The 100,103-nt window shown below is 67.6% G+C and carries 88 protein-coding genes and 2 tRNA genes; 44 read left to right on the top strand and 46 right to left on the bottom strand.

Features of this window, described 5'->3' with window-relative positions; translation table 11 throughout:
* The 5 genes from AC3WL7_RS07860 to AC3WL7_RS07840 all read right to left on the bottom strand — a co-directional run bounded on the left by AC3WL7_RS07860 (position 1) and on the right by AC3WL7_RS07840 (position 3,341).
* A tRNA-Pro gene (locus tag AC3WL7_RS07860) sits at positions 1–73 on the bottom strand.
* A gap of 141 nt (positions 74–214) precedes the next feature.
* Positions 215–291, bottom strand: a tRNA-Pro gene (locus AC3WL7_RS07855).
* A gap of 55 nt (positions 292–346) precedes the next feature.
* On the bottom strand, positions 347–463 hold the full coding sequence (gene cydX / locus AC3WL7_RS07850; RefSeq protein WP_079222503.1) for a cytochrome bd-I oxidase subunit CydX: 117 nt from the start codon (positions 461–463) through the stop codon (positions 347–349).
* 124 nt (positions 464–587) lie between these two features.
* Positions 588–1,742, bottom strand: a complete 1,155-nt coding sequence (cydB, locus tag AC3WL7_RS07845; RefSeq protein WP_492749908.1) for a cytochrome d ubiquinol oxidase subunit II — start codon at positions 1,740–1,742, stop codon at positions 588–590.
* A 15-nt stretch (positions 1,743–1,757) separates the two neighbouring features.
* Positions 1,758–3,341 carry a cytochrome ubiquinol oxidase subunit I gene (locus tag AC3WL7_RS07840; RefSeq protein WP_492749907.1) on the bottom strand — a complete coding sequence of 528 codons (1,584 nt, stop codon included), beginning with the start codon at positions 3,339–3,341 and terminating at the stop codon, positions 1,758–1,760.
* A 224-nt stretch (positions 3,342–3,565) separates the two neighbouring features.
* Here AC3WL7_RS07840 and cydD point away from each other — a divergent pair, with 224 nt between their 5' ends.
* Positions 3,566–5,314, top strand: a complete 1,749-nt coding sequence (gene cydD / locus AC3WL7_RS07835) for a thiol reductant ABC exporter subunit CydD (RefSeq protein ID WP_492749906.1) — start codon at positions 3,566–3,568, stop codon at positions 5,312–5,314.
* A complete protein-coding gene (gene cydC, locus AC3WL7_RS07830) occupies positions 5,311–6,984 on the top strand; it encodes a thiol reductant ABC exporter subunit CydC (protein WP_492749905.1) in 1,674 nt (557 codons plus the stop codon). The genes cydD and cydC overlap by 4 nt, the downstream gene beginning before the upstream one ends.
* A 176-nt stretch (positions 6,985–7,160) precedes the next feature.
* Here cydC and AC3WL7_RS07825 read toward each other — a convergent pair whose 3' ends face one another.
* Genes AC3WL7_RS07825 through ccmA form a run of 11 tightly spaced genes read right to left on the bottom strand, consistent with a single transcriptional unit; the run spans position 7,161 to position 15,395 of the window.
* Positions 7,161–7,505 (bottom strand): DUF1294 domain-containing protein, encoded by a 345-nt coding sequence (locus tag AC3WL7_RS07825; protein WP_108747030.1) that lies wholly within the window; start codon positions 7,503–7,505, stop codon positions 7,161–7,163.
* Positions 7,506–8,609, bottom strand: a complete 1,104-nt coding sequence (gene metX, locus AC3WL7_RS07820) for a homoserine O-acetyltransferase MetX (protein ID WP_492749920.1) — start codon at positions 8,607–8,609, stop codon at positions 7,506–7,508.
* Between the two features lie 9 nt (positions 8,610–8,618).
* Positions 8,619–9,611: a tetratricopeptide repeat protein gene (locus AC3WL7_RS07815; RefSeq protein ID WP_492749919.1), complete on the bottom strand. Its 993-nt coding sequence runs from the start codon at positions 9,609–9,611 to the stop codon at positions 8,619–8,621.
* Positions 9,605–10,084, bottom strand: a complete 480-nt coding sequence (locus AC3WL7_RS07810) for a cytochrome c-type biogenesis protein (RefSeq protein WP_079225294.1) — start codon at positions 10,082–10,084, stop codon at positions 9,605–9,607. The genes AC3WL7_RS07815 and AC3WL7_RS07810 overlap by 7 nt, the downstream gene beginning before the upstream one ends.
* Positions 10,059–10,676: a DsbE family thiol:disulfide interchange protein gene (locus AC3WL7_RS07805; protein WP_079222496.1), complete on the bottom strand. Its 618-nt coding sequence runs from the start codon at positions 10,674–10,676 to the stop codon at positions 10,059–10,061. The genes AC3WL7_RS07810 and AC3WL7_RS07805 overlap by 26 nt, the downstream gene beginning before the upstream one ends.
* Positions 10,677–10,684: 8 nt before the next feature.
* Positions 10,685–12,604, bottom strand: a complete 1,920-nt coding sequence (locus AC3WL7_RS07800) for a heme lyase CcmF/NrfE family subunit (protein ID WP_492749918.1) — start codon at positions 12,602–12,604, stop codon at positions 10,685–10,687.
* A 12-nt stretch (positions 12,605–12,616) separates the two neighbouring features.
* Entirely contained in the window at positions 12,617–13,078 is a 462-nt protein-coding gene (gene ccmE, locus AC3WL7_RS07795) for a cytochrome c maturation protein CcmE (protein ID WP_079222494.1), read from the bottom strand.
* The gene (gene ccmD / locus AC3WL7_RS07790) at positions 13,075–13,263 is read right to left on the bottom strand and encodes a heme exporter protein CcmD (protein WP_108758223.1); all 189 of its coding nucleotides are present in this window, start codon (positions 13,261–13,263) and stop codon (positions 13,075–13,077) included. The genes ccmE and ccmD overlap by 4 nt, the downstream gene beginning before the upstream one ends.
* On the bottom strand, positions 13,260–14,012 hold the full coding sequence (ccmC, locus tag AC3WL7_RS07785; protein ID WP_200733715.1) for a heme ABC transporter permease CcmC: 753 nt from the start codon (positions 14,010–14,012) through the stop codon (positions 13,260–13,262). The genes ccmD and ccmC overlap by 4 nt, the downstream gene beginning before the upstream one ends.
* A 43-nt stretch (positions 14,013–14,055) precedes the next feature.
* The gene (ccmB, locus tag AC3WL7_RS07780) at positions 14,056–14,751 is read right to left on the bottom strand and encodes a heme exporter protein CcmB (protein ID WP_079222491.1); all 696 of its coding nucleotides are present in this window, start codon (positions 14,749–14,751) and stop codon (positions 14,056–14,058) included.
* Positions 14,748–15,395, bottom strand: a complete 648-nt coding sequence (gene ccmA, locus AC3WL7_RS07775; protein WP_492749917.1) for a heme ABC exporter ATP-binding protein CcmA — start codon at positions 15,393–15,395, stop codon at positions 14,748–14,750. Before ccmA ends, ccmB begins: the two co-directional genes overlap by 4 nt.
* Positions 15,396–15,596: 201 nt before the next feature.
* Here ccmA and AC3WL7_RS07770 point away from each other — a divergent pair, with 201 nt between their 5' ends.
* From AC3WL7_RS07770 to AC3WL7_RS07755, 4 genes are all read left to right on the top strand, one after another.
* Positions 15,597–16,745, top strand: a complete 1,149-nt coding sequence (locus tag AC3WL7_RS07770; RefSeq protein WP_079222489.1) for a pyridoxal phosphate-dependent aminotransferase — start codon at positions 15,597–15,599, stop codon at positions 16,743–16,745.
* Positions 16,745–17,362 (top strand): DUF4304 domain-containing protein, encoded by a 618-nt coding sequence (locus AC3WL7_RS07765; protein WP_492749904.1) that lies wholly within the window; start codon positions 16,745–16,747, stop codon positions 17,360–17,362. Before AC3WL7_RS07770 ends, AC3WL7_RS07765 begins: the two co-directional genes overlap by 1 nt.
* Before the next feature lie 64 nt (positions 17,363–17,426).
* Positions 17,427–18,233: an amidohydrolase gene (locus tag AC3WL7_RS07760; protein WP_108760617.1), complete on the top strand. Its 807-nt coding sequence runs from the start codon at positions 17,427–17,429 to the stop codon at positions 18,231–18,233.
* Between the two features lie 117 nt (positions 18,234–18,350).
* Entirely contained in the window at positions 18,351–18,785 is a 435-nt protein-coding gene (locus tag AC3WL7_RS07755) for a hypothetical protein (RefSeq protein ID WP_079222487.1), read from the top strand.
* A gap of 105 nt (positions 18,786–18,890) precedes the next feature.
* On the opposite strand, the gene AC3WL7_RS07750 is transcribed toward AC3WL7_RS07755, so the two are convergent.
* Genes AC3WL7_RS07750 through AC3WL7_RS07740 form a run of 3 tightly spaced genes read right to left on the bottom strand, consistent with a single transcriptional unit; the run spans position 18,891 to position 22,357 of the window.
* The gene (locus AC3WL7_RS07750; RefSeq protein ID WP_313141461.1) at positions 18,891–20,567 is read right to left on the bottom strand and encodes a pseudouridine synthase; all 1,677 of its coding nucleotides are present in this window, start codon (positions 20,565–20,567) and stop codon (positions 18,891–18,893) included.
* Positions 20,560–21,438 carry an SMC-Scp complex subunit ScpB gene (scpB, locus tag AC3WL7_RS07745; protein WP_079222485.1) on the bottom strand — a complete coding sequence of 293 codons (879 nt, stop codon included), beginning with the start codon at positions 21,436–21,438 and terminating at the stop codon, positions 20,560–20,562. Before scpB ends, AC3WL7_RS07750 begins: the two co-directional genes overlap by 8 nt.
* 13 nt (positions 21,439–21,451) lie before the next feature.
* Complete coding sequence (locus tag AC3WL7_RS07740; protein ID WP_079222484.1) at positions 21,452–22,357, bottom strand: segregation and condensation protein A; 906 nt, start codon at positions 22,355–22,357, stop codon at positions 21,452–21,454.
* Positions 22,358–22,728: 371 nt separating this feature from the next.
* Between AC3WL7_RS07740 and AC3WL7_RS07735 the strand changes: the two genes are divergently transcribed.
* The 10 genes from AC3WL7_RS07735 to AC3WL7_RS07690 all read left to right on the top strand — a co-directional run bounded on the left by AC3WL7_RS07735 (position 22,729) and on the right by AC3WL7_RS07690 (position 36,588).
* Complete coding sequence (locus AC3WL7_RS07735) at positions 22,729–23,028, top strand: YciI family protein (protein WP_108747852.1); 300 nt, start codon at positions 22,729–22,731, stop codon at positions 23,026–23,028.
* Complete coding sequence (locus AC3WL7_RS07730) at positions 23,025–23,300, top strand: BolA family protein (RefSeq protein WP_079222483.1); 276 nt, start codon at positions 23,025–23,027, stop codon at positions 23,298–23,300. Before AC3WL7_RS07735 ends, AC3WL7_RS07730 begins: the two co-directional genes overlap by 4 nt.
* 148 nt (positions 23,301–23,448) lie before the next feature.
* On the top strand, positions 23,449–24,486 hold the full coding sequence (locus tag AC3WL7_RS07725) for a LacI family DNA-binding transcriptional regulator (protein ID WP_079222482.1): 1,038 nt from the start codon (positions 23,449–23,451) through the stop codon (positions 24,484–24,486).
* A 76-nt stretch (positions 24,487–24,562) separates the two neighbouring features.
* Positions 24,563–27,622 carry a TonB-dependent receptor gene (locus tag AC3WL7_RS07720; protein WP_079222481.1) on the top strand — a complete coding sequence of 1,020 codons (3,060 nt, stop codon included), beginning with the start codon at positions 24,563–24,565 and terminating at the stop codon, positions 27,620–27,622.
* 248 nt (positions 27,623–27,870) lie between these two features.
* Entirely contained in the window at positions 27,871–29,475 is a 1,605-nt protein-coding gene (locus AC3WL7_RS07715) for a glucoamylase family protein (protein ID WP_283221544.1), read from the top strand.
* Positions 29,476–29,524: 49 nt separating this feature from the next.
* Complete coding sequence (locus tag AC3WL7_RS07710) at positions 29,525–30,820, top strand: sugar ABC transporter substrate-binding protein (RefSeq protein WP_492749916.1); 1,296 nt, start codon at positions 29,525–29,527, stop codon at positions 30,818–30,820.
* On the top strand, positions 30,817–31,698 hold the full coding sequence (locus AC3WL7_RS07705) for a carbohydrate ABC transporter permease (protein ID WP_108747025.1): 882 nt from the start codon (positions 30,817–30,819) through the stop codon (positions 31,696–31,698). The genes AC3WL7_RS07710 and AC3WL7_RS07705 overlap by 4 nt, the downstream gene beginning before the upstream one ends.
* Positions 31,695–32,531 carry a carbohydrate ABC transporter permease gene (locus AC3WL7_RS07700; RefSeq protein ID WP_079222477.1) on the top strand — a complete coding sequence of 279 codons (837 nt, stop codon included), beginning with the start codon at positions 31,695–31,697 and terminating at the stop codon, positions 32,529–32,531. The genes AC3WL7_RS07705 and AC3WL7_RS07700 overlap by 4 nt, the downstream gene beginning before the upstream one ends.
* Positions 32,528–35,695 (top strand): discoidin domain-containing protein, encoded by a 3,168-nt coding sequence (locus AC3WL7_RS07695; protein ID WP_492749903.1) that lies wholly within the window; start codon positions 32,528–32,530, stop codon positions 35,693–35,695. Before AC3WL7_RS07700 ends, AC3WL7_RS07695 begins: the two co-directional genes overlap by 4 nt.
* Positions 35,696–35,697: 2 nt before the next feature.
* On the top strand, positions 35,698–36,588 hold the full coding sequence (locus tag AC3WL7_RS07690) for an endonuclease/exonuclease/phosphatase family protein (RefSeq protein ID WP_492749902.1): 891 nt from the start codon (positions 35,698–35,700) through the stop codon (positions 36,586–36,588).
* A 250-nt stretch (positions 36,589–36,838) separates the two neighbouring features.
* On the opposite strand, the gene AC3WL7_RS07685 is transcribed toward AC3WL7_RS07690, so the two are convergent.
* Entirely contained in the window at positions 36,839–40,075 is a 3,237-nt protein-coding gene (locus AC3WL7_RS07685; protein ID WP_492749901.1) for an Rne/Rng family ribonuclease, read from the bottom strand.
* 407 nt (positions 40,076–40,482) lie between these two features.
* Between AC3WL7_RS07685 and AC3WL7_RS07680 the strand changes: the two genes are divergently transcribed.
* Positions 40,483–41,457: an RluA family pseudouridine synthase gene (locus AC3WL7_RS07680; protein WP_079222473.1), complete on the top strand. Its 975-nt coding sequence runs from the start codon at positions 40,483–40,485 to the stop codon at positions 41,455–41,457.
* A 98-nt stretch (positions 41,458–41,555) separates the two neighbouring features.
* On the opposite strand, the gene zupT is transcribed toward AC3WL7_RS07680, so the two are convergent.
* The 3 genes from zupT to AC3WL7_RS07665 form a co-directional block, all read right to left on the bottom strand.
* The gene (gene zupT, locus AC3WL7_RS07675) at positions 41,556–42,365 is read right to left on the bottom strand and encodes a zinc transporter ZupT (RefSeq protein WP_492749900.1); all 810 of its coding nucleotides are present in this window, start codon (positions 42,363–42,365) and stop codon (positions 41,556–41,558) included.
* Positions 42,366–42,462: 97 nt separating this feature from the next.
* Positions 42,463–42,879, bottom strand: coding sequence for an energy transducer TonB (locus AC3WL7_RS07670; protein ID WP_079222471.1), 417 nt, complete (start codon positions 42,877–42,879; stop codon positions 42,463–42,465).
* Positions 42,876–43,226, bottom strand: coding sequence for a 4a-hydroxytetrahydrobiopterin dehydratase (locus tag AC3WL7_RS07665; RefSeq protein ID WP_079222470.1), 351 nt, complete (start codon positions 43,224–43,226; stop codon positions 42,876–42,878). The genes AC3WL7_RS07670 and AC3WL7_RS07665 overlap by 4 nt, the downstream gene beginning before the upstream one ends.
* A gap of 90 nt (positions 43,227–43,316) precedes the next feature.
* Between AC3WL7_RS07665 and AC3WL7_RS07660 the strand changes: the two genes are divergently transcribed.
* On the top strand, positions 43,317–43,916 hold the full coding sequence (locus AC3WL7_RS07660; RefSeq protein WP_079222469.1) for an NfuA family Fe-S biogenesis protein: 600 nt from the start codon (positions 43,317–43,319) through the stop codon (positions 43,914–43,916).
* Between the two features lie 10 nt (positions 43,917–43,926).
* Positions 43,927–45,690, top strand: coding sequence for a hypothetical protein (locus AC3WL7_RS07655; protein ID WP_492749899.1), 1,764 nt, complete (start codon positions 43,927–43,929; stop codon positions 45,688–45,690).
* A gap of 68 nt (positions 45,691–45,758) precedes the next feature.
* Here the strand turns inward: AC3WL7_RS07655 and AC3WL7_RS07650 are convergent, their stop codons facing one another.
* Positions 45,759–46,172 (bottom strand): barstar family protein, encoded by a 414-nt coding sequence (locus tag AC3WL7_RS07650; protein ID WP_079222467.1) that lies wholly within the window; start codon positions 46,170–46,172, stop codon positions 45,759–45,761.
* A complete protein-coding gene (locus AC3WL7_RS07645; protein ID WP_492749898.1) occupies positions 46,169–46,630 on the bottom strand; it encodes a guanyl-specific ribonuclease in 462 nt (153 codons plus the stop codon). The genes AC3WL7_RS07650 and AC3WL7_RS07645 overlap by 4 nt, the downstream gene beginning before the upstream one ends.
* A 222-nt stretch (positions 46,631–46,852) precedes the next feature.
* On the opposite strand from AC3WL7_RS07645, the gene AC3WL7_RS07640 reads away from it, so the two are divergent.
* Positions 46,853–47,464, top strand: coding sequence for a superoxide dismutase (locus AC3WL7_RS07640; protein ID WP_079222465.1), 612 nt, complete (start codon positions 46,853–46,855; stop codon positions 47,462–47,464).
* A 98-nt stretch (positions 47,465–47,562) separates the two neighbouring features.
* Here the strand turns inward: AC3WL7_RS07640 and AC3WL7_RS07635 are convergent, their stop codons facing one another.
* Entirely contained in the window at positions 47,563–48,414 is an 852-nt protein-coding gene (locus AC3WL7_RS07635) for an endonuclease/exonuclease/phosphatase family protein (protein WP_492749897.1), read from the bottom strand.
* A 161-nt stretch (positions 48,415–48,575) separates the two neighbouring features.
* Between AC3WL7_RS07635 and AC3WL7_RS07630 the strand changes: the two genes are divergently transcribed.
* Together AC3WL7_RS07630 and AC3WL7_RS07625 are read left to right on the top strand one after the other, a co-directional pair.
* Positions 48,576–50,141, top strand: coding sequence for a POT-type proton-dependent oligopeptide transporter (locus tag AC3WL7_RS07630; RefSeq protein ID WP_283221534.1), 1,566 nt, complete (start codon positions 48,576–48,578; stop codon positions 50,139–50,141).
* Between the two features lie 12 nt (positions 50,142–50,153).
* Complete coding sequence (locus AC3WL7_RS07625; RefSeq protein ID WP_079222462.1) at positions 50,154–50,777, top strand: rhomboid family intramembrane serine protease; 624 nt, start codon at positions 50,154–50,156, stop codon at positions 50,775–50,777.
* Positions 50,778–50,820: 43 nt separating this feature from the next.
* Here AC3WL7_RS07625 and AC3WL7_RS07620 read toward each other — a convergent pair whose 3' ends face one another.
* On the bottom strand, positions 50,821–50,985 hold the full coding sequence (locus AC3WL7_RS07620) for a hypothetical protein (RefSeq protein ID WP_492749896.1): 165 nt from the start codon (positions 50,983–50,985) through the stop codon (positions 50,821–50,823).
* Positions 50,986–51,195: 210 nt separating this feature from the next.
* Between AC3WL7_RS07620 and AC3WL7_RS07615 the strand changes: the two genes are divergently transcribed.
* The 3 genes from AC3WL7_RS07615 to cfa are packed head-to-tail and all read left to right on the top strand — an operon-like array spanning position 51,196 to position 53,549.
* Positions 51,196–51,498, top strand: a complete 303-nt coding sequence (locus AC3WL7_RS07615; protein WP_492749895.1) for a GNAT family N-acetyltransferase — start codon at positions 51,196–51,198, stop codon at positions 51,496–51,498.
* 36 nt (positions 51,499–51,534) lie between these two features.
* Positions 51,535–52,416: a DUF3298 and DUF4163 domain-containing protein gene (locus tag AC3WL7_RS07610; RefSeq protein ID WP_492749894.1), complete on the top strand. Its 882-nt coding sequence runs from the start codon at positions 51,535–51,537 to the stop codon at positions 52,414–52,416.
* Between the two features lie 17 nt (positions 52,417–52,433).
* Positions 52,434–53,549: a cyclopropane fatty acyl phospholipid synthase gene (cfa, locus tag AC3WL7_RS07605; protein WP_492749893.1), complete on the top strand. Its 1,116-nt coding sequence runs from the start codon at positions 52,434–52,436 to the stop codon at positions 53,547–53,549.
* A 189-nt stretch (positions 53,550–53,738) separates the two neighbouring features.
* Here the strand turns inward: cfa and AC3WL7_RS07600 are convergent, their stop codons facing one another.
* On the bottom strand, positions 53,739–55,907 hold the full coding sequence (locus AC3WL7_RS07600) for a M3 family metallopeptidase (protein WP_492749892.1): 2,169 nt from the start codon (positions 55,905–55,907) through the stop codon (positions 53,739–53,741).
* A 140-nt stretch (positions 55,908–56,047) separates the two neighbouring features.
* On the opposite strand from AC3WL7_RS07600, the gene AC3WL7_RS07595 reads away from it, so the two are divergent.
* The gene (locus AC3WL7_RS07595) at positions 56,048–56,527 is read left to right on the top strand and encodes a glutathione peroxidase (RefSeq protein ID WP_200732165.1); all 480 of its coding nucleotides are present in this window, start codon (positions 56,048–56,050) and stop codon (positions 56,525–56,527) included.
* A gap of 129 nt (positions 56,528–56,656) precedes the next feature.
* Here the strand turns inward: AC3WL7_RS07595 and AC3WL7_RS07590 are convergent, their stop codons facing one another.
* The 4 genes from AC3WL7_RS07590 to AC3WL7_RS07575 form a co-directional block, all read right to left on the bottom strand.
* Positions 56,657–57,436, bottom strand: coding sequence for a ferredoxin--NADP reductase (locus tag AC3WL7_RS07590; RefSeq protein WP_049434844.1), 780 nt, complete (start codon positions 57,434–57,436; stop codon positions 56,657–56,659).
* A gap of 94 nt (positions 57,437–57,530) precedes the next feature.
* Positions 57,531–59,384, bottom strand: coding sequence for an ABC transporter ATP-binding protein (locus AC3WL7_RS07585; protein ID WP_313420665.1), 1,854 nt, complete (start codon positions 59,382–59,384; stop codon positions 57,531–57,533).
* Between the two features lie 236 nt (positions 59,385–59,620).
* Complete coding sequence (locus AC3WL7_RS07580; protein WP_079225289.1) at positions 59,621–60,070, bottom strand: carboxymuconolactone decarboxylase family protein; 450 nt, start codon at positions 60,068–60,070, stop codon at positions 59,621–59,623.
* A 36-nt stretch (positions 60,071–60,106) separates the two neighbouring features.
* Positions 60,107–61,003 carry an RNA polymerase sigma-70 factor gene (locus AC3WL7_RS07575; RefSeq protein WP_492749891.1) on the bottom strand — a complete coding sequence of 299 codons (897 nt, stop codon included), beginning with the start codon at positions 61,001–61,003 and terminating at the stop codon, positions 60,107–60,109.
* Between the two features lie 148 nt (positions 61,004–61,151).
* On the opposite strand from AC3WL7_RS07575, the gene AC3WL7_RS07570 reads away from it, so the two are divergent.
* From AC3WL7_RS07570 to AC3WL7_RS07560, 3 genes are all read left to right on the top strand, one after another.
* The gene (locus AC3WL7_RS07570) at positions 61,152–62,669 is read left to right on the top strand and encodes a fumarate hydratase (protein ID WP_492749890.1); all 1,518 of its coding nucleotides are present in this window, start codon (positions 61,152–61,154) and stop codon (positions 62,667–62,669) included.
* 119 nt (positions 62,670–62,788) lie between these two features.
* On the top strand, positions 62,789–63,121 hold the full coding sequence (locus AC3WL7_RS07565; protein ID WP_079222454.1) for a hypothetical protein: 333 nt from the start codon (positions 62,789–62,791) through the stop codon (positions 63,119–63,121).
* A 37-nt stretch (positions 63,122–63,158) separates the two neighbouring features.
* Complete coding sequence (locus tag AC3WL7_RS07560) at positions 63,159–63,794, top strand: glutathione S-transferase family protein (protein ID WP_492749889.1); 636 nt, start codon at positions 63,159–63,161, stop codon at positions 63,792–63,794.
* Between the two features lie 81 nt (positions 63,795–63,875).
* On the opposite strand, the gene arsC is transcribed toward AC3WL7_RS07560, so the two are convergent.
* The 3 genes from arsC to AC3WL7_RS07545 form a co-directional block, all read right to left on the bottom strand.
* Positions 63,876–64,217 carry an arsenate reductase (glutaredoxin) gene (gene arsC, locus AC3WL7_RS07555; RefSeq protein WP_492749888.1) on the bottom strand — a complete coding sequence of 114 codons (342 nt, stop codon included), beginning with the start codon at positions 64,215–64,217 and terminating at the stop codon, positions 63,876–63,878.
* Positions 64,217–65,377: a phospholipase A gene (locus tag AC3WL7_RS07550; protein ID WP_492749887.1), complete on the bottom strand. Its 1,161-nt coding sequence runs from the start codon at positions 65,375–65,377 to the stop codon at positions 64,217–64,219. The genes arsC and AC3WL7_RS07550 overlap by 1 nt, the downstream gene beginning before the upstream one ends.
* Before the next feature lie 121 nt (positions 65,378–65,498).
* A complete protein-coding gene (locus AC3WL7_RS07545) occupies positions 65,499–65,984 on the bottom strand; it encodes a DUF456 domain-containing protein (RefSeq protein WP_200732173.1) in 486 nt (161 codons plus the stop codon).
* Positions 65,985–66,218: 234 nt separating this feature from the next.
* On the opposite strand from AC3WL7_RS07545, the gene AC3WL7_RS07540 reads away from it, so the two are divergent.
* Positions 66,219–66,428, top strand: a complete 210-nt coding sequence (locus tag AC3WL7_RS07540; protein WP_079222449.1) for a cold-shock protein — start codon at positions 66,219–66,221, stop codon at positions 66,426–66,428.
* A 73-nt stretch (positions 66,429–66,501) separates the two neighbouring features.
* Here the strand turns inward: AC3WL7_RS07540 and AC3WL7_RS07535 are convergent, their stop codons facing one another.
* Both AC3WL7_RS07535 and AC3WL7_RS07530 read right to left on the bottom strand, forming a co-directional pair.
* Positions 66,502–66,999, bottom strand: a complete 498-nt coding sequence (locus AC3WL7_RS07535) for a glycine zipper 2TM domain-containing protein (RefSeq protein WP_079222448.1) — start codon at positions 66,997–66,999, stop codon at positions 66,502–66,504.
* Between the two features lie 129 nt (positions 67,000–67,128).
* Positions 67,129–67,563 (bottom strand): cytochrome c, encoded by a 435-nt coding sequence (locus tag AC3WL7_RS07530; RefSeq protein WP_079222447.1) that lies wholly within the window; start codon positions 67,561–67,563, stop codon positions 67,129–67,131.
* A gap of 108 nt (positions 67,564–67,671) precedes the next feature.
* Between AC3WL7_RS07530 and AC3WL7_RS07525 the strand changes: the two genes are divergently transcribed.
* Positions 67,672–68,499, top strand: a complete 828-nt coding sequence (locus AC3WL7_RS07525) for a tRNA threonylcarbamoyladenosine dehydratase (RefSeq protein WP_079222446.1) — start codon at positions 67,672–67,674, stop codon at positions 68,497–68,499.
* 141 nt (positions 68,500–68,640) lie between these two features.
* Here AC3WL7_RS07525 and AC3WL7_RS07520 read toward each other — a convergent pair whose 3' ends face one another.
* Positions 68,641–69,420 (bottom strand): TatD family hydrolase, encoded by a 780-nt coding sequence (locus AC3WL7_RS07520; RefSeq protein WP_492749886.1) that lies wholly within the window; start codon positions 69,418–69,420, stop codon positions 68,641–68,643.
* Positions 69,417–69,632 (bottom strand): DUF6116 family protein, encoded by a 216-nt coding sequence (locus AC3WL7_RS07515; RefSeq protein ID WP_079222444.1) that lies wholly within the window; start codon positions 69,630–69,632, stop codon positions 69,417–69,419. Before AC3WL7_RS07515 ends, AC3WL7_RS07520 begins: the two co-directional genes overlap by 4 nt.
* Positions 69,633–69,795: 163 nt before the next feature.
* On the opposite strand from AC3WL7_RS07515, the gene AC3WL7_RS07510 reads away from it, so the two are divergent.
* From AC3WL7_RS07510 to AC3WL7_RS07455, 12 genes are all read left to right on the top strand, one after another.
* Complete coding sequence (locus tag AC3WL7_RS07510) at positions 69,796–70,635, top strand: glycine zipper 2TM domain-containing protein (RefSeq protein WP_079222443.1); 840 nt, start codon at positions 69,796–69,798, stop codon at positions 70,633–70,635.
* A 119-nt stretch (positions 70,636–70,754) separates the two neighbouring features.
* Positions 70,755–71,297: a GNAT family N-acetyltransferase gene (locus tag AC3WL7_RS07505; protein WP_492749885.1), complete on the top strand. Its 543-nt coding sequence runs from the start codon at positions 70,755–70,757 to the stop codon at positions 71,295–71,297.
* An 84-nt stretch (positions 71,298–71,381) separates the two neighbouring features.
* Positions 71,382–72,041, top strand: a complete 660-nt coding sequence (locus AC3WL7_RS07500) for a glutathione S-transferase family protein (protein ID WP_492749884.1) — start codon at positions 71,382–71,384, stop codon at positions 72,039–72,041.
* A gap of 131 nt (positions 72,042–72,172) precedes the next feature.
* Positions 72,173–74,452 carry a transketolase C-terminal domain-containing protein gene (locus AC3WL7_RS07495; RefSeq protein ID WP_492749883.1) on the top strand — a complete coding sequence of 760 codons (2,280 nt, stop codon included), beginning with the start codon at positions 72,173–72,175 and terminating at the stop codon, positions 74,450–74,452.
* 3 nt (positions 74,453–74,455) lie between these two features.
* A complete protein-coding gene (asnB, locus tag AC3WL7_RS07490; protein ID WP_492749882.1) occupies positions 74,456–76,399 on the top strand; it encodes an asparagine synthase (glutamine-hydrolyzing) in 1,944 nt (647 codons plus the stop codon).
* Between the two features lie 65 nt (positions 76,400–76,464).
* Positions 76,465–77,025: an NADPH-dependent FMN reductase gene (locus AC3WL7_RS07485; RefSeq protein WP_079222438.1), complete on the top strand. Its 561-nt coding sequence runs from the start codon at positions 76,465–76,467 to the stop codon at positions 77,023–77,025.
* A 203-nt stretch (positions 77,026–77,228) separates the two neighbouring features.
* Positions 77,229–78,659 (top strand): replicative DNA helicase, encoded by a 1,431-nt coding sequence (locus AC3WL7_RS07480; protein WP_079222437.1) that lies wholly within the window; start codon positions 77,229–77,231, stop codon positions 78,657–78,659.
* 120 nt (positions 78,660–78,779) lie between these two features.
* A complete protein-coding gene (locus AC3WL7_RS07475; protein ID WP_492749881.1) occupies positions 78,780–81,023 on the top strand; it encodes a TonB-dependent receptor family protein in 2,244 nt (747 codons plus the stop codon).
* Positions 81,023–82,612, top strand: coding sequence for an alkaline phosphatase D family protein (locus AC3WL7_RS07470; RefSeq protein WP_492749880.1), 1,590 nt, complete (start codon positions 81,023–81,025; stop codon positions 82,610–82,612). The genes AC3WL7_RS07475 and AC3WL7_RS07470 overlap by 1 nt, the downstream gene beginning before the upstream one ends.
* 199 nt (positions 82,613–82,811) lie before the next feature.
* Entirely contained in the window at positions 82,812–88,364 is a 5,553-nt protein-coding gene (locus AC3WL7_RS07465) for a fibronectin type III domain-containing protein (RefSeq protein ID WP_492749879.1), read from the top strand.
* 167 nt (positions 88,365–88,531) lie between these two features.
* Positions 88,532–88,744 carry a hypothetical protein gene (locus AC3WL7_RS07460; protein WP_492749878.1) on the top strand — a complete coding sequence of 71 codons (213 nt, stop codon included), beginning with the start codon at positions 88,532–88,534 and terminating at the stop codon, positions 88,742–88,744.
* A complete protein-coding gene (locus tag AC3WL7_RS07455; protein WP_492749877.1) occupies positions 88,741–89,004 on the top strand; it encodes a hypothetical protein in 264 nt (87 codons plus the stop codon). Before AC3WL7_RS07460 ends, AC3WL7_RS07455 begins: the two co-directional genes overlap by 4 nt.
* 208 nt (positions 89,005–89,212) lie before the next feature.
* Here AC3WL7_RS07455 and gstA read toward each other — a convergent pair whose 3' ends face one another.
* Positions 89,213–89,815, bottom strand: coding sequence for a glutathione transferase GstA (gene gstA, locus AC3WL7_RS07450; protein ID WP_492749875.1), 603 nt, complete (start codon positions 89,813–89,815; stop codon positions 89,213–89,215).
* Positions 89,816–89,940: 125 nt separating this feature from the next.
* Here gstA and AC3WL7_RS07445 point away from each other — a divergent pair, with 125 nt between their 5' ends.
* Entirely contained in the window at positions 89,941–90,837 is an 897-nt protein-coding gene (locus AC3WL7_RS07445) for a LysR family transcriptional regulator (protein WP_492749874.1), read from the top strand.
* On the opposite strand, the gene AC3WL7_RS07440 is transcribed toward AC3WL7_RS07445, so the two are convergent.
* From AC3WL7_RS07440 to AC3WL7_RS07415, 6 genes are all read right to left on the bottom strand, one after another.
* The gene (locus tag AC3WL7_RS07440) at positions 90,829–91,257 is read right to left on the bottom strand and encodes a hypothetical protein (RefSeq protein WP_492749872.1); all 429 of its coding nucleotides are present in this window, start codon (positions 91,255–91,257) and stop codon (positions 90,829–90,831) included. The two genes, AC3WL7_RS07445 and AC3WL7_RS07440, sit on opposite strands and share 9 nt — an antisense overlap.
* A 159-nt stretch (positions 91,258–91,416) precedes the next feature.
* Positions 91,417–92,853: a dihydrolipoyl dehydrogenase gene (gene lpdA, locus AC3WL7_RS07435; RefSeq protein ID WP_200732189.1), complete on the bottom strand. Its 1,437-nt coding sequence runs from the start codon at positions 92,851–92,853 to the stop codon at positions 91,417–91,419.
* Positions 92,854–92,916: 63 nt separating this feature from the next.
* Positions 92,917–94,119 carry a dihydrolipoyllysine-residue succinyltransferase gene (gene sucB, locus AC3WL7_RS07430; protein WP_492749869.1) on the bottom strand — a complete coding sequence of 401 codons (1,203 nt, stop codon included), beginning with the start codon at positions 94,117–94,119 and terminating at the stop codon, positions 92,917–92,919.
* A 40-nt stretch (positions 94,120–94,159) separates the two neighbouring features.
* Positions 94,160–96,991, bottom strand: a complete 2,832-nt coding sequence (locus AC3WL7_RS07425; protein WP_492749867.1) for a 2-oxoglutarate dehydrogenase E1 component — start codon at positions 96,989–96,991, stop codon at positions 94,160–94,162.
* A gap of 186 nt (positions 96,992–97,177) precedes the next feature.
* The gene (locus AC3WL7_RS07420; protein WP_492749865.1) at positions 97,178–98,080 is read right to left on the bottom strand and encodes a GNAT family N-acetyltransferase; all 903 of its coding nucleotides are present in this window, start codon (positions 98,078–98,080) and stop codon (positions 97,178–97,180) included.
* 3 nt (positions 98,081–98,083) lie between these two features.
* Complete coding sequence (locus tag AC3WL7_RS07415; protein WP_283220850.1) at positions 98,084–99,499, bottom strand: ribosomal protein uL16 3-hydroxylase; 1,416 nt, start codon at positions 99,497–99,499, stop codon at positions 98,084–98,086.
* Positions 99,500–100,103: the final 604 nt, after the last annotated feature.

The following is a 100,103-nucleotide window of genomic DNA, read 5'->3' as shown; positions in this document are numbered from 1 at the left end:
CGGGGAGACAGGATTCGAACCTGCGACCTCTACGTCCCGAACGTAGCGCTCTACCAGACTGAGCTACACCCCGAAGGGAGCCGCCTATTCTATCCATTCACCCCGATGGCGGCAAGGGGTAAATGGTGTTTCTTCACATTGCCGGAGCAATGGAACCCTTCAGGGAACAAAAAAGCCTGGAAGACTTCACCAGGCTTCAATGCGACCACCGAAGTGGTCGGGGAGACAGGATTCGAACCTGCGACCTCTACGTCCCGAACGTAGCGCTCTACCAGACTGAGCTACACCCCGAAGGAGCCGCCTAAGATACCGTGTGAAGGCCAAGGCGGCAAGGCTTTTTTACAGCTCAGCGACTGTTTTCTTTCTCAAGGCGGTTCCGCTCGCGCGATTCGAACCACATGCCGTTGAGGATGGCCACGGTGGAGGCCAGGCCAGTGCCGAGGATCCAGGCGAAATACCACATGCTCACACTCCTTCATTCGGGGGAGGCACCGACCGCAGGCCGGCGCATTACTCGGTAGGTGCCGACCGTTGGTCGGCGCATTACTCGGTGGGTGCCGACCGTTGGTCGGCACATAGGCAATCCATCAATACGCGTTCGGGTTGTCGCCCATCTCTTCAACCGTCGTCTTGCCCTTCAGCACGCGGTACACCCAGGTGGTGTAGGCGAGGATGATCGGCAGGAAGATGGCCGTGGCCAGCAGCATGATCCACAGCGTGAGGTGGCTGGACGAGCTGTCCCAGACGGTCAGGCTGGAGGTGGGCTGGCTGGAGGACGGCAGCAGGAAGGGGAAGATGGTGAAGCCGACGGTGAGGATGATGCCGGCGATGGAGGCGCCCGAGGCGATGAAGGCCAGGCCGCCACGGCGTGCACGCAGCAGCACCGCACTGGCCAGCGCACCCAGCAGGCCCAGCACCGGGAACACGATCGTGGCCGGCATGCTGCTGTAGTTGCGCAGCCAGCCGCCGGCAGCGGTGCCGATTGCTGCGGTCTTCAGCAGCGGGTTGGTCGGGCCATCGGTCACCACCTGCGAGGTGATCTGGTAGCCGGGCAGGCCGAAGGCCACCCAGACGCCCGCCACGGCGAACAGCACGAAGCTGATGAGCGCGGCGATGCTGCCGTAGCGCGCGGCACGTTCGGCCACCGGGCCGTCGGTCTTGATGACCAGCATGGCCGCACCGTGCGACACCAGCATGGCCACGCTGACCAGGCCGGCGATGAGGGCGAACGGCGTGAGCAGGCCGAAGAACGAACCGGTGTAGGTCACGCGCAGGGTGTCATCGAAGTGGAACGGCACGCCCAGCAGCACGTTGCCCACCGCCACGCCCGCAATCAGGCCCGGCAGCAGGCCACCCACGAACAGCACGCGGTCCCAGTTGTCGCGCCAGCGCTTGGACGGCATCTTGCTGCGGTACTTGAAGCCGACCGGCCGCAGGATCAGGCCGAACAGCATGGCGAACACCGCCAGGTAGAAGCCGGAGAAGCTGACCGCATACAGCGGCGGCCAGGCGGCGAAGATCGCGCCGCCTCCCAGCACCAGCCAGACCTGGTTGCCTTCCCAGACCGGGCCGACGGTGTTGATCACCCGCCGGCGTTCTTCATCGGTTTTCGCCACGAACGGCAGCAGGGTGCCAACGCCCAGGTCGAAGCCGTCCATCACCGCCCAGCCGATCAGCAGGATGCCGAGCAGCAGCCACCAGATCACGCGGAGCGTGGTGTAATCAAGTGCAATGAATTCCATCTGGATTCTCCTGCCTCAGGCCTGTCCGGCAGCGGCTGCAGTGGGGGAAACAGGCCGGATGTCAGCCTGCAGCGTCGGCAGGATGTCGTCCGGGCCGGTGCGGATCGCCTTCAGCATCAGCTTGATCTCGATGATCAGCAGCACCGTATAGAGCGCGGTGAACACCGCCAGTGTGGTCAGGATTTCATGCAGGGCCAGGCCCGATGCCGCGTAGAAGGTGGGCAGCACACCATCCACCGCCCACGGCTGGCGGCCGTACTCGGCCACGAACCAGCCGCATTCGATCGCGATCCACGGCGCCGGCAGGCTCCACACGGCCAGCCTCAGGAACCAGCGCTTGTCCTGGAAGTTGTTGCGGCACGAGTAGTAGAACGCCAGGGCGAAGAAGGCGATCAGGTAGAAGCCCAGGCCCGCCATGATGCGGAAGGTCCAGAACAGCGGTGCCACGCGCGGCACGGTATCCATCGCCGCCTTGGAGATTTCCTCCGGCGTGGCGTTGAGGATGTCCTCGCGGTAGCGCTTGAGCAGCAGGCCGTGGCCCAGGTCCTGCCAGTGGCGGTCGAACATCTCGCGCGCCTGCAGGTCGGTCTTGTCCTTCTTGATCCGCTCCAGCGCGCCATAGGCGATCTGGCCACCGCGGATGCGGTGCTCGGCGCGTTCCACCAGTTCCAGGATGCCGGGAATCGGCTGGTCCAGCGAACGGGTGGCGATCAGGCCCATCAGGTACGGGATCTTGATCGCGTAATCGTTCTGGTGGGTGGCCTGGTTGGGAATGCCGAAGGCGGTGAAGTCGGCCGGCGCACGCTCGGTTTCCCACATCGCTTCGATCGCGGCCAGCTTCATCTTCTGGTGCTCGCTGGCGGCGTAACCGCTCTCGTCACCCAGCACCACCACTGACAGCGAGGACAGCAGGCCGAAGGCGGCGGCCACCGCGAACGAACGGCGGGCCATGTCCTTGTGCTTGTTGCGCAGCAGGTACAGGGCGCTGATGGACATCACGAAGATGGCGCCGGTCACGTAGCCGGCACTGACGGTGTGCACGAACTTGGCCTGTGCCACCGGATTGAGCAGCACGGCGGCGAAATCCACCACTTCCATGCGCATCGTGTCCGGGTTGAACACCGCACCGGTCGGGTTCTGCATCCAGCCGTTGGCGATCAGGATCCACACCGCCGACAGGTTGGTGCCCAGCGCCATCAGCCAGGTGACGGTGAGGTGCTTGACCGGGCTCAGGCGCTTCCAGCCAAAGAAGAACAGGCCGATGAAGGTGGCTTCCAGGAAGAACGCCATCAGGCCTTCGATGGCCAGCGGCGCACCGAAGATGTCACCCACGTAGTGGCTGTAGTACGACCAGTTCATGCCGAACTGGAATTCCATCACCAGGCCGGTGGCCACGCCGATGGCGAAGTTGATGCCGAACAGCGCGCCCCAGAACAGGGTCATCTGCCGCCAGACCTGCTTGCGGGTCATGACGTACACGCTCTCCATGATGGCCACCAGGAAGGACAGGCCAAGCGTGAGAGGGACGAATAGGAAGTGGTACATCGCGGTCAGAGCGAATTGCAGCCGCGACAGTTCTACGACTGTCTGATCAATCATGGCCTGGCTACCTCGTGGATAGTGCCGTTGCGGGTGGCGGGAAGGGTGGTCTACGGGTGAATGATGTGACCGACTACTTCAAACAGCCTTGATCCAGATCAATGTATGAATGGGAACCCAAGAGGATCGTATGCCATTCCCGTGACCACTGCGACCGCCGGCCGCAGGGGGACACTGTTGCCTGCGCCTACAATGCGGGGCATTCCCTGCCATCTGTGAAGACTTTGAGCGCTGCCAAACCCACTGCTGCCGAGCCGCGTACCGCAGAAGAAGAATCGGCCCTGCAGCGGCGCGCCCGCACGGCGTGGCTGGCCGGCCTGGCCCATGCCGCGCGTGGCCGGCAGCGCCTGGCCGCCCTATGCATCAGCCTCTCCGGCGCCCTGCTGGTCGGCCAGGCCGCCGCGATCGCCTGGCTGGTGCAGACCGTGCTGGTGGAACGCGCGCCCTTGGCCAGCGGCCTGCCGGTCCTGGCCACGCTGGCCGTCATCCTGGTGCTGCGCACGCTGCTGGGCAGCGCCACCCAGGCCGCCGCCGGTGATGTGGCCGATGCCGCCCGGCTGGCCCTGCGTGAGCGTGTGTTCGCGCGCCTGCTCGGGCACGGCCCGCTGTGGCTGCGGCAGCGCCGCACCGGTGAGCTGGGCGAGCTGATGCTGCACCACGGCGATGCCATCGAAAGCTATTACAGCGGCTTCCTGCCGGTGCGTACCGAAGTGGTGGTGGTGCCGCTGCTGATCCTGGCCGCGGTGGCCTGGGTCGACTGGGTGGTGGCGCTGATCCTGCTGTTCACCGCGCCGCTGGTGCCGTTCTTCATGATGCTGGTGGGCTGGGGCGCCGAAGCGGCTGGGCGCGCACAGCTGGGTGAGTTGGCGCGGATGAGCGGCCACTTCGCCGATCGCATCAAGGGCCTGGGCCTGCTGCGCCTGTATGGGCGCGGCGAGGCGGAACTGGCTGGCATCGAAGCGGCGGCCGAGGGCGTGCGCGTGCGTACGATGAAGGTGCTGCGCATCGCGTTCCTGTCATCCACCGTGCTGGAATTCTTCGCCTCGGTGAGCGTGGCGATGGTCGCGCTCTACCTGGGCCTGAGCTACCTGGGCCTGATGTCGCTGCATGCAGCGGTGCCGACGCTGGGCGCGGGCCTGTTCTGCCTGCTGCTGGCCCCGGAGTTCTACGCGCCGCTGCGGCGGCTGGCCGCGCATTACCACGACCGCGCCAACGCGCTGGCCGCAGCGGCCGAGGTGGAGCGCCTGCTGCTTTCGCTGCCGGACGAGCCGGTGATGGCCGAGGTGCCGGTGGCACCGTTGGCGGTGGAGCCGGCCGAGGCGGCCTTGCCGCCGGTGCTGGCACAGGGGCTGGTGCTGCGCCCCTTGGGTGCCCCGCACGATGTGCTGCAGGGCGTGGACCTGCGGCTGGAGCCCGGGCAGCGGCTGGCGCTTGTCGGCCCCAGTGGCTCGGGCAAGAGCACGCTGCTGGAAGCGCTGGCCGGGTGGCTGCCGCCGCGTGCGGGGCGGGTACAGCTGCGCCCTGGCGTGCAGGTGGCCTATGCCAGCCAGCGCCCCTACCTGTTCCATGGCTCGATTGCCGACAACCTGCGCCTGGCCGATCCCGCGGCCAGCGATGCACGCCTGCGCGCGGTGGCCGAGGCGGCGCAGGTGCTGCAGTTCGCCCAGCGCCTGCCCGATGGGCTGGACACCGTGATCGGTGAGCGCGGCTTCGGCCTGTCCGGTGGTGAAGCCCGGCGCATCGGCCTGGCCCGGCTGCTGCTGCGCGACCCGCAGGTGCTGCTGCTGGACGAGCCCACCGCCTTCCTCGATGCCGACACCGAAGCCGCGTTGCTGCGCAGCCTGGCCGCGTACGCGCGCGGCCGCAGCGTGGTGGTGGCCACCCACAGCCCGGTGGTGGTCGCCTGGGCCGACCGTTGCCTGCTGCTGCCCGAAGGACGCCTGGTCGACCCGGCACAGGCGGTGCGCGCATGAGCCGTTCGCCCGATTCGCTGCGCGCGGTGTTCCTGCGCCACCGGCCGCGCCTGCTGCTGACGGTGCTGCTGTTGTGGATCACCATGCTGGCCGGCACCGCGCTGCTGGGCCTGTCCGGTGGTTTCCTCACCGCCGCCGCGTTGGCCGGTGCGGCAGGGCTGGCGCAGGGTTTCAACTTCTTCTCGCCTTCGGCCGGCATCCGCGGGCTGACCATGGCGCGCATCGTGTCGCGCTATTTCGAAAAGCTGGTTGGCCACGATGCCACGCTGCGCATCGCCCGCGATCTGCGCGTGTGGTTCTTCCGGCGCGCGCTGCCGCTGGCACCGGCGCGGCTGGGGGCCACGCGCACCGGTGAACTGCTGGCCCGCCTGCTGGGCGATATCGGCGAAGTTGATGGCCTGCTGGTGCGCGCCATCGGGCCGCTGGTGGCGCTGGGTGCGCTGTCGCTGGTGGCGGTGGGCGCGGCGGCGATGATCCTGCCCGCGGCCGCCGTGCTGCTGGCCGTGCTGGCGCTGCTGATCGGCTTCGGCGTGCCGTGGCTGGGCGTGCGCGGGCATGACCATGAAGAAGCCGATCGTGCCGCGCATCGTGCTGCGCTGCGGACGGCTGCATTCGAAGGGCTGGAGGGTGCGGGCGACCTGGCCGCGCTGCATGCCGATGCCGCCTGGCAGTTGAAGGTGCGCGTGGCGGCCAAGCAGCTGGCCTCGCGCGACCGGCGCCGGCGCTGGCGGCTGATCGCCGCTTCCACCCTGCATGGCCTGGTGGCCGGGCTGGGCCTGGTGGCGATGCTGGCGCTGGCCCTGCATGCGGCAGAACAGCAGCGCATTCCTGCGGAGATGGCGGCCGGGCTGGTGTTCCTGACCGTGGCGATGATCGAGTTGTGGGCGGGCATGGGCCTGGCATGGCAGTCGCTGCAGTCCGGTCGCATCGCTGCCGACCGCCTGCAGTCCATCGTCGAGCAGGCGCCGACGGTGGAAGATCCGTCGCTGCCGCAGGCGGTGCCGCAGGCCGCCACCGTGCAGTGGGAGAACGTGCATTTCCGCTGGCCGGGCGCGGCGCGGCCGGTGCTGTCGGGCCTGCAGTTATCCCTGGCACCCGGTGAGCGCATCGCCATCCGCGGCGACAGCGGCAGTGGCAAGACCACGCTGTCCAGCCTGCTGCTGCGCCTGTGGGATCCGCAGCAAGGGCGGTTGAGCTACGGCGGACACGATCTGCGCGGGTTCGCCCAGGCCGATTGGCATCGGCAGCTGGCGTGGTTGCCGCAGAACGCGCCGGTATTTGCCGGCACGGTGGCCGAGAACCTGCGGCTGGGTGACCCCGATGCCGGCGATGACGCCCTGTGGGCGGTGCTGCGCCGCGTGCGCCTGGGTGAGTGGGCCGAGCGCAATGGCGGCCTGCAGGCGTGGGTGGGCGAGAACGGCGCGACGATGTCGGCCGGGCAGGCGCGGCGCCTGGCATTGGCGCGGGCGCTGCTGCGCAACGCGCCGATCCTGCTGCTGGACGAACCGACCGAAGGCCTGGATGTGGATACCGCGCGCGCGCTGCTGCAGGATCTGGCTGGCCTGCTGGAGGGCCGCAGCCTGTTGATGATCACCCACGACGACCTGCCCGACGGCGTGGTGGATGCGCAGTACCGGTTGCGTGACGGCGTGCTGGAGCGCGAAGCGTAATCGCCGTGGATTTACCTGTGCCGTCCTCACGAGGTAGCGCCGGGCCATGCCCGGCGGCCGTTTGCGTGATGGCGTGCCGGCCGGCACATCCACGCATGGCGTGGATCTACTGGTGTCGTGCCGCCTGGTAGTGCCGGCCGCTGGCCGGCAATCACGCATCCGCGTCGTTCAAGCGGTTACCGCGCGAATTCGCGCAGCATCACCGCGATCGATGCGACGTTCGCCACCACGCACAGCCAGAACACCCACTGGAATTCCGCCTTGCGGTGCTTGTGGCGGAACAGCGCCTGGCCCAGCAGCGCCCCCGGCCAGCCACCGGCGAACGCCAGCAGCTGCAGTGTGCGCTCGGGAATGCGCCACTGCTTGCGCTGTGCCGCGCGCTTGTCATGCCCGTACAGCCCGAACGACACCGCACTGGCCAGCAGGCACCAGCCGCCCAGCCACAGCGGCAGCACCGCACAGAGCGTCAGCGCGACCAGCGCGCCGAACGCGGCCAACGCCAGGTTGCGCCGCCAGGCCACTTACAGCGCGTCGAGGAAGCCGCGCACGGCCGGGCCGAAGCGGTCGAAGTCGACCAGGAAGGCGTCGTGGCCCTGCGGTGAATCCAGGCCGATGAACTGCGCATCGGCGCCGCCGGCACGCAGGCCGTCGGCCACCTGCTGCTGCTGCTGCACCGGGAACAGGATGTCGGTGTTGGCGCCGATGGCCAGTGCCTTTTCGACACGGATCTGTGCCAGCCCCGCCAGCACGTCCCCATCGGCATACTCGGCCAGGTCGAACCAGTCCATCGAGCGGCTCAGGTACAGGTAGCAGTTCGGATCGAAGAAGCGCACGAAGCGCCGTGCATGGCCTTCGAGGTAGCTTTCCACCTGGAATTCCAGCCCGAACGGATCATCGTCGGTCTGGTCCGAATCCAGCCGCACGCGGCCGAAGCGGCCATCCCATTCCAGCGCGGAGCGATAGGTGATCACGCCCAGCTTGCGCGCCATGCGCATGCCCGATTCGGGGTAGTCGGTTTCGGTGTAGCGCCCACCGTTCCACTGCGGGTCCAGGCGGATGGCTTCGCGCTGCAGCGATCGGATGGCGATGGAGAACGGCAGTGCCTGCGCGCTGCCGGAAATGTTGACGTGGCTGCGGGCGATGCCCGGCTGCAACATCAACACGGCCAGTGCGGTCATGCCGCCCATCGAATTGCCGACCACGCAGGCCAGTTGCGCGATCCCCAGGGCATGCACCACCTCGATGGCGGCGCGCGCACCGTCTTCCACCGACAGTTCCGGGAAATCGAGGCGATAGGGTTCGCCGGTGGCCGGGTTCTGCGACGCCGGGCCGGTGGAACCCTTGCAGCTGCCCAGCGAATTGACGCAGACCACGAACCAGCGGTCGGTATCGATGGGCTTGCCGGCGCCAACCATTGCTTCCCACCAGCCCGGGGCCGGGTTGCCGGCGTTGGCGGCGGCGTGCGCGTCCGGCGACAGGCCGGTGACGATCAGGATCGCATTGCGACCGTCGGCAGCCAGGGTGCCCCAGGTTTCATAGGCCACGCGCGCGCCGTGCAGTGCGCCGCCGCGCTTGAACGGGAAGGGCGAGGGCAGGGCATGGAAGCGGGTGCCCGGCGGGTGCAGCGGTGCACGTTACGGGAAGCGCAACTCCACCACGCCGTCATGCGGCAATGTCACCCGCACCACGTCGCTCTGCAGGTCGCCTTCGCTGCGGTTGGCGCTGCCGCTGCGCGAAATGCGTGCCAGCACCTCCACTTCGGCGTGCGCCGACAAGGGGGCGGTCGGCATCGGGCTGTCACCGTCACCCAGCCCGACCGTAGCCGGGAAATCCGCCAACGGCAGCTTGCGTGCAGCCACCGGCATCGGCGGGCCGCCTGCGGCGCGGGCCAGCACGAATACCTGGGTGGTCGCCGGCCAGTCGCCGTGCTTCACCGCGTCGGGCAACTGCACGCGAACCTGCAGCAGCGCGGGTGCATCCGCGGCTGGTGCCGGCGGGGCCTGGCCCGCAGCCTCGCGGGCGATGGCGATCTGTGCCTGCAGGGCCTGTGCAGCACCGGGCTCCAGGCGCGGCAGCAGGCTGCTCCAGACATCGGCCGCCTCGGCGTTCTTTCCGCGCTGGCGCAGGGCGATGCCGAGCAGCCAGCTGGCGCGCTCCGCGTCCGGTGCCAGGCGACGCGCCTGTTGCAGCCAGTCCATCGCGGTATCGTCGAACTGCTTGCCGGCATCGGCCTGGGCGCGCGCCTGTGCGGCTTCCACCAGCACACCGGCATCATCCGGGGCGAGGGCCACGGCGCGGGCGAACGCCTCGGCCGCTGCAGCGGTGTTGCCCAGCTCACTCTGCGAACGGCCGAGCAGTGCCCAGCCATCGGCACGCTGCGGATCGCGCTCAAGTGCCTGCTGCAGTGCGCTCACGCCATCACGCAGGGTGGCCACCGACGGTGCCGGTTGCATGCGTGCGGCGCGCGGGTCGCCCACCAGCAGGTACAGGCAGGCGCCAACCACGCCCAGTGCCAGCACGCCCAGCATGAAACCGCGACGGCCCTGCTGGCGCAGCGGCCACAGCACCAGTGTGGCCATCAGCGCAGCCACCAGGCCAGCCAACACCGGCAATGCGTTGCTCACCAGCCATCTCCTTCGTCGGTGTTGCCGGCCGGTGCAGGCGCCACGTTGCGGCCACGGCGGCGGACGATGCCCAGCACCACCAGGCCGCCGGCGCCCAGCAGCAGCAACGGGCCACCCCACAGCAGCCAGGTGCCCGGCTGCAGCGGCGGCTGGTACAGCACGAACTCGCCGTAACGGGCTACCAGGAACTGCTTGATCTGCGCATCGTCGTGGCCCTGCTGCATCAGTTGCAGCACCTCGCGGCGCAGGTCCTGGGCGATCTGTGCGTTGGAATCGGCCAGCGACTGGTTCTGGCACTGCACGCAGCGCAGCTGCGCGGCCAGGTCGTGGAAGCGCGATTCTTCGGCAGCGTCGCGGAAGGCGAGGGGGCGCGGGTCGTGCAGCGGCTGCTGGGCCAGCGCCGGCAGCGCTGCGGCCATCAGCAGCGCAAGCAGCAGCCCGCGGCCGCGCTTACGGATTGCCGTGCAGGCCGGCATCGGCATTGCCCTGGGCCTTCTCGATCTTCTGCAGCGCCGGGATCAGCTTCTCGTCCACCACCTGCTGGGTCATCGCGCCGCTGTACTTCCAGCGCACGATGCCACTGCCGTCGACCAGGAAGGTTTCCGGCGCGGCGGTCACGCCCCAGTCGATGGCGGTGCGGCCTTCAACATCGCTCAGCACGACCATGAACGGGTTGCCCAGCGTTTCCAGCCAGTGCAGCGCGTCGGTCGGTTCATCCTTCCAGTTGTAGCCGATCACGCGCACGCGCTTGCTTTCGGCGAAGCGGGTCAGCACCGGGTGTTCCTCGCGGCAGGCCGCGCACCAGCTGCCCCACACGTTCAGCAGGTAGGGCGCGCCGCGCAGCTCTTCGCTGCGCACGGTCATGCTGGGGTCGTGCAGCACCGGCAGCGCAAAGGCCGGTGCCGGCTTGTCGATCAGCGCCGACGGCAGCACGTCGCGCTGCGGGTCGCCCGATTTCATCACCCCGTAGATCATCAGCCCCAGCAGGCCGAAGAAGAACAGCACGCCGATCACGATGGCTACCGGCGGCAGCGGGCGGGAAGGACGCGGGGCGGGGGACTCGGACATGGAAACTCCTACGGACGGCGGAAACGGCGGTCGGCGGCGGTGATGAATCCGCCCAGGGCCATCAGCAGCGCGCCCAGCCAGATCCAGCGCACGAACGGCTTGATGTGGACCCGTACCGCCCATGCATTGTTGCCCAGCGGCTCGCCCAATGCCACGTAGACATCACCGCTCAGGCGTGCATCGATGCCGGCTTCGGTCATTACCTGGCCACCGCTGGCGTACTGGCGTTTTTCCGGGTGCAGCAGGGCCAGCTCGCGACCGTTGCGGAACACCCGCAGGTGGCCGCGATCGGCGGTGAAGTTGGGGCCCTCGCGATGGTCCACGCCCTCGAAGCGCACTTCGTGGCGACCGACCACCACCTGCTGGCCCGGCGCCAGCGCGACTTCGCGCTGCACGTTCAGCGCTTCCACCAGCAGCGCACCGGCCAGGAAGACCGCGATGCCGGTGTGGGCGACGATCATGCCGAGCATCTCGGCCGTGAAGCGGCCATTGCCGCGCAGACGCTGCCAGACGAAGCGCGCGGTACCCAGCCCGACCCAGGCGGCGGCGGCCACGCCGAGGCCGGCCTTCCAGCCGTTCTGCGGCGCCTGCCACCACGCCAGCGCGCCCAGCAGCACGGCCAGTCCCAGCCACGGGGCAAGCAGCGCGAATGCACGCGATGGCTGGTCGCGCTGCCACTTCACCAGCGGGCCGAACGGCAGCAGCAGCACCATCGGTGCCATCAGCAGCAGGAACAGGCTGCCGAAGTAGGGCGGGCCGACCGAGATCTTGCCCAGCGACAGCGCGTCGGCCAGCAGCGGGTACAGCGTGCCCAGCAGCACCATTGCGCAGGCCGTGGCCAGCAGCAGGTTGTTGGCCAGCAGCAGGGTCTCGCGCGAGGTGGCGGTGAAGCCGCGGCGCGGATCACCAGCGTCCACGCTGAGGCCGCTGGCGCGCAGCATGTACAGCAGCAGGCTGCCGCCGACCAGCAGCGAGAGGAAGACGAGGATGAACAGGCCGCGCGAGGGATCGGCGGCGAACGAGTGCACGCTGGTCAGCACGCCCGAGCGCACCAGGAAGGTGCCAAGCAGGGACAGCGCGAAGGCGGCGATGGCCAGCAGCAGGGTCCAGCTGCCGAAGGTGCCGCGCTTTTCAGTGACGGCCTGCGAGTGGATCAGCGCGGCGCCGACCAGCCAAGGCATGAAGCTGGCATTTTCCACCGGGTCCCAGAACCACCAGCCGCCCCAGCCCAGCTCGTAGTACGCCCACCAGCTGCCCAGCGCGATGCCCAGGGTCAGGAAGCCCCAGGCCACGTTGGTCCACGGCCGCGTCCAGCGCAGCCAGCGCGCATCCACGCGGCCTTCCAGCAGTGCGGCCACGGCGAAGGCGAACGGCACCGCAAAGCCCACGTAGCCCAGGTACAGCATCGGCGGGTGGATGATCAGCCCCGGGTCCTGCAGCAGCGGGTTGAGGTCGCGGCCCTCCAGCGGTGCCGGGTTCAGGCGCAGGAACGGGTTGGAGGTGAAGATGAGGAAGGCGAGGAAGCCGACGCTGACCACGCCCATCACCGCCAGCACGCGCGCCTGCACCGGGGCGGGCAGGTGCCGCGAGAACAACGCTACGGCACCGGTCCACAGCGCCAGCACCAGCGCCCACATCAGCAGCGAACCTTCGTGCGCGCCCCAGACCGCCGAGTAGCGGTAGATCATCGGCAGCAGTGAATTGGAGTTCTCGGCCACGTAGCGCACCGAGAAGTCCTGCTGCACGAAGGCGGCGGTCAGCACCGCGAACGCGCCGGCCACCAGCAGCAGCTGGGCGAAGGCGGCCGGGCGGGCCACCGCCATCCACGCCGCATTGCCGCGCTGCGCACCCACCAGCGGCAGGCCGGCCTGCAGCAGCGAGGCCAGCAACGCACACAGCAGCAGGATCTGGCCCAGCTCTGGCAGCACTCCAGGCAGCACTCAGCGCACCTCGGTGGCCGGTACCGGCACGTCGTGCTTGCGATGGGCATCGCCCATCTTGTCGGCCACTTCCTTCGGCACGTACTTCTCATCGTGCTTGGCCAGCACTTCATCGGCCACGAACACGCCGTCCTGCAGGCGCCCGCTGGCGACCACGGCAGTGCCCTCGGCAAACATGTCCGGCAGGATGCGCGAGGTGAGCACGGCCAGCTGGGCGTCGCCGTCGGTGACCTCGAAACGCGCATCGAGCGAACCGACCGGGCGGTTGAACGAGCCCTTCACCACCATGCCGCCGAGACGGAAGCGGGTCTGCGCATCAACGTCGCCACGCAGTACTTCGGACGGGGTGTAGAGGTAGGCGATGTTGCGTTCCAGTGCCATCGCCACCAGCGCGGTGGCCAGGCCGGAGGCGAGCAGGGCCAGCAGCACCCAGGCCAGGCGGCGGCGCTGTACCGGGGTCATCGTTCCAGCTCCGCCGACAGGGTCGGCGCGGCCTGCTGGGCGGTCTGCCGCGCCTGCTGCCGCTGCTGGCGCGACTGTGCCTGGCGGCGGGCGGCGCGCAGGCGCAGCCACGAGCCGATGGCATCGGCCAGCAACACCAGCACGAACACCGCATAGGCGCCGATCACGAAGGGCAGGTGGGTCATCGCCGGGTCTCCTCCACGCGCTGGCCGACCCAGGCCTTGCCGGCCTCGCGGTCGAGGTTGTCGGCGCGTGCCTTGGCCAGCACCGAGCCGGCGAACCAGAATTTGGTGCCGATCACCATCCACCACAGCGGCGCGATCATCGCGCTGCTGATGGCCGAGTCACCGAAGACGCTGATCGACTGGCGCTGGTGCAGGCCACCCCACCAGTCCACCGAATAGCGGATGACCGGCAGCAGGCTGACGCCGACGATCGCCAGCAGGCCAGCCGCGCGCGCGGCGCTGCGGCGGTCCTCGATGGCGTGATACAGGCCGATGACGCCCAGATAGAGGAACAGCAGGACCAGTTCGCTGGTCATGCGCGGGTCCCAGTCCCACCAGGTGCCCCAGGTGCCCTTGCCCCAGATGCTGCCGGTGAGCAGGGTGATGAGGGTGAAGCCAGCGCCCATCGGCGCGCAGGCCATCGCCAGGATCTCGCAGATCTTGATGCGCCAGATCAGCGCGATGGCGGCATACAGCGCCATCAGCGCGAACACGAACAGGCTCATCCAGGCACTGGGCACGTGGATGTAGAGGATGCGGAAGCTGTCCAGCTGGCGTGCCTCCGGCGGAACCACCAGCAGTGCCTGCCACAGGCCCACCAGCAGCACTGGCAGCGCGGCGATGTAGAACACACGCGACCAGCGGGCAGCGAAACGATCGAACGTGGGCGGCGAACCGAGTTGATGGAACCAGCGGACGATCGGATTCATGCGTGACGGCTATCCAGCAAGGGTGGATTGGCTCTCTGCCCGTTCAACTCAGGGAAATACGGATGGCCGCAGCCGTCGCCAGCGGTGCCAGCAGCAACGCGACCACCAGTCCTGCGCCCAGCATCAGCAGCGCACCCACCGGATCCTGCCCGCGACTGGCCGCCGCCAGACTGCCCGCACCAAACACCAGCACCGGTACGTACAGCGGCAACGACAGCAACGCCACGAGAATACCAGAGCGCCGGATGCCTACGGTCAGCGCGGCGACCACGCCACCGATCAGGCTCAGCACCGGTGTTCCCAGCAGCAACGATGCCAGCAACATCGGCAGTTGGTCATGTGGCAGATGCAGCATTTCCGCCAGCAGCGGGCTGACCACGATCAGCGGCAGCGCGGTGGTGGCCCAATGCAGCAGCACGCGCACCAGCACCAGCCAGGCCAGCGGCACCGGTGCCAGCAGCCATTGTTCCAGCGATCCATCCTCGGCATCGGAACGGAACAGCGAATCCAGCGCCAGCTGCCCGGCCAGCAGCACCGCCAGCCACAGCACCGCACCGGCAGTGGCGGCCAGCGGCTGCGGGTCGCGGCCCTGTGCCAGGGCGAACAGCACCACCACCAGCAGGGCGAACAGCACCGGCTGCAGCGCATCACCACGACGGCGCCAGAGCAGGCGCAGGTCGCGCGAAAGCAGGGCGCGGGCGGTCTGCCACAGGCCCGGTTCGGTACCCGGGGCGATCATGCCGCAGCTCCCTGCGTGCTGGCGGGCGGCTGCCCGGGCGCACGCAGTTCCAGCAGGCGCGTGCGTACCGGCGGCGCAGCATAGGCGCCGTGGGTGGTGACCAGGGCGGCACCGCCGCCGCGCAGATGGGCCGAAATCATCCGGTTGACCAGGTTGATGCCATCCAGATCGAGGTTGGCGTAGGGTTCGTCGAGCAGCCACAGCGGCGCCGGTGACAGCCAGATGCGGGCCAGCGCCAGGCGGCGTTTCTGGCCGGCCGACAGGTGCCGCACCAGAGTGTCCTCGTAGCCGGCCAGGCCAACGATGGCCAGCGCGCTGCCGGGCATCTGCTTGGCCCGGCGGCCATGCAGGCCACAGAGGAAATGCAGGTTCTCCAGCGTGTCCAGGTCCGGCTTCAGCGCCGGCAGGTGGCTGAGGTAGGCGACATAGCGGGCACGCTCGGCATTGCTGGCCTGCTTGCCGTCAATGCGGACCTGGCCGGCGCCCGGCCGGGCCAATCCCGCCAAAACGCGCAGCAGGGTGGTCTTGCCGGCACCATTGCCGCCCTGCACCAGCAGCGCCTCGCCGGCGTCCACGTGGAAATCCAGCGGGCCGAACACGGGTTCGTCATTGCGGGAGAAGCTCAGGCCGCTGGCGGCCAGCAATGCTGGGGTGTTCAAGGGGCAGGGGTCTTCGTGCCGGAGTGCGGCGGCAATTGTAGCGATGAATGCCCGTGGTAGTGCCGGCCGCTGGCCGGCAATTCCCCCGGCGCCGGTTGTCTGGCCGCTGTTGCCGGCCAGCGGCCGGCACTACCGAAGCAGGGATTGCGTAAACTCAGAGGTCTGTCTCCCCATTCCCCCAGGCCGATGCAACCCACCACCAAGCTGCCCAAGGTCGGTACCACGATCTTTACCGTGATGTCCCAGCTCGCCGCCGAACACGGCGCGGTCAACCTGGGCCAGGGTTTCCCGGATTTCTCCGCGCCGCAGCGCCTGATCGACGAAACCACCAAGGCGATGGCCGCCGGCCTGAACCAGTACCCGCCGATGACCGGCGTGGCACCGCTGCGCCAGGCCATCGCGCAGAAGTCGCTGGACCTGTACGGTGCGACGATCGACCCGGACACCGAGATCACCGTCACCAGCGGTGCCACCGAGGCGATCTTCAACGCCATCCACGCCGTGGTGCGTGCCGGCGAGGAAGTGATCGTGCTTGACCCTGCCTACGACTGCTATGAACCGGCCATCGAACTGGCCGGCGCCATTGCCGTGCACGTGCCGCTGGACCCGCAGACCTTCGCCGTGGACTGGGACCGCGTGCGTGCGGCGATCACCCCGCGCACCCGCATGCTGATGGTCAACACCCCGCACAACCCGTCCGGCGCGATGCTGGACGAGGCCGACATGCAGGCGCTGGCCGACCTGCTGCGTGGCACGCAGATCTACCTGATCTCCGATGAAGTGTACGAACACATCATCTACGACGGCCGCCGCCACGAATCGGCGCTGCGCTACCCGGAACTGCGCGAGCGCACCTTCGTCATCTCCAGCTTCGGCAAGACCTACCACTGCACCGGCTGGAAGATCGGCTACGCCGTGGCGCCGCCGCTGCTGACTGCTGAATTCCGCAAGGTGCACCAGTACAACACTTTCACCAGCTTCGGCCCGGCGCAGTATGGTTTCGCCGCGATGATCCGCGATGAACCGGAGCACCATCTGGAGCTGGGTGCGTTCTACCAGGCCAAGCGCGATCGTTTCCGCGAGCAGCTGGCCAGCACGCGCCTGAAGCCGCTGCCGGTGCCGGGTGGCTATTTCCAGCTGGTCGACTACTCGGCCATCAGCGATCTGCCCGACCATGAATTCGTGAAGTGGCTGACCATCGAGAAGGGCGTCACTGCCATCCCGCTGTCGCCGTTCTACGAAACCGCGCCGGTCGGCCAGCGCCTGGTGCGCCTGTGCTTTGCCAAGAACGAAGCGACCCTGGACGCGGCGATCGAACGCCTGCGTCTGCTGTAATGGGAGCCGGTCGGGCAGCGGACAGGGAGAGATTCTTCGAGCTTCTTGAGTCGGAGTTCTTTCCGCGCCTGCTGGAGGCGGGGTTCGTTCGCAAAGGGCGGATCTTCCGCAGAATCCGCGCTCCGCTGATTCATGTCGTCGAGTGCCAGCCCGGGGCCAGTGGGGAGGGGTGCTACCTGGAGATGGGGGCGCATCTGGCGTTCCTGCCTCAGCAAGGTGGTGGCGAATTTTCGCCGACGACGATTGACGAATCCGGTTGTGTATTTCGCGAGCGGCTTGCGGGGGATGGCGCGATTGCCGGAGGTGGCTGGGCCTATGGGGATTCCGAACAGGAGCGTGTCACCTCAGTAAAAGCGCTCTGTTCCGCATGGGAGAGCGCTGGCAGCGACTTCTTCACAGCTCACCAGACCTTCCCCGACGACTACCAGGCCATGTTGGACAAGGCAGATTTCGAGCAGGCTCGGGCCATCGAGCTGCTCACTTTGGCGCGCATAGCGGCCAATCTGCAGCGTAAGGAACAGGCTCTGGCACTGGCTCACCTGGGGTTGGAGCGGGCGGCTCCGGCTGCAAGCTCGCTCAGGGCGCAGTTGCGCCGATTCATCGAAAACGAAGGGTGATGTCGCGTCGTTTGATCGCGTCAACGCCACCTACTGCACCTTCATACTCTGCGAATCCATGATCATGAATGACCTGCGCATTTCCCTCGTCCAGGGCGACACCCGCTGGCATGACCCGGCGGGCAACCGTGATTACTACGGCGCGTTGCTGGCGCCGCTGGCCGGCAGTACCGACCTGGTGATCCTGCCGGAGACCTTCACCAGCGGCTTCTCCAACGAGGCCATCGCCCAGGCCGAAGGCATGGACGGCCCGACCGTCGCCTGGGTGCGCGAGCAGGCCCGGGCGCTGGACGCGGCGGTGATCGGCAGCGTGCAGCTGCGCGACGGCGAAGGCGTCTACAACCGCCTGCTGTTCGCCACGCCCGATGGCGGGCTGCAGTACTACGACAAGCGCCACCTGTTCCGTTACGGCGGCGAGCACGAGCGCTATGCCGCCGGGCGCGACCGCCTGAGCGTGGAATGGAAGGGCTGGCGGATCAATCCGCAGGTCTGCTACGACCTGCGTTTCCCGGTGTTCTGCCGCAACCGCTACAACGTGGAGCGGGCAGGGCAGATGGATTTCGACCTGCAGATCTTCGTGGCCAACTGGCCGTCGGCGCGCGCCTATGCGTGGACGACCCTGCTGCGCGCGCGGGCGATCGAGAACCTGTGCTTCGTGGCCGCGGTCAACCGCATCGGCGTGGACGGCAACCAGCTGCACTACGCCGGCGACAGCGCGGTGATCGACTTCCTCGGCCAGCCGCAGGTGGAGATCCGCGAGCGCGAGCAGGTGGTCACCACCACCATCTCGGCCGAGGCCCTGGCCGCGCACCGCGCACGCTTCCCGGCGATGCTCGATGCCGATGCGTTCCACCTGGACGAGCGCGCCTGAGCGGGCGCTCGACTGGCGGCTGAACGCTTGCCGCACCGGCGCGCGTGCCTCCATCCACCGTGCACGCGCGCGCTGCTAGATTCGCCGGCAGTCCGACCTGAAGTGGAAGTCCTGCCGATGAACAAGCCCCTTGTCCTGCTGCTGGCGCTGGCCGCAGCCTCGCTGGCCCCGGCCGCCCATGCCGGTGGCAACCTTGATTGCCAGCTGCGCTACAACCTGTCCGGCTGGTCGCTGATCTACAAGACCGCCTCGGGCAACGGCACCATCCAGTGCAGCAACGGCGCCAGCATGCCGGTGCACATCCAGCTCAAGGGCGGCGGCCTGACCGTGGGCAAGTCGAAGATCAGCAACGGCCGCGGCAGCTTCACCGGCGCGGTGGGCATCAACGAGCTGCTGGGCACCTACGCTTCGGTGGGCGCGCACGCAGGCGCAGTGAAATCCAGCAACGCGCAGGTGATGACCAAGGGCGACGTTTCGCTGGCCCTGTCCGGCACCGGCAAGGGCTGGGACCTGGGCGTGGACGGCACCGCGTTCACCATCAGCCGTCGCTGATCCCGGTCCATCCACGCATGGCGTGGATCTACCAGGTATTTGTTCCACCCGATAAAGAAAAACCCCGGCCGGAGCCGGGGTTTTTCATTTCAGCACGGCGTGCGATCAGCCGCCGCGCGGGCCGCTGCGACGCGGGCCGCCCGGGCCACGGTTGCCGCCGGGGCCGCCCGGGCCACGGTTGCCACCCGGGCCGCCGGGACCACGGTTGCCGCCGGGACCACCCGGGCCACGGTTGCCGCCCGGACCGCGATTGCCGCCCGGACGCGCATTGGCGTTGCCGCCCGGACGACCGTTGCCTGCCGGACGCGTGCTGCCGTACGGGCTGAAGCCCGGATTGGCGTGGTCGGACGGGAAGCTCGGGGCGTTGCCCGGATGGCCGTAGGGGTGCTTGTTGCCCTGGCCCTGCGAGCGGTTGCCCGCACCGGCCGGACGACCCTGGCCGCCACCGGCGCCACCACGGCCTTCACCGCCGAAGCCGCCGCGACCCTGGCCGCCACCTGCACCGGCGCCCGGACCCTTCGGCTTGCCGTACGGACGGCCCTGGCCACCCGCGCCAGCGCCCGGACCACGGGCACCCGGGCCACGTGCGCCCGGACCGGCGTTGCGGTGGCCGCTCGGGCCGGTGCTGACACCGTCCGGCACGTACCAGGTACGGAACGCGGCCGGGTTGCCTTCCGGCAGCGAACGGTCGTTCTTCGGCGCGCGCTGCTTGAACGGCTTCTGCGACTGCTTGGCGGCTGCTTCGCCGCTGACGGTCAGGCCGCCCTTGAAGCCGCCACCCTTGCCGCCGCGACCACGGCCGCGGTCTTCGCGCACGTTATCGAAGCGGCGCAGTTCGCGACCTTCATCGGCGGTGCTGTGGCCGTTGACGTAGGCATTGCCACGACCGCCTTCGCGCACGCGCACGGTGGTCTTGGCAGCGCGACGCTGGCCGATCACCGGCTGCAGGGTCAGCGCCGACGGCGCGCCTTCTTCCAGCTTCAGCTGCGCGCGCAGGGCTTCGACCTGGGCGGTCGGCAGTTCCACCGAATGGCCACGGACCAGTTCGCGCGGCAGGCTGACCTTGCCGTAGCGGGTGCGCTTCAGGCGGCTGACCTGGCAGCCCTGCGATTCCCACAGGCGGCGCACTTCGCGGTTGCGGCCTTCCTTCACCACGACGCGGAACCAGTCGTGCGAATCGGTGCCGCCGATGCGTTCGATCTCGTCGAACTTGGCCGGGCCGTCTTCCAGCGCGACACCACGGGCGAGGCGGTCGACGATGGCGTCGGAGACCTTTTCCTCGCCTTCCGGGGCACGCACGCGCACCACGTACTCGCGCTCGACCTCGAACGACGGGTGCATCATGGCGTTGGCCAGTTCACCGTCGGTGGTGGCCAGCAGCAGGCCGGTGGTGTTGATGTCCAGGCGGCCGATGGCGATCCAGCGCGCGCCCTTCAGCGGCGGCAGGGATTCGAACACGGTCGGGCGGCCTTCGGGATCTTCGCGGGTGGTCACTTCGCCTTCCGGCTTGTTGTAGACCAGCACGCGCGACGGCTCGGCCAGGGCAGTGGCGACGAAGCCACGGCCATCCAGCTCGATCTTGTCGCCGCTCTTGACCGACATGCCGGTCTGCGCGACTTCGCCGTTGACCTTGACCAGGCCTTCGGCGATGCGCTGTTCCAGCGCACGGCGCGAGCCGAGGCCGGCCTGGGCCAGCACCTTGTGCAGGCGCTCTTCCAGCTTGAACTGTTCGGAGGTGGCTTCGCGCTTCAGCGAGAGCTTGTTACGGGGGGTGTCACTCATCAGTTTTGCTCCGGCCGACGGTTTCGAGGTCGGCCTCTGGTTCGGAATCGGCTTGGTCAACAGCCACGGTCGTCGTCGCGACGGCGTTGTCTTCGCGTTCGTTCACTGGCACCGCGCGCTCGCCCGGCGCGGAATCGGGGTGCCCATCATCGAGGGGCGAAGGTGCTTGCTCATCGGTGGCCGGCGCAGCAGCTGCGTCGGCGGAATCGGGGGTGTTGCCATCGCCGCCCTGCAGGCCGGCGTCATCATTGGCGGCCGCGTCGGGGTCGGCGCTGATGTCCGGGCCGGCGGCACCGGCAACGGCGGGACCATCACGGTCCAGCGCCAGCTGCGGTTCCAGCTCGCCCAGGTCTTTCAGTTCCGACAGCGGCGGCAGTTCGTCCAGGCGCTTCAGGCCGAAATAGTCCAGGAAGCCCTTGGTGGTGCCAAACAGCGCCGGCTTGCCGGGCACGTCGCGGTGGCCGACCACGCGGATCCATTCGCGCTCTTCCAGTGCCTGGATGATGTTGCTGCTGACCGCCACGCCGCGCACCTGCTCGATCTCACCGCGGGTGATCGGCTGCCGGTAGGCGATCAGCGCCAGGGTTTCCAGGGTGGCGCGGGTGTAGCGGGTTTTGCGTTCGGTCCACAACCGGCTGATCCAGCCGTGTACTTCGCCGGTCACCTGGTAGCGGAAGCCGGAGGCGACCTCGACCAGCTCCACGCCGCGGCCTTCGCAGCCCTCGCGCAGGCGCTCCAGCGCACGTTCGATGCTGCCCGGCGGTGCCGGTTCCTCTTCCGGGAACAGGTCTTTCAGCTGGGCCAGGGTGAGCGGCTGGCTGGAGGCCAGCAGGGCACCTTCGACAATGCGGTTGATCAGCGTCTGGTCCATCGGCAGTCAGCGCTCACTCGTTTTCATTGGCGGCGTCGTTGTCGTCGAACTCGCTGCTGAACTGCAGCGGGGCGTTGGTGTTGCCGGCGGCCAGGGACTTCACGTAGATCGGCGCCAGCGGTTCTTCCTGGACCAGGTCCAGCAGCTGCTCCTTGGCCAGTTCCAGCACGGCCAGGAACGTGACCAGCACGCCCAGCTTGCCTTCTTCGGCGGTGAACAGGCCTTCAAAGCGGTAGAACCTGCCGTCTTCAAGCCGGCCGAGCACTTCGCCCATGCGCTGCCGCACGCTCAGTGCCTCGCGCTTGATGGCGTGGCCGCTGAACAGCTCGGCGCGCTTGAGCACGTCGTGCAGGGCCAGCAGCATCTCCTTCAGGTCCACCGGCGGCGGCAGCTTCACCGTCGCCCGCTCGGGCATGAAGGCGTGCGCCACCGTGGTGTCGCGGTCCTGGCGGGGCAGGGCGTCGATATCCTCGGCAGCCTGCTTGAAACGTTCGTACTCCTGCAGCCGGCGCACCAGCTCGGCGCGCGGGTCGGCTTCGTCGCCTTCCTCGCTGACCGGGCGCGGCAGCAGCATGCGCGACTTCACCTCGGCCAGGATCGCGGCCATCACCAGGTACTCGGCGGCCAGTTCGAAGCGCAGCTCGCGCATCACGGTGATGTATTCCACGTACTGCCGGGTGATCTCGGCCACGGGAATGTCCAGCACGTCCAGGTTCTGCCGGCGGATCAGGTACAGCAGCAGGTCCAGCGGACCTTCAAAGGCATCCAGGATGACTTCCAGCGCATCCGGCGGGATGTACAGGTCCTGCGGGATCTGCAGGACCGGTTGCCCATGCACCACGGCCAGCGGCATTTCCTGCTGCTGGGGGGCGGGCGGCCGGGTTGGCGGGTTCGCGTCGAGCGCGAGTTCGGAAGTCATCTAATGGACAATAGGATTGCAACGGACCAGTCGCGGTACCGGACCTGCCGGGCCTGCGCCACGGCGCCCCAGGCACCAGTCACGCCGGGATCGGCGCGATTCCACACATATCAAACAGCAGGACGCGCCGCAGGAAACGGCGGCGACGGAACTACGGGGAGGTCGTCTACGTGGCCCGGCCGGTTGGCCCGGTTCGAAGCAGCGGTACGGTCGTCGGGGGCTGCGTTGGCCGCAAAAACCGACGGGCTGCTGCATCAAGCCACGTGCAATGGTGCCTAGGGTACGGCTTTGCCGGGCCAGTGTCCAGCCGGGCCGGTGGCGGTGCCCCATTGGCTAGAATCGACGCACCGCAACATGAACGAGGAATGCCCGTGTTCTATGTGATTGAAGGTTACGACGGCCAGGATGTCCTGGCGCAGCGGCTGCAGGCCCGGCCCGAACACCTGGCGCGGCTGCACGCGCTGCGCGACGAAGGCCGCCTGCTGCTGGCCGGGCCGTGCCCGGCGATCGACAGCGAGGATCCGGGTCCGGCCGGTTTCAGCGGATCGGTGGTGATTGCCGCGTTCGACTCGCTCGCGCAGGCCCGGGAATGGGCCGATGCCGACCCCTACGTGGCTGCCGGCGTCTACACCCGCGTCGACGTGCGGCCGTTCCGCAAGGTGCTGCCATGAGTGCGCAGCGCATCGATCTGATTCGTGCTGCGCTGCAACAGGCATTGGCGCCGAGCACGCTTGAGATCGAAGACGACAGCCACCGCCATGCCGGCCACGCCGGTGCACGTGACGGGCGGGGCCATTTCAACGTGCTGGTGGTCAGCGAGCAGTTCGCCGGCATGGCTCCGCTGGCGCGCCATCGCGCCGTGTATGCCGCGCTGGGCGGACTGATGGAGACCGATATCCATGCGCTGTCCATCCGCGCATACACCCTGTCCGAGCAGGGCTGATGGCCTGTCCCGCAAAGTCCTGCCAGGTCCAGGAACAGACCTGTCCACGTCAGATTTCTGTGTCCATCCGGGGACATTCGTCTAACGGAGTGTTTACAAGCGCAGATGGAAACGCTTACATTCCGCGCCAAGCTGGTAGGTCCAAGCCGTGGAGGGCGGCTTCGTGAACAAGGCAGCCATAACAATCAAAGACGTCGCACGAGAAGCCCGGGTCTCCGTGGCCACGGTTTCCCGCGCGCTGAACGGGCATGAGAATGTCGCCGAACCGGTCCGCCAGCTTGTGCTGGAGGTCGCCGCGAGGCTGCGTTACACCCCGCACGCCGCCGCACGCAGCCTGAGCAGCCGCCGCACCAATACGGTGGGCGTGGTGCTGCCCGATCTGTACGGCGAATTCTTCTCCGAGCTGATGCGCGGCATCGACAACGTTGCCCGCAACCGTCGCCAGCACCTGCTGGTGTCCAGCTACCACGGCGACCAGGTACAGCAGGGCGCCGCCCTGCGTGCCATGCGCGGCCGCGTCGATGGCCTGCTGGTGCTCTCGCCCTATGCCGAGAGCCCCGGCTTCCTCACCGACAACCTGCCGCAGTCGCTGCCCACGGTCCTGATCAATACCTATCTGCCGGGGCAGGATCACCCGGTCCTGAGCATCGACGATCACGCCGGTGCGATGGCCATGACCCGTCACCTGCTCGATGCCGGCCACCGCCGCATCGCGTTCATTTCTGGCCCGGATCTCAACTTCGACGCGCGCGAGCGCCTGCGCGGCTTCCGTGACGCGCTGGCGGCTTTTGGCAACGGCGCCGAAGGCATCGAGTTGCCCGGTGATTTCGACGAAGCTTCCGGCCATCGTGCCGGTCAGGAGATGCTGGCAGCCGGCGCGCTGCCCGATGCCGTGTTCGCCGCCAACGACATGATGGCCCTGGGTTGCCTCTACGCATTCGCGCAGGCAGGCATCCATGTGCCCACCGATGTCGCCCTGGCGGGTTTCGATGACATTCCACTGGCGCGGTTTGTACACCCCTCGTTGACCACCATGCAGGTCAGTATCGCCGAGTTGGGCGATAGGGCGATGACGCGTCTGATGCAGTTGATGGACGGCAACACCCCCGAAGGGGCAGGTGACAAGCAGACGCTCGTTCCCCGCCTCATCGTTCGCGATTCCACCACTCCGCCATCGGGCCATTGAAGCCAGAGGCGTTCCTTCTTTCTTGATTGATCGCAGGTACCGCATTCGCGGATACCGCCACCCGGAGATTGAGTTGATGATGCATTCCACGATCCGCATGCCGGCCCGCCGGCTGCTGAGCACCGCACTGGTCAGCTGCCTGATGCTGGCCGCCGCCCCGAACGTCATGGCGCAGTCGGCCAACGCCAGCCTGCGCGGCCAGGTGGCCGGCGCCCAGGCCGGTTCGGAAGTCACCGCTACCAACGTCGCCACCGGCACCGTCCGTCGCGGCACCGTGCGCGCCGATGGCACCTATTCGCTGATGGGCCTGGATCCGGGCACCTATGACGTGGCCGCCAATGGCCAGACCCAGAAGGTCACCGTCACCGTGGCCTCGACCTCCACGCTGAACTTCAGCGAGGCCGCCGCCGGTGGTACTGCCGGTGGCAGCGCCGCGACCAACCTGGACACCGTCAACGTCGTCGCGCCGACCCTGCTGCAGGAAGTGCGTACCTCTGAAGTCGGCAAGACCGTCAGCCTGCAGCAGATCCAGACCACCCCGCAGGTGTCGCGCAACTTCCTGGAGTTCGCCGATGCCGTGCCGGGCCTGATCTTCACCCGTGATGCCAAGGGCAACACCTCGCTGCGCGGCGGTGCCACCAATTCCGACGGCACCAACGTCTACATCGACGGCGTGGGCCAGAAGAGCTACGTCAAGGGCGGCGGCGTGGCCGGCCAGTCCGGCAGTGCCGGCAACCCGTTCCCGCAGCTGGCCATCGGCGAATACAAGGTCATCAGCGGCAACTACAAGGCCGAGTACGGCCAGGTGTCGAGCGCCGCAGTGACCGCTGCCACCAAGTCCGGTACCAATGAATTCAAGGGTGAGGCGTTCTACCGCTACACCGATGAAGACATGCGCGCCAAGACCCCGGCCGAGCGCCAGGGCGGCAAGGACAAGATGGTCTCGGCCGAGAAGGAATACGGCTTCGCCCTGGGCGGCCCGATCATCCAGGACAAGGCGCACTTCTTCGTGACCTACGAAGCCAAGCGCTTCGACCTGCCGGTCACCATCGCTCCGGACGGCGCCGTCACCGGTGCCGCCAGCCTGCTGCCGCCCGCGGGCGCCGCCGGCCTGGGCCCGGCCAGCCAGCCGTTCCAGCAGGACCTGATCTTCGGCAAGATCGACTTCGAGCCGACCGACAACGACCGCATCGAGCTGACCTTCCAGGACCGCGACGAAACCCAGTCGCAGTTCAGTGGCCAGACCTCGCCGGAAGCCGGCCGTGAAGTGGTCAACACCGACCGTCGTTACGCGCTGCGCTGGAACCACAGCGGCGAGCGTTTCTACAACGAAATGATGGTCACCCATGAAGATTCCTTCAACAACCCGACCCCGCTGACCCTGGCCAACGGCATCACCTACACCGCACCGGACGGCACCGAAGACCGCACCGTGGTGAAGATCGGTGGCGCCTCGGCACTGGATTCGCAGGTGAAGGGCCAGAAGGGCTGGTCGATCGAGGACAACCTGACCCTGGACGGCATCCAGTGGGCCGGCGACCACACCATCAAAATGGGCGTGAAGTACAAGGCCATCGACCTGTACGCCTCCGATGCGGCGCAGATCAACCCGACCTTCACCTACAGCCTGGGCGATCCGGACTTCCCGGATTCCATCCCGTACAAGGCGCAGTTCGTCAAGCCGGTGACCGGCGTGGACGGCGTGTCGGGTGAAGTGCGTTCGAAGTCCAAGCAGTACGGCGTGTTCATCCAGGACGACTGGCAGGTCAACGACCACCTGCAGATCAACCTCGGCCTGCGCTGGGACTACGAAGTCACCCCGTCCTACCTGGACTTCGTGACCCCGCAGGCGGTGGTCGATGCGATCTACTCGCAGGATCCGCGCGCCCCCGCCGGCCAGACCTACGCCGATTCGCTGGCGCTGGGCGGCCTGGACATCAGCAACTACATCAGCAACGGCCACAACCGCAAGGCATTCAAGGATGCCTGGCAGCCGCGCCTGGGCTTCTCGTATGACATCAACGCCGACGAGCAGCACGTGATCCACGGTGGTGCCGGCCGTTCGTACGACCGCGACCTGTTCGACAACCTGCAGCTGGAAACCACCAAGCTGGCCCTGCCGCAGCCGACGATCTACTTCCGCAACCCGGCCACCGGCACCTGCATCAACGGCCAGGCCGCCTGCTATGACTGGAACCCGAACCTGCTCAACGGCATCGGCAACCTGCAGGACCTGGTCGGCGCGACCAGCAATGCCGGCCTGGAAGTCGACCTGCTCAACAACAAGCTGAAGGCGCCGTACTCGGATCAGTTCAGCCTGGGCATGAGCAACCAGATCGGTGACTGGCTGACCGACGCCACCATCGCCCGCACCCTGAGCTACGACGGCTTCGCCTTCACCCTGGGCAACCGTTACCCGACCGGCCAGTTCTTCGATGACCCGCGCCTGTGCGGTGGCACCGAGGCGGGCCTGAGCCAGGCCTGGAGCTGCAACGTGCCGGGCTTCGGCAGCCTGATCATCGGCCAGCAGGGCATCAAGACCCGTGCGACCCAGGTCCTGCTGTCGGCGCAGAAGCCGTTCACCAAGGAAAGCGGCTGGGGCACCTCGATCGCCTACACCTGGACGACCGCGCGCCACAACCGCGACATCAACGAGAAGTACGCCTTTGACCGCGGCCTGATCGGCGACTACCCGACCATCCGTTCCAACGGTGCACCGCGCCACCGCCTGGTGATGACCGGTTCGTACGCGGGCTTCTGGGGCATCACCTTCGGTGGCAAGATCACCCTGGCCACCCCGACCGCCGTCAACGACTGGTACCCGGTGCCGCAGGCCAGCGGCTTCAACCTGCCGACCCCGCAGGCTGCCGTGCCCAATGCCAATGGCAAGTTCCTGCTGGGTGGCAAGATCTTCGGCTACCGTTCGGTCGACCTGCAGGCGACGAAGACGTTCAAGATGCCGGGCGACACCGAGATGTACGCTCGTATCGACATCATCAACGTGTTCAACTTCGACAACTTCTCCACCTACAACTACGTCAAGACGAACGGCAAGCTGCAGGCCAGCTACAACGAGACCGGCGACATCATCGGTACTCCGCGCCAGGTCAAGGCCGAAGTGGGCTTCCGCTTCTAAGCAGCGACGTACGCACCACCCCGTTGCCAGCGGCCCGCCGCTGGCAACGGAACCTGGCAATGGCCGGCCTGCGGGCCGGTCCATTGTCCAGCCCCATGCGGCGTCGCTGCGGCGCTGCATGGGACTGGACAATGCCTGTGTTGAATCGGCCACGAATGCGTGGTTTTTTAAGAGTCTGGTTTGTAAACGATTTCAGGCCATTGGACGTTATGCTTTCCCATCGATCAGCCCACTGGAGGAACCGCGCCATGCAGGCACGCCACCTGTTGACCGCCGCTGCGATGACCCTGGCCATCGCCGCCTGCAAACCGGCCCAGCAGGAGCCTGCAAAGCCCAAGCCGCCGGTGATCCTGCTGGAAGCAGACGCGCCGCCGCGGCCGATGAAGCCGGAACTGCCGCCGCTGTTCGATGACATCGAGCGCCGCACGTTCCAGTTCTTCTGGGACACCACCAACGAACTCAACGGCCTGACCCCGGACCGCTATCCGTCGCGCCCGTTCGCCAGCATCGCCTCGGTCGGCTTCGCGCTGACCGCCTACCCGATCGGCATCGAGAACGGCTGGGTCAGCCGCAACCAGGCCATCGACCGCACCCTGACCACGCTGAAGTTCTTCCGCGATGTGCCGATGGGCCCGCAGCGCACCGGCAAGGCCGGCTACAAGGGCTTCTACTACCACTTCCTGGACATGCAGGAAGGCCGCCGCTACGACAGCTGGGTCGAGCTGTCCTCGGTCGACACCGCGCTGCTGATGATGGGTGTGCTGTTCGCCCAGTCGTACTACGACGGCGACGACCCGCGCGAAAAGGAAATCCGGCAGATCGCCGACCAGCTGTACAAGCAGGTCGACTGGCCGTGGCTGCAGCAGCGTGCGCCGCTGATCTCGATGGGCTGGTTCCCCGAGAGCGGCTTCATCGACCACGACTGGATGGGCTACAACGAGGCGATGATGGTCTACATCCTCGCCCTCGGCTCCCCCAGCCACCCGGTGAGCCCGGATGCGTGGACGGTGTGGACGCGCACCTATGACAACGACTGGGGCGTCTACCAGGGCCAGGAATACCTGTCCTTCGGCCCGCTGTTCGGCCACCAGTACAGCCACGTCTGGATCGATTTCCGCGATATCCAGGATGCCTACATGCGCGAGCGTGGCAGCACCTACTTCCTCAACAGCCGCTCGGCGGCGCTGGCGCACCGCGAGTACGCCATCGCCAACCCGATGCAGTGGAAGGACTATGGCGAAAACGTGTGGGGCCTGACCGCCAGCGACGGCCCGCAGAACACCACCCAGGAATACCGCGGCGAGCAGCGCCAGTTCCGCCATTACTCCTCGCGCGGCGCCGGCCTGCGCGAGAACTTCGATGACGGCACCATCGCCCCGACCGCGGCGATCTCCTCGATCGTGTTCGCGCCCGAGGAAGTGATCCCGGCCACGCTGGAGATGCACAAGCGCTACGGCGACTACATCTATTCCAGCTATGGCTTCCTGGATTCGTTCAACCCCAGCTTCAACTACGACATCCCGATCAAGACCGGCCGCATGGTGCCGGACCGCGGCTGGGTGGCCAGCGATTACATCGCCATCGACCAGGGCCCGATCCTGACGATGATCGCCAACTACCGCGATGACTTCGTCTGGGAAGTGATGAAGAAGAACCCGTACATCCGCAAGGGCCTGGAACGGGCCGGTTTCAGCGGTGGCTGGCTGGCCCCGGAAGGGTCGTTCCAGCCGCTGGTGCTGGAAAAGGATGAGAAGGCTGCGGCGGCACGCGCGGTCGGTATCGCAGAATCGCGCGCGGCTGCCGCGCAGGAACAGAAGAACAATGCCAACCGCAACACGGGCCAGGGGAAGTAACAAGGTGCACGATTGGATTGACCGCCTGCGACGCTGGGCCCTGCCTGCGATGGCCGCACTGGCCATGGCCGGCTGCGCGCGCACCGAGCAGGGCACCACGACGGTCCGCTTCTGGGCCATGGGCCGCGAGGCCGAAGTGGTCAGCGAACTCATCCACGAGTTCGAAGCTGAAAACCCCGGCATCAAGGTGGATGTGCAGAACATTCCCTGGACGGCCGCGCACGAGAAGCTGCTGACCGCGTTTGCGGCCGACGGCCTGCCCGATGTCTGCCAGCTCGGCAACACCTGGGTGCCCGAGTTCGCCGAACTCAACGCGCTGACCCCGCTGCAGCCGTTCGTGCAGCAGTCGTCCGTGGTCGATCCGAAGGACTACTTCCAGGGCATCTGGGATACCAACGTGATCCACGGCGAGCTGGTAGGCGTGCCCTGGTATGTCGACACCCGCCTGATCTTCTACCGCAAGGATCTGCTGGCGCAGGCCGGCTTCGACCATCCGCCGCGCACCTGGGCGGAGTGGGACGAGCAGATGGCCGCGATCAAGAAGATGCAGGGCCCGAACCGCTATGCGGTGCTGATGCCGATCAACGAGTTCGAGCAGCAGCTGTCGCTGGCCCTGCAGCAGCCCGATCCGCTGCTGCGCGACGAGGATACCCGCGGCAACTTCTCCAGCCCTGGTTTCCGTCGCACCCTGGCCTTCTACGCCAACATGTTCGAGCAGGGCTGGGCGCCGAAGATGTCCGAGACGCAGATCTCCAACGTCTGGGATGAGTTCTTCCGCGGCTTCAACGTGTTCTACATCTCCGGCCCCTGGAACATCCGCGAGTTTAAGAAGCTGCAGCCCAAGGAACTGGAAGGGAAGTGGGGCACCGCCGCCCTGCCGGGCCCGGACGGCCCGGGCGCGGGCATCGCCGGTGGCACCAGCCTGGTGATCTTCCGCAAGTCGCAGCAGAAGGAAGCCTCCTGGAAGCTGATCGAGTTCCTGTCGCGCCCGGAAATCCAGGCCCGTTTCCACTCGATCATCGGTGACCTGCCGCCGCGCCGCAGTACCTGGAACGCCCCGTCGCTGGCCAACGATCCGCTGGCCGCCGCGTTCCGTGACCAGCTGGAGCGCGTCAAGCCGACGCCGAAGGTGCTCGAGTGGGAGCGCATCGTGCAGGAAATGCGCATCGTCACCGAGAAGGTGGTGCGTGGCGGCATGCCGCAGGACAAGGCCGTGGAAGAGCTTGACCAGCGCGTGGACAAGGTGCTGGCCAAGCGCCGCTGGATGCATGAACAACAACGCCTGCAGCGCAGCGATGCCCCCCCGGGCTCGACCAGTGCAGTCGCGGCCGGGAGCCCGCAATGAAACGTTCGTCCCTCGCCGGCTGGATCTTCGCCGGCCCCTCGCTGATCGTGCTGGGCGTGTTCTTCGGCCTGCCGGTGGCATCGGCGCTCGCCCTGAGCGTGACCGACTTCGACCTGTACGCGCTGGCTGACGGCGGCAACCTGCGCTTCGTTGGGCTGGGCAACTACGTCGACCTGCTGCAGACGCCGATGTTCTGGAAGTCGCTGTGGAACACCACCTACTTCGTGGTGATCGGCGTGCCGTTGTCGATTGGCGTGTCGCTGGGCGCGGCCATGCTGCTCAATGCACCGGCCGCGCGCTTCAAGGCCCTGTTCCGCACCGCGCTGTTCGCCCCGGTGGTGACCACCCTGGTGGCGGTGGCGGTGATCTGGCGCTACCTGTTCCATACCAGCTACGGCCTGGTGAACTACGGCCTGGGCCATATCGGCATCAGCCCGATCGACTGGCTGGGCGACCCGAACTGGGCCATGCCCACCATCATGCTGTTCGCCGTGTGGAAGAACTTCGGCTACAACATGGTGATCTTCCTGGCCGGCCTGCAGGCCATCCCGCATGACCTGTACGAGGCCGCGCGCATCGATGGCGCCTCGCGCTGGAAGCAGTTCCTGCACATCACCCTGCCGATGCTCGGCCCGGTGCTGCTGGTGGTCGGTGTCATTACCGTGTCCGGTTACTTCCAGCTGTTCGCCGAACCGTACGTCATGACCCGCGGCGACCCACTGCAGAGCACCGTCAGCGTGCTGTATTTCATGTTCGAGGAAGGCTTCAAGTGGTGGAACCTGGGACGCGCCTCTGCCGTGGCGTTCCTGCTGTTCCTGATCATCCTGGCGGTGACCACCGTGATGCTGCGTTTCGGCCGCAAGAGGCAGTTGGTATGAGTCGTGAGATCGGCCAGTCGCGCTGGCACCCGTGGATGATCAATGGCGCGTTGCTGGTGCTGGCCCTGGTCAGCCTGGCACCGCTGTTGTGGATGCTCTCGGTGTCGTTCATGCCGCAGGGCGAGGCGACCCATTTCCCGCCGCCGCTGCTGCCTTCGCACGTCACCACCCACAACTACACCGAGCTGTTCGCGCGCACCGGCATGGGTGGCAACTTCGCCAACAGCCTGCTGGTGTCGGTGGCGATCACCTTCGGTTCGCTGCTGCTCAACACCATGGCCGGCTATGCATTCGCCAAGCTGAACTTCGTCGGCCGCGAACGCCTGTTCCAGGTGCTGATGGCGGCGCTGGTGATCCCGGCGCAGGTGGCGATGCTGCCGCTGTTCCTGCTGATGAAGCAGCTGGGCCTGGTCAACAGCTTCGGCGGCGTGATCGTGCCGGCGCTGGCCAGCGTGTTCGGCATCTTCCTGGTGCGCCAGTACGCCCGTTCCATCCCGGACGAGCTGCTGGAAGCAGCCCGCATCGACGGGGCAGGGGAGCTGCGCATCTTCTTCCAGATCGTGCTGCCGATGCTCAAGCCGGTGCTGGTGACCCTGGCGATCTTTACGTTCATGGGCGCGTGGAACGATTTCATGTGGCCGTTGATCGTCTTGACCGATCAGGAGCACTACACTTTGCCGGTGGCGCTGGCCACCCTCTCGCGCGAGCACATCATGGACGTGGAAATGATGATGGCCGGCGCGGTGGTCACCGTGGTTCCGGTGCTGGCCCTGTTCCTGGTCCTGCAGCGGTACTACATCCAAGGTCTGTTGCTGGGGAGCGTCAAGGGATGAAGCGAGCGATCGCCGTTGGATTGGGCCTGTTGTGGACCTCCCTGGCGATCGCCGCACCACCGGCGCTGCCGGCGCCCAAGGTGCTGGACGACTTTGATGACATCAGCGCGTGGAAGCTGGTGCTGTCCGACCAGGTCAGCGGTTCGCTGCGGCCGGTCAGCGGTGCCGGTGGCGGCCGCGCGCTGTGCCTGGACTACGACTTCCACAAGGTGTCCGGCTATGTCGGCCTGCGCCGCGCGCTGAACATCGAGTACCCGGCCAACTACCGGTTTGGCTTCCAGCTGCGCGGCGATTCCCCGCGCAACGACCTGCAGTTCAAGCTGATCGATGCCAGCGGCGACAACGTGTGGTGGGTCAACCGGCCGGGCTACAGCTTCAGCAAGGCCTGGGCGCCGGTGGAGTACCGCCGCCGCCAGATCGACAAGGCCTGGGGCCCCTCGGCCGAGAAGGAGATGGCGCGCAGCGCCGCGGTCGAGTTCACGATCTACAGCAAGGTCGGTGGCCGCGGCACCGTGTGCTTCGACAAGCTGACCCTGCAGGGCCTGCCGCCGCAGGACGAGTCGGCGCTGATGCCGTCGGTGATCGCCGACACGGCCACCGCGCTGCAGGACCGCATGATCGATGGCAAGAGCGATACGTTCTGGGTCAGTGGCGGGGTCAAGCAGCAGACCATCAGCCTGGACCTGCACAAGAGCCGCGAGATCGGCGGTGCGGTGATCGACTGGCTGCCCAACCTGGAGGCGACCCGCTACACAGTGCGCACCTCCGAGGACGGCCGTGACTGGCGTACGGTGCGCGAAGTCACCGGCGGTGGCGGCGGCCGTGACTGGCTGGCGCTGCCCGATACCGATGCGCGCTACGTGCGCTTCGATCTGCAGGATGGGCCGAACTGGCGCTATGGCATCCGCGATATCGCGCTGAAGCCGCTGGCTTTCGCGGCCACGCCCAATGCCTTCCTGTCCTCGGTGGCCGCGGACCTGCCGCGCGGTGCATTGCCGCGTGCCTACGTGGGCGAGCAGCCGTACTGGACCCTGCTGGGCCTCGACGGTGGCCAGGAGCAGGCGCTGATCAGCGAGGATGGCGCACTGGAGCCGGCCAAGGGCAGCTTCAGCATCGAGCCGTTCATCCGCATGGACGGCAAGCTGCTGGACTGGTCCAGCGTGGCCACCACGCAGTCGCTGCAGGACCGTTACCTGCCCATCGCCACGGTCGACTGGGTGCATGAGAAGGCCGGCCTGTCGGTGACCAGTTTCGTGCAGGGCACGCCCGAGCGCGCCCAGCTGATCGGCCGCTACCGCCTGAGCAACCCGGACAAGGTCGCCCACGAATACACCCTGGCGCTGGCGATCCGGCCCTGGCAGGTCAACCCGCCGACCCAGTTCCTCAACACCACCGGTGGCTTCAGCCGCATCGAAGCGCTGGACGTGGGCGAGCAGCTGGTGCGCGTCAACGGCGAACCGCGCATCTACCCGCTGCAGGTCCCGGACGCGCGCTTTGCCACGACCTTCGACGGCAAGCTCGATGCGATGCACCTGGCGTCGGGCAGCCTCCCGGCGACGACGGCGGTGAAGGACAGCACGGGCCTGGCCTCCGGCGCGATGCTGTACACCATCAAGCTGGAGCCGGGGCAGAGCCGCGAGGTGGCCGTGGTGCTGCCGCAGACCGGCGGCTGGAAGCCGCAGGCGCTGGACGTGGCCAAGGCGCAGCAGCAGGTGGCGGCGATGTGGCGCGACAAGCTGGGCGTGGTCAACCTGCAGGTGCCGGCGGCCGGCCAGCCACTGGTTGAAACCCTGCGCACCGCCGTGGCGCACATGCTGATCTCGCGCGTGGGCCCGCGCCTGCAGCCGGGCACGCGTTCGTATGCACGCAGTTGGATCCGCGATGGCGCGATGATTTCCGAGGGCCTGCTGCGCATGGGCCGCAGCGATGCCGTGCGTGATTACGTGACCTGGTATGCGCCGTTCCAGTTCGAGAACGGCAAGGTGCCGTGCTGTGTCGATGCCCGCGGCAGCGACCCGGTGCCGGAGAACGACAGCCACGGCGAGCTGATCTACAACATCGCCGAGTACTGGCGCTACACCGGCGACGGCACGTTCCTGGAGCTGATGTGGCCGCACGTGCAGGGCGCCTACAGTTATATGGAGCAGCTGCGCGCCAGCGAGCGCACCGAGGAGAACCGCGCACGCAACCCTGCCTTCTACGGGATGATGCCGGCCTCGATCAGCCATGAGGGCTATTCGGCCAAGCCGATGCACTCGTACTGGGACAACTTCTGGGCGCTGCGCGGCTACAAGGATGCTGCGCAGGTGGCGGCACAGCTGGGCAAGGTGGAGGCGATGCAGATCAGCGAGTCGCGCGACCAGTTCCGCGACGACCTGGAGGCTTCGCTGCTGGCCGCCATGCAGCAGCACAGGATCGATTACCTGCCCGGTTCGGCCGAGCTGGGTGACTTCGATGCCACCTCCACCACCATCGCGCTGGCACCGGGTGGCGAGCAGGGCCGGCTGCCGCAGGAGGCGCTGGAGGCGACCTTCGAGCGCTACTGGAACGAGTTCGTCGCGCGCCGCGATGGCAAGCGCGAGTGGAAGGACTACACGCCCTACGAATGGCGCAACGTGGCGGCCTTCGTGCGCCTGGGCTGGCGCGACCGTGCCTGGCAGGCCACCCAGTTCTTCTTCAAGGACCGTGCGCCGCAGCCCTGGAACCAGTGGGCCGAAGTGGTCTCGCGCACGCCGCGCAAGCCGTTCTTCGTCGGTGACCTGCCGCATGCCTGGGTAGCGTCGGACTTCGTGCGCTCGGCCCTGGACATGTTCGCCTACAACCGCGATGCCGATGAGGCGCTGGTGCTGGCAGCAGGCATTCCAACCGCCTGGTTCCAGGGGGAGGGCATCGCCGTGCAGGGCCTGCGCACGCCGCAGGGCCAGTTGAACTACCGCCTGCAGCGCAGCGACAAGCAGCTGGTGCTCGACCTGCAAGCGGGCCTGGTGCCGCCGCCCGGTGGCGTGGCGCTGCCGTGGCCGTACAGCGGCGACCCCGGTGAGGCCACCATCAATGGCGAGCCGGCCGAGTGGAACAACCGCGAACTGCGCGTGCACCAGTTGCCCGCGCGGATCGAGATCGACGTGCCCAGCGCGGTGCGCCGCGCAGAACGCAAGGGACAGTAAGCATGGCGTTGAAGCAGGGGAGGGCGCGCGTGGCAGTGCGCGGCCTGGGGCTGGCGATCGCACTGGCCCTGCCGGGGCTGGCACCGGCGCAGCAGGCGGCAGAGGCCGCGCCGGTCGCGGCCGAGGTGTCCACTGCGCCCGGCATGGGCATGGTGACCTTCAACCTGCACCACGACCGCGAGGATTGGCCGACCCGTCGGCGCACGATCCTGGCCGAGCTCAAGCGCCTGCAACCCGATGCCATCGCGCTGCAGGAAGTGATCCAGCGCCGCAACGTGCGCAACCAGGCGCAGTGGCTGGCCAGCCAGCTCGGCTACAAGTACGTGTTCGTCTCGACCGATCCGGTGGGGGCGCCCAAGCGCTACGGCAACGCGCTGCTGACCCGCCGCCCGATCCTGGCCCATGGCGAGCACCTGCTGCAGCCGCTGGATGACTACCGCACCGTGGCCCACCTGCGCATCGACGTGGACGGACAGCCGGTGAACGTCTATGCCACGCATCTGAACGAACGCAGCGACGAGCGTGGCCAAGGCATCCGCCGCAGCCAGGTGGAAGACCTGCTGCGCTTCATCACGGAGACCTCGGCGGGCGCGCCGGTGGTGATCGCCGGTGATTTCAACGCGCTGGTGGACGCGGGCGACCTGAGCGAGCTGCGCAGCCATTACGGCGACAGCTACGGCAGCGTGCACGTGAATACCGACCTGGCCGGTGTGAGCACGTTGAACCGCCACTACTACCAGGCGCCCTCGCGTATCGACCACATCTTCTTCCAGCAGGACCGGATGGTCGCGCGCGAAGCGAAGATCCTGTTCGACCAGCCCGACGACAGCGGCCGCTTTGCCTCGGACCATTACGGCGTCTGGACCCGGTTGCAGTTCGCCCCGGCGCGCTGACGCCGCGGGATTTCATGTTCTGGCAGGTGCCAACCTTGGTTGGCACGGGCGCGTCCGCGCGCGTTGAATCAACCGCGCCAACCAAGGTTGGCATCTACCAGGGTGGTGCCCGTGCTCCGGCAGGGTCGGCATGCGTTGAATCAATCGCACCAACCACGGTTGGCATCCACCCATGCAGTGCCGGACGTACAAACAAAAACGGCGGGGATCATCGATCCCCGCCGTTTCGTTTCAAGCGATCAAAGAACGATCAGTTCGCCGGCGGCGTGCGCTTGGCGGCTTCTTCGTCTTCGTCCGATGCCTGGGCATCGGCGGCCTGGCTGGCCGAATCGGCATGGCCGTCGGCCACCGGGTCGATGGACGGCGTCACCACGGCTTCGGCCACCGGTGCGGCAGCTTCAACCGGCGCGGCTTCGACAGCCACCGGCGCGGCCGGCTGCTCGACGACCGGTGCGGTTTCGACCACCCGGGCGGCCTCGACGACCGGCTTTGCTTCAACCACCGGAGCGGCTTCCACCACCGGAGCGACGTCGGCCACGACCGGTGCGGCTTCAACCACCGGAGCGGCTTCGACGACCACCGGTGCCGGCGCGGCCACCACAGCGGCCTCCTCGACAACCGGCTTGGCCTCGGCCACCGGCGCTGCCGGCTGGGCCGGGGTTGCGGCGTCGATCTCGTCCAGCATGCTGGTCTGCACCGGCTGCGGCTTCGGCTCGGCCTTGGCGGCAGATTCCTGGGCGGCAGCATCCTGCGGGGCCACCGCGTCGACCACGGCGCTGCTCACGGCAACCACCGGGGCGGCAGCGGCGACAGCCACCGGCGCACGGGTCGGCTTGTCGGCTTCGACGGCCACCGGCTCGACTTCATCATCGAAATCGAATTCCGGCTGCGAACGGGTCGCCTGCGCGGCAGCGACCGGGGCGGCCTGCGCAGCGTGGTCGGCGACCTGTTCGGTGCTGTCGTTGTCGTTGTCATCGCTTTCGTCACCGTCGTCCTGGTCATCGCCCAGGGCATCGGTACCGGCGGCATTCTCGGCGCCACCGCGACGACGACGACGGCCACCGCGACGGCCACGACGGCGGCGGGTCGCGCCTTCGCCTGCCTGCTCGCCCGAGGCGTCGGTTGCTGCGTCTTCGCCGGACACGGCCGTCGCGTCGGCGTCGGCGCCTGCGTTGGCGGCGGCATCGGCGACCGGTGCGGCATCAGCCACCAGCACGTCGGCGGCCGGTGCGATCGGTGCGGCGGGCGCAGTGCCTTCCTGCGCGGTCACCGCATTGGCGGCAACGGCGGTGGCGGCCACAGCGGCCGCTGCCGTTGCGGTATCGACCGGTGCTTCGACGGCGGCGGTGCGCTGCGGCTTCTCGGCCGGCTTGTCGCCGTCCTGCTGCGGGCGCGGCTGCTTGGGCTGCTTCAGCTTCGGCTGCTGCTGCGGGTTCTGGCCCTGCTGCTCGTTGCGCGGCGGCTTCTGCTGCTGCGGCTGCTGCTGGCCATCCTTCTGCTGGGCGTCCTTCTGCTTGCCCTGCTGCGGCTGCTGCTGGGCGTTGCCGTTGTTGTTGCCGCCCTGGCGGCCGTCCTTGCGCTGCTCGCCGCGGTCCTTGCGGTTGCCGCCGTCCTTCTGCTGCTGCGCATTGGCGTTGCCGCCATTGCCACGGCTGTCGTCGCGACGGTCCCTGCGGTCCTTGTTGCGATCCTTGTTGCGGTCCTTGCGGCCGCCATCCTGCTGCGGCTGGCGGGCAGCCGGGGCCGGCGCGGGGGCCGGAGCCGGCTCGCCACCAAAGATGCGCTTCAGCCAGCCGACCACGCCGCCACTGGCGGCCGGTGCCGGTGCTGCGGCGACCGGTGCCGGGGCCGGAGCAGCCACCGGTTCGGCTTCGGCACGCACCGGGGCCGGTGCGGTGTGCTTGACCTGGGTCACCGCCGGCGGCGGGATGTTCAGCTGGCCCTTGGTCAGCGCGTGCACCGGCAGCTTGCGCGGGGTGCCACGCTGGTAGCTCGGCTTGTTGCTCTCTTCACCCAGCTCGTTCTCGCGCAGGCGGGTCACGGTGTAATGCGGGGTGTGCAGCTGCTCGTCGGCGACGATCACGATCGGCGCCTCGTGGCGCTTCTCGATCTCGCGCAGGGCGCTGCGCTTCTCGTTCAGCAGGTAATTGGCGATCTCCACCGGGGCCTGGACCAGCACCTGCCCGGTGTTCTCCTTCATCGCATGCTCTTCGGCGACGCGGATGATCGACAGCGACAGCGACTCGACGCTGCGCATGCGGCCGTGGCCGTCGCAGCGCGGGCAGACGATCTGGCTGGATTCACCCAGGCTCGGGCGCAGGCGCTGGCGGCTCATTTCCAGCAGGCCGAAGCGCGAGATGCGGCCGACCTGGACGCGCGCGCGGTCGTACTTCAGCGCGTTGGCCAGGCGGTTCTCGACCTCACGCTGGTGCTTGTTGGAGGCCATGTCGATGAAATCGATGACCACCAGGCCGCCCAGGTCGCGCAGGCGCAGCTGGCGGGCCACTTCCTCGGCCGCTTCCAGGTTGGTCTGGAACGCGGTGTCCTCGATGTCGCTGCCCTTGGTGGCGCGCGAGGAGTTGACGTCGACGGCGGTCAGCGCTTCGGTCTGGTCGACCACGATCGAGCCGCCCGACGGCAGGCGCACGTTGCGCTCGTAGGCGCCTTCGATCTGCGATTCGATCTGGAAGCGGTTGAACAGCGGGATGTCGTCCTTGTAATGCTTGAGCTTGCGCAGGGTCTGCGGCATCACCTGCTGCATGAACTCGCGGGCGTGCTCGTACATCTCCTCGGTGTCCACCAGGATCTCGCCGATGTCGGCGCGCAGGTAGTCACGCAGGGCGCGCACGATCAGGCGCGATTCCTGGTAGATCAGGAACGGGGCCGGCTTGCTCAAGGCGGCCTCGGCGATCGCGCGCCAGACGTTCAGCAGGTAGTCCAGATCCCACTGCAGTTCTTCGGCATCGCGGCCGACGCCGGCGGTGCGGATGATCACGCCCATGTCGTCGGGGATGTTCAGCTTGTCCAGGGCGTCCTTCAGGGCAGCCCGGTCTTCGCCTTCGATGCGACGGGAGACACCGCCCGCGCTCGGCGAGTTCGGCATCAGCACCATGTAACGGCCGGCCAGCGAGATGAACGTGGTCAGGGCGGCGCCCTTGTTGCCACGCTCTTCCTTGTCCACCTGGACGACGATTTCCTGGCCTTCCTTCAGCAACTCGCGGATGCCGGCCTTGTTGTGGTCGACACCGGCCTGGAAGTAGTCGCGGGAAATTTCCTTCAGCGGCAGGAAGCCATGGCGGCCACCACCGTATTCGACGAAGGCCGCTTCCAGCGAGGGCTCGATGCGGAAGATCCGGCCCTTGTAGATGTTGGACTTCTTCTGTTCCTTCGACGGCTGTTCGATGTCGATGTCATACAACGACTGGCCATCCACGATGGCAACACGCAGCTCTTCAGCCTGCGTGGCGTTGATCAGCATTCGCTTCATTGTTGCGTTCCTCGCAAGCGGCTACCGCGCGGAACGCCATGGGGTTTCGCCTCTGGACACGGCTCGCCGCCCATTCGCGCAAGCGCGGGGAGGGCGGCTTGGGTTTCCAGCGCTACGACACCACGGCAGGCCGCGGGAGCGCTTCACTTTTCTGGTTTTGGGGTGTTGCAGGGCCGGCGGCAGCTGTCAGCCAGGCTGGAGCGCCGCGCGGGACATGTTCAGCACGGTTGCGTGTCAGGCATCCGGCGATGGCCGGGAAGGCCGGTGAGCCGCTAACATGGCCGCCCCGCGGGCGGTGGTCGCGCACTGTGCCGGATTCGTCGGAAGCTGGGCTTCTGGCCCTGAGTAACTTCCAACAAAATCAATCCCTTATCTCGCCCCCCGAGTGTAACAGAATAAACAGCCAGATGACTGCCTCAGACCCCACCAAGCCAGCCGGCGACAAGCCTTCCGTGCGCATGATCACCGTTCCCGAGGACCGTGCCGGGCAGCGCCTGGACAATTTCCTGCTGGGCCAGCTCAAGGGCGCCCCGCGCAGCCTGGTCTACAAGCTGGTGCGCAGCGGCCAGGTGCGCGTGAACGGCGGCCGCGCCAAGGCCGAGCGCAAGCTGGAGGCCGGCGACGAGGTGCGTGTGCCGCCGGTTCGTCTCACTGAGGAGGGAGACAAGGCCGGTCCACCCGAGTCCTTCATGCGCCGCCTGGAGCAGGCCATTGTCTTCGAGGATGCGCGCCTGCTGGCCCTGAACAAGCCGACCGGCGTGGCCAGCCATGGCGGCAGCGGCATCAGCTTCGGCGCCATCGAGACCCTGCGCGCCCTGCGCCCGGGGCAGACCCTGGAGCTGGTCCACCGGTTGGATCGCGACACCTCCGGCCTGCTGATCGTGGCCAAGAAGCGTTCAGCGCTGAGCGAGCTGCAGGCGCTGCTGCGTGAAGACCACGGCGCCGGCATCCGCAAGCGCTACCTGACCCTGCTGGCCGGGCGCATGCCTGACGGCGTGATGACGGTGGACGCGCCGCTGCACGTGGGCCTGCGCCAGGGTGGCGAGCGCCACGTCCAGGTCAACGCGATCGGCAAGGAGTCGATCAGCCACTTCCGTGTGCTTGAGCGCAAGGGCGGCCATTCGTACTGCGAAGTGCGCATCGAAACGGGCCGTACCCACCAGATCCGCGTGCATGCCCAGCATCTGGGGCATCCGGTGGCCGGTGACGACAAATACGGCGATCCGGCAGTCAACAAGCGGCTTCGTGAGCAGATCGGGCTGAAGCGGCTGTTCCTGCACGCGGCCTCGCTGGAGTTTGCGCTGGACGCGGGCAAGACCCCGTACGTGCTGAACGCACCGCTGGCCGATGAGCTGGTCGAAGCGCTGGATCGCCTGCGCTGACGGTGGCGCCGGGCGCAGGTCACTGCCGCCAGGCATGGCCTGGCGCTACCTGGGGTGGGTAGATCCACGCCACGCGTGGATGCGCCTTTCGGGACCGATCACCATTTGAACAACACCAGGCTGATCGCCAGCGTGCCCATGCCCGCCACGAGTCCGTACACCGTCTCGTGGCCTTTGGCATAGCGCTTGGCTGCAGGCAGCAGCTCATCCAGCGCCAGGAACACCATCACGCCGGCAATCAGCCCGAACACCCAGCCGAACGTGGCGTGCGACAGCGAGCCCTTCAGCAGGAAGTAGCCGAGCACCGCGCCCACCGGCTCGGCCAGGCCCGACAGCAGGCTGGCCAGGAAGGCATGCAGCTTGCTCTGTGTGGCGAAGTACACCGGCACCGCGATCGCGATGCCCTCGGGAATGTTGTGGATGGCGATGGCGAAGGCCAGCGGCATGCCCACTGACGGGCTTTCCACGGTCGCGAAGAAGGTCGCCAGGCCCTCGGGAAAGTTGTGTGCGGTGATCGCCACGGCGGTCAGCAGGCCGACGCGCTTGATGTAGGCCTTGTTGCTGTCGAGGAACGCCGGTTCCTTCGAATCCAGCGTCTCGTGCGGGTTCGGGATCAGGTGATCGATCGCCACGATGGCCAGCACGCCCAGCAGGAACGCGATGGTGCCGTAGGTGAAGCCGCTGCGCTCGCCATAGGCCAGTGCGAACGATGCGATGGACTTGTTCAGGATTTCCGACAGCGAGACATACACCATCGCGCCGCCGGCAAAGGCCAGGCCGAACGCCAGCAGGCGGGGGCTGGGCCGGCGCGAGAACAGCACCAGCAGGCTGCCGATGGCTGTCGCCAGGCCGGCAGCAAGGGTGACCGCAAGCGCGATCCAGAAGTTTTCCGGGGAGATCTGCAGCATTTACCGACGCGTTCCTGGTCATTCAGCAACCGCCCCGGGCAGGCCGGGGCGGCGGGGGCGAGGCGGGCGTCGGCTGGCCTCGTCGCTACGCCGGCCTTCAGCCGCCGCGGCGCATCCGCTCTTCAATGGCGAAGCACTGGTCCGGCTTCGGCTGCGGCGGGTTGAAGCTGACCGGCACCTGGATGGTGGCGGGCACGGCCTGGCCGTTGCGGGTGGCGGCCTTGAACTCCCAGGCCTGCACGGCGGTCCTGGCCAGGTCGTCCAGCTGCGCGTTGCCGGCGCCGGTCAGCAGCAGGACTTCGCTGGGGCGGCCATCGGTGCCGATGGTGACCTTGAAGGTGCTGGTGCCGCCCACGCCGGTGCAGGCCAGTTCCATGGGGTACTGCGGCGGCGGGGTTTTCACTGCCGCCACCTCTGTGGGCGGGGCGGCCGGCGGCGCCGGCGGCTCGGACGAACCACAGCCGGCCAGGCCGGTGGCGGCGAGCAGGGACAGGCTCAGCAGTCGAACATTCATTTCACGTGCTCCGTCAGGGCCGAGGTCTTGGCTGCGCAGATGAAGTCGTTCTCGCTCAGCCCGCCCACGTCATGGGTGGAGTAGCGCACGACGGCGCGGTCGTAATGCACGCCCAGGTCCGGGTGGTGGTCCTCGTGGTGGGCGATCCAGGCCAGCGCGTTCACGAAGGCCATGGTGGCGTAGTAATCCTTGAAGCGGAACGTGCGCACCAGCGCCTGGCCGGCCTCGGCCAGTTCCCAGCCCGGCACCTGCGGCAGCAGTTCGGCCAGGCGGGCCTCGCCCAGCTTGTGATCGCTGCCCTTGCGCGGCACGCAACGCGCCTGCGCCAGCGGAATCAGGTCGGACATGGGTTCCTCCACCTCGTGTTGACTGAACAATGCGCCGGGCGGTGTATAAACCGTATGAGCGACCGACGCTGACTTGGCTAGAATAGCCTGATGATCCAGATCTCCGACACTGCCCAGACCCACTTCCGCAAGCTGATCGAACGCGAGGGCGTGCCCGGCATGGGCGTGCGCCTGAGCGCCGTCGACCCCGGCACCCCGCGCGCAGACGCCCGCCTGGAGTTCGCCGAACCCAGCGACCTGCTCGGTGACGAGTGGGCGGTGGACTGCGATGGCTTCACCCTCTACGTCGACGCACTCAGCGTGGGCTGGCTCGACGGTGCCGAGATCGACATCGTGCCGGGCAACGCCGGCACCCAGCAGCTGACCATCAAGGCCCCGCGCATCAAGGGCGAAGCGCCCGGTGAAGCCGCCTCGCTGGTCGAGCGCGTGCACTGGGTCGTGGAAAACGAAGTCAACCCGCAGCTGGCGTCGCATGGCGGCAAGGTCGCGGTGCAGGAAGTCTCGGCCGATGGCGTGGTGCTGCTGCGCTTCGGCGGCGGCTGCCAGGGCTGTGGCATGGCCGACGTGACGCTCAAGCAGGGCATCGAGAAGACCCTGATGGGCCGCGTGCCGGGCGTCACCGCCGTGCGCGATGCGACCGACCATGACAGCGGCCACGCGCCGTACATCCCTCGCGGCAACGCCGCCTGATCGCCAACGCGTGCCTCTGCCCAGAGCCGAGCAACTCATCGATCTGCTGCTGGCGCGCCAGCAGCACCCCCTCATCCTCGAAAAACGCACGCGCCTGCCGTATGGCTGGGCGATCTGGCTGCGCTCGCTGAAACCGATCGCGCGGCCGTTCCACGCCGGCGATGTGATCGCGGTGCTGCTGCCACGACCGCTGCCCGGTCGTCCCGGGGTGCTGCCGCCTCTGGGCCCATGGGGCGCTGCGCGGCGCCTGCTGTGGCAGGACTGGGAGCCGGCCCCGCGCGACCAGCGCTGGATGCGCTGGACCTCGGCCGTGGCCAGTGCGCTGCTGCACCTGCTGTTCTTCCTGTTGCTGCTGTGGGTGGCGGTGATCCGCACCCGTGCGCCGGAGGATGCCGGTGCCGAAGGTGAGCGCGTGCAGATTGAATTTGTCGGCCGTGGTGCGCAGGAAGGCGGCGGCGACCAGCCCGGCGCCGAGGCGGCGGCCGCTGCCGAAGTCGGTGCGGTGGCCAGTGGCCAGCCGGCGGGCGAGGCCAGTGCGCCACGTCCGCAGCCGGCCGCGCCTGCCGCCGCCGCCCCGGCCGTGGCCGCCAGCGCCGCGGTGACCCCGCCACCGCCGGTGCAGAGCGAACCCGCGCCGCAGGCTTCGCCCCCGTCGACACCGGTGCAGGCCACCGAAGTGGCCGAGGCCACCACTGATTTCGTGGTGCCACCGGTCAGCGTGCCGCGTACCGAAGTGAACATCGTGCCGCGTGACACCACGCCCGCCGTGCGCGAGCGCAGCGTGCAGACCGTGCAGGCGCCAACGGTACCGATGCAGGTGCGGCAGGTGCCGCTGGCCGTGCCTGCCCCGGCGGTCCGCGAGGTGCAGGTGCAGGAGCGTGAGGTCGCCACGCTGGAAGCTCCGGTGGCGCCGCAGCCGGTGCGCAGCGCCGACGTGCAGGTACGCCTGCCGCAGCAGCGCGAGGTGCAGGTGCGCGAGCGCGAAGTGCAGGCGGTGGTCGACCCGCAGGTGCGCATGGCGGCCGTGCCTGGCCGCGAACCCAGCGTGCGTGCGCCGACCGGTCGTGAGGTGCAGGTGCGCGAACGCAGCGTGGCCAACGCGCCGGTCGCTGCGCCGTCGCCCTCCAGTGGCGCCAGCAATGCACCGGCGCCGGCCCCGGCCGGCAGTGCGGCCCGCCAATCCACTACGGCATCGGCGCGACCGGCCGCCAGTTCGGCGACCCCCGCGCAGGCCGGTGCGCGTCCTGCGCCGGACCCGGGCAACTGGGCAACGCCGGCAAAGGGCGACGATTGGGGTGCCTCGGACCGCAACCGTGACGGCGCGCGCAGCGGTGCAGCGCAGGCCAGCACGCAGGGTGCGGGGCAGGGACTGTTCAATGCCGATGGCAGCGTCAAGGTGCCGGGCGGGGAAGGCAAGGGTGAGGCCGAGCGTGGTGCCCCGGGTGGGGCCAACGATGGCTGGACCAAAGAGCGCATCGCCGAGTCGGGCCGATGGCTGAAGCGGCCGCCGTACGACTACACGCCCACCTCGTTCGACAAGTACTGGGTGCCGCAGGAATCGCTGCTGGCCGAATGGGTGCGCAAGGGCGTCAAGGCGATGGAGATCCCGTTGCCGGGTACCAGCACGAAGATCTCCTGCGTGATCTCGATCCTGCAGGCCGGTGGTGGCTGCGGCCTGACCGACCCGAACATGCAGGACCAGCCGGCGGTGGCAAGGCCGCCACCGGACATCCCGTTCAAGAAAGAGCTGCAGGAAGACAACGGCAGCCGGTAACGGCGGACGGTCTGCCGCATGCCGCATGCCGCGCTGCGCGCTCGCCGGGCGTGGCCCGGCGCTACCGCTCACTCGCTCTGCGAGAGGAACACCCAGAACGGCACGTCACGCCCGACCCAGTCGCGGCTGGCTTCGTCCATCACATCCAGCAGCGTGTCGAAATCCTTCGCCGCGCCTGCGCGCAGCGCATCCACGTCGGCCAGGAACAGTGCATAGCCCGGTGCGGGCAGCCACTGCAGGTCGCGCAGGTTGTCGGCCAGCGCATCCCAGTTGCCGCCGAAGCCAGCCGGGAAATCGAGCTGTGCGGCCAGCCGCGCCAGCAGGGTGCGCTTGTCGGCCACGCCGTGCAGGTCGATGCGGATCACCTTCAGCGAAGCATCGCGCATGGCCGCCGCCAGGTCGCTGATGTCGCCGGTGTCGATGGCGTAGACGCCGGCGTTGTTGATGTCATGCAGGCCGAGGCCGAAATCGTCGTGGCTCATGGGCGTTCTCCCGGGGCCGGTACGGTGAAGCTGCGGAACGAATCGTAGTGATCGTCGGTGTAGTACCACGCCTGCGGCGGATCGCCGCCGGTGATGATGCGGCGCGCGCCGCGGTTGGAGGCACCGGGGGTGTCGACCGTGTACTCGCGGTAGTAGCCGCGCGGCCGCTGCGGCAGCCACTGCTCGCGGTTGCCGAAGGTGGTGCCGTCCTGGCGGTGCGGGTAGGGGCCGCCGCGCTGGATGAGGGCGATGGTCTGGCGCGCTTCGGCCGGCAGGAAGCCGGGCAGGCCGTCGTTGCGGTCGCCGCCGCTGCCATGCACAGCCGGTGCGCTGCGGTTGGCCGCGCCCTGCAGGTCCGGTGCGAACTGCGGTGCCGGTGGCCGCTGCAGGAAATGGTTGGCGACCAGGCCGAGCAGCAGCAGGGCGATGGCGGTGATCAACAGCCGGGGGTTGCGCATGGGCGGGCGGGCGAAGGGAATGCGTGCACTGTAGCGCCTGCGCGCTGCACCGTGCATGAGGATCGGCCGATGCGTCACCGCTGCGTAACAATTGCCAGTGCAATCACCTGCAGGACGCAATTTCCTTTACATCCCCCTTGGTAATCTGGCGGTCTGTCCCCATCATTCAACGCGCACCGCCCGACGACGCCGTCGGGTGCCCTCGCTATCAGGAGATGCATCATGGCCTACACCCTGCCCAAGCTGTCCTACGCCTACGACGCGCTGGAACCGAACATCGATGCGGCAACGATGGAAATCCATCACACCAAGCATCACCAGACCTACATCAACAACGTCAACGCGGCGCTGGAAGGCACCGAGTACGCTGACCTGCCGGTCGAAGAGCTGGTGAAGAAGCTGAAGTCGCTGCCGGAGAACCTGCAGGGTCCGGTGCGCAACAACGGTGGTGGCCACGCCAACCACTCGCTGTTCTGGACCGTGATGGCTCCCAACGCCGGCGGCAACCCGGTCGGCGACGTGGCCAAGGCCATCGACAAGGACCTGGGCGGTTTCGACAAGTTCAAGGACGCCTTCACCAAGGCCGCACTGACCCGCTTCGGCAGCGGCTGGGCCTGGCTGAGCGTGACCCCGGACAAGAAGGTCGTGGTGGAAAGCACCGGCAACCAGGACAGCCCGCTGATGGAAGGCAACACGCCGATCCTGGGCCTGGACGTGTGGGAACACGCGTACTACCTGAAGTACCAGAACCGTCGCCCGGAATACATCGGCGCGTTCTTCAACGTCATCGACTGGAATGAAGTCGAGCGCCGTTACCAGGAAGCGATCGCCTGATTGCCGTAACGGCATGAAACGAAGAGGCCGGGGGAAACCCCGGCCTTTTTGCTTTCCGCGGTAGCGCCGGGCCATGCCCGGCGAGCGCAGCGGTGCGTTCATTCGGTTGTAGCCGGCACGCCCTGCAGCCGCAGCGTGGCCATCACCCCCAGCCGCAGGCCGGGCAGGTCGCCGTCGGCGGGCAGCAGGATCGGTTGCTGGCGGATGCCGCCGAAATGCTTGACCTGGAACAGCACGTCCAGGCCGTGGCCGCTGGCGCCGCCGCCGCTGGCGGCCGGTGCTTCCGGCTTGCCGCCGGGGTTGCGCCGGGCCGGCTGGAAGCCGGGCGTGCTGCGTACCAGTTCGCTGGTGCCGGCAGCGAAATCACCGGCGATCAGGCTCGGCATGCCCTCGGCGGTGGCGCCGATCCAGGTCATCAGGTCACTGGTCTGGTGCTGGCGCGCCGTGGCCTCGTCCGGGTCCGGGCGCAGGCGGGCCACGTAGACGTTGAGCTGGGCATCGCCCAGCCGCACGCGCATCATGCCGGCGGCACTGAAGGTGCCCGGCGGGTGCAGCAGGGTTACCCCGTCCTCGCTCACCGGCAGGCGGGTCAGCATGGCGTTGCCATGGCGCAGGGGCTGGCTGGGCGGGTCGGCGGTGACGAAATCACAGCTGTAGCGCAGCCGGCTGGCCAGCCAGCAGGCGGGATTGCGGCCCTGCTGCTGCAGTACCTGCTGCACCGAGATCACATCCGGCTGCAGTTCGGCCAGCAGCTGCAGCACCTGCTCGCGGCGCTGCTTCCACAGCGCGTCATCGCGGCTGGGCAGTTCCAGTGCGGCCACGGTCAGCTGGCTGCCCTCGTCGCCCGCGCCGCCGGCCAGCGGCGTGGCCTGTGGTCGCGCCCACGCGGGCACGGCCAGCAGAAGCACGAAGCAACCGAGCAGGAGGCGGGCAGGGGGAAGGCGGCGCATAACGATAAGTTTACGCTTTTGCCGTGCATGTGCCGTGACTTCCGGCAGGGTCGCGGCGGCCTGCCACGGATCGGCGGCGCTGTCATGCAGCCCTGCAGCGTGCTTCGCAAGCACGCCTTCCGTAAACTTGCGGCTTTCGCTTTGCAGGAATGCCTTACAGGATGAGCCACGACGCAGTCGCCCCCATCGCCGGCCAGGGAAAGATGCCGCGCCAGATCCCCTACATCATCGGCAACGAGGCCTGCGAACGGTTCAGCTTCTACGGGATGCGCAACATCCTGGTGCAGTTCCTGATCACCTCGCTGCTGCTGCAGGAAATCACTGCAGAAGGCCGCGCCGGTGAAGCCAAGGACATCATGCACAGCTTCATGATCGGCGTGTACTTCTTCCCGCTGCTCGGTGGCTGGCTGGCCGACAGGTTCTTCGGCAAGTACCACACCATCCTCTGGTTCAGCCTGGTCTACTGCGCCGGCCACCTCTGCCTTGCGCTGTTCGAGAACAGCCGCGAGGGCTTCTTCCTCGGCCTGGGCCTGATCGCGCTGGGCGCCGGTGGCATCAAGCCGTTGGTGGCCTCGTTCATGGGTGACCAGTTCGACCAGAGCAACAAGCACCTGGCCAAGTTCGTCTTCGATGCCTTCTACTGGATCATCAACTTCGGCTCGCTGTTCGCCTCGCTGCTGATCCCGCTGGTGCTGAAGAACTGGGGCCCGCAGTGGGCGTTCGGCATCCCGGGCATCCTGATGTTCATCGCCACCTTCGTGTTCTGGCTGGGCCGCAAGCGCTACGTGCTGGTGCCGCTGCCGCCGAAGGATCCGCATTCGTTCGCCAACGTGGTGCGCACCGCGCTGACCACGCACGTGGCCGGTCAGGGCCGTCCGGGCCTGGCCATCGCCGTGGCCGGCGTGGTCCTGGCCGTCGCGTCGCTGGGGCTGGTCGGCAGCCTGGGCATCGTCATCTGCCTGTGCATCGCGCTGGTGCTGATCCTGGCCGGCATCGGCGGCGGCACCTGGATGCAGCTGGACCGCGCCCGTGCCCAGCACCCGGCCGAGGCCGTGGAAGGCGTGCGCTCGGTGCTGCGCGTGCTGGTCATCTTCGCGCTGACCACGCCGTTCTTCTCGCTGTTCGACCAGAAGGCCTCGACCTGGGTGCTGCAGGGCCAGCAGATGCAGATGCCGAGCTGGTTCACGGCCTCGCAGATGCAGGCACTGAACCCGCTGCTGGTGATGATCCTGATCCCGTTCAACAACCTGGTGCTGTACCCGGCCCTGCGCCGCTTCGGCTTCGAGCCGACCGCGCTGCGCCGGATGACCGCCGGCATCGCCTTCAGCGGCCTGGCCTGGATCGTGGTGGGCGGCATCCAGGTGGTGATGGACGGCGGCAACGCCATGTCCATCTTCTGGCAGATACTGCCGTATGCGCTGCTGACCTTCGGCGAGGTGCTGGTCTCGGCCACCGGCCTGGAGTTCGCCTACAGCCAGGCGCCGCAGGCCATGAAGGGCGTGGTGATGAGCTTCTGGAACCTGACCACCACCATCGGCAACCTGTGGGTGCTGCTGTCCAATGCAGCGGTGCGCAACCACACGGTGACCGAGAAGATCGCCGGGACCGGCCTCAGCGAGGCGGCGTTCCTGATGTTCTTCTTCGCTGGTTTCGCGTTCGTTGCGGCGTTGGCCTTCGGTTGGTATGCAAAACGCTATCGTATGGTCGACAACTACCGCACTGCCTGAGCCTGAGCTGACATGACCCCCGTCAATCTGCTGTTGATCGCCATCACCGCCGTCCTGTCGTGGATGGCGTTCAACAACCGCAAGCTGGCCGACCGCCTGATCCTGTGGCCGCCGGCGGTGGATCGCCACCGCCAGTACGACCGCCTGATCACCTACGGCTTCATCCACGCCGACTGGTCGCACCTGATCTTCAACATGATCACGCTGTTCTTCTTCGGCGGGCAGATCGAGAAGGTGATGCTGGCGTTGACCGGCAGCTGGCTGACCTACCCGGCGTTCTACCTGGGCGCGCTGCTGGTCTCGATCCTGCCCAGCTACCTGAAGAACCAGAAGAACCCGAACTACCTGAGCCTGGGTGCATCGGGGGCGGTGTCGGCGGTGCTGTTCGCCTTCATCCTGCTCAGCCCGTGGACGATCATCCTGGTGTTCTTCATTCCCGCGCCGGCCATCATCTATGCCGTGTTCTACGTCGGCTACAGCATCTGGATGGACAAGCGTGGCGGTGACCGCATCAACCACAGCGCGCACCTCGCCGGTGCCGCCTTTGGCGTGATCTTCATGCTGGCCATGCAGCCGGCCATCTTCAGCCACTTCCTGGCCCAGCTGTCGAACCCGACCTTCGGGTTCGGCCGCTGAGGGGCACGGGTCGGATCCCTCAGGATCCGGCCCGCGTGGCGGCTCAGGCCGCCCGGGTCTGCTGGCCGTAGGTGTCGAGCAGGCGCGAGAACACTTCCTCGCCGATCCGCTGGAAATCCTGGTCGTCGGTCTGACCTTCCACTGCCAGCTGCAGCAGGCCCTCCAGCAGGGCGTGGTCGGTGTCGGTGTGGGAATCGGTGGGGTGCATGGCGGGCCTCCAAAGGCATGACACAGGGGCAACATTCGCAAGGGGCGTGCCAATCGGGCCGTATCCCTCCAGAGGGGTTAGCGGCCGCCATTGCTGCAGCTTGAGGGCGGGATATGACGCAAACCGTCCAGACCTGCCCCTGTTCAGGCTTCACGCGGTCATGGCGCCCCGCTGCGCACCATGCGCGCAGTCGTCGCAGGAGACAGTCCCATGGCTTCGGTCACGCCCCCCGGTCTGGCCTACGAGGTCGAGCACGACCAGGCCAACCACCGTTTCATCGCCCGTGTGCGTGGACAGCGGGCGCTGCTGGACTACCAGATCAAGCGCAGGCGCATGGTCATCACCCACACCGAGGTGCCCGAGCCGATCGCCGGCCGCGGCATCGCCGGTGAGCTGACCCGCGTCGCGCTGCGCTTCGCCCGCGAGCACAAGTACAAGGTGGTGCCGGCCTGCGCCTACGCCGAGGCCTTCCTGCAGCGCCACGAGGAGTTTCACGACCTGCTGGTAGGCTGAATGCAGCGGGCCACGCTTCAGCCATCGCAGGCGATGATGTACGAACATGAACAGGGGATCCCGATGAAGACTGGAAACAACCGGCCACTGCGTGCGAGCGCGCTGGCCGGCGCAATGGGCGTGCTGCTGCTGGCCGGTTGCCAGCGTGGCGAAGAGGCGGCTCCGGCCCCCGAGGCGGCGCCGGCGGCAGAAGCCACCGCGACCGAACCCACGCCTGCCACGGAAGCACCGCTGGATCTGCGCGATGTGGTGGAGAACAACGAACGCGAAGTCGTCGGCATCAGCTACCCGGCCGGCATCGATCGCTACCCGGGCCTGGCGCGCGCGCTGCAGGAATACGCCACCTCCGCCCGCGGCGATCTGCAGCAGGCGCTGGACGGCCTGGGCAACGACAAGCCGACCATGCCCTACGAGCTGTCGCTGAGCTTCGAGAAGGTGCTGGAGACCCCGCAGCTGGTGGTGGTCAGTGCCGATGGCAGCCGCTATACCGGTGGCGCCCACGGCGAGCCGCTGGTGGCGCGCTTCGTGTGGCTGCCGCAGCAGCAGCAGATGCTGAGCGCCAGCACGCTGGTGGCCGATGACAAGGGCTGGAAGGCGATCAGCGATTTCGTTGCCGACCAGCTGCGCGAGCGCGTGGCCACCCGCCTCAGCGGTGAGGACATGGAGCCGGCGGACCTGCAGGAATCGCTGCGCAACGCCTCGCGGATGATTGCCGAGGGCACTGGCCCACAGGCCGAGAACTTCAGCCAGTTCCAGCCGCTGACCGACGACAAGGGCCAGATCACGGCGCTGCGTTTTGTGTTCCCGCCCTACCAGGTGGGCCCGTATTCGGACGGTACACAGACGGCCGATGTGCCGGCCGCAGTGCTGCTGCCGCACGTGGCCAAGGATTACGTGGCGCTGTTCGCACGCGGGTAACCGCAGACGGAGGACGCGTGGATACAGGGTTGCAGGAGCGGGTTGCCGACCTGCTCCAGGAAGCCGGGGTCCGCATTGGCGGCACCCAGCCACAGGATATCCAGGTGCATGACCCGCGCTTCTTCGCGCGGGTCATGGGCCACGGCTCGCTCGGCCTGGGCGAGAGCTACATGGACGGCTGGTGGGATGCCAACGTCCTGGATGACTTCCTGGTCCACCTGATGATGGCGCACCTGGACGAACGCGTGCATGGCTGGCGCGAGGTGGCCGATGCACTGAAGGCGCGGCTGTTCAACCTGCAGGCCGGGCAGGGCAGCTATGAGGTCGGCCGCCGCCATTACGACCTTGGCAACGACCTGTACCGGGCCATGCTGGGTAGGCGCATGGTCTACAGCTGTGGCTACTGGCGCAATGCCGCCGACCTGGATGCCGCGCAGGAGGCCAAGCTAGACCTGGTCTGCCGCAAGCTGGGCCTGCGGCCGGGCCAGCGCGTGCTCGACATCGGCTGTGGCTGGGGCGAGGCGTTGAAGTTTGCCGCCGAGCGCCATGGCGTCAGTGGCGTGGGCGTGACCATTTCGCAGGAGCAGGCGGCCTACGCGCGCGAGCGGTGCGCTGGCCTGCCGATCGAGATCCGCCTGCAGGATTACCGCGAACTGGACGAGCCGTTCGATGCGGTGTTTTCCATCGGCATGTTCGAGCACGTGGGTGACAAGAACTACGACAGCTTCTTCGAGGTGGCCCGGCGCTGCCTGTCGCCCCGCGGGTTGCTGTTGTTGCACAGCATCGGCACGAATGTGTCTCGGCACCGCACCGACCCATGGATCGCCCGCTACATTTTTCCCAATTCGATGCTGCCTTCAGCGGTGCAGATCACCCGGGCCTTCGAGGGGCGCTTCGTGCTGGAGGACTGGCACAACTTCGGCACCGACTACGACCTGACCCTGCAGGCCTGGCGGCGCAACGTGGAAGCGGCGTGGCCGCAGCTGGATGCGCGCTACGACGAGCATTTCCGCCGCATGTGGCGGTTCTACCTGGCCGGGTCGATGGCCACGTTCCGCTGCCGGCATGCGCAGCTGTGGCAGCTGGTGCTGTCGCCGGAAGGCGTGCGCGGCGGGTACGTGGCGCCGCGTTGATCGGAACAAACATCCACGCATGGCGTGGATCTACTGGCATCACGCAACCCCACGCCACGCGCACATGCCGCAGTAGATCCACGCCATGCGTGGATGGTTTCCGTAGTAGATCCACGCCATGCGTGGATGGCCCTAAAAAAACCGCCCGGTCTCCCGGGCGGTTTTCGTTTCATGCGACTGCGCGGGCGATCAGTTGCCGGCGCCGGTCAGGCCACGCTTTTCCAGCAGCGGTTCGATCTGCGGCTCGTGGCCGGCGAAATCGCGGAACAGCTGCATGGCATCCACGCTGCCGCCCTTGGACAGCAGGGTGGCGCGGAAGTGGTCGCCGTTCTTGCGGCTCAGGCCACCGTTGTCCTTGAACCACTTCTGGGTGTTGGCGTCCAGCACTTCCGACCAGATGTAGGCGTAGTAGCCGGCCGAGTAGCCGCCCATGATGTGGCTGAAGTACGGGGTCCGGTAGCGCGGCGGAACCGGCGCGTAGTAGATGCCGTCCTTCTCCAGCGCGGCGCGCTCGAAGGCCATCACGTCCTTGGCCGCCGGCACTTTGTCGGCTGCCAGCTGGTGCCAGTTCTGGTCCAGCATCGCTGCACCCAGGTACTCGGTGGTGGCGAAGCCCTGGTTGAACTTGGCCGCGGCCAGCACCTTGTCCAGCAGCGCCTGCGGCATCGCCGAGCCGTTCTGGTAGTGCTTGGCGTAGTTCTTCAGGATGGCCGGGTTGTCGGCCCACATTTCGTTGACCTGCGAGGGGAACTCGACGAAGTCGCGCGGCACGGCGGTGCCCGAGAAGTACGGGTACTTCACGTTGGAGAACATGCCGTGCAGGGCGTGGCCGAACTCGTGGAAGGTGGTGCTCACCTCATCCCAGGTCAGCAGGGTCGGCTGGCCGGCCGGCGGCTTGGGGATGTTCAGGTGGTTGGCGACCACCGGCTTGAAGCCGGTCAGCTTGGACTGCGAGATGTAGGAGTTCATCCAGGCGCCACCGCGCTTGGACGCACGCGCGTACGGGTCGAAGATGAAGATCGCCAGCTGGCTGCCGTCGGCATCGAACACGTCATAGACGGTGACTTCGTCGTGGTAGACCGGCAGGTCGGTGCGCTGCTTGAAGGTCAGGCCGAATTCCTGGTTGGCGGCGAAGAACACGCCGTTCTCCAGCACGTTCTTCATTTCGAAGTACGGCTTGAGCTGGGATTCGTCGAAGTTGTACTTGGCCTGGCGCACCTTCTCGCTGTAGAACGCCCAGTCCCACGGCTCGAGGGCGAAGGTCTTCTTGCCGGCGGCCTTCTGTTCCTTGTCGATCATCGCCTGCAGGTCGGCGGCTTCGCGCTTGGCGTTGGCCACGGCGGCCGGGGCCAGCTTGCCCAGCATCGCGTTGACCGCTTCGGGGGTCTTGGCGGTCTGATTGGTCAGGTTGTAGGCGGCGAAGTTCGCAAAGCCCATCAGCTTGGCCTTGTCGGCACGCAGCTGCATGATGCGCGAGACCAGCGCGGTGTTGTCGAACTCACCGCCGCGGCTGCCGCGGGTGATCGAGGCTTCGTAGATCTTCTGGCGCAGCGCGCGGTTGGCCAGGTTGGTCAGCGGCGGCTGGCCGGTGGTGTTGAGCAGGGTGATCACGTACTTGCCGTCCAGGCCACGGGCCTTGGCGGCTTCGGCGGCGGCGGCGATCTGTTCCTGGGACAGGCCGTCGAGCTGCTTGACGTCGTCGACGGTGATCGCCGAAGCGTTCACTTCCGACTGCACGTTCTGGCTGAACTTCGTGCCCAGGTTGGCCAGCTCGGCGTTCATGCCCTTCAGCGTGGCCTTGTCGGCCTCGGACAGCTTGGCGCCGGCGCGCACGTAGTTGTCGTAGTACTTCTCGACCAGGCGCACGCCTTCGGCGTCCAGGCCCAGCTGGTTGCGGGTGTCATACAGCGCCTGGATGCGGGCGAACAGCTTGCCGTTCAGCGCGATCGCATCGCTGTGCGCGGCGAACTTCGCCGAGTAGTCGGCCTGCAGCTTCTTGCGCGCATCGTTGGTGTCGGCGCCGACCAGGCTGAAGAACACGGTGGTCGCGCGGTCCAGCACGTCACCGCTCTTTTCCAGGGCGATGATGGTGTTGTCGAAGGTCGGCTTGGCCTTGGTGTTGGCGATCGCCTCCACTTCCTTCAACTGCTGCGCCATGCCGGCGTCGAAGGCCGGGGCGAAGTCGCTGTCCTTGATCTTGTCGAACTGCGGGAAGTGCAGCGGCAGCGGGCTTTCGGCGAAGAACGGGTTGGCCTGCTGGGCGTTGGCAGCAGCGGCCGGGGTGGCGGCGCTGGCCGAATAGGCGGGCAGGGCAAGGCCGAGGGTCATGGCCACGGCAAGGGCAAGGCGGGTGGTCAAGGCGGTACTCCGGTAAGGCAAACAAGTGCCCGAGGGTAACCCGCCCGGGGCGGGCGCCACTTGTGTCAAAAGGCATGCCCGGCAGCGCCAACCGGCACGGCCTGGGATTACCATGGGACACCCCACCCGGACCGCATGCCATGCCCAACGCCTTCGACTTCGGTTTCGTGGACCTGGACGGCCAGGCGCAGGCGCTGGCGCAGTACCAGGGCCGCCCGATGCTGCTGGTCAACGTCGCCAGCCGCTGCGGCTTCACCCCGCAGTACACCGGCCTGGAGCAGCTGTGGCAGGCGTACCGCGACCGTGGCCTGGTGGTGATCGGCTTCCCCTGCAACCAGTTTGGCGGGCAGGAGCCGGGTGACGCGGCGCAGATCCGCCAGTTCTGTTCGCTGGACTATCCGGTCAGTTTCCCGCTGTCGCAGAAGATCGAGGTCAACGGCGAGGGTGCCGACCCGCTGTGGACGTGGCTGTCGCACGAGAAGCGCGGCCTGCTCGGCATCGCCCGCATCAAGTGGAATTTCAGCAAGTTCCTGCTCGACCGGCAGGGGCAGGTGGTGGCGCGCTATGCGCCGACCACCGCACCGGAGCAGCTGCGCAGCGCGATCGAAGCGCTGCTCTGACCGTCATCCGCCGGGCATGGCCCGGCGCTACCTGTAGAGCCGAGCCCATGCTCGGCTGTTGTTCGAGCAGGCAACGCAGGCGCGCTGGGCGCGCAAGCCGGCCAGCGGCCGGCTCTACCGCGTTGCAGGTTACTTTTCGACGAAGGCGCGTTCGAACACGTAGTGGCCCGGCTGGCCGATACGCGGCGACACCTGGAAGCCACGCGCATCGAGCACGGTGCGCAGGTCGGCCAGCATCTGCGGGCTGCCGCAGATCATCGCGCGGTCGTTTTCCGGGCTCAGTTCGGGCAGGCCGAGGGTGCGCTGCATCTCGCCGCTTTCCATCAGCTGGGTGAGGCGGCCCTGGTTGGCGAACGGCTCGCGGGTGACGGCCGGGTAGTACAGCAGCTTGTCGCCGATCATCTCGCCGAGGAACTCGTGCTCGCGCAGTTCCTTCTCGAAGTAATCGCGGTAGGCCAGGTCCTTTTCGTAGCGCACGCCGTGGCAGAGGATCACCTTCTCGAAGCGCTCGTAGGTTTCCGGGTCCTTGATGACCGAAAGCCACGGTGCCATGCCGGTGCCGGTACCCAGCAGGTACAGGTTCTTGCCCGGGTGCAGGTCGCTGATCAGCAGGGTGCCGGTGGGCTTCTTGCCGACCAGCACCTTGTCACCCGGTTTGATGTGCTGCAGGCGCGAGGTCAGCGGGCCGTCCTGCACCTTGATGCTGAAGAACTCCAGGTGCTCTTCCCAGTTGGCGCTGGCGATGGAATACGCGCGCAGCAGCGGCCGCGCCTCGGTTTCCAGGCCGATCATCACGAACTGGCCGTTCTCGAAACGGAAACCGCTGTCGCGGGTGAGGGTGAAGCTGAAGTAGGCATCGGTCCAGTGGCGGACCTCAAGCACCGTTTCGGCGCCGAAAGCGGAAGACATGGGGGCACATTCAGGCAATGGAGTCGTCCCCGCCATTCTACCTCAAATGAGAGGGGTTCTCATTATCCGGAACGAGAGGCGTTCTCAGGGCCGTTCAGCGGTAGCCGGCGGCCTGCAGTTCGAACAGCTCGGCGTAACGCCCGCCCTGGGCCATCAGTTCGTCGTGGGTACCGCTGGCTTCCAGCCGGCCCTCGGCCAGCACCAGGATGCGGTCGGCCATGCGTACCGAGGAAAAACGGTGCGAGATCAGCACCGCGGTGCGCTTGTCGGCCAGTTCGCGGAAGCGCTGGAACACCTCGAATTCGGCGCGTGCATCGAGAGCGGCAGTCGGTTCGTCGAGGATCATCACCTGCGCGTCGCGCATCCAGGCACGGGCGATGGCGATCTTCTGCCACTGCCCGCCGGACAGGTCCACGCCCTGCTTGAAGCGGCGGCCGATCAGCTGCCCGTAGCCACCGGGCAGGGCATCGATCACTTCTTCGGCCATGCCCCGGCGCGCGGCATCGGCGATGCGCGCCTGGTCGGCCATCGCCTCCACCTGGCCGACGCCGATGTTCTCGCCAGCGGTCAGGTTGTAGCGGACGAAGTCCTGGAAGATCACGCCCAGGTTGGCGCGCAGGTCGTCCAGGTCGTAGTCGCGCAGGTCGCGGCCATCGAGCAGGATGCGGCCTTCGTCCGGTTCGTACAGGCGCGCCAGCAGCTTGACCAGGGTGGTCTTGCCCGCGCCGTTCTCGCCCACCAGGGCCAGTACTTCACCGGCGTGCAGCTGGAAATCGAGGTGGCGCACCGCCCATTGCTCGGCATCCGGGTAGCGGAAGCCCACGTTCTCGAACACGAAGCCCTCGCGGATCGGCCGCGGCACGGCCACCGCGCCCTCGCGCGAATGGATTTCCGGTTCGATCTGGAAGAACGAATACAGGTCGTCCAGGTACAGCGCCTGGCTGGCCACCTGCGAGAAGCCGATCAGCAGGCCTTCCAGCAATTGGCGCAGGCGCAGGAAGCTGCCGGCGAGGAAGGTCAGGTCGCCGATGGAAAAATCACCGCGCACCGTGCGCCAGGCGATGTAGGCATAGGCGGTGTAGTAACCCAGCGTGCCCAGTGCGGCAAGCACCGTGCCCCAGAACGCGCGCCGCCGCGCCAGCGCCCGGTTGGCCAGGAACAGCGCCGCCGACAGCCGCCGGTAGCGATCCACCAGGAAGCGGTGCAGGTTGAAGATCTTCACTTCCTTGGCCGTTTCCACGCTCGCGCCAAGCTGGCGCAGGTAGTCCAGCTGGCGCCGCTCGGGCGTCCACAGGAAGTTGAGGCTGTAGCCGGCTGCGTTGAAATGCGATTCGCCGATGAAGGCCGGCACCAGCGCCAGGGCCAGCAGCAGGATCAGCCACGGTGCATAGACCAGCAGGCCGACCGCCAGGCTGGCCACGGTGATCGCATCCTGCACCTGGCCGAACAACTGGCTCATCAGGTTCATCCGGCCCATGGTCTGCCGCCGCGCGCGGTCCAGCTTGTCCTGCAGGTCGGGGTCTTCGAAGTCCTCCAGATCCAGGGTGGCGGCGTGTTCCATCAGGCGCACGCTGGTGGCGTTGGCGAACAGTTCCGACAGCAGGGCATCGGCATAGCTGACCAGCCGGCCGAGCAGGTCCGAGGCGATGGCCAGGCCGAATTCCAGCGCCAGCAGGCCCAGCAGCGGATTGAGCACGCCGCTGGACAGTGCCTCGCCCAGCGGCGGGAAGCCGGCGTCGTGCTGGCTCAGGTGCAGCGCCGTATCGATGATGAGCTTGCCCACGTACAGCATCGCCACCGGCAGCAACGCGCGGATCAGGCGCAGGCCGAGGCTGGTCAGGGTCAACGCGGGGCTGGTCTGCCACACCTGGCGCAGGAAGGGCGGCAGGTTGCGCATCGCCTTGAAGCGCTGGCGCAGGCTCGGTTTCTTCTCGGGGGCAGCAGGCATGCCGCCATTGTGCGCGCGTGCGGCGTGCAGATGGGGTCAGATCCCTTTGCAGCGCAAAGGGCTCTGACCCCGTCCTCCATCCATGGCATGAATCCACCGTGCCGACCAACGGTCGGCACCCACCAACAGCAGCTGACCCACCCCGCCATTCCCCAGAACGCCAGCCGTTGACGTTGCCCTTGCTCCGGCTGTCGCCTCTGCGGGTGCCGGGCGGCAGCCCGGCCGGAACCCCCCCTTTACGGCAGCGGCGGCAGCAGGCCCGCGCCCAGCCGGTTCCAGGCATTGATCACCGCAATGCCCATGCTCAGGTCGCTGATGCCCTTCTCATCGAAGTGCGGTGCCAGCGCATCGAATGCGGCCTGCGAAGGTGCGCCTTCGGTCAGCCGGGTCAGGGCCTCGGCCCAACCCAGCGCGGCACGTTCGCGCGCATCGAAGAAACGGCTTTCATGCCAGGCCGGCAGGGTGTCCAGCTTGCGCGGCTCGATGCCGCCCTTGCGCAGCGCGGTGCCATGCATGTCCATGCAGTAGCCGCAGCCATTGAGCTGGGACACGCGCAGGAACAGCAGTTCCATCAGCGTCGGGTCGATCGAACTGTCATGCACCGCCTTGCTGGTGGCCAGCAGGCCCTTGAAGGCCTCGGCGGCCAGGCGGGTGTAGGGGACGCGGGGAGAGGCGTGGTCGGACATTTTCAGCTCCACGACGGCCACGGTGGCCGTCTTTCATTACAAGGACGCCGCACCGTCCGCGTTCGTGACAGTCCCGTGCAGCTTTTCCGGATTGAGCACGCTGTACACGTTGGCGATGCGGCCATCGGCCACTTCGATGGTGGTGACCGAGTGCAGGCGATCGCCCTGGAAGCGCAGGATCGCCGGCTCGCCATTGACCCAGCCCAGCTGCGCGGTATGGCCCAGGTCGCGGCGCGCGATGGCCCAGAACAAGCGGCCGATGCGCTCGGCGCCCAGCAGCGGGCGCACCGCCGCGGTGACCACGCCGCCGCCATCGGACACCAGCCGCGCATTGGCATGCAGCAGCGCCTGGATGGCCTCGCTGTCGCCTTGCTGGGTGGCGTCCATGAAGCGCGCCAGCAACTGCCGGTGCTGGCCGGCGTCGGCGTTGAAGCGCGGCCGCCCGGCCTGCAGGCGCTGTTTTGCCCGGTGTACCAGCTGGCGGCAGTTCGGTTCGCTGAGGCCGAGCAGGGCGGCGATCTGCCGGTAGTCGTGGTCGAAGGCCTCCTTCAGCAGGAAGGCGGCCCGTTCCTCCGGGCCGAGCTGCTCCAGCAGGGTGAGGAAGGCCACCGACACCTCATCGGCGCGGGCATGGGCCAGGGCCGGGTCGCTGGACGGTTCAGGTTCCAGGCTGATCTCCAGCGGCTCGGCCAGCCACGGGCCGACGTAGTGGACCCGCTCGCGCCGGGCCGCGCGCAGCCGGTCCAGGCCCAGCCGGGTGGTGGTGGTGACCAGCCAGGCCTCGGGGTCGCGGACGGCGGACGCATCGGCGCCGGACCAGCGCAGCCAGGCATCCTGGACCACGTCCTCGGCATCGCTGCGGCTGCCCAGCAGGCGGTAGGCCAGTGCCATCAGGCGCGGGCGGTGGGCCTGGAAGGTGGCTTCAGTGTTCATGTCGACCAGGACGCCGGGGAGGGATGAAGCGTGACACGGACGTCGTGCGATCTTGCCGTCCAGCGGCCGGCACTACCACCCCTGCGGCCGGGGGAGGGGGTAAAATGGGCGGATTACCCCCCGCCAGCCTCGAGCAAGCGAGCAAGCCGTGACATCGATCAAGCAGGAAGACCTCATCCAGTCCATCGCCGACGCGCTGCAGTACATCTCGTACTACCACCCGGTCGACTACATCAAGAACCTCGCCGCCGCCTATGAGCGCGAGGAGTCGCCGGCCGCGAAGGAAGCGATGGCCCAGATCCTGATCAACTCGCGGATGTGCGCCGAAGGCCACCGTCCGATCTGCCAGGACACCGGCATCGTCACCGTGTTCCTGGAAATCGGCATGGACGTGCGCTGGGACGACGCGACCATGGGCGTGGAAGACATGGCCAACGAAGGCGTGCGCCGCGCCTACCTGCACCCGGACAACAAGCTGCGCGCCTCGGTGCTGGCTGATCCGGCCGGCAAGCGCATCAACACCAAGGACAACACCCCGGGCGTGGTCAACGTCAAGGTGGTGCCGGGCAATACCGTCGACGTCATCGTCGCCGCCAAGGGCGGTGGTTCCGAGGCCAAGACCAAGTTCGCCATGCTCAACCCGTCCGATTCCATCGTCGACTGGGTGCTGAAGACCGTGCCGACCATGGGCGCTGGCTGGTGCCCGCCGGGCATGCTGGGCATCGGCATCGGCGGCACCGCTGAAAAGGCGATGCTGCTGGCCAAGGAAGCGCTGATGGAGCCGATCGACATCACCGAGCTGCAGGCCCGTGGTGCGTCCAACCGCATCGAAGAACTGCGCCTGGAGCTGTACGAGAAGGTCAACGCGCTGGGCATCGGCGCACAGGGCCTGGGTGGCCTGACCACCGTCCTGGACATCAAGATCAACGATTACCCGACCCACGCGGCCAACCTGCCGGTGGCGATGATCCCGAACTGCGCGGCCACCCGCCATGCGCACTTCACCCTGGATGGCAGCGGCCCGGTGATGCTGGACCCGCCGTCGCTGGAAGACTGGCCGAAGCTGACCTACGACGCGTCCAAGGGCACCCGCGTGGACCTGGATACGATCACCCCGGAAGACGTGGCCAACTGGAAGCCGGGCCAGACCCTGCTGCTCAACGGCAAGCTGCTGACCGGCCGCGACGCCGCGCACAAGCGCATGGTCGACATGCTCAACAAGGGCGAGGCGCTGCCGGTTGATCTGAAGGGTCGCTTCATCTACTACGTCGGCCCGGTCGATCCGGTGCGCGACGAAGTGGTGGGCCCTGCCGGTCCGACCACGGCCACCCGCATGGACAAGTTCACCGAGCAGGTGCTGGCACAGACCGGCCTGCTGGGCATGGTCGGCAAGGCCGAGCGCGGCCCGGCCGCCATCGAGGCGATCAAGAAGCACAAGTCGGCCTACCTGATGGCCGTCGGTGGTTCGGCCTACCTGGTGTCCAAGGCGATCAAGGCGGCCAAGGTCGTCGGCTTCGCTGACCTGGGCATGGAAGCGATCTACGAATTCACCGTTCAGGACATGCCGGTGACCGTGGCGGTCGATTCCACCGGCGAATCGGTGCACAAGACCGGCCCGCGCGAATGGCAGGCCCGCATCGGCAAGATTCCGGTGGTGGTGGAGTAATTCCACCGGGAGCAGAAGAACGGCGCCGCAGGGCGCCGTTTTTTGTTTAACGCCGCACGAAGGTCTGCATTGCTAGGCTCGGCTGGCGTTTTTCCGGTGTATTGAACAGGGAGTGTCCAATGTCATTGTTCCGTGGCTTTGTCGTGCTGTGTGTTGTTTCCCTCGCCGCCTGCAGCAGTGGCGGCGATCTGTACGACGGCGCACCCGGCAACAACGCCAGCGCGCAATGCGTGATGGCGTGCCAGCAGTACCGCAACGCCTGCCTGGCCCGCTCCGATTCGGACCGCCGCTCGACCTGCGATGCGCAGGCGGCGAGCAAGTGCGACCGGATCAAGGATGACGAGATGCGGCGCTCGTGCATGTCACAGGCGCAGGCCTGCATGGACCAGTCGCCGTTGATCAGCTGCAGCCAGGACGCCGACAGCTGCATGGCCTCGTGCGGCGGCGGTTGAGCGCATAATCGGCGCTTCCCGCAACCGGAGTCGTCGCATGCGCACTACGCTGTATGGGTCTGTCAGCACCGCCTCGCTGGTGGTGCACTGGCTGCTGGTCGAACTGGGCATCGAGCACGAACTGGTGCTGCTGGATTTCGACACGCGCGAGCACAAGGCGGCGCCGTACCTGGCGTTGAACCCGGCAGGCGTGGTGCCGACGCTGCAGATCGATGGCCAGGTGCTGACCGAAGCGGCTGCCATCGCGCTGTACCTGGCCGACCGCCACCCCGAGGCGGGACTGCTGCCGGCGCCGGGTACGCCCGCGCGCGGCCAGACATACCGCTGGATGTTCTGGTGCGCCAACACCTTGCAGCCCGCCTACCGCGCGTGGTTCTACCCGCATGAAGCCGCCGGAGAGGACAACGTCGCCGCCACCCAGGCGATGGCGCGCCAGCGCCTGGAAGCCGCGTGGCAGCGGATGGCCGCGCACCTGCAGACGCAGGGGCCGTACGTGCTGGGCGAAGCGCCGAGCGTGGTCGATTTCATGCTGGTGATGCTGATGCGCTGGTCGCGCAACATGCCTACCCCGGCAGACAGCCTGCCGGTGCTGAAGGTCTACGCGCAGCGCCTGAAGGCGCGACCGTCATTCATCGAGACCTACCGGCGCGAAGGCATCACCGACTGGCTGTAATTGCCTGCGTCATGGCGGGGTAGAGTCGACCGTTGGTCGACTCCGCCCTGCGTGCGACAGTCGACCAACGGTCGACGCTACCTACAGCAGGTCGAGGACGCGCTCCGGCGGGCGGCACAGGCGCGTGCCCTTCGGGGTGCGCACGATGGGGCGGTTGATCAGCCGCGGGTGCTCGGCCATGGCGCCCAGCAGGGTGGCTTCATCGGCACCGGCCAGGCCGAGTTCAACGAACTGCGGCTCCTTGCTGCGCACCAAGTCGATGGCGGCCAGGCCGGATTCGGCCAGCACCTGGCGCAGGGTGGCCACGTCGGGCGGGGCGCCCAGGTAGTCAACCACCACCGGCTCGATGCCGGCTTCGCGTATCAGCGCCAGGGCGCCGCGCGAATTGCTGCACGCCGGGTTGTGCCAGATCGTCACGGTCATCAGAACCACTCCAGCAGCGATACGCCCACGCCCACGTAGGTGGCCTTGTGGTTGTAGTCGATCATGCTCTCGCCGTAGCCATCGAACACCTGGATATGGCCGCGCAGCAGGTTGCTGATCGGGAAGCCGTAGTCGAGCTGCAGCGCGCCGTGCGAACGGTCGCCGGTGCGCAGCGAATGGCGCGCCATCAGCGCGACTTCATGGCCGTTGCGGTTCCAGATCAGGGTCGCGTCGCCGCGGCCCATGTAGTCTTCGATATCCGGATTGTTGTCTTCGCTGCGCGACTCGGGAATGCGGTACCACGGGCGCAGCACCAGCGCCCAGTTCTCACGGTCCAGGCCGATGTTGAGCATCACCCGGTTCCAGCTGCGCGACAGCGGGTCGGGCCGGCCGTTGGACTGGTGGTTGAGGCCGATGCCGGTCATCCGTCCACGCCAGCCTCCGATGGAGTAGCCGTTGCGGAACACCATCATCACTTCCGGCTCGTAGTTGGTTTCGCGGAACGGGCGCGAATTCTCGGCGTTGTAGGCCTGCCAGCGCGAGCTCTGGGTATAGCCGGCCCAGATGTCGCCGTTGTCGCCGAACAGGTTCTCGGCGATCTTGGTCTTGAAGCTGATCTGGAACTTCAGCTCGGTGCTGTCCAGCACCTGCGGCGTGGTGACGCTGTTGGCCGGGTTCGGCGACTGCGGCATCTGGTTCTTGTCGCTGGTCCAGAAGGCGGGCAACAGGTAGACCGGCTTGTAGGCGCGCAGCTGGAACGGGCCCAGCTTGGAGTCCTCGGCCAGTTCCCAGCGGCTGTCCAGCAGCGAGCCGCGGCCGGCGTTGGCCAGGGCGCTGTCGTCCGGCGCCGGGCGGAAGAGGTCGCCCACGCGGGTGCGCAGCTTTTCTTCGCCCTGACTGAGGCGCGACGCCTGGCGTTGTTCGCGCAGGGCCTGTGCGGCCTGCTGGGCGGCGGCGTCCGCCTCGGCCGTGGCCTGGACGTTGCGGCCGAACAGCCGGTCGTAGCAGGCCAGGCGCGCGGCGTCACTGTCGACGGCGGCGCAGCCGGCCGGCGTGGCGGTTGAAGTGGGCGCGATTTCCTGCGCGGCAAGCGGCGCACTGGCCAGGGCCAGGGCCAGCGCCAGCGGCGCGAAGCGGGGGAGCAGCGTGGGGAGGGTCATTGCAGCAGGCCCTTCAGGGATGAATACGGGAAGACGCACAGTGTGGCGGCTGCCCGTGGCAACGGCCAGCCCCTTGGTTTATGCCCGGCGCGGGCGTGCGCGTGGCGTGAAGGCGGCGCGGTTACAGGAACCAGGCAAAGGCGAACAGGCCCAGCATGGCGATCACCACGGCCAGCTTCAGTGCCAGGCCCAGCAGGATGCCCAGCCAGGTGGCCAGGCCGACCTTGGTCGAGCGCCCAAGCTCGCGGGTGTGCCAGTACTCGCCGAGCAGGGCGCCCAGCAGGGGGCCGGCAAACAGGCCGACGGGCATGAAGAACAGGCCCACGATGCTGCCGATGAAGGTGCCCCACAGGGCCTTGCGGCTGGCGCCCACCCGTTGCGCCCCGACCACCGTGGACAGGACATCGACCAGCAGGGACAGCGCGGTCAGCACGCCGAGGACGACCAGGGTGGGCCAGCCGACATGTGCGAAGCCGTCGGCCCATGCCGCCAGCAGCAGTCCGACGAAGACCAGCGGCACGCCCGGAAGCGCCGGCAGGATGATGCCGGCGATACCCACAAGGACAAAAATGACCGCTAGCAGATACAAGATGAATGAGAGGTCCATGCTGTCCAGTATGGTGGTCTTTTTGGGGTTGACAGTGAAGAATTTTGGCAGTTGCTTTTTCGTTTTGGTCGGGTTAAGTTGCAGTCGCTGAGCTTGGCAAGGTCACCGTGGATCGTGGCCTGATGAAGCAAGATCTCTTCGATCCGCTGCATCGTTGCACCTCGCTTCCCCCTTGCTTGTCAGCCGCCCAACAGGCGTTTCCAACAACAAGAGAGTCACCAGGGAGTGAGTGAGATGTCTGATCGCGAGACCGGTACCGTCAAGTGGTTCAACGATGCAAAGGGCTTCGGCTTCATCAGCCGTGAAAACGGCGAAGACGTGTTCGTGCATTTCCGTGCCATCCAGACCCAGGGCTTCAAGAGCCTGAAGGAAGGCCAGAAGGTCACCTTCACCGTCGTGCAGGGCCAGAAGGGCCTGCAGGCAGATGCCGTAGAGCCGGTCTGAACGGCCTGCAGCGTGCTGCACGAAAAAGGCCCGCGCAAGCGGGCCTTTTTCATTGCCACCGTCGCCTGCCGGATCAGCGCAGGACGACGCGGCCGTTGACCACGCGCACGTAGGTGTTCTCACGGATGCCGGCCAGGTCGCGCTGGTTGACCACGACGGTACGGCCATCATCCATGCGTACGGTGATGTCGTAGGTATCGCTGGTCACGTTCTTCTGGATCTGGTTGCCGGCGAGGGCACCACCCACCGCGCCTGCGGCGGCGGCGACGTTCTTGTTGCCCCGGCTGCCGCCGGTGTGGTCGGAGATCTCATGGCCGGCCACGGCGCCGACGATGCCACCGAGGATGGCGCCGGTCGCGCTGGGCGCGGTGCGGCCCGAGGCCACGGTATTGATGCGGGTGACGATGCCGCAGTCGGCGCAACGGTTCTGGTTGTAGCCGCCGTTGTTGCCATAGCCGCCATTGTTGTAGCCACCGTTGTTGTAACCGCCGCCGCCGTAACCGGGCGAGGTGGCGCAGCCAGCCAGGGCGAGCGTAGCAATGGCACTGGCAGCGATGAGCTGGATCTTCATGGGGCGTCTCCTGGCCGTGAAGGCGGATGGAAGGGTGGTACTGCGTCATGCAGCAGGGTGATCGAATCGTCCACTTTTCAACGTGAACAAGGTGCCAATCACGTCGGCCTTCCCCGGCTGGAAGATGAATCAGCGGAAGTCCTGGTGGCAGGCCCGGCAATCGTCCTGCACGGCCTGCACGACCTTGCCCAGCGCGGCGCAGTCGGCGGGCGGGGCGGCCAGCGCGGCATTGAGGCTGGCCCGGTACTGGCTGGCATGCTGCTGGAAGCGCGCATCCTCCTTCAGCCCGGGAAACGCCAGGTCCAGGTCGTTGGACAGCAGGCGCAGCGACTGCAGGCGCGGCACGCTGTCAGCCAAGCTGCAGCGGTTCTGCTGCTGGGCCTGCTGCAGCAGTTCGGCCTGCCGCTGCATCACGTGCATCAGGCTGTGCGGGAAGGGATCGCGGCCCGCCTGCAGGGCCCGGCCCACCATCACCGTGGCGACCAGGCCGATCAGCAGGCCCAGGCCGAGCACGAACAGGTAGCGCTGGGCGCTGGAGGGACGACGGGTCGGGCTGGCGTTCATGCTTGCTCCTCCGTGGGTGATGCGCGAATGGGTGATGCGCGGGCGTGCAACGGTGGGTTCGATGGCGGCCCGCTATGGCCGCCGCTGCCTGCACGTTAAAATAGCTCCATGAACGAACAGGTCAAACAACGCTTCGCCGGCATCGAACGGCTGTATGGCGTAGGCGCGCTCGAGCGCCTGCAGGGCAGCCGCGTGGCGGTGGTGGGCATGGGCGGCGTCGGCTCGTGGGTCGTGGAAGCGCTGGCCCGTTCGGCGGTCGGCCACCTGACCCTGATCGACGCCGATGACATCTGCGTGTCCAACACCAACCGGCAGCTGCCGGCGATGGAAGGCAACTACGGCCGCAACAAATCCGAGGCGATGGCCGAGCGCTGCCGCGCGATCAATCCGCAGATCGATGTCGATGCGGTGCAGGCGTTCCTCACCACCGGCAACATGGCCGAACTGCTGGACCGTGGTTTCGATCTGGTCATCGACGCCTGCGACAGCTTCCGGGTGAAGGTGGAAACCATCGCCTGGTGCCGCCGCCGCAAGCTGCCGCTGCTGACGGTGGGCGCCGCCGGCGGGCGTACCGACCCGACCCTGGTGCGCATCCGCGATGTCTCGCGTACCGAGCACGACGCAATGCTGGCGCTGATCCGCAAGAAGCTGCGCAGCGAGTTCAACTTCCCGAAGAACGCCAAGCGCTACTTCGGCGTGCCGGCGGTGTACTCGCTGGAAAACGTGAAGTACCCGCAGGCCGATGGCAGCGTCTGCGGCCTGCGGCCGAACCTGGGCGCCGATGCCGCGCTGAAGCTGGATTGCGGTGCCGGGCTGGGTGCGGCCACGCATATCACCGGCGCGTTCGCCTTCGCTGCAGTCGGCAAGGCGCTGGAAATGCTGTTGGAGCCGAAGAAGGTGAAGGCCGAAGCCGCCGAGACCCACGCAGACGCGTGAGGCGGCTGCCGGCCAGCGGCCGGCACTACCGCAGGGCAGGGCGGGATCCTGGCGCAGCGGACAGGCTGATGCGCTGGTAGTGCCGGCCGCTGGCCGGCATCCAGGCGATGTGTCCGTCGTTCATGAGGCTGCCGGCCGGCACTACCCTTGTGTGGCAGGCAGCGCGAACAGCCGGCGGGCGTTCTCGCTGGTGGCCCGCGCCACGGTTTCCACATCCGTGCCGCGCAGTGCGGCCACGTGGCGGGCGATCACCGACAGCCGGGCCGGTTCATTGCGCTCGCCACGGATGCCTGCGTCGGGCTGGTCCGGTGCGTCGGTTTCCAGCAGCAGCTGCTGCAACGGCATCTCCCGCACCAGCCGCTGCAGGCGCTGCGCGCGTTCGTAGGTCAGCGGCCCGCCCAGGCCGAGCAGGAAGCCCAGCTTGTCCAGCTGTGCGGCCTGCTCCGGGCTGCCGGGGAAGCTGTGCACCACGCCACGCAGGCCGCCGATGCGACGGATCGCGGCGATCACCGCATCCACCGCGCGGCGCGCGTGCACGATCACCGGCAGGTCGAAGTCGCGGGCCAGCTTCAACTGGCCGATGAAATAGTCCTGCTGCGCCTGCGCGTCCAGCCCGTCGACGAAGAAATCCAGGCCGCACTCGCCGATCGCGCACGGACGCTCGCGCTCGATCCAGTCGCGCAGCTGGTCCAGGTGCGCGGGGCGGTGCTCGGCCAGGAATATCGGGTGCAGGCCGTACGCCGGGTACAGCCCCGGCGCCTGCTGGCAGACCTCGCGCAGCTTCGGCCAGCTGGCGGCGGTCACCGCCGGCACCACCTGGGCCTGCACGCCGGCCGCACGGGCGCGTTCGATCACGGCCGTGCGGTCAGGGTCGAACTCGCTGGCATCCAAGTGGCAATGGCTGTCGACCAGCATGTTCAACGCTGTTCCAGCGGCGGTGGCGTCGCCGCGCTGCGGTTCTTCCAGTTGGCCAGCAGCAGGGTGCCCAGGCCCAGCACCAGTTCGTCCACGAACGGGATGGGGTCGGGGATGAACAGCGTCAACGCGAACAGGCCGGCGGTCAGCTTGAACAGGGTGGGGTAGCGCAGCCGGCGTGCCCATTGCAGGACCGGCAGCAGCATCGGGTTGGCCATGGCGGGGCTCCACGTGGGCGAGGTGCAAACGCTACCACGGGCCCTGCATTTCCCGATGCTGAATGGGTTACGGCCATGAGCAGGAATTGTGGAGATTCCGTTCAGGCAGGCCATGCTGCAATCTGCATCGAGAACGTTGCGGACGGTCCGCAAGGAGCAGGTCATGAAAAGCACAACTACAACTGTCCTGGTCGCAGCGGGCGCGCTGCTGGTGGGTGGCATCGCAACCGCCGCCTTCATGAAGAGTGGTGACAAGGCCCCGGATTCGCTGGGCGCCGCCAATCCTTCCGAGTCGCGCCTGATCGATGGCAGCGCTGCCGATGATGGCGCGCGCGGCGACGCGGTCGATGCCACTGCACCGCGCGGCCTGGAATATGCCGATGTGCTGAAGGTCGACCCGCTCACCGAGAAGCAGAAGGCCTATGCGACGGTCATCGGCACCGAGCCGGTGCGCGAGACGTCCACCACCCAGACCCCGCATGAGGTGTGCCAGGACGTGGTGGTGCAGGAGCGCCTGCCCGAGCGCGATGGCAACGTGGGCGGCACCGTGGTGGGCGCCGTGGTCGGCGGCCTGCTCGGCAACCAGGTCGGTGGCGGCAACGGCAAGAAGGCGGCCACTGCAGCGGGCGCCGTGGCCGGTGGCTTCATCGGCAACCAGGTGGACAAGCGCCACGTCGGTGGCCGCGTGGTCAACCGCACCGAACGCCAGTGCCACACTGAAACGGCGACCTCCGAGTCGAGCCGCGTCACCGGTTACAACGTGACCTACCGCAACGAAGACGGCACCACCGGCACCATGCGCATGGCCAGCAAGCCGGGCACGCGCATCGCCATGGGCACCAACGATGTGGTCAAGGGCTACAACGTGACCTACCGCTACGATGGCGCCGAGAAGACCGTGCGCATGGACAACAAGCCGGCCAGCGACCGCCTGCCGGTGGTGGATGGCCAGCTGGTCACCCAGACCGCAGCGGCCGGCGAAGCGGCGGCCAACCGCCAGTAACGTTTCTGCTGCAGCGTCCATCGGACAGGCCGGCTTTTGCCGGCCTGTTCCGTTTGCGGGCATCGTCATCGCGCCCGGATCGGCGATGATGGCCGGCCACGGCATATGACGGAGCCTGCATGAGCATCTTCGACCTGCGCATCGAAACCGAGCGGCTGATCCTGCGCCCGCCGCAGGCCCAGGACCTGGAACCCTACCTGGCCTTCTGTGCCGATGAAGAGGTGATGCGCAGCCTGGGCGGCGTGCAGTTGCCTTCGGTGGCCTGGCGCAGCTTCTGCAGCCTGGCCGGCGCCTGGCAGCTGTTCGGCTTCTCCATGTTCAGCGTCATCGAGAAGGCCAGCGGCGAATGGGTCGGCCGCATGGGCCCGTGGCAACCCCTGGGCTGGCCCGGTCCCGAGGTCGGCTGGAGCATCCGCCGCGCCAGCTGGGGGTGCGGCTACGCCCCCGAGGCCGCCGTCGCCGCCATTGACTGGGCGTTCGACACGCAGGGTTGGGACGAGGTCATCCACACCATTGCCGAGGACAACGAGAAGTCCAAGGCGGTGGCGCGCAAGCTGGGCAGCGGCCTGCTGCGCATGGGCCGGTTGCCGCCACCCTACGAAGGCGGGCCGCTGGAGATCTGGGGGCAGTCGCGCGCGCAGTGGCGGCAACGCACGCGTTGATGCTGCACCCGCGCTTGGCATCGGCCGGCGTGCTTGCCAGACTGCGGGCAGTCGGCCGTCGGCCGGGATGTCCTGGAGCAGGCAATGGTGGAAGAGCGCGTTCCGTTGACGGTGCACGGCATGTCGGTGTCGGGCAACTGCCACAAGGTGCGGATGCTGCTGGAGCAGCTCGGCAGCCGCTACCGCTGGGTGGAAGTGGACAGTGCGCATGAGCAGACCCATTCGCCCGAATTCCTCGCGCTCAACCCGAATGCGAAAGTGCCGCTGATCGTGCGCGACGATGGCCGCGTGCTGACCGAATCCAACGCGATCCTGTTCTGGTTGGCCGAAGGCACGCCCTACCTGCCCACCGATGGCTGGGAACGGGCGCAGGCGCTGAGCTGGATGTTCTTCGAGCAGTACAGCCACGAGCCCTGCGTGGCCGTGGCGCGCTTCATCCGTGGCTGGACCGATGCCGATTCGCCGCGCCGGGCTGAACTGCCACGGCTGCACGAGCGCGCGGCCACGGCGCTGGCGGTGATGGAGCAGCACCTGCGCCAGGCGCAGTGGTTCACCGGCAACGAGTACGGCATCGCCGATATCGCGCTGTTTGCCTATACCGATGTTGCCGCTGACGGTGGCATCGACCTGCAACCGTTCGCGGAAGTGCGCGCCTGGCTGCAGCGGGTGCGCGAGCAGCCACGTTTCGTGGCGATGCCGGCGGTGACCGCCGAGGTTCGCGCACGCCTGGACGGCCGCGCGTAGCGTCGAGCTTGCTCGACTGGCGTCCAGGGCAGTCGAGCAAGCTCGACTCTACGAAAGCAGGGCCGTGAAGCCCGGCACGGTAGCGCCGGGCCGCGCCCGGCGGAACGCAACAACGACACGGAGGGTGTTCGATGTTCGCTGTGGTTCCCGATCCGATTCCCGCGCGCATGCGCGCGCTCAACCGCGCCGAAGTGTGCGACGTCAATTTCCTCGAGGCGCTGCGTGGTTGGCGCGGGCTGCCACGGCCGAAGCCGGCCCCGGATGCGCCGATCCTGCCGGGCAGCACGCTCACCGCAGCGGCGTTCGCCGAGCTGTTCGATTCGCAGATGGCCAGCCGCCAGCTGGACCTGATGGCGCGCGTGCTGCGGTTGCAGAACAAGGTGTTCTACACCATCGGTTCGTCCGGCCACGAAGGCAATGCGCTGCTGGCGCGTGCCTGCCGGCATACCGATCCGGCCTTCCTGCACTATCGTTCCGGTGCGTTCATGGCCGAGCGCGCGCGCCAGGTGCCGGGCCTGGACCCGTTGCGCGATGCCGCACTGTCCTTTGCCGCCAGTGCCGACGACCCGGCCAGCGGTGGCCGCCACAAGGTGTGGGGCAGCCGCCCGCTGTGGGTGCTGCCGCAGACCTCGACCATCGCCTCGCACCTGCCCAAGGCGCTGGGCACCGCGCTGGCCATCGAGAGCGGCAAGCGCCTGGGCCAGCCGCTGCCGATCCCGGCCGACAGCATCGTGCTGTGTTCCTTCGGCGATGCCTCGGCCAACCACGCCACGGCGCAGACCGCCTTCAACACCGCGATGTGGTCGGCCTACCAGAAGCTGCCCGCACCGATCCTGTTCGTCTGCGAGGACAACGGCCTGGGCATTTCGGTGAAGACCCCGGAAGGCTGGATCGCCGAACGCTTCAGCCGCCAGCCGGGGCTGGACTACTACTACGCCGATGGCCTGGACCTGGCGGCCGGGCATGCGCAGGTGCAGGCGGCGGTCGAGCATTGCCGGCGTACCCGCCGGCCGACCTTCCTGCACCTGCGCACCACGCGGCTGATGGGCCATGCCGGCACCGATTTCGAAGTGGAATGGCGCGCGCTGGCTGACCTCTGCGCGGCCGAGGCACAGGACCCGCTGCTGCGGTCGGCACAGATCGCGCTGGAATCAGGCTGGATGGATGCTGCCGGCATCGAGGCCGCCTACGAAACGCTGCGTGCGCGCTGCCTGTCGGCCGCCTCCGACGCCGAAGGCCGGCCCAAGCTGCAGTCGCTGGATGAAGTGGTTGCGCCGCTGGCGCCCTACACGCCGGCGGCAGTGATGGCCGAAGCCGAGCGCGCGGTGCCGGCCGAAGCACGCGAGGCGCTGTACGGTGGGGCTGACGCGTTGCCGGAACGGCAGCCGCCGCGCCACCTGGCCGTGCAGATCAACCACGGCCTGCAGGAACTGCTGTGCAAGTACCCGCAGGCGTTGCTGTTCGGCGAGGACGTGGCGCAGAAGGGCGGCGTGTACACGGTCACCAAGGACCTGCTGCGCCGCTTCGGGCCGCGCCGGGTGTTCAACACCCTGCTGGACGAGACGATGATCCTGGGCATGGCCCAGGGCCTGGCCAACATGGGCCTGCTGCCGATACCGGAAATCCAGTACCTGGCCTACCTGCACAATGCCATCGACCAGCTGCGCGGCGAGGCCTGTTCGCTGCAGTTCTTCTCCAACGACCAGTTCCGCAACCCGATGCTGGTGCGGGTGGCCGGGCTGGGCTACCAGAAGGGCTTCGGTGGCCATTTCCACAACGACAACTCGATCACCGCGCTGCGCGACATCCCCGGCCTGGTGGTGGGTTGCCCGTCGCGCGGCGACGATGCCGTGATGATGCTGCGCACGCTGGCGGCGCTGGCCCGGGTGGATGGCCGGGTGGCGGTGTTCCTCGAGCCGATCGCGCTGTACATGAGCAAGGACCTGCACGCGCCCGGTGATGGCCAGTGGCTGTTCGACTACCCGGCGCCGGGGCAGGCGCTGGTGCTGGGCGAGGGCCGGGTCTACGCGCCTGATGCGGACGATCTGGTGGTCTTCACCTACGGCAACGGCGTGCCGATGGCGCTGCGCGCGGTGCCGGCCATCCAGGCGCAGACCGGTTGGCAGGTACGGGTGGTGGACCTGCGCTGGCTGGTGCCGCTGGATGCTGGTTTCATCGCCGCCCAGGCCGCCAGCGCGCGGCGGGTGCTGGTGCTGGACGAGGGCCGCCACAGCGGCGGGGTGGGCGAGGGGGTGGTCACCGCCCTGGTCGAGGCCGGGCATGGCCACCTGCCGCTGCGGCGGGTCTGCGGCGCTGATACCTACACGCCGCTGGCGGGGGCAGCAATGTTCGGCCTTCCAAGCGACAATGCGGTGATTGGCGCCGCCCTCGACCTGGCGCAGGAACCCTGATGCATGTGTGGATTGGCGGGAATGTTGTTGCCGGCGGCGCAGTCGCCGGCCGAGGTGCTGCAGGCGCAGGCGCTGGCCATGGGGCAGGCGCTGCACCACCGCGGGCCGGATGACGGCGGCACCTGGGTCGACGCCAGCGCCGGCATCGCCCTGGCGCACCGCCGCCTGAGCATCCTCGACCTGTCACCGCTGGGCCACCAGCCGATGGCCTCGGCCGACGGCCGTTACGTGATGGCCTACAACGGCGAGGTCTACAACTTCGCTGCGCTGCGTGGCGAGCTGGAACCACTGGGCCATGCCTTCCGCGGCCATTCCGATACCGAAGTGCTGCTGGCCGCGATCCTGCAGTGGGGCGTCGAGGAGACCCTGCAGCGCGCCAACGGCATGTTCGCCATCGCGCTCTGGGACCGCCACGAGCAGTGCCTGTGGCTGGCCCGCGACCGGGTGGGCAAGAAGCCGCTGTATTACGGCTGGGCCGGCGACACCCTGGTGTTCGGCTCGGAACTGAAGGCGCTGTGGCAGCACCCGGATTTCGACAACGACATCGACCGCGATGCACTGACCCTGCTGCTGCGGCTGGACTACATCCCGGCCCCGCACAGCATCCACCAGCGCTGCTACAAGCTGATGCCGGGCCGCGTGCTGCGGCTGGATGCGGCGATGGTGGCCGCCGGTGCGTCCGCGCATCGCCCCGAGCAGGCGCAGCGCCCGTACTGGGATGCCCGCGCGCGCATGCAGGCGGCACTGGCCGCGCCGTTCCAAGGCCGCATCGAGGACGCCGAGGAGCAGCTGGACGGCCTGCTGCGCGATGCCGTGGCGCTGCGCATGGTCGCCGACGTGCCGGTGGGCGTGTTCCTGTCCGGTGGCACCGATTCATCGCTGGTGGCCGCGCTGATGCAGGCACAGAGCACGCAGCCGGTGCACAGTTTCAGCATCGGCTTCAGCGGCTCGCACCATGACGAGGCGCCGCTGGCCAAGGAGCTGGCCGGCCATCTGGGCTGCGACCACACCGAGCTCTATGTGAGCGGCGCCGACGCGCTGGCGGTGGTGCCGCAGCTGCCGGCGATGTTCGACGAACCCTTTGCCGACGCCTCGCAGGTGCCGACCGCGCTGGTTGCGCGCCTGGCGCGGCAGGGCGTGACCGTGGCCCTGTCCGGGGACGGCGGCGACGAACTGTTCTTCGGCTATACCCGCTACGTGCGCGCGCTGCGCAACTGGCAGATGCTGGGCCGCGTACCGGCGCCGCTGCGGCGCTGGATGGGCGCGCGTGCGCACCAGCAGGGCGAGGCCTCGCGCACCGGCGGCCTGGCCGCGCTGCTGGCCGAGACCGGCGCGCGTGGCATCGGCGATGTCTACCGCAACCGCATCTCGCGCTGGCGCGACCCGGCGGCGGCGGTGATCGGCGCACGCGAGGCCGGCAGCTTCTACGACCTGGCCGACCCGCTGCACGGCGCCGGCACCCCGGCCGACGCGATGATGCTGGCCGATTTTGTCAGCTACCTGCCCGACGACCTGCTGTGCAAGGTCGACCGCACCTCGATGGCGGTCAGCCTGGAGGCGCGGGCACCGCTGCTGGACTGGCGCGTGGCTGAATTCGCCTGGTCGCTGCCGCTGAATTTCAAGCGCAGTGAGGACACCAGCAAGGTGCTGCTCAAGCGCGTGCTGGGCCGTTATGTGCCGCAGTCGATGGTGCACCGGCCCAAGCGCGGCTTCGGTGCACCGGTGAGTGAATGGTTGAAGGGCGACCTGCGGCCCTGGGCCGATGACCTGCTGCAGCCGGCCCGGCTGGAACGCGAAGGCGTGCTGTCGGCCGCCGCCGTGCAGCCGCTGTGGCAGCAGTTCCTGGATGGCCAGCGCAAGTGGCACACCCACCTGTGGAACGTGCTGATGTTCCAGGCCTGGCAGGACCATTGGCGGCAGGTGCGGGCGGGCGTGGCACGCGGCTGATCTTCACCGGGGCACACCGGGCCGGCCGCTAGGCTGGCCCTTTCCCCCGCCAGGAGTGTGTCGCCATGCCTGTTCCCACCATCGCCGTGTTCGTTGGCAGCCTGCGCAGGGAGTCCTGCAACCGCAGGCTGGCCCTGGCACTGGAAAAGCTGGCCGGTGATCGCGCGCGTTTCCAGTACGTGCGCATCGACGATCTGCCGCTGTACAACCAGGATTTCGACGGCAGCTACCCGGCGCAGGGCACCCGCCTGAAGGACGAGGTGCGCGGTGCTGACGCGGTGCTGTTCGTCACACCCGAATACAACCGCTCGGTGCCGGGCGTACTGAAGAACGCCATCGACATCGGCTCGCGGCCCTATGGTGACAGCGCCTTTGGTGGCAAGCCGGCGGCGGTGATCGGCGCCTCCATCGGCCAGATCGGCACGGCCGTGGCCCAGCAGCACCTGCGCAACAGCCTGGCCTTCCTGGACATGCACGTGCTCGGCCAGCCGGAGGCGTTCCTCCATTTCAAGGACGAGCTGATCGGGGCGGATGGCACGATCCACAATGAAGGCACGCAGAAGTTCCTGCAGGGCTATGTAGACCGCTTCCTGCAGCTGATCGCGGTGCATGCCAAGGGCGATTGACGCTGCCCTCGGGGTCAGCGCCCTCTGCTGCGCAGAGGGATCTGACCCCATGCGATAATGGGTCTCCATAGGCCGGACAGGCACGTCGCACAGCGGCGGATATCCCCCGTTCGTCCACGGCTTATCCACAGGCTTGTCCATGGCCGCCGGGGTCGGCGCATGCCTACACTCGTCTGGCCCACTTTCGCAGGAAACACCGCAGCATGTCCGCCCGTTCCGGCTTCCGTTCCAACCGCAAAGAGCGCGGCGATGGCTTCGACCGCGATCGCGACGAATCGCGCATCGACCAGTTGCGCGTGCCGCCGCACTCGGTGGAAGCCGAACAGGCGGTGCTGGGTGGCCTGATGCTGGCGCCGGAAGCCTACGACCGGGTCAACGACCAGCTGACCGAGACCGACTTCTACCGCCGCGACCACCAGATGATCTACCGGGCGATCCGCGAGCTGTCCGAGCGCGAGCGCCCGTTCGATGCGGTGACCCTGGGCGAGTGGTTCGAATCGCAGGGCAGGATGGAGCTGGTGGGCGACGGCGCCTACCTGATTGAACTGGCCAGCACCACGCCATCGGCGGCCAACATCGTCGCCTACGCCGAGATCGTGCGTGACAAGGCGGTGCTGCGGCAGCTGATCCAGGTCGGCACCGACATCGTCAACGATGGTTTCCAGCCGGAAGGCCGCGACAGCAGCGAGCTGCTGGCCTCGGCCGAGAAGAGCGTGTTCGCCATTGCCGAACAGGGCGCACGCGGGCGTACCGACTTCGTGGCCATGCCCGGCGCGCTGAAGGACGCCTTCGAAGAACTGCGCAACCGCTTCGAGAACGGCGGCAACATCACCGGCCTGCCGACCGGCTACACCGATTTCGATGCGATGACCGCCGGCCTGCAGCCGACCGACCTGATCATCCTGGCCGCGCGCCCGGCGATGGGCAAGACCACCTTCGCGCTGAACATTGCCGAGTACGCGGCGATCAAGTCGAAGAAGGGCGTGGCGGTGTTCTCGATGGAAATGTCCGCATCGCAGCTGGCGATGCGCCTGATTTCCTCCAACGGCCGCATCAACGCCTCGCGCCTGCGTACCGGCCAGCTGGAAGACGAGGACTGGAGCCGGGTCACCAGCGCGATCAAGATGCTGAAGGAAACCAAGATCTTCATCGACGATACGCCGGGCGTGTCGCCGGAGATCCTGCGTTCCAAGTGCCGCCGCCTGAAGCGCGAACACGACCTGGGCCTGATCGTGATCGACTACCTGCAGCTGATGAGCGTGCCGGGCAACAGCGAAAACCGCGCGACCGAAATCTCGGAAATCTCGCGCTCGCTGAAGGGCCTGGCCAAGGAACTGAACGTACCGGTGATCGCGCTTTCGCAGCTCAATCGATCGCTGGAAACGCGAACCGACAAGCGCCCGGTGATGGCCGACCTTCGCGAATCGGGCGCAATCGAGCAGGACGCGGACATGATCGTCTTCATCTACCGCGACGATTACTACAACAAGGAAAATTCGCCGGACAAGGGCCTGGCCGAGATCATCATCGGCAAGCACCGTGGTGGCCCCACCGGTTCGTGCAAGCTGAAGTTCTTCGGCGAATACACCCGCTTCGACAACCTGTCCCACGATTCGGTCGGTTCGTTCGAGTAACGGGTTCTTCCTGTGTATGCAGCGTGTAAATGACATGTAACGCGCTGCTTTTACGATTCCGCCGCTGCTGCTCTTCGACGCCGCCTTTCGGCGTCCAGCGTGCCCAAGGAATCCGCCTTCATGCCGCCCCATGCTCCGCTTCGCCGCAACCTGCTTGCCCTGCTGGTCTGTGCATCGCTGCCGTCGCTTGCTCTGGCTGAAACCGCTCCTGCCACTGAAGCACCGTCGGCGACGACCCTCGATTCGATCTCGGTGATCGGCCGCGGCGAGGCCCGCCAGGTGCAGCGTGTCACCGCGGAAGACATGAAGGTGCTGCCGCCGGGCGCCAACCCGCTGAAGCTGCTGGCCAGCAAGCCGGGCGTGCATTTCGAATCGGCCGACGCCACCGGTGCCTATGAGTGGTCCACCAGCATCAGCCTGCGCGGTTTCAACCAGAACCGCCTCGGCTATACGCTCGATGGCATCCCGCTGGGCAACATGTCCTACGGCAACAGCAATGGCCTGCACATCAGCCGTGCCGTGATCAGCGAGAACCTGGGCGGTGCGGAAGTGTCCACCGGCATCGGCGCACTGGGTACGCCGTCCACCAGCAACCTCGGGGGCGTGTTCCAGTTCTATTCGATCGATCCGTCCACCGAGTACGGCGTGGTGCTGGCGCAGGGCTTCGGCAGTGACAATGCGCGCCGCAGCTATGCACGCCTGGAGACGGGCGAGCACCAGGGCTTCGCCGCCTATCTGTCCGGCGCGTATTCCGAGGGCGACAAGTGGAAGGGCAATGGATCGCAGGAGTCGAAGCAGTTCAACGGCAAGGCCACCTACCACTTCGGCGAGGACAGCAGGATCACCGCGCTGTTCAATGGATCGCGCCGGGTCGAGGCCGATTACCAGGATCTGTCGCTGGAGATGATCGATCGCCTCGGCTGGAACTGGGACAACTATGCACCGGACTGGGATCGCGCGGTCGCTGCTGCGAACGGCCAGTACAGTGGCGGCGTCAACAGCCCATGGGACGCGTATTACTCCGGCCATGGCCTGCGCAATGACGACCTGTCCAGCATCGCCGGCGATTTCGGCCTGAACGATTCGATGCGGCTGAAGGTCAACGTCTACAACCACAGCAATCGCGGCCAGGGCCATTGGTTCAGCCCCTCCAATCCGTCCAACCCGGGTACCAGCCGGGAGATTCCGATTTCGATCCGCACCACCGAATACGCGATCGACCGTACCGGCGTGACCTCTGCGTTCACCTGGAATGTCGGCGGCCACGAACTGGAAGCCGGCCTCTGGTACGAGGACAACGGCCACAGCGTGCAGCGCAATTTCTACTACATCGACGGTCCCATCACCGACGATTTCTTCCTGCGCAATCCGGACCAGCGCGTGTGGAACCAGCACTACACCACCATCACCCGCCAGTTCTATGTGCAGGACCGTTTCCGCCTGTTTGATGATCGCCTGACCATCGACATCGGTGCCAAGTCGCCGCACACCCGAACCAGCGTGCGCACGCCGCTGGGCAACTACGCGAACAACAGCAGCCTGACCGCGAAGAAGGGCCTGCTGCCGCAGGCCGGCTTCAACTTCAAACTCAACGAAGGCAACGAGGTCTTCGGTTCGTTCGCAAAGAATGTCGCTGCCTATGCACTGGGCGTCGGCAGCCCGTTCAACGTGCCGCAGGCCGACTTCGATGCCAGCGCAGGCAACCTGAAGCCGGAACAGTCGCGCACGATCGAGCTGGGCTGGCGCGGCTACGGCCGCGGCTATGAAGCCTCGGTCGCGGTATATGACGTGAAGTTCGACAACCGCCTGCTGGCCATCGCCCAGTGCGTGGGCATCCTTGGCTGCCCGGCACTGTTCTCCAACGTCGGCTCGGTCACCAGCCGCGGTGCCGAAGCCATGCTGCAGTTGAAGCCGATGCAGGACCTGGCCTGGTCCAATGCGCTGTCCTGGAATGACAGCACCTATGACAACGATTACGTGAACAACGAAGTGGTGCCGACCCGCGGCCGCAAGACCGTGGACACGCCCGAATGGATGTTCGCCAGCACGCTCGCCTGGACCCCGGGTCCGTGGGACATGCGCCTGTCGGCCAACCATGTCGGCAAGCGTTACGTGACCTACACCAATGATCTTTCGGTGCCCAGCTACTGGCTGGTCAACGCGTCGGTGGCCTACGACTTCGGTGCGATGGGCCCGGCGCAGAACCTGACGGTTGCACTGAACCTGACCAACCTGACCGACAAGCGCTACCTGTCGTCCATCAACACCAATGGCACCTACGCCACTGACCCGACCCGCAGCCTGGCGACCATGCAGGTCGGCGCGCCGCGGCAGGTGATGGCCACTGCCACCGTCCGCTTCTGATGCGCGCACCTGTCGATCCGGAAACCCGTCGCCGCTTGCTGCGCATGGCGTGGCAGGGCACGGGGGCGGCGATCGCACTGGCGGCGATGCCGGGGCTGGCCACGGCCGGCCCGCGGCCGCGGCTCGGGCGCGATCCGTTCACGCTGGGCGTCGCTGCTGGCGATCCGGATCCGCAGGGCGCGGTGCTGTGGACGCGGCTGGCGCCGGACCCGCTCAATGGCGGCGGCATGCCCGCGCGGGCGGTACCGGTCCGCTGGTACGTGGCAGAAGACCCTGGCATGCGCCGGCTGGTGCAGCGGGGTGTTGCTGCTGCCGTACCGGAACTGGCGCATTCGGTGCACGTGGAGGTCAATGGCCTGCGCCCGGGCCGTGACTACTACTACCGGTTCGCCTGCGACGGGGATGAAGAAAGCGCGGTCGGCCATTTCCGCACCGCGCCGTTGCCCGATACGCAGCTGCAGCAGCTGCGGTTGGCCCTGTGCACCTGCCAGGCCTGGAACAGCGGCTACTATCCGGTACTGCGCGATATCGCGCGGAGCGATGTCGACCTGGTGCTGCACGCCGGCGACTACCTGTACGAGTACAGCCCGCTGCAGAATGCACGCGGCAGCACGCTGGATGCAGCGCGCTTCAGTGGCGAGACCGTCAGCCTGGAGCGTTACCGCGACCAGTACGCGCTGTACAAGCTCGATCCGGACCTGCAGGCAGCGCATGCCGCGCATGCTTTCGCGGTGATCTGGGATGACCACGAGGTGCAGAACGACTACTCCGGCATCCATCCGGAGAAGCCCGGCGTATCGACGGAAGATTTCATCGTGCGTCGGGCGGCGGCCTACCGCGCGTTCTACGAACACCTGCCCATGCGCAGCACGCCGGCAGGCAATGGTGGCCTGCGCGTGCACCGGCGGCTGCGCTACGGTGATCTTGCACAGCTCAGCCTGCTCGATTGCCGCCAGTTCCGTCCCGCCAATCCCTGCGGGGTGGGCGAATCGGCGCGCTGCGAAGCAGCGATGGACCCGCGCATGAGCATGCTCGGTGTGGGCCAGGAAGCCTGGTTCGCCCAGTCAATGATGGCCGCACAGGGCCTGCGCTGGAACGTGGTGGTGCAGCAGTTGCTGATGGCCCAGCTGCGGCTGGATGCAGGCACCCCGCGCGAGCGCTTCTGGAACGACGCCTGGGACGGCTATCCGCTTGCGCGCAACCGCCTGCTGCAGGCGCTGCAGACAGGCGGGCAGGGCAACGCGATCGTGCTCGGCGGCGACTGGCACTCCACCTTCGTCAACGACCTGAAGCTGGATTTCGATGCGGCCGACTCGCCGGTGGTGGCCACCGAATTCATCGCCCCGGCGATCAGCAGTGGCGGCGACGATACCCCGTATGGCCCTTACTACGGCCCGTCGATTCCGCAGAACCCGCATATCCGCTATTTCGACGGCGACCGCCGCGGCTGGTGGAAGCTGCAGCTGAACCGGCAGACCGTGGATGCCGAACTGCGCTTTGCCGACAGCGTGCTGCGTGCCGATGCCGAGGTGCGGACCGCAGCGCGCTTCCAGGTCGTCCACGGCCGACCGGGGGCCGTGCCGGTATAAGCCCCGGACGGCGCTCAAGTTCCCCCGTGACCTGCCGTTACCGCACCGGTAACAGGGGGAAACATCACCGTCCATGACCCATTGCTGCTCGTGCAGCGATGGATCAGCGCGTGCGCCCCCTTCATTCAAGGGGAACGGATCGATGTCGGCGGTAGCAGGGAAGAGTGGGGTGGGGCGCGGCGTCGCCTGGATGTGCGTGGTGCTGTTGCAGCTGCTGGCAGGTACGGGCGCTGCGCAGGCGGCGTCGGCCGTGTGCGAGGCAATCAACCTGATCGGAACCACGACCAGCGAGATCCGGTCATTCGCACAGGGTGCCTTCCTGCCAGGGGAGTCGCTGACGGTCCGTTTCACAGACAGCGGCGAGAACATCGGCAAACCGCCGAACTCGGCCGACGCCATCATTTTCCGCAGTTTGAGTTTCGGCCCGGGAGGCTACGACTACCGCAGCAACACCGGGTCTGCAGGAGCGCACAGCGGAACGGTCGACAGCAGCTTCCTGGTGGCCAACGGCCTGTTCATGAGCATCAAGACCGGAAGGTACATCAGCCCGGTCGAGATCCGCTGCATTTCCGCTGCCGCACAACCGCTGGAGCTGGCGCCGCCGGTGACGCAGCAGTTCACCGTCGGCAGCGCAGTGGATTTCAACCTGGCCGCCAGCGGCGGCACCCTGCCTTACAGCTTCGGCATCAACATTGGCACCTTGCCCGCCGGGCTGGTGCTTGAGCCGACGGGGCGCCTGCATGGCACGCCGCAGGTCGCGGGCACGTTCAGCTTCAGCGTGGAGGTCACCGATGCCGCGGCCGCCAGCGCGCAACAGCCGCTGTCGGGCAACATCGCGGCCATCGCGCCCGATGCCCCCGGCCAGGTCGTGGCCGTCGCCGGCGATGGCCAGGCCGTGGTCAGCTTCACCGCACCGGCGCAGACCGGCGGCGCGCCCATTGTCCAGTACGCAGTGATGGCGTCCACGGGCGAGTGGGTGCTCGGCACGCAGTCGCCGATCACGGTGACCGGCCTTGCCAACGGCATGCCCGTGCAGTTCCAGGTGATCGCCAACAACGGCAGCCAGGCCAGCCAGCCGTCGCAGCCAAGCGCCGCGGTCACGCCGATGACCGGGCAGACGATCCAGTTCAATGCACCCGGTGACCAGCCCTTGAGTTCGCTGCTGGCACTGCAGGCCACCGCGAGCAGCGGCCTGGCCGTCGAGTACGAGAGCCTGAATCCGCTGGTCTGCGTGCTGGAAAGTGCAGGCAACCTGCGCCTGTCCGCGCTCGGTACGTGCACGGTGCGCGCACTGCAGCCCGGCAACGCCGGCACGCGCGCGGCGCAGCCGGTGGAGCGCAGCTTCAACGTGGTGGCTGCCCGCGCGTCGGCGCCGACCCTGCGTCGCGTCGAACGGATCGGCGCAAGCAGCGTGGACGTGTACTTCGATGTACCCGCCAGCGACGGTGGCAGTGCCATCCTCTCTTACGAGGTGGCAGCGCGCCCGGGTGCTGCTGTGGTCAGCGGTGGCTCCAGCCCGGTACGCATGAGCCGCCTGCACGCAGGCACGACCTATACCTTCGCCGTGCGTGCGCGCACCGCGACAGGGCCCGGCACCTTCTCCGCCGAGTCCGATCCTGTGACGATGCCGACCGTGCCGCGCGTGACCGGCCTGCAGGTACCGGCCGACGGCCGCTACCTCGCCGGTGCCAGCCTCGATTTCCTGCTGGTCCTGGACCAGCCGGCAATCGTGCAGGGCATGCCCGAACTGCTGCTGTCGATCGGCGGGCAGCGCGTAGCCGCGACCTATCGCGCTGGCTCGGGCAGCAACCTGCTGGCTTTCAGCTACGCCGTGTTGCCGGGCCAGTTGGACGAGGACGGCATCGGCATCGACGGCCTGCAGCTGGCCGGTGGCAGCATCCGCAATGCCGATGGCATCGACGCTGTGCTGGCGCTGGCAGGCGTGGGCGCTACCGGCGGCGTCCTGGTGGGCGCGCAGCCGGCTGCCGCGCCGTCCATCACCGGCGTGGTTGCAGGCGATGGCGTGGTGACGCTGCAGTTCGCAGCGCCCGCGCAGGATGGCGGCAGTCCGGTGCTGGATTACGTGGTGACCGCGCAGCCCGGTGGCCTGCAGCTGCAGGCGGCCGCTTCTCCGGCAGTGTTCACTGGCCTGCGCAATGGCACTGCGTATCGCTTCACGGTGACCGCGCGTACCGCAGCCGGGCTGGGCGCGGCGTCCCTGGCATCGGACGACGTGGTGCCGATGGCGCAGCAGCAGATCCAGTTCGCACCCCTGGATGCCCAGGCTTTCGGCAGTACGCCACAGGTGCTGGCCAGTGCCAGCAGTGGCCTGGCGGTGTCGCTGTCCAGCAGCACACCCCGGGTCTGCAGCGTCGCTGCCGATGGCCGGGTGACCCTGCTTGCGGCCGGTACCTGCAGCATCGACGCCGATCAGCCGGGTGACGCCGCGACCCATGCCGCTACCCGCGTCAGCCGTTCGTTCGCGGTGCTGGCGGTGGTGCCGGGCGCGCCGCGCATCACTGCGGTCGTACTCGCTGCGGGCAGTGTGGACGTCAGCTTCCAGGCGCCGACGTTCGAAGGCGGCAGTGCGGTCGACAGCTATCTGCTGCAGGCGCTGCCAGGTGGACAGAGCGTGCGTGGCAACGGCAGTCCGCTGCGTATCGACGGGCTGTCCACCGGCATCGCCCATCGCTTCGTGGTGACCGCCTTCAATGCGGCGGGAGCCGGTGCGGCATCGTTGCCGTCCGATCCGCTCACCGTGCAGGGCGCACCGGCGGTGACCGGTGTGCAGGTGCCGTCCGTCGGCCGCTACCTCGCCGGACAGGTGCTGTCCTTTGCGGTGCAGTTCGACCAGGGCCTGCAGGTGGGCGCTGCGCCGCAGCTGCTGCTGCGCATCGGCACCCAGCGTCGGCTGGCCACGCTCTCGGCGGTGGAGACGGAGGTGCAGGGCAGTGTGCTGCGCTTCCAGTACACGCTGCAGGCCGATGACCGTGACGAGGATGGCATCGAGGTGGAATCGCTGCAGGCTGCTGCCGGCAGCCTGCGCAATGCACAGGGCACCGAGGCACGCACTGCGCTGGCCAACGTCGGGGCGACCGCCGGCGTACGCGTCGGCGCCGACCTGCCGTCGGCCGCCGCCAATGTGCGCGGCGTGGCCGGTGATGGGCAGGTGCAGGTGCATTTCGATGCAGCGTCGGCCGGCAGTGGCGCCATCGTCGATTACACCGTGACCGCGCAGCCCGGTGGCATCAGCGCAACCGGTACGACCTCGCCGATCACCGTGCGTGGCCTGGCCAACGGCAGTGCCTATCGTTTCGTGGTGGTCGCACGCAGCGAATACGGCAGCGGCGTGGCGTCGGCCGCCTCGGCAGCGGTGGTGCCGTTGCCGGACCTGGCCGTGGCCGATTCCAGCATCGTCGTGCCTTACGGTGCCGCAGCCGTCGTGCTGCCGCTGTCGGTGGGCGGTGTGGCCGAGCAGGTGCAGCTGACCGTGGGCCCGCAGCATGGGCAGGTTGACGTGCAGGGCACGACGCTGCGCTACACACCGGCCGCAGGCTATGCCGGCAACGACAGCATCAGTTACACCGTCAGAGATGCCTTCCGCACGTCGGCACCGGCCACGATCACGATCACCGTGGGTACGCCGACCGTGGTGCTGCAGTCGGCTGCGTTGCCGTTGGGCGAGGCTGGCACGGCGCTCGACGCGCAGCTGTCGAGCAGCGGCGGCGCGGCGCCTTACACCTACGCCATTGTTGGCGGCAGTCTGCCGACAGGCCTCCGCCTGGATCGCAGCGGACACCTGGCAGGTACGCCGGTGGCCGCGGGTCGTTTCGATATCGAGGTCGAGGTGACCGACAGCAGTTCCGGCAGCGGTCCGTTCCGTGCGCGCCGCGCATTCGTGCTGAACGTGGCGGCTCCGCAGATCGGGGAAGTCGAAGCCCCGCTGCCAGCGGCAACCCAGGCTGGCCCGGTCAGCCTGCGCCTGCAGGCCCGTGGCGGTACCGCGCCCTATGCGTTCCGCCTGATGTCGGGTGTGCTGCCGCCGGGCGTGCTGCTGTCCAGCGACGGCCAGGTGCAGGGCGTGGCCACCGTGGCCGGCGTGTTCGATTTCGACGTGGAAGTCAGCGACACCTACGGCTTCACCGGCGTGGCGCGCTACCAGCTGAAGATCGCGCAGGCCGCGCAGGCGATCACCGGCTTCAGCGTGGACCCGGCAACGCCGGTCTACAGCGAGGGCGGCAGCTTCGAGGTCTCCGCGCTGGGTGGTGCGTCGGGTCAGCCGCTGCGTTTCGGCAGCAGCAGTCCTGCGGTCTGCAGTGTCAGCGGCACCCGCGTCGCCATGCTGGCGGCAGGGCGCTGCGTGCTGACCGTGGACCAGGACGGCGATGCCAACCATGAAGCGGCCGCGCAGCAACAACACGTGGTCGATATCGCGCTGGCCGTGCCGGTGCTGGCGTGGAGTGCGGACCTGCAGCGCCTGCTGGAACAGGGCAGTTTCGAACTGCCGCTGCCGACCAGCGCCAGCCCGGGTGCCTTCAGCTTCCATAGCAGCGACACCGCAGTGGCCAGTGTCGAGGGCCGCACTGTGCACGTGCACGGCGAAGGTCGTGCGGTGATCACCGCCGAACAGGCCGCTGCGGGCAGCTATGCCGCGGCCAGTGCCGAGCTGGTGCTGGTGGTGAACATGCGCCCGGACCCGACCCGTGACCCGGGCGTGACCGGGCTGCTGCAGGCGCAGGTGGATGCGAGCGTGCGGTTCGCCAACGCGCAGCAGGCCAACATCCGCGAGCGCCTGCGGCAGGTACGTGCGGGCGGCAATGCCGACAGCAACACGCTGTCGGTGTCGACCGGCGCACGCGGCCCGGAGGCGGCGTCGCTGCCGCTGGGCCAGGCCATGGAGAGCGAGCGTCCGCTGCTGCCCGCCGGCTGGGGTATCTGGGCGTCCGGCACGGCCACCTACGGCCGGGGTGGCGCGACCGGGGCAGGGCGGTATGACCTGCGCAGCGACGGCCTGACCGTGGGCGTGGATCGTCGCCTCGGTGACAGCGCACTGTGGGGCGTGGCCGGCAGCATCGGCCGCAACGACAGCGAGCAGGATGATGCCCGCACGCGCCTGCAGGCCGACCAGCGGTCGCTGGCGTTGTATGGCTTGTGGCGCGGCAACGCGCACGTGTTCGTCGATGCGGTACTGGCCACCGGCAACCTGCGCTTCGACCTGCAGCGCTGGAGCCGCGATGCCGGCGCGATGGCGGTGGCCCGTCGCGAGGGTTCGCAGTGGTTCGGTTCGCTGGCGCTGGGCTATGAGCAGGTGCTGTCGGGCATGCGCATGAGTGGCTACGCACGGCTGGACGGCAGCCGCAGCACGCTGGATGCCTACCGCGAGCACGGCCTGGGCGAACTGGATCTGGCCTACGGCCGCCACGTCGTCGACAGCCGCGCGCTGGCGTTCGGCCTGGAAGGCAGCGCGGTCGAATCGGCCGAGGCGCGCATGCGCCCGTTCTGGAGCATCGAGTACCGGCAGGCGCTGCAGGACCGGGGCGAAGCAACGTTGAACTACGCCGAGTGGGCGCGTCCGCAGGACTACCGCCTGGCGATGCGCAGCTACAACGATGATCTGCTGTCGCTGTCTGCCGGCGTCGACATGTCCATCGCGCGCGGCTGGATCCTGTCGCTGCTGCTGGGCCACGAACAGGCCCGGGGCAGTGATCGTTCCAGCAGCGTCGGCCTGCGCCTGAGCAACGGCAGCCGCTGAGGCCGCCAGCGCGATAATGCCAGCGGCGGCACCGGGCCATGCCCGGCGACCGCCGCTGCACCGGGTTTCATCGCCCCCAGCCCGGTTTCGTCGCAATCCGTTTGCGGCGGCCGCGGGCGCGCGGCACGGTGGTCACAGGCGGCAGGGTGCCGCTCAAGGAGACCGTCATGAAGACCTTGTTCGCGCTGGGCGTGTGGTGCCTGCTGTTCGTGCTGTGTTGGCCGTTGGCGCTGCTGGCGCTGATTGCCTGGCCGTTCGTCTGGCTGCTGAGCCTGCCGTTCCGCCTGGTCGGCATGACCTTCTCGGCGTTGTTCGCTTTCCTGCGTGCGCTGTTCATGCTGCCGGCCCGCGTGCTGGGCGGCCGTGCGGTGGCGGCATGAAGGTGCTGCTGCTGGTTGCCCTGGCAGCGCTGGCCGGCCCGGCACTGGCGCAGTCGCCGGCACCGTCCTCGGCGTGGTTGGAGCGCCAGCAGACGGCCGCTGCCGATGAGGCGGATGCGGCCGGGTCGAGGTCTGCGAAAGCGCCCGAGGCCAAGGAGCGCTGTCGGGTCGTGAAGCAATGGAAGGTGGGGGACACCGTGGTCAAGCACCGCGTGTGTGATGACCCGCCAAAGCCCGCGGCGCCCGCCCGGCAAGGGTAGAGCCGAGCCTGCGCTCGGCTGCTTTTTGCACCGGCCAGCCGAGCATGGGCTCGGCGCTACAATGGGGCTGCCGTCTTCTGTAGAGCCGAGCCTGCGCTCGGCTGCTTTTTGCATCGGCCAGCCGAGCATGGGCTCGGCACTACAATGGGGCTGCCGTCTTCTGTAGAGCTTTTTGCACCGGCCAGCCGAGCATGGGCTCGGCGCTGCATCAGGCCGCCTCGGCGCGCAGTGCCGCCTGCACCGCCGGGCGCGCATTGATCCGGCGGACGTAGGCCTCCAGCGCCGGCCACGCTGCAAGATCGATCGCAAAGAAGCGGCACCAGCCGAGCACGGTGAACAGATAGGCGTCGACCACGCTGAAGGCGGCGCCCATCAGGTAGTCCTGTGCCGCCAGCGTCTCCTGCAGCAGGTCGAAGCGCTTGAACAGTTTTTGCCGGAAGAAGGCCTTGGCCTGGTCCGGCAGCGCCGCATTGAACAGCGGCGCCGAGCCGGCGTGGATCTCGCTGGTCACGAAGTTCAGCCATTCCTGCAGGCGCACGCGCTGCCAGCTTGCAGGCGGCGGCGCCAGGCCGCTGTCCGGCCGCAGATCGGCCAGGTACTGGACGATGGCCGGGCCTTCGCCCAGCACCTGCCCGTCATCCAGTTCAAGTGCTGCGACATAACCCGTGCGGCTGATGGTGCGGAAATCGCGGCCATCGCTGGTGCGCTTGGTCGCGTTGTCGACCTTCACCAGTTCGAAGGGAAGGCCGAGTTCGCGCAGCACGATATGGGGCGAGAGCGAGCAGGTCCAGGGTGCGTAGTACAGCTTCAAGGGGAGCCTCCGGTGGCAGGGAAATGGCAGGGGCCTGCCGATCCAGGGCAGTCTGCCCAGCGCGAGCGCGGTGGTAAAATTAATGTTCGACTTCATTGCCATAAGTTGAGCTACTGCATCACATGATGAATCTCGCGCATTGGCGGTTGCTGGTGGCCGTGGCCGACGAGGGCACGATCTCGCGCGCGGCTGACCGCGTCGGCATCACCCAGTCCGGCGCCAGCCAGGCCATCGGCCAGCTGGAGGCCGCACTCGGCTTTCCGGTGTTCGTCCGCGAGCGCCGCCAGGTGGATGTCACGGCGCTGGGCCAGCAGGTGATCGATCACGCGCGGCGCATGCTGGACGGCCTGCAGGCCATCCGCGCGCTGGCTGACGACAGCCAGGGGCTGAGCGGTGCGCGCATCCGCCTGGCAACGTTCCCCTCGATCGTTTCGACCGTGCTGCCGGCACTGCTGCGCGACTTCCAGCGCCGCCACCCGGGCATCGAAGTGGTGGTGGTGGAGGGCACCGACGAGGAGGTCGAACAGTGGCTGGCTTCGGGTGCGGTCGAGGTGGGCGTGGTGCTGAATCCTGCACCCGCGCGATTGCCGTTGGCCCTGGGGAGCGATGCGTGGATGGCGGTGCTCGCGCAGGCGCATCCGCTGGGGCGTCGCGCCACCGAGCGCGGAATCGCGCTGGAAGAACTGGCTACCGAGCCCTTCATCCTCGCCACAGGCGGGTGCACGGTGAATGGCCAGCGGCTGATGGAGGACGCAGGCCTGCAACTGACCGACGTGCGGATAACGGTGCGCGACTGGGCCAGCGCCTGCGTGCTGGTGCGCGAGGGACTGGGCGTTTCGCTGGTGCCCGAATCGACGCTGCCGTTGGATCGTCAGGGGCTGCGGGTGCTGCCCGTCACCCCGGGCATCCGCCGCGTGTTCGGCCTGGTCTGCTCCCCGGCGGCGCCCGCATCGCGGGCAACGCAGGTCTTCATGCAGGTACTGGGCGCGACGGCTGCCGCCAGTGAGTCCGGGTCAGCGTGAGCCCGTTGCCGGCGGTGCAGGCACGACCTGCTGCTGGCCATCGCTGTACATCATCATGATCTTCTCGCCGCGGTAGGGCAGCACGACCACCGGCCGCCACGGATCGCCCTTGGGCGAGGTGGCCTTGGCCGTGACAGTACAGCCGCTGTCCTTGACGCCGCAGCGGCGGATGGCGATCTGCAGGGTGCCGTCGGCGGAGCGGTAATCGACGCCAGGTGAGTGGAACAGGGTTTCGCCCGGCATGCTGTAGCGGATCCGGATCTGGTTGGCGCCGAGCACGCTCACCTCGACTGGCTGCACCGAGGCCCTGCGGTAGTCGCCTTCGAGTGGTTCGGCTGCGCAGGCCAGCAGCGGAACCAGGGTTGCCATCAACATCACCGCAGCGGTGCGCGACGTGCGGGCGAGGGGAGTCGAGCGCATGGACTTTCCTTCCTTGGTCAGATGCCCCGATCATTGAACCGCAGCATTGCAGGGTCAAGACACGCGGCGCTGTTGCAGGCAACAAAAAACCCCGCCGAAGCGGGGTTTTTCGTTTGCAGGGAAGTGCCGACCAACGGTCGGCACCTACCGTGATGCAGATCAGTTCGCCTTGTGGATGGCGCGCTTGCTGACCGCCATCGCCGCGTCGTGGATCACTTCCGACAGCGACGGGTGGGCGTGGCAGATGCGGGCCAGGTCATCGGCCGAACCGCTGAACTCCATGGTCAGCACGCCTTCGTGCACCAGCTCGGAGACGTTGGCGCCGACCAGGTGCATGCCGAGGATGCGATCGGTTTCGGCATGGGCCAGGATCTTCACGAAGCCTGCCGGCTCGATCATCGCCACGGCGCGACCGTTGGCGGCGAACGGGAAGCTGCCGGCCTTGTACGGAATGCCTTCGGCCTTCAGCTGTGCTTCGGTCTTGCCGACCCAGGCCAGTTCCGGCTCGGTGTAGATGACCCACGGGATGGTGTCGAAGTTGACGTGGCCCGGCAGGCCGGCGATCAGTTCGGCAACCGCGATGCCTTCCTCGAAGCCCTTGTGCGCCAGCATCGGGCCGCGCACGCAGTCACCCACTGCCCAGACGCCGTTGACGCCGGTGTGGCAGTGCGCGTCGACTTCGATCTGGCCACGCTCGTTGACCTTCACGCCGGTGCCTTCGGCCAGCAGGCCCTTGGTGGCGGCGCGACGGCCGACGGCCACCAGCAGCTTGTCCACGGTCAGGGTCTTCTCGCCTTCGCTGTCGGTGTAGGTGACAACGACTTCCTTCTTCTTGCCCTTGCCGGTGATCTCGGTCTTGGAGACCTTGGCACCGAGGCGGATGTCCAGGCCCTGCTTCTTGAATTCCTTGGCAGCGGTCTTGGCCACTTCGGCGTCGGCCACGGCCAGGAACTCCGGCAGTGCTTCCAGGATGGTGACTTCAGCGCCCAGGCGCTTCCACACGCTGCCCAGTTCCAGGCCGATGACGCCGGCGCCGATCACGGCCAGGCGGTTCGGCACTTCGGTGAAGTCCAGGCCGCCGACGTTGTCGACGATGGTGTCGCCGTCGAACTTGGCGAACGGCAGTTCGATCGAATCCGAACCGGCGGCGATGATTACGTTGGTGCCCTTCAGCTCGACTTCCGAACCGTCGTGCTGCTTCACCTTGACCACGTTGCCCGGCTGCAGTTCACCGAAACCGTAGTAGGTGGCGACCTTGTTGGCCTTGAACAGCATGGCGATGCCGCCAGTGAACTGCTTGACGATCTTGTCCTTGCGGCCAACCATCGCTTCGACGTCGATCTTGGCATCCTTGAAGCTGATGCCGTGGTCGCCAAAGATGTGGCCCATGTTCCAGAACTGGCGCGAGGAATCCAGCAGCGCCTTGGACGGGATGCAGCCCACGCGCAGGCAAGTGCCGCCCAGTGCCGGCTTGCCGTCCTTGCCCAGCGCTGCGTCGATGCAGGCGGTCTTCAGGCCCAGCTGTGCCGCGCGGATGGCAGCGTGGTAACCGGCCGGGCCTGCACCGATGACGACGACGTCGAATTGTTCAGCCATTGAATTATTCCTTGATGCATTACCAGAACCCCTCCGCGCGGGCGCGGAGGGGCGGGAGGTCTCTTACAGGCCGAACAGCATGCGGCCCGGGTTTTCCAGCTGGTTCTTGATGTCCACCAGGAACTGCACCGAGTCCTTGCCATCGATGATGCGATGGTCGTAGGACAGGGCCAGGTACATCATCGGCGCGATCACGACCTGGCCGTTCTGGGCGATCGGACGCTCCTTGATGGCGTGCATGCCCAGGATGGCGCTCTGCGGCGGGTTGATGATCGGGGTCGACAGCAGCGAACCGAAGGTGCCGCCGTTGGTCACGGTGAAGGTGCCGCCCTGCAGTTCGTCCAGGCCCAGCTTGCCGTCACGCGCCTTCTTGGCGTAGTCGGCGATGGTCTTTTCGATGTCGGCGAACGACATGCGCTCGACGTTGCGCAGGACCGGGGTGACCAGGCCCTTCTCGGTGGACACGGCGATCGAGATGTCCGAATAGCCGTGGTAGATGATGTCGTCGCCGTCGATCGAGGCGTTGACCAGCGGGAAGCGCTGCAGGGCGTTGGCAGCGGCCTTCACGAAGAAGCTCATGAAGCCCAGCTTGATGCCGTGTGCCTTGACGAACTCGTCCTGCAGGTCCTTGCGCGCGGCCGACACCTTGGACAGGTCGACTTCGTTGAAGGTGGTCAGCATGGCGGTGGAGTTCTTCGACTCCATCAGGCGCTCGGCGATGCGCTTGCGGATGCGGGTCATCGGCACGCGTTCTTCCGGACGTGCGCCACCGGCCTTGCCGGCGCCGCCGTTGCGGGCGAAGTTGACGATGTCTTCCTTGGTCACGGCGCCGCGACGGCCGGTACCGTCGACGTCAGCCGGGTTCACGCCTTCGGTGATGGCGGTGAAGCGGGCACCCGGCGGCAGGGTGTCGGCAGCCGACTTGGCAGCCGGGGCCGGAGCGGCGGCAGCGGCCGGAGCAGCGGCGGCCGGGGCAGCGGCTGCAGCCGGAGCGGATTCAGCGGCCGGAGCCGGGGCAGCAGCCACGGCGCCTTCTTCGATGATCGCCACGACCTGGCTGGAGGTCACGGTGTCGCCTTCCTTGAACTTGATCTCCTTGATCACGCCATCGACCGGCGACGGCACTTCCAGGACGACCTTGTCGGTTTCCAGGTCAAGCAGGTTTTCGTCGCGCTTGACGGCGTCGCCCACCTTCTTGTGCCAGGTGGCGATGGTGCCGTCGGCGACGGATTCGGGCAGTACCGGGGCTTTGACTTCGGTGGCCATTGCGGGAGCTTCCTGGTTTGTCTTCTAAATAGGGGGAGGGTTATTCAGCGAACGTGTCGTTGAACGGGTTGACCAGTGCATCGGCGACCAGCTGCTGCTGTTCGCGGACGTGGTCAGCCATGTGACCGGCAGCCGGCGAAGCCGAACGTGCGCGACCGGCGTAGTGCAGGTTCTGGCCTTCGGCCAGGCAGAACTGCAGGTGGTGGCGGATCTGGTACCACGCACCCTGGTTCTGCGGTTCTTCCTGCGTCCACACCACGTCGGTGGCCTTGCCGTACTTCTTCAGTTCGGCGGCCAGCAGCGCACGCGGGAACGGGTACAGCTGTTCCACGCGGATGATCGCCACGTCGTCCTGGCCACGCTTGGTCTGGTCTTCCAGCAGGTCGTAGTAGACCTTGCCCGAGCACAGCACCACGCGCTTGACCTTCTTGGCATCGGCATTGGCATCGCCGATCAGGTGCTGGAACTCGCCGTTGGCCAGCTCGTCCAGGGTCGACACGGCCAGCTTGTGGCGCAGCAGCGACTTGGGCGACATCACCACCAGCGGCTTGCGGGTGGTCAGGTGCAGCTGGCGGCGCAGCATGTGGAAGGCCTGTGCCGGGGTGGACGGAACCACGACCAGCATGTTCTCCAGCGCGCACAGCTGCAGGAAGCGCTCCAGGCGCGCCGAGCTGTGTTCCGGGCCTTGGCCTTCATAACCGTGCGGCAGCAGCAGCGTCAGACCGGAAATACGGCCCCACTTGGCTTCGCCGGCGGCGATGAACTGGTCGATCACCACCTGGGCGCCGTTGGCGAAGTCGCCGAACTGGCCTTCCCAGATGCACAGGGTGTTGGGATCGGTGGTCGAGAAACCGTACTCGTAGGCCATCACCGCTTCTTCGCTCAGCAGCGAATCGATGATGGTGGCCTTCTCCGGCGAATCCACCAGCTGCCGCAGCGGCAGGTAGTAGTTGTCGGTCTTCTGGTCGTGCAGGATCGCGTGGCGGTGGGTGAAGGTGCCGCGGCCGACGTCCTGGCCGACCAGGCGCAGGGCATTGCCCTCGTCCAGCAGGGTGGCGTAGGCCAGGTTCTCGGCAAAGCCCCAGTCGCCCGGGATCTCGCCGGCGGCCATCTTGCGGCGGTCGTCGTAGACCTTCGACACGCGCGAGTGCAGCTGCACTTCTTCCGGCACGGTGTTGATCACCTTGGCCAGCTCGACCAGCTTGTCCTTGTCCACCTTGGTGGAGATCTCATCGGACAGCTTGCCTTCCAGCAGCTTCGGCCAATCGACGAACAGCGGGCTGGTCGGCGGGGTCTTCTCGACCTTGGCCAGTTCGGTGGTCACTTCGCCACCGTCCAGCTTGTCGCGGTACGCATCGACCATCGCCTTGCCGGCGCCGGCGGCGATCACGCCTGCCTTTTCCAGCTGCTCGGCGTACAGCTCGCGGGTGGTCGGGTGCTTGCGGATCACCTGGTACATCAGCGGCTGGGTGATCGCCGGTTCGTCGGCCTCGTTGTGGCCCCAACGGCGGTAGCACATCAGGTCGATGACCACGTCCTTGGCGAACTTCTGGCGGAACTCGAAGGCCAGCTGCGCGGCGAACACGACCGCTTCCGGATCATCGCCGTTCACGTGCAGCACCGGTGCGGCGATCATCTTCGCCACGTCGGTGGCATAGCGCGTGGAGCGCGTATCCAGCGGGTTGGAGGTGGTGAAGCCGACCTGGTTGTTGACCACGATGTGCACGGTGCCGCCGACGGCGAAGCCGCGGGCCTGCGACATCTGGAACAGCTCCATGACCACGCCCTGGCCGGAGAAGGCCGCGTCGCCGTGGATGAGGATCGGCATGACCTGCTTGCGGGCGGTGTCCTTGCGGCGCTCCTGGCGCGAACGCACGGAACCGGCAACCACCGGGTCGGCGATTTCCAGGTGCGACGGGTTGAACGCCAGCGCCAGGTGCACCGGGCCGCCGTCGGTGGCCACGTCGGCCGAGAAGCCCATGTGGTACTTCACGTCGCCGGCCGAGGCGTGCTCGTCGTGCTCGAACTTGCCTTCGAACTCGTCGAACAGCTTGCGCGGGTTCTTGCCGAGGGTGTTGACCAGCACGTTCAGGCGGCCGCGGTGGGCCATGCCGACGACCACGTCCTTGACGCCATCCTTGCCGGCGCTGCGGATGATGGTGTCCATCATCGGGATCAGCGAGTCGCCGCCTTCCAGCGAGAAGCGCTTCTGGCCGACGTACTTGGTGTGCAGGTAGCGCTCGAGGCCTTCGGCGGCGGTCAGGCGCTCCAGCGTGCGGCGCTGGGTGTCAGCGTCCAGCTGGTAGTTGCCACCGGCCAGTTCCAGCTTCTTGTAGATCCACTGGCGCTGCTCGACTTCGGCGATGTGCATGAACTCTGCGCCGATCGAGCCGGTGTAGGTCGCCTTCAGGCGTGCCAGCAGGTCACGCAGCTTCATGCGCGGCTGGCCGCCGACGCCGCCGGTGCTGAACTCGCTGTTGAGATCGCCGTCGGACAGGCTGTGGAACGGCAGGCCCAGGTCCGGGGTGTTGACCGGCGTGGTCAGGCCCAGCGGGTCCAGGCGCGCGTCGAGGTGGCCGCGCGAGCGGTAGGCAGTGATCAGACGACCGACATTGCGCTCACGCTCGTCGCCTGCACCCGTGCCGGTGCCGGCTTTCAGCGCATCCTTGGCCGCGTCCGCGATGTGGGAGATGACGGCCGAGTGCGGAATGTCGCCTGCTTCACGGCCCTTGAAGCCGTCGAAGTAGGTTTTCCATTTGGGATCGACACTATCCGGGGAGACCAGGTACTGCTCGTACAGGTCCTCGACATAGGAGGCGTTGCCGCCGGCGAGTTGCGAAGATTGCGCAAACTGCTTCAGTTGATTGTCCACGATGGAGGGTGCTGATTCGCTTTGTGGGGTATGGCTTCAGAAGGACCCTGCAGGAAAATGAATAGCCCTGCACGGGCGCGTTCAAACGGCCAAATTGTACCCCCATCCGGACACGAAGGGGCACCGCCAACGGCATTGCGCGTCCCCCGGTGTCGCTCCCAGACAGGTTTGTCCGGGACAGCGCGCTCAGATGCCGAGCGCGCGCAGTTCGCTGCAATCGCGCGAACGGTCCCAGACGCGCTGCAATTGCTGCTCGAACGGCTGCGAACGTGCGGGCAGCGCGATCCCGGCTTCGCCGTCGAGACGATGGCCGATAAGACGAAAGTAGAAGTCGCCCGCGTCATTGACCAGGCAGGCCGAGGCCAGCGCACGGTCGATCGGATCGCTGACCTCGCGGAACTGGATCACACTGGGCAGGCGCTGGGCCAGCGCCAGCAGCGGGGAACCGGCAGCAGCAATCGCCGCCGCGTCGTGCACGATCACCCGCAATTGCTTGTCGTGGCGGGCGGTGGCGAAGCGGCGCAGGGCCGCCTGCACCGGCGCTGCATCGAGCAGGCCAGGGTCGAGCTGGCGGCTGTGCAGCCACAGTTGGCGCCGTGCCCGGTGGATGATGGCGGTGCTGATGGCGACGGCCTCGGCGCGGCTGTCGATGGCGCTGGCCACGCCCAGCCGGCGGCGCATCTGCTGGTGGCCGATGCCGGCCTCCTCGAAGACCGCGCCTTCGGGCAGGAAGCCCTGGCGGGCGTAGAAATCACGGGCCGGCAGCTGCGCATGCAGGTGCACCTCGGCCAGGCCGAGCGCGCGCCCGGCCTCGACCAGTGCGTCCAGCAGGGCCTCGCCGACGCCCTGGTTGCGGTGGCTGGCCAGCACCGCCATGCGGCCGATGCGGCCATCGGGGGCGAGCCGGCCGGTGCCGACCGGCTGGCCATCCGCGTCCAGGGCCAGCACGTGGGCACTGACCGGGTCCAGCGCATCCCGCTCAAGCTCGGCGGCGATGCCCTGTTCCTGCACGAACACCCGCTGCCGCACGTCGTGGATGGCGGCGTGGGCGTCGGCGTGGTTGACCTGCTGGACCCGGATGGTGGCCATGGCTCAGGCGCGGCCGTCGTTGCTGTCGTCTTCGTCGTGGTCTTCGAAGTTGACGATGACCTCGATGCCATCGTCGTGCACGTTTACGGTGTGCACGTCGTCGGAGACCACCTCGTCGTCGAGCTCGGCCACCTGGTCGTGGCCTTCGACCACTTCGCCCAGCACTGCGGCGTCCTCGCCTTCGTCCTCGTCCTCGGCGTCAAACACCTCGTTCGGGTCGATCAGCTGGAACACGCCGCCGACCAGCAGCTGCTGCAGCACCGCGCGGCCCTTGTCGGACAGGCCACGGTAGGCCGCCGCGTCCAGCTGCTCGGCGCCGGCCAGGCGCTGTGCATCCTTCACCGGCAGGGCGAAATCCTGGCCGCTGACATAGAGGCTGGCGCCGCGCTTGGCCCGGCGCCAGGCCAGGCGTGCCCACGGGTGGCGCTGCAGCAGCAGGCCCGAAGCCAGCGCCTGCACCACTTCTTCCGGTGCCGGTGCCGCCTGGTGGGCCATCACCTCGCCCGCCGCGCGGTAGGTGGTGATGAAGCGGCCGAACCAGTCGCCCAGCTTGTCCGGGTCGTTCATGCGGATGGCGTTGAGCGCGGTGATCACCCGTGCCATCGCCACCGTATCGATTTCGTTCGGGTCGGCCGGGACCTTCAGGTCGGGATCCTGGTAACGGATGTTCTCGTCGGCATCGGCGATGAGCGTGTCCAGGTAGTCGCTGATCAGCTCGGCCGAGGCCGGCGCACGCATGCCGAAGGAGAAGGTCAGGCAGGGGTCTTCGGCCACGCCGTGGTGCGGCACGTTCGGCGGCAGATACAGCATGTCGCCCGGCGCCAGCACCCAGTCGTGGGTCGGCTTGAACACCTGCAGCAGCTTCAGTTCCACGTCCGGGCGGAAGCCCAGCGGGGGGCGCTTGCCCTTGATCGATTCGCTGGCGTCGATCTGCCAGCGGCGGTGGCCGTGGGCCTGCAGCAGGAACACGTCGTACTGGTCGACGTGGGCGCCGACCGAGCCACCGGTGGCGGCGAAGCTGATCATCACGTCATCCATGCGCCAGCGCGGCAGGAAGCTGAAGTGCTCGATCAGGGCGCGCACGTCCGGGTCCCATTTGTCGACGTCCTGCACGAGCAGGGTCCAGTCGCGGTCGGGCAGGGCGGGGAACACCTCTTCCTGGAACGGGCCGCTGCGCACGCGCCAGCCGTCCTGGGCCTTGTCGTGCTGGATCAGGCGCGCCAGCACGCCTTCCTCGCAGGCCAGCCCGGCCAGGTCTTCCGGCTGCACCGGGGTCTGGAAGTCGGGGAAGGCATTGCGGATCAGCAGCGGGCGCTTCTGCCAGAAGTCGCGCAGGAACGTGGCCGGGGCCATGCCCAGCGGCTTGCCGGGGCGGGCGGTGACTTCGATGAGGGGAGCGGTGGACTTGCGGGCGGCCATGGGGGATTCCTTGCAGCGGAAAGCGGGAGGGGCGGCGTGGCGGGCCGCCTGAGATCTCCATTGTCCGCCGTTCGTGGGGATTGCGCACGTGCGCGGGTTTGTCGCGGGGGTTCCGGCCAACGGCGGAGCCCCTCGTGGCGGGCGGGTGGGCCGCGGAATGCGCTGGGTTCATGGGCTGGACCGGGCGGGGTGGGTTCGCGGGACACGCCGTAAACCCATCCATGGGGGCTCGATGGCGCCATCCATGGCGCCAACGGTCCCGCGAACCCACCCCGCCCGGCCCCTGACAGTTTCCTGCGCGGCCCGCCACGGAATGGAAGAAGAAAAGCAAAAGCAACGCGGGTCGCGCGCTGCGCTTGCTCGTGCCGTTGTTCATGAGAAAGGCAGCCGAACGTGGGCTCGGCTCTACAGAAGTGCCGAAAAACAAAGAGGGACGCGGCGAAGCCGCGTCCCTCTTTCAAATTCCGTCCCGACAACGTCATCCACGCATGGCGTGGATCTACTCATCCGTCACCGGGAATCTGTCAGAGGCGGGGCGGGAGGGGCCAGCGGGACCGTTGGCGCCATGGATGGCGCCATCGAGCCCCCATGGATGGGTTCACGG

Source organism: Stenotrophomonas sp. FW305-3-2-15-E-LB1, assembly GCF_058787375.1.
Note: the sequence above shows the minus strand (reverse complement) of the source record. Positions and strands in the feature narration are given on the sequence as shown.

Coding starts and splice junctions, on each gene's coding strand:
- AC3WL7_RS07630 (WP_283221534.1), top strand. CDS start 48,576: ATGAGCCACGACGCAGTCGCCCCCATCGCCGGCCAGGGAAAGATGCCG.
- cydB (WP_492749908.1), bottom strand. CDS start 1,742: ATGGAATTCATTGCACTTGATTACACCACGCTCCGCGTGATCTGGTGG.
- AC3WL7_RS07515 (WP_079222444.1), bottom strand. CDS start 69,632: ATGGCCAACCCGATGCTGCTGCCGGTCCTGCAATGGGCACGCCGGCTG.
- AC3WL7_RS07755 (WP_079222487.1), top strand. CDS start 18,351: ATGAACAAGCCCCTTGTCCTGCTGCTGGCGCTGGCCGCAGCCTCGCTG.
- arsC (WP_492749888.1), bottom strand. CDS start 64,217: ATGACCGTGACGATCTGGCACAACCCGGCGTGCAGCAATTCGCGCGGC.
- AC3WL7_RS07670 (WP_079222471.1), bottom strand. CDS start 42,879: ATGAATGTTCGACTGCTGAGCCTGTCCCTGCTCGCCGCCACCGGCCTG.
- AC3WL7_RS07680 (WP_079222473.1), top strand. CDS start 40,483: ATGACTGCCTCAGACCCCACCAAGCCAGCCGGCGACAAGCCTTCCGTG.
- AC3WL7_RS07740 (WP_079222484.1), bottom strand. CDS start 22,357: ATGACTTCCGAACTCGCGCTCGACGCGAACCCGCCAACCCGGCCGCCC.
- AC3WL7_RS07510 (WP_079222443.1), top strand. CDS start 69,796: ATGAAAAGCACAACTACAACTGTCCTGGTCGCAGCGGGCGCGCTGCTG.
- AC3WL7_RS07640 (WP_079222465.1), top strand. CDS start 46,853: ATGGCCTACACCCTGCCCAAGCTGTCCTACGCCTACGACGCGCTGGAA.
- ccmB (WP_079222491.1), bottom strand. CDS start 14,751: ATGATCGCCCCGGGTACCGAACCGGGCCTGTGGCAGACCGCCCGCGCC.
- AC3WL7_RS07770 (WP_079222489.1), top strand. CDS start 15,597: ATGCAACCCACCACCAAGCTGCCCAAGGTCGGTACCACGATCTTTACC.
- AC3WL7_RS07710 (WP_492749916.1), top strand. CDS start 29,525: ATGGCCGCACTGGCCATGGCCGGCTGCGCGCGCACCGAGCAGGGCACC.
- AC3WL7_RS07635 (WP_492749897.1), bottom strand. CDS start 48,414: ATGCGCCGCCTTCCCCCTGCCCGCCTCCTGCTCGGTTGCTTCGTGCTT.
- AC3WL7_RS07495 (WP_492749883.1), top strand. CDS start 72,173: ATGTTCGCTGTGGTTCCCGATCCGATTCCCGCGCGCATGCGCGCGCTC.
- zupT (WP_492749900.1), bottom strand. CDS start 42,365: ATGCTGCAGATCTCCCCGGAAAACTTCTGGATCGCGCTTGCGGTCACC.
- AC3WL7_RS07415 (WP_283220850.1), bottom strand. CDS start 99,499: ATGGCCGCCCGCAAGTCCACCGCTCCCCTCATCGAAGTCACCGCCCGC.
- AC3WL7_RS07445 (WP_492749874.1), top strand. CDS start 89,941: ATGAATCTCGCGCATTGGCGGTTGCTGGTGGCCGTGGCCGACGAGGGC.
- AC3WL7_RS07690 (WP_492749902.1), top strand. CDS start 35,698: ATGGCGTTGAAGCAGGGGAGGGCGCGCGTGGCAGTGCGCGGCCTGGGG.
- cydX (WP_079222503.1), bottom strand. CDS start 463: ATGTGGTATTTCGCCTGGATCCTCGGCACTGGCCTGGCCTCCACCGTG.
- AC3WL7_RS07625 (WP_079222462.1), top strand. CDS start 50,154: ATGACCCCCGTCAATCTGCTGTTGATCGCCATCACCGCCGTCCTGTCG.
- AC3WL7_RS07420 (WP_492749865.1), bottom strand. CDS start 98,080: ATGGCCACCATCCGGGTCCAGCAGGTCAACCACGCCGACGCCCACGCC.
- AC3WL7_RS07620 (WP_492749896.1), bottom strand. CDS start 50,985: ATGCACCCCACCGATTCCCACACCGACACCGACCACGCCCTGCTGGAG.
- AC3WL7_RS07525 (WP_079222446.1), top strand. CDS start 67,672: ATGAACGAACAGGTCAAACAACGCTTCGCCGGCATCGAACGGCTGTAT.
- AC3WL7_RS07565 (WP_079222454.1), top strand. CDS start 62,789: ATGTCATTGTTCCGTGGCTTTGTCGTGCTGTGTGTTGTTTCCCTCGCC.
- AC3WL7_RS07485 (WP_079222438.1), top strand. CDS start 76,465: ATGCCTGTTCCCACCATCGCCGTGTTCGTTGGCAGCCTGCGCAGGGAG.
- AC3WL7_RS07665 (WP_079222470.1), bottom strand. CDS start 43,226: ATGTCCGACCTGATTCCGCTGGCGCAGGCGCGTTGCGTGCCGCGCAAG.
- AC3WL7_RS07700 (WP_079222477.1), top strand. CDS start 31,695: ATGAGTCGTGAGATCGGCCAGTCGCGCTGGCACCCGTGGATGATCAAT.
- AC3WL7_RS07695 (WP_492749903.1), top strand. CDS start 32,528: ATGAAGCGAGCGATCGCCGTTGGATTGGGCCTGTTGTGGACCTCCCTG.
- AC3WL7_RS07650 (WP_079222467.1), bottom strand. CDS start 46,172: ATGAGCCACGACGATTTCGGCCTCGGCCTGCATGACATCAACAACGCC.
- AC3WL7_RS07610 (WP_492749894.1), top strand. CDS start 51,535: ATGTACGAACATGAACAGGGGATCCCGATGAAGACTGGAAACAACCGG.
- asnB (WP_492749882.1), top strand. CDS start 74,456: ATGTGTGGATTGGCGGGAATGTTGTTGCCGGCGGCGCAGTCGCCGGCC.
- AC3WL7_RS07615 (WP_492749895.1), top strand. CDS start 51,196: ATGGCTTCGGTCACGCCCCCCGGTCTGGCCTACGAGGTCGAGCACGAC.
- AC3WL7_RS07645 (WP_492749898.1), bottom strand. CDS start 46,630: ATGCGCAACCCCCGGCTGTTGATCACCGCCATCGCCCTGCTGCTGCTC.
- AC3WL7_RS07810 (WP_079225294.1), bottom strand. CDS start 10,084: ATGCCGGCCTGCACGGCAATCCGTAAGCGCGGCCGCGGGCTGCTGCTT.
- AC3WL7_RS07460 (WP_492749878.1), top strand. CDS start 88,532: ATGAAGACCTTGTTCGCGCTGGGCGTGTGGTGCCTGCTGTTCGTGCTG.
- AC3WL7_RS07535 (WP_079222448.1), bottom strand. CDS start 66,999: ATGAAGATCCAGCTCATCGCTGCCAGTGCCATTGCTACGCTCGCCCTG.
- AC3WL7_RS07480 (WP_079222437.1), top strand. CDS start 77,229: ATGTCCGCCCGTTCCGGCTTCCGTTCCAACCGCAAAGAGCGCGGCGAT.
- sucB (WP_492749869.1), bottom strand. CDS start 94,119: ATGGCCACCGAAGTCAAAGCCCCGGTACTGCCCGAATCCGTCGCCGAC.
- AC3WL7_RS07470 (WP_492749880.1), top strand. CDS start 81,023: ATGCGCGCACCTGTCGATCCGGAAACCCGTCGCCGCTTGCTGCGCATG.
- AC3WL7_RS07720 (WP_079222481.1), top strand. CDS start 24,563: ATGATGCATTCCACGATCCGCATGCCGGCCCGCCGGCTGCTGAGCACC.
- AC3WL7_RS07705 (WP_108747025.1), top strand. CDS start 30,817: ATGAAACGTTCGTCCCTCGCCGGCTGGATCTTCGCCGGCCCCTCGCTG.
- AC3WL7_RS07475 (WP_492749881.1), top strand. CDS start 78,780: ATGCCGCCCCATGCTCCGCTTCGCCGCAACCTGCTTGCCCTGCTGGTC.
- AC3WL7_RS07750 (WP_313141461.1), bottom strand. CDS start 20,567: ATGAGTGACACCCCCCGTAACAAGCTCTCGCTGAAGCGCGAAGCCACC.
- AC3WL7_RS07765 (WP_492749904.1), top strand. CDS start 16,745: ATGGGAGCCGGTCGGGCAGCGGACAGGGAGAGATTCTTCGAGCTTCTT.
- AC3WL7_RS07560 (WP_492749889.1), top strand. CDS start 63,159: ATGCGCACTACGCTGTATGGGTCTGTCAGCACCGCCTCGCTGGTGGTG.
- AC3WL7_RS07545 (WP_200732173.1), bottom strand. CDS start 65,984: ATGGACCTCTCATTCATCTTGTATCTGCTAGCGGTCATTTTTGTCCTT.
- AC3WL7_RS07660 (WP_079222469.1), top strand. CDS start 43,317: ATGATCCAGATCTCCGACACTGCCCAGACCCACTTCCGCAAGCTGATC.
- AC3WL7_RS07730 (WP_079222483.1), top strand. CDS start 23,025: ATGAGTGCGCAGCGCATCGATCTGATTCGTGCTGCGCTGCAACAGGCA.
- AC3WL7_RS07440 (WP_492749872.1), bottom strand. CDS start 91,257: ATGCGCTCGACTCCCCTCGCCCGCACGTCGCGCACCGCTGCGGTGATG.
- AC3WL7_RS07455 (WP_492749877.1), top strand. CDS start 88,741: ATGAAGGTGCTGCTGCTGGTTGCCCTGGCAGCGCTGGCCGGCCCGGCA.
- AC3WL7_RS07760 (WP_108760617.1), top strand. CDS start 17,427: ATGAATGACCTGCGCATTTCCCTCGTCCAGGGCGACACCCGCTGGCAT.
- AC3WL7_RS07530 (WP_079222447.1), bottom strand. CDS start 67,563: ATGAACGCCAGCCCGACCCGTCGTCCCTCCAGCGCCCAGCGCTACCTG.
- AC3WL7_RS07500 (WP_492749884.1), top strand. CDS start 71,382: ATGGTGGAAGAGCGCGTTCCGTTGACGGTGCACGGCATGTCGGTGTCG.
- ccmE (WP_079222494.1), bottom strand. CDS start 13,078: ATGACCCCGGTACAGCGCCGCCGCCTGGCCTGGGTGCTGCTGGCCCTG.
- cydC (WP_492749905.1), top strand. CDS start 5,311: ATGAGCCGTTCGCCCGATTCGCTGCGCGCGGTGTTCCTGCGCCACCGG.
- AC3WL7_RS07575 (WP_492749891.1), bottom strand. CDS start 61,003: ATGAACACTGAAGCCACCTTCCAGGCCCACCGCCCGCGCCTGATGGCA.
- AC3WL7_RS07805 (WP_079222496.1), bottom strand. CDS start 10,676: ATGTCCGAGTCCCCCGCCCCGCGTCCTTCCCGCCCGCTGCCGCCGGTA.
- AC3WL7_RS07840 (WP_492749907.1), bottom strand. CDS start 3,341: ATGATTGATCAGACAGTCGTAGAACTGTCGCGGCTGCAATTCGCTCTG.
- ccmC (WP_200733715.1), bottom strand. CDS start 14,012: ATGAATCCGATCGTCCGCTGGTTCCATCAACTCGGTTCGCCGCCCACG.
- AC3WL7_RS07540 (WP_079222449.1), top strand. CDS start 66,219: ATGTCTGATCGCGAGACCGGTACCGTCAAGTGGTTCAACGATGCAAAG.
- AC3WL7_RS07590 (WP_049434844.1), bottom strand. CDS start 57,436: ATGTCTTCCGCTTTCGGCGCCGAAACGGTGCTTGAGGTCCGCCACTGG.
- AC3WL7_RS07685 (WP_492749901.1), bottom strand. CDS start 40,075: ATGAAGCGAATGCTGATCAACGCCACGCAGGCTGAAGAGCTGCGTGTT.
- AC3WL7_RS07595 (WP_200732165.1), top strand. CDS start 56,048: ATGCCCAACGCCTTCGACTTCGGTTTCGTGGACCTGGACGGCCAGGCG.
- ccmD (WP_108758223.1), bottom strand. CDS start 13,263: ATGACCCACCTGCCCTTCGTGATCGGCGCCTATGCGGTGTTCGTGCTG.
- scpB (WP_079222485.1), bottom strand. CDS start 21,438: ATGGACCAGACGCTGATCAACCGCATTGTCGAAGGTGCCCTGCTGGCC.
- AC3WL7_RS07505 (WP_492749885.1), top strand. CDS start 70,755: ATGAGCATCTTCGACCTGCGCATCGAAACCGAGCGGCTGATCCTGCGC.
- lpdA (WP_200732189.1), bottom strand. CDS start 92,853: ATGGCTGAACAATTCGACGTCGTCGTCATCGGTGCAGGCCCGGCCGGT.
- AC3WL7_RS07715 (WP_283221544.1), top strand. CDS start 27,871: ATGCAGGCACGCCACCTGTTGACCGCCGCTGCGATGACCCTGGCCATC.
- AC3WL7_RS07580 (WP_079225289.1), bottom strand. CDS start 60,070: ATGTCCGACCACGCCTCTCCCCGCGTCCCCTACACCCGCCTGGCCGCC.
- AC3WL7_RS07585 (WP_313420665.1), bottom strand. CDS start 59,384: ATGCCTGCTGCCCCCGAGAAGAAACCGAGCCTGCGCCAGCGCTTCAAG.
- AC3WL7_RS07550 (WP_492749887.1), bottom strand. CDS start 65,377: ATGACCCTCCCCACGCTGCTCCCCCGCTTCGCGCCGCTGGCGCTGGCC.